The sequence below is a fragment of the Oceanobacter sp. 5_MG-2023 genome (assembly GCF_030548165.1).
Classification (GTDB): Bacteria; Pseudomonadota; Gammaproteobacteria; order Pseudomonadales; family Oceanobacteraceae; genus Oceanobacter.
In genome coordinates this window covers 1-115,343 of record NZ_JAUORS010000008.1, presented here as the reverse complement: position 1 = coordinate 115,343, position 115,343 = coordinate 1, and the positions used below count along the sequence as shown (strand labels likewise).

Below are 115,343 nucleotides of genomic sequence, written 5' to 3'. Positions count from 1 at the left end.
CCGCGATCCAACAGGCCCGTGATGGCTTTGCGGTTTACCCGCAATACCGCAAATTACTGAACTACCGCTTAAAAACCCTGCAACGTTACCCCGACAGTGCCCGCCTGTTTCTCAGTAACGGCAAGATGCCAGCCGTTGGCCACCTCATCCAGCAACCCGAACTGGCCATCACCCTGGAACGCCTGGCCAGCCAGGGCCACGACGGCTTTTACCGTGGCCCGACCGCCGCGGCGCTGGTTAAAGGCGTCCAGGCTGCCGGTGGCGACTGGACGTTACAGGACCTGGAAAACTATCAGGTGATAGAACGTCAGCCCATCACGGCAACCTTGGGGGAATACACCCTGATCAGCGCTCCACCGCCATCCTCTGGTGGTATTGCCCTGACCCAGATGTTAACCATGCTGGCGCAATTTCCCTGGCGCAGCATGGATCAGGTACAACAAACCCACTTGCTGGCCGAAGTGATGCGCCGGGCCTACCACGACCGCGCCAAATACCTTGGTGATCCCGACTTTGTTGACGTACCAACCCAACACTTGATGTCGACCAGCCACAACCGGCAGTGGGCCGACGGCATCCGTCTCGACCGGGCCACGCCATCCATCTCGCTAGCAGGCCCCAAAAACATCGAAGAAGGTTTCCACACCACTCACCTGTCAGTACTGGATGCCCACGGCAATATGGTGTCTGCCACGCTCAGCATCAATTTACCCTTTGGCTCCGCATTTACCGTTCCCGGCACCGGGGTGTTGCTGAATAACGAAATGGATGATTTCTCGGCCAAACCCGGCGCACCCAATGCCTATGGTCTGGTCGGTGCAGAAGCCAATGCCATTGCTCCCGGCAAGCGACCGCTGTCGAGTATGAGCCCCAGCCTGCTGGTCTCCGCCGACCAGACAGCCATTATTGGCACTCCGGGCGGCAGCCGTATTATCACCATGGTCTTGCTCGGCATATTACAAGCCATGCAAGACAAACCGGTCGAAGACTGGGTGGCCCAGCCACGTATTCACCACCAATATCTGCCCGACAGAATCCAATATGAACCCGGCAGTCTGACACCGGATCAGCGGCAACAGCTGCAAGCCCTGGGTCATCAACTCAAGGATGCTGGACGCCAATATGGCAATATGCAGGCAATTCGGTGGGATCATGTATCCGGTGCGGTGACTGCCGCCGCAGACCCGAGAGGAGAAGGTTCGGCACAGGTGCAGCCTGCCCGTAACAACCAGTAGAGGACAGCAGCAGCCTGACCAGTGACCAGCCAGATACACTTACTGACCGTTGTGAGTGTCGTTGGGGGTTGGAGCTGGTGCTGATTCTGCCTGGGCGCGCTTGGCTTTTTGTGCCGCTTCCCACTCTGCCACGTCCTCACGATAAATATCCCACACACAGCGATCACAGCCACTTTCACAGCACTCGTAATCCCCTGGTGGTAATGGCTTGTCGTCTGGAATCTGCTCTGCCATCACGGCCTCCGGTGTAAATAACGCCAGTATATCAGCCCATTAGCGTAATCGCAGTGCAGCTCCTGAGCCGTTGTCTATCCTTCCAGCCGATACTCTCCGGCATCCAGCATGCCTTCAAAAATACTCATCAGCCGGTGGGGCGTAATCAGACAGCCGGCCTCTGTGCCTCGCGGCATGATATCGAGCATCACATCATTGGCCGCCAGTTCGGGCAGTACGGTGTCCAGCAAATACTCCAGAGCGACAGAATCCGGGCGGCAGTCTTCCCAGATATCCAGAGCCGATTCCAGCGCATAACGCCGGTAAGGCCACAAAGGCAGTACCCGCTGGCCATCCAGATCACGTACAAACCAGGCTTTGCCTGCCCGCAAGCTCCAGCTTTCCTCGGTTTCGAAAGCACGTAGCAGATAATAATCCAGCCGCTCACCATCGGTCAGAGTCGGAACAGCCGCGTATTCGGCATCGTAAGGTTCATAGCGCATGGGTGGTCCTGCATCAGTCACGGAGTTGGCTGTTACGTTGCAAATCACCAGCCACTCATGGTCAAAATATTATCCTTGAAAATCAGTAAGTTATAAAAAAGGCGAGAGAAGAAAAAACACCAGGGCCGCATCTGTAAAGACAATGTCGTAAAAGCGACAAACCACGCCACCTACTTCCCCCCAACACATGCCTCAACACATCCCCTAGCACATCCCCCAAGCCATACGCCTGCCCAGGCAGACCGTCATTTGAAAAACAACAGTTACTGACACAGACGAACAAAAGACCACAAAAACTGAAAATTCACCCGATTTGGTGAAGGAAAACCGCTTTTTCTTCCCTAGTCTGCTGACGTTTTTAGAACAAGACGCGCAAATATTTTCCTTAATGCCCGAATTTTCGGCTTACGGGCCACATGAATCGCCCGATAACATGGAATAAATACAATGGAAATAAGCAAACTGATGCTAGCCATTATGGCGGCTTCAACCCTTACTCTGACCGCCTGTGGCGGCAATTCAAGCTCAGGCTCAAGTGATAACCAGGACCAAAGCCAGGATACTGACAGCGGTGATACTGACAGCGGTGATACTGACAGCGGTGATACTGACAGCGGTGATACTGACAGCGGTGATACTGACAGCGGTGATACCGACAGCGGTGATACCGACAGCGGCGATACCGACAGCCCGGTTCTGACTGGTACCGCCGCCACAGGCCTGGCCATCGACGGCACGGTCTTTGTGTATGACGCGGATGGCCGCCAGACCAATGTGATCATCGAAGACGACGGCAGCTTCAGCGTTAACGTCGACGGCATGACGCCACCATTCATGCTGGAAGCCCGTCCGGATGATACCAGCACAGCGATTCAATATTCCTTTGCTGAAGCTGCCGATATTACGGTCAACGTTACTCCTCTGACCACCCTGGCCCTGTTCCTGGCCAATGACCAGCAAAGCCTGGCCGCTCTGGTCAGCGCCTGGGATGACGAAGCAGAAAGCTTTGATGAAACCGCACTGGCAGCAGCAGAAGATGTCATTCTCGCCAACTTCGCCGACCAGTTTGAAGAACGCGCGCTCGACCCGCAAACCTACGACCTGTTTAATAATGCCTTCCGTGCCAACCGCACCGGCTTTGATGCGGTACTGGACGATGTGCGTATCGTCTTTGATATGGATGAGGGCAGCTTTGAAGTCGATGTTGACGAGCAGGATTACGACTTCGATGAAGATGCTGAATTTGGTACCGATCCTGACACAGGTACAGACCCCGACGCTGGCAGCGGTACAGACACAGAGCCAGACACCACACCCGACAGCTTCTCATTCCCGGCCCAGGACAACCGTGCACCCAACAGCACCTCGCAAAGTGCCACGGTTACCCTGTCGGGCTTTGATGGCAGCCTGACCCTGACCGTTACCAATGGCACCCTGATTGTTAACAGCCAATCCGTCGGTGAAAGCGCCTCCGTCTCCGCTGGCGACCAGCTCGCCATCCAGCAACAAGCCCCCAACGATTTTGGCAGCACCGGCATCAGCACCATCACCCTGGGCGATTACAGTACCACCTTCGAAGTGACTACCCGGACAGCGGATACCAGCCCAGTCAGCTTTACTTTGCCCGCCGTGACCGATGTGGCACCTGCAACACAAGTCAGCACCGACCAAATCACCCTGACGGGTTTCGAAGGCCAGCTGGCGCTGGCATTTGATCAGGGTTACGTGGTCGTGAACGGTGCAATTTACAGCAGTGGTGTGATGGTGACAGCCGGTGACACGGTCTATTTCCGCCTGACCAGCAGCGGTGATTATGGTGCGACAGTCACCAGCACCATTACTCTGGGCGATTACAGCACCACTTTTGCCGTCACCACCCGCGCCATCGACAACACGCCGGACGCCATCTCATTTGACTCCCTAGTCAATGTCACTCCGGGTGAAGAGATATTCAGTAACGTTGTAACCGTCACGGGTTTTGATGAAGACGCGACGATCAGCATCACCAATGGCCAATTCCAGATCAATGGTGGCACCTGGCTTACGTCAGGTACTATCCGTGAGGGAGATACCCTGCGTCTGCTTCAGAATGTGCCAGACAGTTTTGGCACCACAACAGACACCACGGTGACCATCAACGGCAACAGCTACACCTTCAGCACCGTCACCCGTACCGGCGATACCACACCAGACAGCTTTAATCTGGTCAATCTGAGTAATGCCGAGCCGGATACCCGCTACGAAAGCGACACCGTCACCCTGAGCGGCTTCGAAGGCTCACCCGAGATCACAGTCACCCATGGTGAGTTGCGTATAAACGGCACCTTGTCTGGTACCTCAGCCACGGTCTCCGTCGGTGACCAGATCAGTGTCGTTCAGCAGTCTTCTGCCGATTTTGAAACCACGGTGGTCAGCACCGTAACCATAGGTGATTTCTCAACCAGTTTCGAAACCACCACCCGTGCCGAAAGCGCCGACGTTGATCCGTTCACCTTCGAGCAGCAAGAAGATCTTGAACCCGGTGTCGTAGCCATCAGTAACGCCGTCACCGTCAGCGGCTTTGATACACCCCAGACATTCACCCTGCGCAACGGCGTTGGCAGCCTGATCGTTAACGGTACCGATATGGGTACCTCAGCCGTGGTTGCCAGTGGTGACAGCATCCAGCTGTCCGTCACCACGTATACGAACTTTGGCTGGAACGCGAATGCGGTCGTTGAGTTCAGTAATGGCTCCGCCATGTTTATCGCCGGCACCCGTGCTGCCATTACCACACCCGATCCTTTCAGCTTTGCCTCGGTAACCGAGGTAGAACCCGGTGTCGAAGTGGTCAGCGCACCAATCTCGTTCAGCGGTCTGGAAGACGCCACCCGCATTCAGGTAACCAATGGTGTCGTCCGCTCCAGTCGCTATCCCGGCCAGGATCTGACCTCGCTGTCGGTATGGCCAAACGATACTATTACAGTGGTGCACACCAGCTCTAACCTGTACGACACGGATACGGTCACCACAGTGTCCACGCAAGAAGGTTACGGTTCGGTCAGCGCTACCTTTACCTCTACGACCAAAACCGCCGCATCCAGCCAGACAGATCCGATCATGGATCTCAGCTGGAACCTGGGTCAGGACAAGGTGAACGCCCTGGCATTGCCAGTCAATCTGGATACCAATGGCAGTGAGCTGTACCTGCTGAAAAACAGCAGCACAACCAGCAGCCTGATGAACGTCACGCCCGGCTCGGCGGATCGTGAATTGGCGACACTGCAAGCATTGAGCAGCAGCACGTACGAAGGCCTTGCGGTTGCTCTGCTGGAACAGGGAAGCACCAGCGAACAGCTTATTTTCAGCTGCGATACCGCTACCCAGCCCGCCAGGATCACCGCTCGCCTGGCCTCTGACCCAACGGCTGTTAGCAGCCTGGAACTGTCGGATACCGTCAGTGCGAATCTCGCAGGACGCGCTTCTGCCCTGCAAGAAGGCATGGCATGGAGCCTGAGCGCCTGTGATGATCTGTCGGTTGCCGATGTCAGTTACAATGCCACCGACGATACCTTCCAGATCAAACTGGGAGTCAGCGGTGCTGGCAAGATGGACACCGATGATTACCATCAGATCGCGGTGTTTGAATACAGCTATGATCTCAATGCAGCAGATGCCAGCACAGCCATGAGCAAAACCCTGGCCACGCCGCTATATCGCCTCATGTTCGGTACCCAGGAGTACAAAGCGGTGGAGCTGTCGTCCATCACTTCATACTCCTACCGCTTCTTTGCCATGTTCGAGAACAATGGCAGCGACACGTACAACTACCTGCGTATGTACTACGGTGGCGGTAGCAGTGTTGACCTGAACATCTCGCCGATCAACTACTTCACAGGCAATGACGGTAGCTGGGATGTCGCGGACATACACATATGGAAAGAGTCCGAAACGGCTTACCACCTGTACCTGACCTCGGCCACCATGGGGCTGTACGAAGTCGTCTTCGATCCTACCACCGACACCAAAACCTCAGAACGTCTCCATAACTCCGGCGACCAGCAGTTCTGTAAGGGTGCCATCACCGGTAGCATCAGCGGCAGTAACCCGACCCTCTGGTGTCACGACGCCACAGATGAAGGCAAGCTGATCGAGTTCGACCCAACGGAGTAATCCTCCTCGACCGGTAACCTGCTCTGGCAGGCTACCGGCCCTCCCAGCCCTGCCGAATCTGGCATTTAATGTGTACTGTCCATGCTTCGGTCAGCGGTATCAGTATGATGTGGATGTCGCTGTAAAATAATCACCAGCACCGTCTGGCTCCAATGACCGGACCGCGGGCTTTTTATCAACCGCCAACGGCCTGAGATATTCTGTAAACGCCATGGATACAGGAACCCAGCATGAGTAACGCCTTATCAGAGTACCTCTCAGCCCTGTTCGAAAAACTGAGCCATCTCGGGTTTGCCCACCACCCCCTCGCCGACAAAATACAATGGGAACGCCATCACCTGTTTATGCGCGAAGTCGGCCCAAGAATGGCGGCCACCCTGGTCGCCGCGGTGGTAGTTGGCCTGCTGTTCATGCAGTCCGCCAGTACCACAGAGTTGTGCACCTGGTTCGGTATGAACCTGTTGGCAGGACTGAACTCCTGGCTGATTATCCGCCACTACCATAAAACCCGTATCGGCCATCGGCCCGACCCGAACCAACAACAGCAACGGCGTTCGATCCACCGGTGGCATATGGCGAACCTGTATCTGGCACTGCTATGGGGCTTCCAATGGGCGGCCTTGCCTTTGTTGTTTTTGGCCGATGCTTCACTGGTGCAAATCTTTTCGATGCTGCTGCTGGTCACCATTGTCTCCGCCACCCCGTCCATGACCATGGGGCTGTACCCGGATGTGTACATCACCTTTCTGACCCCGGTACTGGGAGCATTTGGCCTGCACCTGGCGACAATGGAGCTGGATGGCACCTGGCTGCACAAGATCATGGCACCAGCGGTATGGGTGTCCCTGGTCGGTTTCAGTTACGCCATGTTCAAAACCCAGATCCATACCTTGGCGCTCAGGCTGGAGCTAGAGCAGTCCAAACAAAAGATCGAACAGGCCAACAAGGCCAAAACCCGCTTTCTTGCTGCCGCCAGTCACGATATTCGCCAGCCTCTACAAGCGGCCTCGCTGTATTGGAGCACCATCGATCCAGCCAGGCTTGCCCCCCAGCAACAGCCACTCTTTGAGCGCCTGGGCACCAGCCTGAAAGCCACCAATGAACTGCTCAATCATTTGCTCGATGTTTCCAGACTGGATGCCGGGGTGACGCCATTACGACCGCAGGCCACCGATGTAGCCACGTTACTGGACGAACTGCGCATCGTCTTTTTGCCCTTGGCACAACGCAAAAACCTGCATCTGGATATCGAATGTGATGCTGAAGTGTCGATCTGGTGCGATCGGTCTATGACCTTCCAGATACTCAAGAATCTATTGGCCAATGCCGTGCAGTACACCCTTGATGGAGGCATTCTTGTGCGTGTTATCGCGCGCGAGCAGCAGGTGCAAATCAACGTTGAGGATACCGGTATGGGTATTTCTCTCGAGCATCAACACACCATATTTGAGGAGTTTGTACAATTGGACAACCCTGGCCGCCTTCATCAGAAAGGCCTTGGACTGGGTCTCGCCATTGTCAAACGTCTCTGTCAATTACAGCAGGTCCCACTACAGCTCGACTCCAGACAAGGACAAGGCAGCTGTTTTTCCCTGATATTCCCTCGCACCCGGCCAGCCCCCTTCAAGCCGCCAGAGGCCAACACCGAAGAAGCGCCGCATTGCCGCCTGAATGGCCTGAAAATATTGTTAGTGGATGATCAGAAAGACATTCTGGATGCTCTGTCCCTGCTGCTGGTGAGCTGGGACTGTGATGTGTGGATCGCCCAGAGCCTGACGAACCTGAAGCAACAACTGGATCAGCCAGCATGCTTGCCTGACGTCGTCATCAGCGATGATTCATTGACAGATGATGGTAATTTTGAACAGATCCTAGCGACGTTGCGGCACCAGCTGCCTTACACTCCGGCGATTATCATAATGACCGGCAACACCACCCCACAACGGGTCAAACAGCTCACCCAGACAGGCTACCCATTACTGCATAAACCGATCGAAACCGCACAATTGAAAGCGGCCCTGCAAAACGCCGACTGTCACCAGGAGACAGACACCGCTTAAAGATATCCATGCTGGTGCGCCGCACGCAGGCACTCGATACGGTTATTCACTCCCAGCTTGTCAAACATCAGCCGAATATGTGTTTTTACCGTATTGGGACTCAGGAACAACTGCTCGGCAATCTGCTGGGTCGCATAACCCGCCTGCATCAGCGTCAGAATCGCCAACTGGCGCTCGCTGAGCAGATCCGCCGGATGAGGTGTCGATGCGGCCATCACCTCGGGAGCCAGATAACGCTCACCTTGCAGCACTCTCCGAACCGCCAGCAAGATATCGTCGGTAGACTGGTTTTTGGTGATCAGACCCGAGGCACCGGCATTCAATACCCGAGTCAGTACAGCACCCCGACTTTCACCGGTACACACCAGTACCGCAACCTGAGTATCCTGCTGGCGAAGCTGTTGCAACAACTTCAGCCCATCGCTATCCGGCAACCCCAGGTCCAGCAATACCAGTTGCCAGGAAGATGCCAATACCTGTTCCAAACCTTGCTCAGCAGAATGAACACAACGGATTGTCGCGCTTGGCCAATGCTTACTGAACAGGCTGACCATCGCCTCGGCAAACATGCGGTGATCATCAATAATCAGGATAGAGAATGAATTACTGTTAAAGTTATACGTAAACACTGCATTTGCTCGATCAACATTCCTCTCGCATATAATGATACAGTAATCGTCGGACTGCTTGGTCCGTGCGACACAGAATCCTGTTTTCGAGACCCAGTTACGTTACTCAGCCTGCTGCTTCCAAATCGACGCCCCGGCAAAACACAGTGATCACAGAACCAGCCATTCAACCCGCTAGACAAGAATCAGATACAAGCGGCTCAGCCAGCGCTACCTTCCACCAGCTTTAATCCAACCACGCCCAGCACAATCAGGCCGATACACGCCAGCCGCAAAATGCCGCCGGGTTCGTTCATAAACAGAATACCCACCAAGGCAATAGACGCGGTACCAATACCGGCCCAGACCGCGTACGCGGTACCCATCGGAATGGTGCGCATGGCCAGCGACAATATCGACATGCTGGCAATAATCAGCAGCACGGTAATGACCGATGGCCACAACTTTGAAAACCCGTCACTCTGTTTCAGTCCAATCGCCCATAAACATTCAAGGCCACCAGCGATCAACAAATAAATCCAACCCATTGTGTACAACTCCTGTTGTAGCCATCATTGAAAAACCAATGACCCGGCGGCGGTACAAGGCACCGCAGCCAGGCCATCAGCAGAAACATCCAGATTCAGCGCAAGACATCGAGGCCGACGGCGCCGCCCTCAAATTCCTGCACCGCATCCATCAATGCCGTCCAGAGGTAGTCACTGGAAGCGGTATCGCAAAGAATGGACATCACCGGCAAACCGTTGATTTGCTGGCGAACCATAATGGCGTTGATACGCGCGATAGAGGTTTGGGCAATGCTGCCGACGGGGAATACCGACTCACGCATATCCACCCCACTCAGCTTGGACATGATATTGGACAGGTGTTCACCGGTCAGCATCAGCCAGGCATGGGAGTCCATACAGAACAACGGATAACAATGATCCGGAGTCTCCGCACCCGTGGTCGGCAATGCCATCACGGCTGCACCCAGGTCTGCCGGGCTACCCAGCAGCCAGTATTCTTTCTGGCTCAGGCGCAGCACGCATTCGCCATTAGCACTGCTTGCGGCGGTGTTCGGACGTGCGGGAATCGGCAGTTTGTTAGCCGCCAGCAAATCGGTGGTCGTGATGCCACGATAGCCTGTCCGTGGCAGCATTGATAATTCCAGCACGCCGGCTTTGGCAGCCCGCTGGACATCGCCGTTATCCACTTGTGCGATCACCGACGCTCCGGCAGCAGTCTCGACCCGACGGGCACCGGCACTGCGACGGTAACAGCCACTGCGCGCCAGTTCAGCATCGGCCCATTCAACATGAGCGGAAATGTCAGTTTGATAGAGTTCAGACATGGTTCTCTCCTGTGACGGCTGTTTCACGCCACTCGGTCATTAGATTCTGGCAGCCGCTCTGAGATACGCTGCCCGCCGGTTGTTGCAGGCGTGATACCCACGCCGCTGCAACCACCATTACCCACATGTATTACCAGTGAGGCCAGCCATTACATATCCTGGCGGGCTTGCTCGGCATCGTAAAACGGCAGAGCAACCACTTCAGCAGTGACGATTTCACCGTTCACCCGAATCGGCAAACGCGCACCGACTTCACTCTGATGCACTCCGGCGTACGCCATACCTATAATGGCGCCCACCGTGGGCGAGTATTCACAGGAGGTGACGTTACCGGTGATATCGGCCTCGGTCGCCGACGTCGCCAGAACCAGGTGCCCTTCTTCCGGTTTTTTGCCCGCAGCCACCAAATTGGCCGGCAGCCTGAAGCCCACCAGTTTGCGGCTTTGTGGACGCTTCATCACGATATCCACGGCCCGACAGCCATTGAAGTACGGCTTGTTTTTACTCACCGCCCAATCCAGCCCCAGTTCTCCCGGGTGGCTCATGCCATCGGTGTCCTGACTGATGATGATATGGCCTTTTTCGAGTCGCAGCAGACGCTGGGTTTCGACCCCGAACGGCTTGATATCAAACGCGGCACCGGCCTGCATCAAGACATCCCACAGGACTTCGCCGTAACGGCTCGGAACGTGGATTTCATAGCCCAGTTCGCCAACAAAACCGACGCGCAACAGGCGGGCCGGAATGGTCTGGTCAGCCTTGCCATCAACAGGAATACGGATTTCACCTTCCCGGCACGCCAGGTAAGGAAAACCTTCCTTGCTCAGATCCAGATCGGTCAACTGCTCCAGAACCTTGCGGCTGTCTGGCCCGGCCAGGTTAACGGCCGCAAAGGCAGAAGTGACGTTGGTGATATCGACATCCAGACGCCACTGGGTATTCCAGAACGTCATCAGGCGATAAACCGCATCAACCCCGGTGGTGGTGGCTGTCACATAGAAGCAGTCGTCAGCAAAACGGCAGGCAACACCATCATCCACTACCACACCCTGATCACTGGTCAGTACCGCATAGCGGGTTTTGCCCACCGGTTGCTTGAGGAAGCCAAAAGTGTAAATCCGGTTCATCAGCTCGGCGGCATCCGGGCCGCGCAGCTCGATACCACCCAGCGTCGACACATCAATCAGACCGACGTGGTTACGAACGTGCAGGGCTTCGGCTTCGATGGCGGTGTTACGGATCTTGCGGCTGCGCGGAATCAGCGGGCTGGCCGCACTGCCGCTCAACAAACTGCCTTGCGGCGGATAAAACGCTGGCCGTGCCCAGGCACCTGCCGGGATCATTTTGGCACCCAGTTCCAGGTGACGATGATGCATGGCGGTCTGGCGATACGGATCAAAACCCCGCCCGGCCAGGTAAGCCAGTTTTTCCGGGGTCAGCGGCGGCCGGGCCGTCGTCACACCGGTTTCGGTGATGCTGCGGTTGGTCGATTGCGCGACCAGTCGAGCGGTCGGCAATGCCGAATGACGCCCCTGGGATGGCCCCATCCCAACGGTTGAAAAGCGTTTTACCAGCTGCACATCGCGGTAACCCATACGGGTGGCATTGACGATGTCCTTGCTTTGCAGGTCTTCGTCGTAATCAACAAAGTCCTTGCCTTTCGGGTGCGGGAAAATCGGCCAGTCGTAGTTAACCTTGCGACTGCATTCAACCGCTTCCGGTGCCGTTGCCAATGGCTGTCCCAATAACGCCAATGCTGTTGCAGCGGCATATTCGGCGTCCTTGATCACCGCACCAATGCTGTGCTTGCCGTTGACAGAACCGGCAATGTGCAGATGTTCCGGCAGATGGCGGATCGCGAACTCGGCACGCTCTTCATCGTAGCTCAGCTGGCCACCGGCCTGGCATAACAGCTGATAGGCAGGCATATAACCCGACGACATACAGACCAGATCACAACGCAACAGATCGCCGTTATCCGCCACTTTGCCGCGACCACGAATAGCGCGAATCTCAACCGCTTCGACGTGTTCTTTACCAAAGGCTTCATACAGGGTCTGGCCAAAACGCAGGGCGATACCGGCCTGCTGGGCGCGGAAAATCAGGTTTTTGGTTTCGACCGAATCCGTGCCGGTCGGGTCATCGACGCCGCCGCGCATATCCACCAGCGCCTTGACTTCGACCCCTTGGGCCACCAGCGCCAGCGCGGTCAGATAACCATCGTCGTTGCCGGTGACGACCACGGCACTCTGGCCAGGCTTGATGGCGTAGAGTTTCATCATCCGCATGGCTGCACTGCACATCACCACACCGGGCAAGTCATTGCCACGGAACACCACATGCTGCTCGTAGCTGCCAGTGGCCATGATGCATTCTTTTGCACGGATCTTGTACAAGCGTTTGCCGTGCAGCACTGGCAGCCAGTTGTCGACAAACCAGGCGTTACAGACCGAGTCGGTCATCACGGTGATCTTATCGTGCTGCGTGACCTTGCTGATCAGCTGCTGACGCAGTGCTTCCGGGTCATCCAGATCACTGAAGTCAGCATAGGTCAGCGAGCCGCCCAGTACTGAATGTTCTTCCAGCAACAGCACCTCGACACCCGCGTCAGCGGCAGTCAGGGCGGCGGTCATGCCCGCCGGGCCAGAGCCGACCACCACCACGTCGTAGAAGCGGTAGGCCTTGTCGTAATATTCCGGGGTGAATTTCAGGTCAGCAATACCCAGTCCGGCTTTTTCGCGGATCTGTTTTTCCCACCAGTCCCATACACCCTTGGGCTTGTAGAACGCCCGATAGTAAAAGCCCACCGGCATAAAGCGGCCGAAGTGACCCAGAATCGCGTCCTTGTCTTTCGCCAGCGTGCCGTTGACGTTTTGACCGGTTACTTGCAAATCGTTGGCGGCCGCCATTTTGTCGGCCAACACATTGGGCTCACCCTGGATCTGCACCAGGCTGTTGGCATCGTGCGCCGACATGGTGAGCGGGCCTCGGGCGCGGTGGTACTTGAACGAGCGCGACCACATCCAGTAGTTATTACCCAGCAAGGCGCTGCCAATGGTGTCGCCCTTGTAGCCGATAACGGGCTGTCCCTCAAAACGGAACTGGACGGTTTCACTGCGATCCAGCAGCAGCCCCATGGGGGCTGCCAGCCGTTGTGAGAGGGCAGTCGATGGTGTAGATGCAACGGAATTCATCAGCAAGTCTCCCCGTCAGGCGTTGACTCATCCGATGGCAATTCGGATGGATCGTAAGTACGTAAAATTTCATCGCTCACACGATGGCGCTCGGCGACAAACCAGTAACCCGATGGTGTGTGATACCACCATTCGCGGGCCACACCCGTGCCGTTGTAGGCGTAAAAGGTGTGTTCTGCCCAGGCCTTGTCGGGGGCAGATTCAACGCTTGGCAGCGGAGTGACTTCGCCGCCATATACAAATTCGCTGATATTGCGTGGCCCGTTTAACGGGCAGGGCATGATTTTCATATCTCACCTATGTTGCCGGACGCCTGGGGTCAGACGTCTGACGCCGATTAGTTCTGTGTTATGGCGACTGTGTTTTATCCACAATCTGATGCGTGATGCGCACCCTGCAAGCGGTTTCCGGTTGGCCGATACCAGGTATTGGCCAACCGCGTTATCTTCATTATCAGAGGCGCAACCGGCACTGAATTGGCTGTTTTACCGAAAGACAGGATCATCTTGCCCTTCGGCGGCAGCTGAATTAAAAACACGTGCGTTGTACGCCATCTAACAGTGGTTAGTGTGAGGCAGCGGTGGCGCCCATTTCGTTCACCTGGCGGAATTCGCTGAAACGCTCAACGCCAAACGGTTTGATCAGGTCAGGAACCTTGCCGCCACTGGCGACCAGTTCGGCCATGGTCTTGCCGCAAATCGGGGTGGACTTGAAGCCCCAGGTGCCCCAACCGGCATCGAGGTAGTAGTTCTTGACCGGGCTCAACCCCATGATCGGGCTGTAGTCTGAGGTCATGTCCGTCAGTCCGGCCCACTGTCGCATCAGCTTGAGATTGGCCATAAAAGGAAACAGCTCGACAGCGTGTGCCAGCAGCTGCTCTTTCAGTTCCAGACTGGAACGGGTGTTATAGAGCGGGTACGGATCCGATCCACCACCAAAGACCAGTTCGCCACGACCGGTTTGCTGGACGTAGCAGTGGAAAGCTGGAGAGCTGACCAATGGATTGAGGAAAGGCTTGACCGGTTGGGTCACCATCGCTTGCAGCGGGTAAGACACAATCGGTAACCGGAAACCGGCTTTTTCGGCCAGCAAGGAACTGTGCCCTGCAACGGCCTGTACCGCACAGCCACACTCAATGATCTGTTCAGCGCTGCCCTGCTTGACCTTGACGCCGGTGACGGTACCCGAAGCGTCATCCACGATGATATCGGTGACTTCGGTCAGCTGATGCAATTCAACGCCACGCTGGGTGGCACCCTTGGCGTAGCCCCAGGCCACGGCATCGTGACGGGCGGTCGCGCCATCCATATGCCACAAGCCCCCCAGCACCGGTTGGTGCCCGGGGTTCATGTTCAGCGTAGGCACCAGCTCACGGATCTGTTGTGGATCAATCAGCTCGGTCTTGCCGCCAAAGTGTTTGTTGACTTCGGTACGCTGGCGAAAGCCACGAATAGCCGAGTCGGTGTGTGCCAACGTCAACTGACCCCGCTTGGAGTACATGATGTTGAAGTTGAATTCGTTCGATAATTCCTGGAACAGTTTTACCGACTCACTGTAAAACCTCACCCCGTCGGAGGTGAGGTAGTTGGAACGGATCACCGCGGTGTTACGGGCAGTGTTCCCTCCCCCCAGATAGCCTTTTTCCAGCACGGCTACATTGGTAATGCCATGGTATTTGGCCAGGTAATAAGCCGTGGCAACACCATGCCCGCCGCCACCGATAATTACCACGTCGTAACGACGCTTGAGGGCAGTCGGTGCAGGCAAATCCGCGTCTTTTTCAAACGGATAATCGTTGTTCAGCCCGTATTTAAGAAGTGCAAAAGGCATGGCCTTGCTCCCGTTTACTAGAGTTCGTCAGACATCAGGCGTCTGGCGGCTGTCAGGGTGTTTTTCATCAGGCAGGCAATGGTCATTGGGCCAACACCACCTGGAACCGGCGTAATGGCAGCAGCCACCGGTTCAACCGCGGCGTAGTCGACATCCCCTACCAGCTTGCGCTGGCCGTTACGCTCAATCACGTTGATACCGACATCGATCACGGTCGCGCCAGGCTTGACCCAGTCGGCACCGATCATTTCCGGGCGACCCACTGCCGCAACCAGAATATCGGCCTGCTGCGCCAGCGCTTGTGGATTGTTGGTGCGTGAATGCACCACCGTCACCGTGCAGTTGGCTTGCAACAGCAGTGCAGCCATCGGCTTGCCAACAATGTTGGAACGGCCGACCACAACCGCGTGCTTGCCACTGAGATCGTCACCCAGCACTTTCCCGATCATGATCATGCAGCCCTGGGGCGTACAGGGAACCAGAGATTCCTTGCCCACACTGAGTGCACCGACGTTGACCGGGTGAAACCCGTCAACGTCTTTTTCCGGGCTGATCGCAGCAATAATCTGCTCTTCATCCAGATGGGCCGGCAATGGCAGCTGTACCAGAATACCGTGTACCGCCGGGTCCACATTCAATGCGGCCACCAGCTGGTTCAGGGTTTCCTGGGTGGTATCGATCGGCAGACGATGCTCGATCGAGTTCAGTCCGGATTCGGTCGCACGGGCAATCTTGTTGCGCACATAGACCTGACTGGCCGGGTCTTCCCCGACCAGCACCACGGCCAGACCAGGCTTGATGCCGTAGTCTTCAAGAAAGGCCGCCGCATCCGTGGCGACCTCGTCCAGCACTTGCGCCGAGATAACTTTTCCGTCGATTCGAGTAGCCATGTTGTGCTCCTATTTGAAAACGACGGTTTTGTTACCATCAACAAACACACGGTGTTCGGTGTGCAGTTTGACAGCACGGGCCAGAGCGACGGTTTCGGTATCCCGTCCAGCGGCAGTCAGCTTTTCCGGGCCCATGGTGTGATCCACTGGCTGTACGGATTGCTCGATGATCGGGCCTTCGTCCAGATCGGAGGTTACATAGTGCGCAGTCGCACCAATCAGTTTCACACCCCGGTCATAAGCCTGGTAATACGGCCGTGCACCCTTGAAGCCGGGCAGGAACGAGTGGTGAATATTGATCGCTTTACCGGCCAGCTCCGCACACAGGTTGTTGGACAGGATTTGCATGTAACGGGCAAGTACTACCAGCTCGGTGTTGGTTTCGTTGACGATGTCGATCAGCGCCTGTTCTTGCTGCGGCTTGTTCTCTTTCGTCACTGGCAGGTGAATAAAGCGAATGCCTTCGCGTTCTGCCATTGGTCGCAAATCCTGGTGATTGGAAACCACAGCGGTGATTTCCATATTCAGCTCACCCTTGTTTTTGCGGTACAGCAAATCGCTCAGACAGTGGTCAGCCTTGGACACCATGATCAGCGTCCTGATTGGTGAACACACACTGTTCAGGCTCCAGGTCATGCCAAAACGCTCGGCCACTTCAGCAAAACCGGTTCTTACGGCATCGCACTGATCATCGCCTTCAAAGTGAAAACGAGTGCGCATGAAGAAGTTACCGCTGTCCTGGTCATCGAACTGGGACTGCTCGCTGAGATAGCAGCCATTGCCGGACAAAAAGCTGGAAACTGCAGCGACAATGCCACTACCCGCCGGGCAGGTGGTTTTTAGTACGTATTCAATTTTTTCGTTGTTACGAGGCATGGTTCTGCTCCTCTGTTGGCTTGTATCAGTCATGGCTTTTATGGAGTTTCAAGCCGCACAAAGCCTGCGAAATCAGTCGCTTCGCTGATCAATTCAATGGTTGTATTCACACAGCTGCGCGCGGCAGCCCGGAGTATATCCGAGCCTGACGCTGCGAGTTGTGTTGGTACGCGCGGTGACTACCCGATACCGCTGCGTACCAGCTCGCCGCTAGCGGCGATGCGCCCTGTTGTCGGTGCGCTCAATCAGTCGAACCAGACCAGCCGGGTTGGGTAATCAGGCTGGTGATGGCCTTAGTAGCCTTGTCCAGGAATCCAGCTGGTACCAGCCAGTGGCACCCGTGCCATGGCGGCAGATTCTACCGTCAGGGCAACCAGATCTTCTGGCTCCAGGTTACGCAGATCGCTTTTACCGCAAGCACGTGCCAGGGTCTGGGCTTCCAGTGTCAGCACGCGCAGGTAGTTAGCCAGACGATGACCGGCAGTAACCGGATCCAGACGCTTCATCAGCTCAGGGTCCTGGGTAGAAATACCGGCAGGGTCTTTACCTTCGTGATAGTCGTCGTAATAACCCGCTGCAGAACCGATTTTCTTGAACTCTTCGTCCCACTTCGGATGGTTACAACCCAGGGCAATCAGAGCCGCAGTACCAATCGCCACCGCATCGGCACCCAGTGCCATACACTTGGCGACGTCGGCACCGTTACGGATACCACCGGAAACAATCAGCTGTACCTTGCGGTGCATGCCCATTTCCTGCAGTGCCTGTACGGCTTGCGGAATCGCGGCCATGGTCGGAATACCCACGTGTTCGATAAACACTTCCTGAGTCGCCGCCGTACCACCTTGCATGCCGTCGACCACGATCACATCGGCACCGGCTTTGACAGCCAGTTTGACGTCGTAGTAAGTCCGGGTTGCACCGACCTTGATGTAGATCGGCACTTGCCAGTCGGTGATTTCACGCAGTTCCAGAATCTTGATGGCCAGATCGTCCGGGCCAGTCCAGTCCGGGTGGCGACAGGCGGAACGCTGATCCACGCCCATCGGCAAGGTACGCATTTTCGCAACACGATCGGTAATTTTCTGACCCAGCAACATACCGCCGCCGCCAGGCTTGGCGCCCTGGCCCAATACCACTTCGATGGCATCGGCTTTGCGCAGGTCGTCCGGGTTCATGCCGTAACGGGAAGGCAGGTACTGATACACCAGTTTGGTGGACTGACCGCGCTCTTCCGGTGTCATGCCGCCGTCACCGGTCGTGGTGGTGGTACCGACTTCAGAAGCACCCCGCCCCAACGCTTCCTTGGCATTGGCAGACAGTGCGCCAAAGCTCATACCGGCGATGGTGACCGGTGTTTCAATCACGATCGGCTTCTTGGCATAACGGGTGCCCAGTGTGACCTGGGTGTTGCACTTCTCGCGGTAGCCTTCCAGAGGGTAGCGGGACATGCTGGCACCGAGGAACAACAGGTCATCAAAATGCGGCAATTTGCGCTTGGCACCAAAACCACGGATATCGTAGATACCGGTGTCTGCTGCGCGGCGGATTTCCTGCATGGTCAACGCGTCAAACGTCGCAGACTCACGCAGTCCAGGGTTCACTTTCAGATCTTTATCGCTCATATCACTCTCTCCTGGCTGCGTGATCAGTAGGCACTGACGTTATCGACTTTAAAGTTATACAGCTGACGGGCTGAGCCGTAGCGCTTGAAGCTGGCCGGATCTTCATCGATCCCGGCACGGTTGAGCAAATCGGTCAGGTAATCGAGATGTTCCTGACGCATTTCTTTCTCAATGCAGTCGGCTCCCAGAGACGCCACGCTGCCTTTGACAAAGATTTTGGTTTCGTACAATGAATCACCCAGGGCATCCCCGGCATCACCACAAACAACCAGTGCGCCGGCCTGACCCATAAAGCAGCTCATGTGACCCACACTGCCTTTGACGACGATTTCCACACCTTTCATGGAGATACCACAACGGGCACCGGCGTTACCTTCAATCACCAGCATGCCACCGTGGGCGGTTGCGCCAGCGGATTGGGAAGCTTCACCCTTGACCCGGACGGAACCGGACATCATGTTTTCTGCTACGCCCTGCCCGACATTGCCGTGTACCACGACGTGGGCTTTCTTGTTCATGCCGGCACAGTAGTAGCCAGCATGGCCTTCAATATCCACACTCAGCGCCTGGTCGAGACCACAGACCAGATTGTGATCGCCCTTGGCGCCGGTGATTTTCCATTCGCGTTCGGTGCATTCAACCGCCTGTTCATGCAGCGCCTGATTGATATCGCGCAGCGAGGTGGTGGCCAGATCAAATGTTTTCATATGAGATTCCTCGTATTTGCCGTTGGCAGCTCGCGTGCTCAGGCACGTTCCCAGACATAAATTTTGGCCGCTTCCGGCTCCCAGACCTTGGCGTTCTCGATGCCAGGCAGTGTCGTCAGTGCCTGATACTCAGACGCCATGGCAACGTAGTCTTCGGTCTCGGCCAGGACAGCAGGCTTGCAAGCGATCGGATCGCGGGTAACCGCAAAACCGTTACGTGTTCCGATGGTGAAGGTGAAGAAACCATCAAGATCCTTCATCGCGTTTTCCAGCGCCTGATTGAGAGTGTCGCCCAGTTGCAGGCGGCGCGTCAGATAGCCAGCGGCCACTTCCGAGTCGTTTTCAGTTTCAAAGCGGATACCTTCACGCTCCAGTTCCAGACGCAGACGGTTGTGGTTAGACAGCGAACCGTTGTGTACCAGACACAAATCTTCACCGGTTGAGAACGGGTGCGAACCAGCCATGGTGACGGCAGATTCAGTTGCCATACGGGTGTGCCCGATGATGTGTGTACCCTTCATGCCTTTCAGGTTGAAGGTTTCGGTAATCACTTCTGGCAGACCCACTTCTTTCAGAATTTCGATCGAGTGACCGGCGCTGAGGATCAGCACTTCCGGTGCGTGTTGCTCAACAAAGGCAGTCGCAGTGGCGGCATCCGTGTGCATCTTGAAGACAGCAACCGTAGCATTCTGGAACCAGCTGACTTCAGCATTCAGTTCTGCACGAGCGGCTTCAGCCAGCGCTTCCCAGTCGTAATTGACATCTTCGTGACGCAGGGTCAACTTGATGCCATCGGCGACTTCGTCACCGTAAATAGCAAAGCCGGCACTGTCCGGACCACGATCGGTCATCGCGATCAGCATGGGTTCAAACAGGGCACCGAGCTGGCTCTCCAGCGCCGGATTTTTCAGATACAGACCTACGATTCCACACATCGCGCTATCCTCGTTAATTCACAGTCGTTTGTTCGTTTGATTCGCTTCGTTATGCCTGTTGCAGCACAAGCGAAGCCGTTCCGCTGCTGCCAAACACAGCAGCGGCACATAAAAAATGGGGTATAACGGCTGGTGCGCCCCAGGCGCACCGAGCTAGTTCAGGCTTAGAAGAATTCGCCGTAGCGCTGTACTTCCCAGTCGGAAACGTGGCGGCAGTAGTCGATCCACTCTTCGCGTTTGAGGCGGACAAACTCAGCCATCACTTCTTTGCCGATGGCATCCGTCAGCACCGTGTCTTTTTCCAGTTCATCAATGGCTTCGCCCAGGGTTTGCGGCAGGATTTCGACGCCTTCAGCTTTGCGTTCTGCTTCGCTCAGGGCATACATATTGATGTTTTTCGGATCACCGGCTTCCAGCTCACGTTCGATTCCGTCCATACCCGCAGCAATCAGTGCCGCGTGTACCAGGTACGGGTTACAACCTGAATCTGGCAGGCGGAATTCCAGGCGGCCGTAAGGCACACGAACCATGGCGGAACGGTTGTTGTCGCCGTAGCAGATATACGCTGGCGCCCAGGTTGAACCGGAAGCCGATCCACCAACAACCAGACGCTTGTAAGAGTTCACGGTAGGAGCGGCGATAGCACACAACGCCTTGGCGTGATGCAGCAGGCCAGCGGTGAAGTGGTAAGCCATTTTCGACAGACCCATGCCGTGCTTGTCGCTGTCATCACCAAACAGGTTCTTGCCGCTTTCATCACAAATCGACAGATGGAAGTGCATGCCGTTACCGGTGCGGTCTGCTGATGGTTTTGGCATAAAGGAACAGACCATACCGAGGTCGTTGGCAATTTCACCGGCCGCCATACGGACGAAGGTAAAACGGTCAGCCGAAGTCAGTGCGTCGCTGTAGGTGTAGTTGATTTCGAACTGGCCATTGGCGTCTTCATGGTCGATCTGATACACGTCCATGCCAACCGCTTGCAGGCTCTCAACCAGGGTTTCCAGAAATTCACGTGAACGCGACAGGCCCTTGTAGTCGTAGCACGGCTTGGTCAGCGTATCGGTATCATCCACTGGGCCGAGAGAACCGTCGGCGTTACGTTTGAACAGGTAGAACTCAGGCTCCAGACCCGTGTTCAGAGTCCAGCCTTTGTCATCCAGACGCTTGAGCTGGTTTTTCAGTACCACGCGGCTGTCGTGGGAGTACGGCGCGTTGTTCACGTAACCGTCACAGGCAATACGGGCATACCCTGGCTGCCAGGGTACGGTGGTCAGGCTGGCCAGGTCACCACGTGCCAGGAAATCCGGGCCATGTGGTTCCATGCCCATTCCCCAGACAGCAAAGCCGGCAAAACCAGCCCCTTTTTCAACAACGTCCATCAAGCAATTGGCGGGCACAGACTTGGTCTTGGCCACACCGTGGATATCAACAAACTGGGCCAGAACGTATCGAATATCATTTTCCGACATGAAAGCTTCGATTTCGGCGGCGGATGGGGTCGCGGACAACATACACTTGCTCCTGATTCCGAGGTCAGCTTCTCGCCGAACCTTTGTTTCTCTTTGGGAAAATTACTTTCCTAAAGTGAATGCAACCCCTATGCCACATAATTTCCCGAGGGGAATATTTTTTTCATATTGAACCGAAAGCCCCGATTTACCTATAGTTAGTTAATAAATTTTCCCACAGAGAAACCCGTCTGGTTCGTCGATCAGGGCTGAATAGACTGAAATAAAGCACCGCTAGAGTGCGTCCATTCACTCTTACGCACCAAGAGGGTTCATCTACAGCACCGGTGGAGCATCAGGACATGGAAGAAAACGACACACGTTTTAATCTGGACCAGTACATTGCCATGAAAGTCAAAAAGGCCAGATTGGAAGAAGGCCTGAAAATTACCGATGTGGCGCGAATTTCTGGCATCAGCCAGGGTATGGTCAGCAAAATCGAGAACGCCCAGGTCTCCACCAGCCTGGAAACCCTCAGCCGCCTGTGCACCGCCATCGGCTTGCCTATCTCCAAACTGTTCAGCGATTACGACCGCCCGGACGGCGGCGCACACTTCACACCGTCTGGCGAAGGTCTGGAAGTTGTTCGCCGTGGCACCGACAAAGGCCACACCTACCAGCTATTAACCTATCAGCGGGGTGGCAAACGTAACTTTGAACCCTTCCTGATTACCATGGATGATCTGTCGGAGGTGTTCCCGACCTTCTCCCACCCCGGCGAAGAATTTATTTACCTGCTAAAAGGACAGCTGGTGTACCGCCACGGCAACCACTTGTATGAAATGGGCCCCGGCGACAGCCTGACCTTTGATGCGGAAACGCCTCACGGCCCCGAGAAACTGATCGAAGTACCGCTGCAGCTGCTATCGATTATTAACTACGTCGAAGAGTAAAGACCGGCTCCCCTCTCAAGCGTCACCCTGAACCTGATTCAGGAGCCAGACGGTTGCGAGTCCGAGCCGGTGGCTTCCGGGCACGCCCGGAAAGACATGACAAAACAGAAGAGATATTCCAGATCAGCCCAGGATTACCGCACGCGTGGCGGGTAATCCTGTACAGCCAGAATACTTAACGAGACACCAACGCCAGTTCAGCATCGCTGTTCAGTACCGTCCACCACTGATTACCATCGGCATCGTAACCGACCAAAGGCTCTCCAGAGCAGGCGGCATCACGGGCGGGTGCCGTGACGGCGTAGCTTTCCAGCCACAATCCCTGGTAAATACAGTCAGCCGATGTCAATGCTTCCCAGCCGGTATCGGTTTTGCTCGCCAGCACAACGTCGTCGCCCGACAGCGAGTCCGTCGCGGTCATTGCTACGCCATAGCTATCCGCCACTGCAGTGCCCATGTCCCAGCTCTGGGTTGCGGTAGCCGGCAAGACCACAGCACTTTTTGCGGCACCAGACGGTGATGACAGATCCAGACCCGCATCGGCTTCGATGTCTTTCTCGGCACCGTAGGCACTTTGGTATATGCCGGTCTGGTTCTGAGTGCCGCTGACAATCAGGATATCGGAGCGGGTGTCAGAGGTTTTCTCTGTCCAGCTGAGCGTGACGTGTTCTTTCAGGTCAATGGTGGTGCCAGGGATCAGCAGCAGGTTTTCTTCTTCATCCGGAATCGCCCGGGCGGCGCTGTTAAGGTTGGGTGTCCAGCTTTCGTGGTACACATACATCCACTGGTAGGCCAGACGAGTCAGATCCATCAGGGTTTCTGCGCGACTGAAGCCAGGGGTGTATTCCATATCGCGGGTACGGGTGTCGGTGCGGTTAAAGGTGTCGTTGGAACCACCAATCAGTTGCGCCACGGTACCGTCATCCGCAATACAGATATCGCTCAGGTAGTCGGTCTGGAACACCAGGACCGGACGGGTATCTTCTGGCACAGACGTCGGGTAAATCACGTTGTCACAGCGGTTGGTAGTACGACTGAAACCATCCAGCATTTTCCAGTCGGCACTGAAAGCCTGGTCGGCGTCGTTGCTGCTGGCGGTATGCTCGGAATAGTAGGACTGGTAGTCCACCCGGTCATTGTCGAATGCCAGCCAGCTGGAGTTAACGTCAAAGCCGGTGGCACCGTTGCTCAGTGTGTTGTTCTTCTGCGAGATCACCATCTGGATCAGCTCACGTTCGCCATAGCGGTATTCGTAACCCTTGTACGAAGCATTACCGGCCATGATCTGGGTGTAGGCATTCATGCGGTAATTTCCACCTTCCGGGGTGGAGCCGGATGAGGTGGTGGTCAAGGCGGTTTGGGCGGTAATCAGGGAGCGCTGGTACTGATGTTCGTGTCCCTGAACATAAATCACATCGTGCTGGGAGAAGTAGTCCCGGATGTCTTCCTGAACGCTGTAAACCCAGTCATCGTCTTTGGTGCCTTCCACGATTTGTTCACGGGTCTGGCCGTATTTAGCGCCGACCAGACCGTCGTGGCTGGCAACAACAATGTGATCGACCTGATCTTCGTTGGATTCGATCACGTCCTGAATCCACGAGAAGGCAATTGGCAGGTTGTAGTACGCCAGGCCCACGATCAGTACGTTTTCACGGATCACGTAGTAGTTGATCCATTCAAAGCCTGGCATATGGACGGCGTCTTCCGGGATGTAATCCCGCATGGTTTTGATCCACTCTACGGTATAGGCGTAGCTGGTTTCGTGGTTGCCCATCACTGGCAGGAATTCGATACCCTGATCTTTATAAGACTCCGCCACGGATGTCCATTCTGCCCATTCAACGGTGGTGCCCTTGTCGGTCAGGTCACCCAGTGCAATCACCATATCCACACCGGCATCGGCCTGGTGCGACAAGACTTCGCGCATCGGGTGCATGGCCACGTGAGACTGGCCTTCGCTATCGCTACCACCTTGAGTATCAGGCAACAGGCCTATTTTATAGGGCTGGTATGCACTTTCCGATGGTGACGAGTTGTCATCGTCTGACCCACAAGCAACGAGACCACTGGCAGTGACTGCCGCGATGGCCACCGATAAAACGGAACGGGTCATACTCTGATAACGCATCTTGCTACCTCTCTGATCATTCTGATAATAATTTTCGGAGAGGCAGTATCAGCAGGGAACAAGACAGATTGCTGACACTTGCAATAATAATTCATGACAATATTTTACAGTTTGCCGGGAACTTGAAATAAGGCAGGCTGCGCCTGGTCTCCTGATGCCGTCCGAGTGGTGACTTCAGTCACCCTGTCCCAGCACCTCGACCAACACGTTCACCAGCGCCTGGGCTGCCACCGACAGTTCGTGGCCTTTTTTCACCAGAATGCCCACTTCCCGGCCAATGGTTGGATCTTGCAGCGGCACACACACCGCCCCCATTTCCTCCATTTGTTGCCGACACAAGGAAGGCACGGCGCTGACTCCCAGACCACAGGCCACCATGCGGCCAACCGTGGCCAGCTGATGGGCATCGTAAGCAACATTTAATGCCATGCCCTGTGCTGCCAGACGACTTTCCAACATCAGGCGCACAATCGACGGCCGTTGCAGGGCAATAAAGTCTTCCAGCAGCAAACGCGCCCAGGACAGCCGTCCAGCTACCGGCAGGGATCTCAGAATGGTTGAATCCGGTGGCAAGACCGCCACCAGTTCGTCATCAAACAGAGGTAAAAAAACCAGATCGGGCGCACCTTCCGGGCTTAACGACACCCCGACTTCTATACGGCCTGAGCGCACCATGCTGACGACCTGCTCCGCCACCACGTCATGTACTTCGACACGGATATCGGCAAAGCGCTGACGATACACTTTGAGTGCATTCGGCAGCAGGCTGGCGGCAAAAGACGGCATTGCCGCGACCGCAACCTGTCCCAGTTGCAGGGCAAAACGTTTTTGTAACTGTTCTTCGGCGTTATCCCAATCGGCCATCAACCGCTGGGCAATCGGCAGTAACGCCTGACCTTCCGGTGTTAATGCGACAGAACGGGTAGTACGGCTAAGCAATCGCCCACCCAACGACTCTTCGAGGCTCTTGATCGCCAGACTCAATGCCGGTTGCGACAGATGCACCAGGGTGCTGGCTTCGGCAAAGCTGAGGGTGCGGGCAACGGCGAGAAAAGCACGTAGCTGTTTTGCGGTCATGGCAGTCCTCCGACGGTATGGCACCATCATAACCGCCGCCGCTATCGTGCTGCTATCCGCCAATCGATGGGCACTGGCAAACCATCACCAGACCCATCCATCACCAGACCCATCCATCACCAGACCCAACCATCGCCAAGCAGACAGGCACAATCAGTTCATGATGTTCTGCTCAACCCAGGCGGCGACCTGCAGCAAGGCATCATCCTGGCGGGCACGACCGACCAGTTGCAGACCCAGAGGCAAGTGATCGCCATCGGTTTCACCCGGTATCGAAATCACGGGGAATCCCATGGCCTGCCAAGGGCGACTCATATGCGGCGCACCGGTCTTATCAAGACCCAACGGCGCAACGCCAGGCGCGGCCGGAGCCAGAATGGCATCGGCTTCCGCACAGGTTGACCACAGCCAGTGACGGCTGGTCTCAACCGCATCCAGCGAAGCCAGATAATCTTCACGCGGCATCGCCAGACCATCCTTGATCAGTGCCTGCAATGGCTGACTGAGCAACTCGGCTTGTTGTGACTCCATCACCAGGTTACGACACACTTCCCAGGCCATGATCCGGCTGTGATGCATCACCATTTGTTGCAGCAGGGTTCCTGCTTCCAGCCAGGTCACTTCAACCCCGGCCGCTTGCAAGCGCTCGGCCACCTGCTGCAAGGCGGTGTTCATATCGGCGTCGGTGTCACCCACATTGTCGCCGGCACACATCACTATCCGGCGCGGTTTGACGGCGGCGGGTAATTCCGCTGCTGGTAGTCGTAACAAGACGGCCCGCAGCAGTTGAATATCTTCGACATGACGGGCAAACAGACCCAGTGAATCCAGCGACTGCGCCAGAGGCTGACCACCCCGCAGCGAGAATTCTCCCCGACTGCCGACATAACCCACCGCGCCACAATAGGCCGCCGGACGAATCACGGAAGCGGCGGTTTGGGAACCCAGCGCCATCGGCACCATCTCGTCAGCCACGGCAGCAGCAGAACCACTGGAAGAGCCACCCGGGGTACGATCCAGAGCGTGGGGGTTACAGGTTTTACCAGGGCGGAAATAAGCAAATTCGGTGGTGACGGTTTTGCCCAGCACCATGCCTCCGGCAGCTTTCACCAGTGCCACACAGCTGGCATCTTCGATCGGTTGGCGTCCGGCGTGAATCGCAGAACCCATTGCAGTGGGCATATCGGCGGTATCAATAATATCCTTGATACCGACCGGCAGGCCTTTTAACAGGCTCTGCTCATAAAACGCTTGCTGGTCATGGTATTGCTGCAAATAGTCGGCACGGGACAAGTGGCATTCCCAGGCCCCGACCTTGTCTTCCCGGGCGTCAATACGGTCGAAGCAGGCATTGATCACATCGACAGCGGTGCATTCGCCGGCCTCGATACGGCGTAATGTCTCGGCCAGTCCGGCTCTGTTCAGGGGATTGCTTGCGTTCATCGATGCTCTACCTCGGGCGTTGAATCAGGTTAATGAGTCCATGGTACAACGCCAAATAAAAAATATTCAATTGAACATTCAAGTATTTGACCACATCGATAACTGAATATGGCCCATTGATAAAAGAGGTCTTAACGAGGTCTTGATGCAGAACGATCGACTACCGTCGAGATCCGCCAAAGAAAGTCATACCAGAAAATTACAAAAAAAACCCGCCTCTCGGCGGGTAAAACTTGCGGGCTTGAAACTCGGTGTGGATACAGTCTGAGCTGTCATCCATGTGGCGTCTGGCTCACGGCCAGACATACCGGTAATGGAATAAGGACGATCATCCAGCGGTCAGGGAGCTGTCGCCATCCCCTGATCAACCGCTGGCGCTTGCTGCTGCCGTTTATTGCTCGCGATCAAACTGCGACAACCACTCAACCAACATCGGGTGGTAACGGGTCAGCCCCTTGTACTCAATCAGTGGCGCTGGCAAATCTTTCATGACCCGGTGCAGCCGTCTGGCCCAGTCCGGGTTGGCACACAGGTCGTTCATGCTGGCCATGTAGGTCCGGATATTGATCGACAGGGCGTTGGAACGTGGCATCCGGTCGATCACTTGCAGTTCGACTCGCAAGTAAACCTTTTCACCCACATTGTCCGGGGTTACGGACGCTCTGTCGTTACCCCAGTGAGGGTATTCCTCAGGAGAGGTATCCATACGGGCATTCACCGTTAACGTCCAATTCAGGCGGCGTACCGGGCGATTAACCTGCATGGCGGTCAGATATTTTAATGCCCGTTCAAAAATTCCCAGCTCGTGAGCCATGGGAACCGGGCCATGCCATTCGCTGAAGCTCATGCCCGCATCAAAGGCCAGCGACCAGTCGGCCGGACAAGTGACTATACCGGCGTCCATAAACAGGTCGCCGTCGCGTTGATCCATCAAGGCAAGGTCACCCTGAACCTGACGACCGATGTATTCCATCGGCGGCATCGGCAAGGTGCTGCTGTCACCAAAGGTAAAGGTATCGTCGATGTCCAGCAGAGTGTTCTGCCAGTGCCACTGGTCACCCTCTTTGCTGAGTTTGAACCAGTCCGGGTAATCCGCCGACAAGGCGTTCATGGCACGCTCGATCAAATCCCAGCAGGCCAGATCCATATGCGGCATGGCCAAGCAGCGTTTTGGGCTTTCAGCCAGTACCAGGCCGCGCTCGTGCATTTCTGACAGGTAGTGTTCATCAACATCGAACAGATGTTCATACACACTGTCCGGCTCTCCCGGCAGAGCATGTGGCTCGATATTCACCGTGTAGCTGTATTGATCTTCCGGAAAAGGGAACGGAAAACGCTGAATGGCAAATTCACTGTTTGTGTAAGTAAAATCGTCCCGGAAAGTTTCAAGTTTGGTCGGTGTCACACGCATTACGTATCCCTCTTGGTTGGCATTGGCCCTGATGGGCAAATGCCCTGTTCTTGTTCTGGTGATTGGTTATGACAATCTTGGACTATAGATCCAACACCAGGGTTTTGCTTTTGGCTCGTGATACACACGGCATGATGCAATCGGCTTTCTCTGCGGCTCCGAGGTAATTATCCCGGTGCTCAACATCGCCTTCGAGTACTTTGGTCTGGCATTGGCCACAGACCCCGCCCCGGCACATATTGGGGATCTCGAGATCCGCAGCCTCAAGCGCTTCGAGCAAGCTTTCTTCGGCACCGATATCGATGGTTTGACCGCTGCGTTTTAGCGTCACGCTGAAGGGTTCACCAGGTTGCGGCGCGGCAAATTCTTCAAAGTGAATCAGGCTCGCCGGGTAACCGATCTGGGCAGCGTTCTGCCGCACGCCTTCAATCAGCAGCTCTGGGCCACAGATGTAAATATGGGTGCCGCGTGGCTGCTGCTTGAGCAACGCCGTCAGATCACAGCGATTACCGGCATCGGCGTCGTAACGCACACAGGCATCACCCAGCTGTTGTTGCAGCTGGTCGGCATACGCGCCGGTCTGCTTGCCACGGTAGCAGTAGTGCAATTCAAAATTGGCACCCTGACGCTGCATTTCCGGCAAGTAGGACATAAACGGTGTGATGCCCACACCACCGGCAATCAGCAGGTGTTTCTTGGCCCGCCAGAGCGGTGCAAACAGGTTGGCCGGCGGGGTAATTTCCAGTACGTCGCCAATCTGTACCTGGCTGTGCATGAATTCGGAGCCACCTCGGGAGACTTCCTGCAAGCGGACGGCAATTTTATACGCCTCGGTGTTGCTTGGATCACTCAGTAGCGAGTAAGCATTTTTCCACTTTTTGGCTTTGCCATTGGCATCGGTGCCCGACATGGTCACCACGACGTGGGAACCGGGAGAAAACGGCGACAAAGCGCCGTCGACGGCAACCAGGGTAAATTCCTTGATGGTCGGTGCGACCAGCTTCATATCACTGACGCGGACCATAAGATGATGGCTGGGGGTATTGGCTGTCATTACTGCATCTCCTCAGGTTCGAAAGTCTCGCTGCGATCTTCGGCATTAATCGATACGCCAACGTAAGCACCGTACAGGCGCGAGAAATGATCCCGTACCAGCAACTGTTCACCACAACCCGAACAGGTATGCGGTGAGTGCGTGACGTCTTCCATCAGGGTGTAACAGTGGGTGCAAAACAGGCGACGGCGATGACTGCTGGGCGCCATCAACTGAATCTGATCGGGAGCAAAGTCCATCCCCAACAGGGTATTCCGGCAATCCCAGAGGAAGGGTTCATCACCAGCGACGTATACCGCAGCGGCTACCGGAGCATCCTCTAACAGTTTGAAGCTCTCCGCCTGGTCGTCACCAACCACCACCCAAAGAACGGTATTGTCAGGGTCGGCGATCGAAACACATTCATCATGCATTTGTTTCAGGCCTTGCTGGTCTTCATTCTGGGCAATAAATATTTGCCACTGTTTGCCACTGAGCAAGGTCAGTGGTTTATAGGACGGGCGGCTTTTGATTCGTTCGTCTAGCTCAATCGATTCGGTCGGGGTCATCGCTGGCTCCAGTGTTCATTCACAGACGTCCGCCTGCCAGTGTTATCCGGCGACGGGGATGCGGGTGTGAGCAGCAGCTCAACCACCACCTTCACGGCGCTGGCCAAAGAAACAACCTGTGCCATCGCTCGGTGGGTTAAAGGTGATGATGCTGCCTTTTTCAAAATAAAAAACGTCACCCACTTTGGCTTCAACGCGGTAACCGGTTTCATCACTAATGACCATGCCGCCTTCGACGATGATTTTCATCTCATGGTCGGTGTATTCACAAACCAGCGGCTCATCGGATTTTTCCATACGCGAGCAGCCGTCCAAGCGGGCCTTGTCGGTATCGTCCAACTGGCTGACACCCTGCAACCAGGTATGGATACCGGGGCGGCTGATTCCCGCTTGCGGCGTTTTGATCGCTTGTGAAAAGTGGGTCATTGACATGGTTGTACTCTCACAGTCATTCATTATTCTGCGTTCACAATAAGCCGATCAGGAGCGTACCCGGGTGCGCTCAGGGTCATAAAACGGGGTGGTCGTGACCATCGCCGGAATACGTTTTTGCACCCCGTCAAGCTGGCCGACCTCCAGGTCGGTTCCGGGCGCAGCGGCATCTGGTGCCACCCGGCACAGGGCAATTTGCTGTTTCAGCAACGGCGAGAAGGTCGCGCTGGTCACCACGCCGACCGGGAAACGGCCGCCTTTGGCGAGTGGGAAATACACCTCGTCACCGTGGCTGACGGTCTCGGTACTGTCGATCAGCAGCCCGACCAGTTTCTGGCGACTTTCCGGTGCCTGACGCGCCAGCGCCGCCCGGCCGATAAAATCTTCTTCCTTGGTTTTCATCGGGACGGTAAAGCCGATACCGGCTTCGTAAGGGCTGGTTTGTGGGCAAAATTCATAACCGGCAAAAATCAGTCCGGCTTCGATACGCAGCATATCCAGTGCCAGCAGCCCCATCGGTGCAATATCGAACGCTTGTCCAGCTTCCCAGATGGCGTCCCAGATGGCCGGGGCATCGTCCGGGTGGGTCCAGACTTCAAAACCCAGTTCACCGGTGTAACCGGTACGCGACACCATGACCGGTTGTCCGCTCTCGCCACCCAGACGACCGATGGTGAAGTGGAACCAGGCCAGGTCGGCAATATCCGGCTGATGCTCCGGCGTCCAGATCAGTTGGCTGAGCAGCTCACGGCTATTGGGGCCTTGTACGGCGACGTTGTGTAACTGACTGGTGGATTCTTGTACCCGCACGGCAAACTGGTGCTCACTGGCCAGTTGCTTCAGCCAGGTGCAGACAAACGAATCACCCGTCACCAGTCGGAATGCCTGCGGCCCCATGCGGAACACGGTGCCGTCATCGATCATGCCACCGGTCACATGACACAGCGCGGTGTAGGAGATCTCTCCCACCGACAGCCGCCGGACATTACGGGTCAGCGCCAGCTGTAACAGCCGTTCGGCATCCGGGCCAACCACTTCAAATTTGCGTAACGCGGTCAGGTCGATCATCGCCACCCGTTCGCGACAGGCGAGGTATTCGGCAGTGGCACCCCAGCCGGAATATTCGTCAGCCAGCCAAAAACCCTTGTACTCACCGAAGTGTGTGGTCAGGGCGGAAGTGCGGGAATGGAAACCGGTTTGCTGAGTCATACGTGGAAGCTCCTCGGGAATATCCCGCCAGGCGACAGATCGTGGAAAAGTTTGCTCGGCATCGTAAACCCGGACGTGAATATCGGTCGGGCACCAGCCATTGGCGGAGTCAACATCATCAGGACAGGCGGAACTGAGACACAGCAAATCGCGCTGTGCCTGCATCAGGACGTAATCCCCCGGCCGCGACCAGGGTTCCTCGCCATACACCGCACCACAGTCACTGACAGTGGTATTAAAAAAGAAATTGATCGCAGGCCAGCCAGCCCGGGGGGCAATCTGCCAGTCGCGCAGCTGGGTATTGAAATTGTCGGTACAGCTGGCATGACCAAAATAACCGGCGTCTTCATAAAAACGTGGCGTACAGGCCAGCATAAAGCTGTCGTGGCGACCGACGGTGTCTTGCACCACTTCCAGCATGATTTTCAGATTCTGGTCATAAAAACGCGAGTGCAGACCCGGCGTCGGCAAGCTGTGCCCCATCATGGTACGGGTCGCCACAGCATCCAGCATGGGAATGTCATGCGGAGATATTTCACCACGTCTGGCGGCTTCTACAGCGTCCAGGTCAAAGGCGATAAAATCGGAGCTTTGCTTGCCCTCGACATCAATCACCTGAATCCATTGCCCGGCCTTGACGGTATAGGCCCGGGCTGTGCTGTCGGGAATATGTAAATCCTGTACCGGTGGTGCCAACGGTTCCGGCAGGTTACCCGCAAATCGCGTGCTGCCGTGGCCAATTTCCACTTCTCCGGGGGCGATCTGGCTATCCACCGCCATCGGGGCCGCCGGGGCCACCACCACCAGGGTCTGTTCCCGGTGCGCGGTCAAGGTGCAGCCGGCCATGATGGTCTCGGCAGGGATGCTCAGCACATCACTCAGATGCCCGGCCACCTGCCAGTCTTGCAACTGCTGACGAGCCTGCAGCGAGCGGCTGTCGCCCTGCTCCAGCAGACTCAGGGTGCCATCGGCCACAACCGGTGTCAGCGCCAGGGTACTATCGTTGGCGGTCAGCGCCGGCGCTGACACGTCATCACAACGAATGATCTCGACGCCTTGCAGTGGGTCGCTGCCGCTCAGTATCAGGGTATCCCCTGGTCGTAACAGCAATCGCAACACCATCTGGCCACACAGCCGATAACGGCGACAATGGTCTGGAATCCGGGATTGAGTCTGTGGTTGCAAAGCAAACGCCATAACAACTCCTGCTGGCTCTCACGTCATTCTGTGCGTCAACCCAGTGCAATTCCGGCCGTCCGGAGTCACTCTGGTGCATATTCGCCGTCAGACATACACAAAGCCTGGTTAACAAATGGTGGAAACAGAGCGGGTGTTGCTGTTTCCCTTCGGTTAAAAATATTTACTCAAGGGATTGTTGGTCTCAATACTCAGGAAGGGATACTCACTTGAGAATATTCCTTATCAAGGGGGATATAACGGGACAAATATCAGCCAAAATATCGAAACTGGCACAGCACCTGCTACCTGTCTTGCCCAAAGGTATCCTCTGGTCGTCGATCACGTCGCGGCCGGGACCATAATCGGAGGGAAATTCGATGACAGTGATTCAATCGAATGGCATGGCCCAGCCAATATCTGGCCGACTGCAGCGCTTGTTGGAATGGGTGATTTCATCACAACAAAGCCGTTACATCACTCCCCGACCTGTGCCTGCCGATGCACCGGAATTTACTCAGCGCCTGCTGCCTGATCTCGCTTGCGATATCTCCAGCTGCACTCAGCCGGCAACCGAACTGGCCACACTGCTGGTGCCACTACAATCCTGGTTGCAACAGCAGTTTCATCCGACCCGCCCCGACAGCCTGTTGCAAGCACTGTGGTTACCCGGTAGCCAGGACAACGGTTACCGCTGCGTCATGCTGGCCAATAGCACGGAGATCACTCCGGTTAGCGACCCTGTCCATGTGCTGTTGCCTGCTGGCCACCGGATGCAATCCCTGTCCCTGAAACAAGGGACAGCCTGGTTGCTGGTGAACGGACAACACATCAAATCCCGAGACCAGGAATCGCTGGAGCAATGCCTGTCGCTGCTCGGCGAGCAACTGTGTCGTGGCCTGAATGGCTGGCAGCAACAGCAACAACGGCTGCAACAAGCACTGAAAGATGAGCGCCAGTGGCACGCCGCCGAATTACATGACTCTGTCGCCCAGGTACTGGGATACCTGCGCATGAGCAGCGCCCGCTTGGCCAAACGCTGCGATAACAGTGCCGAACTGTCAGCTTTGTTACCTGAAGCCCAGGACCTCTCCGAGCAATGTCTGTTTGCCTATCGCCAGACCCGGGAACTGATTGCAACTTCCCGCCTGTCAACGTTGGCCAGTGAACTCGGTAATGAGCTCAATCAGCTGGTAGAAGAATTTGAAGAGCGTTCAGCACTGGTGTTTGAGCTGGATAATCGTTGCGAAAATCTGCCACTGGATGACCACCAGGCCACCCAGTTGCTCTATATTGTGCGGGAATCTGTGTGTAATCTGGTGCGCCACGCTCATGCCAGTCATGCCCGTATTCGTCTCTATCAGGAAGCAGACGGCACACTGGTTTGTGCGATAGAAGATAATGGGCGCGGCATTCAGGCAGCCGCCAACAATGGCAGCTTCGGGCTACAGATCATGCAGGAGCGGGCACAGCGTATCGGTGCCAGCCTGACGATCGGTTCCCGCCAGCCCAGCGGTACTTGTGTCCGCTTGCAGCTGCCACTGACCCATCCACTCACTCAGGCCCGACACGACCGCCTGGCTGAACCATCCTTTCGGAAATAGCATTATGACTCCGTCATCCGGTATGACACCTGGTAGTCCACCCGGCCACTCATCCATCCCCCAGGCTGCCGCCCGTGTGGTGGTGGTTGATGACCACCCATTGTTTCGCCGTGGTGTTGTCCAGCTGCTGAACGACAGCGACCAATTCAGCGTTGCCGCCGACCTCGAACACGGTGGCGACCTGCTGGCCGTGCTGGCGCAACATCGGCCACAGCTGGTACTGCTCGACCTCAATATGCCAGCAATCAGCGGCCTCGATTTACTTCGTCAGATTCGCCAGCACGAGATCGATACCAAGGTAGTGGTGATTACTGCCTCCGAGCATGACAGCGACCTGTTTGAAGCCCTCAGCAGTGGTGCTGATGGCTATCTGATGAAAGACACCGCCCCCGACGACATGCTGTCCCAGCTGGACGGGGTGTTAAGTGGCGAAGTCGCCCTCAACAATCACAGCGTCACCCTGCTGGCTCAAGCCTTCCGGCAACCAGGGCCAGGCGACCAGGATATCAGCCCTGCCACCACCGAATCCGACACACGGCTCCCTGGCGGCGTTGATCTGACAGCACGAGAGCGCCAGACCCTGACCCTGATTGCCCAAGGGCTGAACAACAAACTGATTGCCCGCGAACTGGGGATCAGCGACGGCACCGTCAAGGTCTATGTCAAAAGCCTGCTGCGTAAACTGAATCTGCATTCGCGGCTGGAGCTGGCTGCCTGGGTACACCAGCACCCGGATGCCGTGAGCCTGACGCTGTGAGCTGGCTGCGCCGTCAGTCCCGATCATTGCGGCACGCGGAGTCTGCGACGACCGATCTGCAACAGTTGCTCGACAGCCTGAGCGATGCCGTCTTGCAGCTCGACCAGCTCGGCCGCCTGACCTACGCCAACCAGGCCTGGCAGCAACTGAGTGGCCACACCATTACGAGTAGCCTGAACCAACCACTGGCTGATTTTCTGCACCCGCAGGATCGCGCCGCCTGGCTACAGCTGCTTAACGGCAGCAGCGACCTGACTGCCAGTGGCCCGTATCCGCCGCTCAAGTTACGCCTCGCCAGCCCGGACCGGCAGCCACTCTGGTGTGAATTACGCCTGCAAACCCTGGGGCCACAATCACCAAAGACCCGGCAATATTCTGCCACCCTGTGTGATATCTCTCTTCAGGAGCAGGAAGACCAGCAAAACCGTGCGACCCAGCGTGGCCTCAATGCTCTGGTGTCGCGCCTGCCGACAATGATTTACCGCTCTCGTAACGACCGCGACTGGACCATGGAATACGTCAGCGAAGGCTGTCTGGCCCTGACAGGGTACAGTGCCGACGATCTGGTCAGAATGACTCAGAAAAGTTATGGCAGGCTGATTCATCCGGCGGACGTCGACTACGTTTGGCAGCAGGTACAGGAAGCCCTGTCACAGCGCCGCAGCTTTGAACTGAACTATCGGCTGTTTCATACCAGCGGCCAGATGAACCATGTCACGGAAAAAGGCCATGGCGTCTATAGCAGTAACGGCAATGTCCTCGCCGTTGAAGGGGTGATTTTTGCCCGATCAGACTGGCACGATCAGGTCAAGTCAGCCTGATGGCAACGTCACCAGCCGCAGGCCTATAGCCCATAACGTTCTATTTTCTTGATCAACCCTTGCCGGGAGATACCCAATTGCCGGGCGGCCCGGGTACGGTTGCCGCTACATTGCAACAGCGCCTGCCCGATCAGTCGGATCTCCAGCGCCCTGACCTGCTCATCCAGGCTCGCTTCACTGAGAGGCACGTCAGCGACCGCACACTCGATGGCGGACGCCGGATTTCCGGCCACCGCTCCTGCCGTCGCAGGATACAGCAGCTGAATATCCTCCAGGGTAATTTGCCCTTCTGGGCAAATGGACGCCACGCTTTCGAGGGCATTCCTTAATTCCCGAACATTACCAGGCCAGGTCTGGCTCCGGAACCAGTGCATCGCCTCCGGGCTGAGCTGCCAGCTTTTACCTTGCTGTTGCTGCAAACGCGACAGGAATGCCTGCAGCAATACCGGTACATCTTCCTGTCGCTCCGACAGTGGCCGGGTTTCTATATTGACGCCTTTAATGCGGTAATACAGATCTTCGCGAAATTCAGCACCGCGTACCTTTTCGGCCAAATCGGCATTGGTGGCAGAGACCACCCGGATATCGATGTGTTTTTGCTCGCGCCCTCCCACCGGGAAAAACGTGCCTTCCTGCAACACGCGTAATAACTTCACCTGCATTGCCAATGGCATTTCACCAATTTCATCCAGAAACAATGTGCCGCCATCGGCCAGGCTTAACAAACCGGCCTTGTCTTTTTCGGCTCCGGTAAACGCGCCTTTGACGTAGCCAAACAATTCACTTTCCAGCAAGTCGGCCGGTATCGCTCCACAATGCACCGATACAAAAGGCTTGTCCGAGCGATGACTCAGGTCGTGTAATGCCCGCGAGATCACTTCCTTGCCCGTTCCTGATGGCCCGGTGACCAGCACCCGCACGTCCGTGGGCGCGATACGCTCAATCAAGGCCCGCACTTTTTGTGCACTGGCCGAAAGGCCCAGATAGGCCGCCGCCCCTGATGGCTGCTGGCTGGACTGTTTCAGCTGCTGTAGCTCTCGCTCCAGCGTCGTCTTGATCAGCGCCCGCCGCACCACCACCGCCAGCATGTCAGGATCAATCGGCTTGGCGATAAAATCCCACGCTCCTTGCGCCACCGCTTGCAGCGCCAGATCACGATCGGCATGGCCGGTGATAATAATCACTGGCCGACCGTCAAAGTCAGCCATCGCCGCCAGGGTAACCTGGGGGTCAAACAGCGGCGGCATGGATAAATCCAGTAACACCAGGTCAGCCTCAAACGACACCAGCGCCTGACGGGCATCGTCCAGGCTGACGGCAGTTTTGACGTGATAACCCTGATTCGCCAACCAGCGACTGGCCAGCTCCCGAAATGCCGGCTCGTCATCCACCAGTAATATGCGTTGTTGTGTCTTGGCACGTGTCATAAAAGTTGCTCTGGCAAAAAGTCATTATTCTGTGTAACCACGGCAGCCGGTCCGACAGCAGATGCTGTTGCCGGGCGGCACGGTAACCGCAGCTCAAACGTTACCGGCCAATCGCTATCCTTGCGGTGATAAATCTGGCCTTGATGGGCATCGACAATACGCCGCACAATCGCCAACCCCAGACCACTGCCGCCTGCCCGCCGAGTGACAAATGGCTGAAACAGAGCATCCCCTTGCAGTCCGGCATCCACTTCCGGCCCGTTGTTGTGAACGCGCACCAGCAGATATTGCCCCTCTTTCTCAGCCTCGATACACAAGTGGCCGTCGGCCGCATTACGCAGGAACGACAGGGCATTATCGATCAGGTTAATAAACACCTGCTGCAGTCGTTGCGGGTCCCCTTCCAGCTCAAGTGTCTCGGCGATTTTCAGCTCACACACCACTCCGTCGGACGGAGCTTGCGCCAAGACATTCGCCACTAACGCCCGCAAGGGAATAACGCTGACTTGCAGAGTCAGACCGCCGGAATACACCAGCATATCGCTGACCAGCCGGTCTGCTCTCTTAAGCTGGGTTTGAATATGCTGGCGGGTGGCAGCAGGTGCATCATAAGCCGCCATCGCAATGATATTCAGGGGATTACGCAACTCATGCGCCATCGCTGCCGACAGGCTACCCAGCTCGACCAGGTGCTGTTCATCCAGCCGTTTACGCTCCGCCGCCGCCAGCGCCAGCGAATGCTCCAACAAACCACAACTGGTCGAGAACAGCGACGCAAACACTTCCGCCGTCAGACGCATACCAGGGCTGGCATCGTCCCAACCCACCAACACAAAATGCCAGCCAGACGCTGATCGTGATAGCCGCAGCGCCAACGCAGTGTGGTGGGATGGCTCCATCGGAACCGGCTTATCCAGTTGGATAGCGACCTTGTGGCGTATTTGTTGTGAGAGCAACTGCTCACCCAGACTGACCAGCTGAGACCAGTCTTCCGCTTCCTTTAACCGGGTTGACCAAGTCTCCAGCACGGTTTCGTTCAGCGAAGCCCCCGGATAAATCAACCGCGATACCATCCGACTTAACGGCTGATAGATAAATGCAGCCACCACCAATACCAGCAACGAATACAACCACAGTTGCCAACTGGGCACATTCGCCAATGCCTGTAAACCGATACGCCCGGACACCACCCCGATCACCGCAATCAGACACAGAATCACCAACATCATGGACACCCACAACAGTGCCCGGTTGGCAAAAGCATTGACCGACAGAATCTGATAACGCACCACGGCATACACCAGCAGCAGCAAGTAGGTAGGCAGCAGCAACATCGGATAGGGAAACCAGCTGATGCCAAAAGAAGGAAAAACAAAGCTGGTAGCCAGTAGCAGCCCCCAGGCTCCTACACCAAACATCGCCAGAATCGATCGCTTTTTATTACCCGAATGACGATACCAGCCAAACAATAATACTGCGTGTGCCAGTATACCGATCAGTACGGTATAAGATAAATTCCAGACACCCACGTCGGTAAAGACAAAAAAGTAACGGATATCCAAGGTGCCAATAGAATCTCCGGCACCCACCCACCAGCTTTGTAATACCACGGCAATACTGGTGGCATAAAACCAGGGAACCGTTTGATAAAGACGATCAAGTTTATCTTCTCTGGCAGCACCGGAGTTTACAAACCGAATCGCAAAGTGCAGGAAAAAAGTAGGCATCAGTGGATTGGCCAGAATTATATAAATACCAATACGTTCATAACCATGAAACAGCACCACATGGCCAAAACACCACACCGCCATCATGATGGCAAAACCAGCCAAGGCTTGCAGGTCGCTTTGTTTGCGAGCACGCCAGAGTAGCCAGGCCGCGACCAAAAAACCGCAAACACTGGAGACCAACATGGCGATTTCAAACATCAATGAGAGCTTCAAACTGTCAACCTCGCTTACACCACCATAGCAAACAATCGTAAACTTACTTTACAATTCACACAAAAATTAATTTTTATCCTTAAAAATCAACAAGATAAAAACCAATAAAAATTGGCCTATCGATTGCTTGTAAGCAAATCATATTTCTTGATCTATCTCAAAATTTTATCTGTTTTTGGAGAAAGCAAAATGAATACTGGATTTTTCATGACGGAAGTCATCGCACTGTTCAGCATTGCTGGTTTGGCATTATTTCCTTTGGCCATCCAGAAAATGCGCACGCTGGCCAGCAACAAGGCCAACTAGCGGACGACTTGATCAATCATTTTTATCATTCACGGCTTTTGTTTTTTATAAAATATTAAAAGCTCTGGTTTAACACTATTGGAATGGCTATGGATCTCGACGTCGCTCTATTATCCAGATTGCAGTTCGCCTTTACGGTGAGCTTTCATATTATCTTCCCCAGCATTACTATTGGCCTGGCCACATTAATTGCTATCTGGGAAGGTTTATGGTTAAAAACCCACAACCCTTATTACTTGCAACTGGCCAAATTCTGGATAAAACCCTTTGCCATTACCTTTGGTATGGGCGTCGTATCCGGTATTGTTTTATCCTATGAATTCGGCACCAATTTTTCCAGGTTTTCGGAAATGACTGGCGCAGTATTAGGGCCATTAATGGCTTATGAAGTGCTAACGGCCTTTTTTATGGAAGCCGGTTTTCTTGGGGTGATGCTATTTGGCTGGCAGCGGGTTGGCCGCAAACTGCACTTCTTTGCCACCACGGTGGTGATGGTCGGCACCTGGTTTTCCGCATTCTGGATTATTGTTGCCAACTCCTGGATGCAAACCCCTGCCGGTTACATCATTGTCGATGGCCACTTTGAGGTGGCCAGCTGGATGGAAGTCATCTTCAACCCCTCCATGCCTTACCGCCTGATGCATATGCTGATGGCCTCGTTGATCACCGCCACCTTTGTGGTCGCCGGTATCAGTGCTTACTACCTGTTAAAAAAACAGCATATTCCCTTCGCCCGCAAAGGCTTGTCCATGTGCATGTGGTTCGCTCTGGTCTTGACGCCATTACAAGCATGGGTGGGTGATATGCACGGCTTGAGCGTCAAGGAGCACCAGCCAACCAAGCTGGCGGCGATTGAGGGCATTTGGCCTGCGGAAGAAAACAACGTACCACTACTGCTGTTTGCCATGCCGAACATGGCCACCGAATCCAACGATTATGAAATTGCGATTCCAAACCTTGGCAGCCTGCTGTTGACCCATAGCTGGGATGGCGCGCTGCAAGGCCTGAAAGCCGTACCGGCAGCAGATCGTCCCAACGTACCACTGGTGTTCTGGTCATTCCGGGTAATGGTCGGTATTGGCTTCGGCATGATCTGTATTGCCCTGCTGGCGCTGGCTTTACGTCGCAAAGAGCGCTTGTTTGAGAGCAAACCCTTTCTGGCACTGGTAACGCTGTTTACTCCCAGTGGAGTGATTGCGGTGCTCGCTGGCTGGTACGTGGTGGAAGTCGGTCGCCAGCCCTGGATTGTTTATAACCTGGTGCGTACCGCAGACATCGTATCGCCACTACCAGCCGAGCGGGTGTTGTTCACGCTGATCATGTTTGTGTTGATCTATACCTCCCTGCTGGGTGTTTACCTCTACTTCATGCGCAAATTGATTAAAAAAGGCCCACCCACCATGAACGCACTGGAAGAACAGTTGATTGGTATGGATGCCCCCGGCTATGCCCTCGCCTGGGTCAAAAACCTGAACCAACAAGAACGAGGAGCAAAATAATGGATCTGGCCTTGTTCTATTTCCTGTTATTGGGATTTTCCATCTTTATGTATGTGTTGCTGGATGGCTTTGACCTGGGGATCGGCATTCTCTACCCCTGGTTTGATCAGGATGGTGAACGTGACCACCTGATGCGCTCCATCTCACACGTCTGGGACGGTAATGAAACCTGGCTGGTATTTGGCGGCGTCATGCTATTTGCAGCCTTCCCTGCTGCCTATGCCGCGATTACCACGGTATTTTACCTGCCGATTATGCTGATGCTGTTTGCGCTGATTTTCCGGGGAGTGGCGTTTGAATATCGTTTCAAATCCGACACCTCGCGACCCTATTGGGATTTTGCCTTCAGCGCCGGTTCTGCCATTGCCGCTTTTTGCCAGGGCATGCTGCTAGGCTCTCTGGTGCAAGGTATTCCAGCAGGTAGTCACAGCCTGTCGAGCCTGCATTGGCTAACACCCTTTTCGGTATTGACGGGCTTTGCGGTTATGGCAGGTTACGCTTTATTAGCCGCCTGCTATCTCTATATGAAAAGTCGTGGCCAGATTCAGCAACACGCCGCCAAACTGGGAAAATACCTGCTGATGACCACCCTGTTCGCCATGGTGGCAGTGAGTTTATGGACCGTAATCAGTCAGCCAGCTATAAGGGATCGCTGGTTTACCGACAACCACTTTTTATTGTTGTCGCCACTGCCGATACTGACCTTTGTGGCAGCATTATTCGCCTGGCGAGGACTGCACAACCACCAACACGAAAGCCGCCCCTTCTGGTGTGCCGCCATCATCTTTTTGCTCAGCTTTGCCGGATTGGTTGTTGGTCTGTTTCCCTATCTGATACCGGGCCAGCTAACCTTTATGGCAGCAGCATCCCCCGACAGCAGCCTGTACTTTTTATTACCCGGCGTGTGTATTTTTATCCCGCTGATTTGCCTTTATACCTTATGGGGTTACCGGGTATTTTCCGGCAAGGTAGAAGATTATCAGGAGGGTTATTAATGGATGTAACCACTATTAAAAACAAGATAGCCAGGCTTAAATCCTGGCAATGGTTTTTACTGCTGTATTTAATCGGTTTTACCGCCGTTTTTTCGATGTCCTACGGGATCAAACTACTGATGACCGGCTTGCCCTGAGCCACTCTGGTCAGGGACATCTTTTTAACTAGGACACCCACTTTTATTTTCCGGTGAAATTGGCTGAAATTGGGACACCGGAATAAATTGGGACACCCACTTTTATTTTCAAGCTGCGGTATCCCACTTCAGGCTTTGCCAGACTAATCTGCCTGTTTTTGGTGGTCATTGGCAGGGCGAACTAGTGATAAAAAGGATAAATCTTGATCGTTGCGCGTGATCAAGCCTCAGAGTATGTCTCTGATCGTCGTACCTGGTTTGGGAAATTCGCGGTGAGTGATTCGGATCAGCCCGCCAACAGCTTCCTGGCTGGTGCTATCCCGGTCGGTCGTTTGTAACCGAGTCGTTCGCAGGCAGAACGAACATTGGATTCGCTACCAACAAAGGTTGTGAAGCACTGCTCGAATTGCTGACTAATGGTCAGCCACTGATTGTCATCTAGGCCAATTCGGCTGAGGATCGGCGATAAGCTTGTATCAATCGCGCCACGTTTATCGCCGCGAGCTATCCGCCCGGTTGCATCAACTAACGCCAGATAGTCACTCAACGGCATCTGGATACCCACGGGTGAATTCTGTTTCGGGTGGCCAACAAATGGCAAAAGCCCGGAAGATTGCCGTTCGATGGCATCGGTATTCACCGTCGTTGTTGCGTCATTGATTCGACGGCTAACGGATGTGTGATCGGAGGTTTCAAGCGTCGCGGCAATTTTCGCTCTCACCGGATTTAAATCCACGTAAGCCATGCAACTGAGTAACGCCGCTTCGTCGAGCAATGCCTGGGACTTGAAACGACCTTCCCAGAATCGCCCGGAGCAGTCGTCTTCCGCATTCGCCTCGCGGGCAATGGCTTCGTTTAACACGCGCATAAACCAGCTGATATCCGACAATCGGGAGCGCCATTCCTCAATCAGAATCGACAACCGCTGCTGCTCCGGCTCTGAGAGCAATTCTTCCTGCACAAACCGCTGCGACAGCGCATTGCCCTTGAACAGCTGATGCCAGCGCAGCACAACGTCCATATCGCTCCAGGCCTGAGCCTGCCAGGTATCGATAAACAGCACCACGTGGTAGTGATTCGACATCACTGCATAAGCCGCAACCTGGATGGCGAATATTTGCGGTAACGCCAGAATACGCTCTTCCAGCCAGCCTCGCCGATGTTCGTAACTCTGGCTAGACACTGAATCTGTTCCACACAGATAAGCGCGACGTACACAGCGGGAAACGCAGTGGTAATAAGGAGTGGCCTCAATCGAGACCTGTTGTTTACGAGGCTTGGGCATAGTCGAACTCCGTCCGTGAAGTTGATGATTTTCAATTATGACATCGCGACGCGGCAATGGAATCAGGCAAAAGTACTTGATTGGTGGGTGTCTTAATGGATTGTTATTGCTTGATTGATGGGTGTCTCAATGGATTGTCGAGTTGATGGGTGTCTCAATAGTAGGATTGTTTAGTGGGTGTCTTAATAGGGATTTGGTGTCTTAATAGAGGATTTCACTCCCCCTCTGGCTGTTCCAGCTCTTGCAGCAAATAGCCCACTTCTTCCATCTTTTCATGCAGCAGCTGCTGGCTGTCTTGCAAACCGCGATTGTAGTAATACGGGCCGATTTCACGGGCAAAAAAATCAATCAGAAACTCGGCATCAAAGCTGCCAATGTCTTGCTGCAGCTCGTCGTTGAAGTATTTTTTCACTTTGGCTGCCATGTGTGATTTTTGTTCTGTAGAAAATCGAATTTCGTTCATATCGGTTCCTGGCTAACCCTTTATTTTGATGGCAAAAAAACAGCCCCAGGTTGATCGCTCAACAAGGGGCTGTTTTGAATCGTGCTTGAGTTGGCGCAGTCCTGTCAAAGCGGACAGCAGCTGCGGGCATCGCGTCCTCAGGCAGCAGGGGCATCCATTTGTGATTGCAGGTAGTTCTGCAAGCCGATGCGCTTGATCAGGCCCAGCTGTTTTTCCAGCCAGTAAGCGTGGTCCACTTCGGTGTCATCCAGCATTTTCAGCAAGATATCACGCGTTACATAATCCTGAACCGACTCGCAATAAGCCATCACCTCACGAACATCGGCCACCACCTGATATTCGAGATTCAGGTCATTCTGCAACATGGTCGGTACATCGTTACCAACGTGAATCGGTGTACGGGTAACCATATCGGGTGTGCCTTCGAGGAACAGGATACGTTCAATCAGGTCGGCAGCGTGTTGTTTTTCGTCATCAAATTCGTGGGAGATACGGACGTACAGCTTGTCCAGGCCCCAGTCCTGATACATGCAAGAGTGAACAAAGTACTGGTCCATGGCAGTGAGTTCACCCGCCAGCAGTTCGTTCAGTTTTTCAATAACCTGTTGATTGCCTTTCATGGTGTTCCCCTTAGTCGTCGCTCATCATGGACTGCAGATAGTTTTCGATACCGGTGTTGGCGATCAGATGCTGCTGGGTTTCGATCCAGTCCAGATGCTCTTCTTCGTACTCGGTGATTTCTTCCAGTACTTCGCGACTGACGAAGTCCTTGACCGATTCACAGTAGGCGATGGCTTCACGCAGCAGCGCCAGCTGTTCGACGATCTGGTCCATGTCGCACTGCAACATCTCGGCCGGGCTTTCACCGATGCGCAGACGATTCAGTTTCTGCAGATTAGGCAGGCCTTCCAGAAACAGTACGCGTTCAATCAGTTCATCAGCCTGTTTCATATCCTTGATGGATTTTTTGAAGCATTTTTTGTCGAGTGCTTCGAAACCCCAGTTCTTATACATGCGGGCATGCAGGAAATACTGGTTGATCGAAGTCAGCTCAATGGTTAACACCTGGTTCAGGTATTCAATAACCTTGCTATCGCCTTTCATAAGCCCCTAATCCTTGTCGTGATTACATTGATGCCAAGTCTAGGTATCAAAAGGCTGGTCGGCAAGTCTGTAAATGCAATATTTACGTTATAAATAAGTTTGCACCTACCAATATTATTGAATTTTCAATTTTGTAGCAAAACAAACAAGTTATTGATTTTAAACAATTTTATATCAATAAAACTCAATCGCCTTATCATTTGAAAACCATCACCGTTTAGGACGAGTTCCTGTTTGATATAAGCCATCATTAAAAAACCACACCACTTCATCACGACTCTTTCCCAGTAACATTGGCTGGTCATCAACAAAAAGAAAATTCTTCCAGTGTTGCTGAAATATATCCCAGCGCGTCTGGACAATATGATCGACGTCGTAACAAAAAAAGACGGTGACGTTGGTCTCCCAGTGAATATGCTGCGCCAGGTCTTCCGGCATGCTGTTTTCGTCGGCTTCCCAGGCATTCTGCCAGTTTGCCTTCGGCTGCCAGATACCTTTTTTGGATGGCCAGTCATCACCTAGAAAGTGGCTGGCATGCGCCGCTTCCTTGCTGATATGGGTTTTCCAGAACTGGTTGGCTGAGGCCTTGTCGAGCGGGCGAATCAGCGCCAACGTCTCAGAATCGATCGGTAATTCACGATGACGGAAAATCCAGCCCCATTTAAAGTCGTTCAGGGATACGTACTGCATGGCAAGCCTCGGGGGAAGAGAGTCAAACTCGGAATGTCAGATGTACCACCGTTACCATAATCTGCACAGCAGTCCAGTGGTCGATGGTCAAGTGATAAGAAACCAGGCAGCGGGCACGCTGGTGCCCGCTGGCAAGCCAATCAGTCTTTGAAGGTGTGGCTGGCAATAAATGCGTGCACGGTGGCCAGATCGGCAGGTAATACGCTCAACCGCTCTTCGCGTTCCATCAGATCGGTTAGATGATGCGGCAGTTTGGGCATTTCGAATCCGGCGCGCTGGACCGCTTCTTCGAATTTCACCGGATGCGCGGTGCCCAATGTGATCATCGGAATCCGGGGGTTGCGACGGCATTCCCGAGCGGCTTTCACACCAATGGCGGTATGCGGGTCCAGCAGGTAGCCGGTTTCGGCAAAGACCTGTTGCATCGTTGCAATGGTGGCATCCTGATCCACCGCGAGGCTGTCGAACAACTGGCGGGCGCTGGCCAGCTTGTCTGCGTCGAGGGAGACCACTTCGGTTTTGGCATTCATCCGGCCCATCAGGTCGGCCAGAGCGGCGCCGTCGCGATCGTACAGGTCAAACAACAGACGCTCAAAGTTGGACGATACAGCAATGTCCATGGATGGCGTGATGGTGTGCTTGAGCGGGTGAACTTCGTACAGGTTCTGGCTCATCAACCGATGCAGGACGTCGTTTTCATTGGTCGCAATGATCAGCTGCTCGATTGGCAGGCCCATTTTACGCGCCATGTATCCGGCAAAAATATCGCCGAAATTCCCGGTCGGTACCGAATATGCCATTGGCCGCAGTGGACCACCCAGGTTCAGGCTGGAATAGAAGTAATAAACAATCTGGGACATGATGCGTGCCCAGTTGATGCTGTTGACAGCGACCAGCTTGCGTTCACCGCGCAAGAAGGACTGGTCGCCAAAGCTGGCCTTGACCATATCCTGCGCCTGGTCGAAATTGCCTTCGATGGCGATGTTGAAGATATTGTCGCCGGTAACGGTAGTCATCTGGCGGCGTTGCACTTCAGAGACCTTGCCATGGGGATGCAGGATAAAGATATCCACATTACGACAAGCCTTGGTGCCTTCGATGGCCGCCGAGCCGGTATCACCCGAGGTGGCTCCCATGATCACGACCTTTTCCTGACGCCGTTCCAGTACGTAATCCAGCAAGCGTCCCAGCAGTTGCAGGGCAAAATCCTTGAACGCCAGCGTCGGGCCGTGAAACAGTTCCAGCACGTATTCGTTGTGGTCGATCTGCTGCAACGGCGCAACAGCTTTATGACCAAAAGCACCGTATACATCATCGATCATGCCTTGTAATGCATCGGCGTCTACGCAACCTTCCACGAAGGGATAAATCACCTTGTGCGCCAGTTCGGTATACGACAGGTCACGCCAGGATTCAATCTCTTCCAGAGAGAATTGTGGCACGTCTTTCGGTACGTACAGGCCGCCGTCAGCGGCCAGACCGGTTAACAGAACGTCGTCGAACGCCAGCTCTGGCGCATTACCCCGAGTGGAGATGTATTTCATCATGGTGTGAAAACCCGAATGCAGTGGTGGATTCGTGCAGCGCCAACACCGGCGTGGCCGTGCAGACCATCAATGTACCGGCAGGGTGCTAGAAAAGTGGGCTAGCTTACCTGTTTTGACCGCATTGCGCACGACCAGCCGGAGGAATTGTGAACAGCAAGCCGTCACCTGACTGACGACTTGCTCCACCGGGCAAGTGCCCATATTCAATAGACATCGCGGCGATAACGGCCCTGCACATCCAGCGCATCGACCTGATCATCTCCCAGTACAGCACGCAGTACCTGATCAACAGCGCTGGCCATACCGGCACGACTGCCACACAGATAAATCATCGCGCCCTGTTGCAGCCAGTGCTGCAGTTCTTGCTGCTGTTGTTCCAGCACCTGCTGCACATACCCCCGGGTCAGATGCCCTGTCTGTAACTCTCCGTCAATGTCGCGGGAGAACGCCAAATCCAGACGCCCCAGCAAACCTTGCGCTTGCCATTGCTGCAGCTCTGTCTGCCAGAGCGCGTCGTGAGCCAGGGTACGTTCACCAAAGATCAGCCAATGCCGGGCCGTCGAACTCCGTTCAAAGCGCTGCTGCAGATGTGCCCGCAGTCCGGCCAGCCCGGTGCCATTACCAATCAGAATCAGCGGGACATCGGTATCCGGGGCATGGAAACCAGTGTTCTCAATAACCTGTAAACGCGCTGCTGCCTGCAATGGCAATTGTGTACATAAAAAGCCGCTGCCCAGTCCGGGCTGACCATCAGCCTGGAACTGCTCCCGTACCAGCAACCGCAGATGCCCTTCCGATGGCAGACTGGCGATGGTGTAATCGCGGCTTTGTATTTTGCCCGCCGCATCATCCAGACTCAGCCGGGCGATATCTCCGGCTTGCCAGACGTCGGAGCATTGAAAATCCAGTTCGAACACCCGATGACCGGGGCTGCCGTGATTCAGACACTGCCGCCGTAACAAGACATTTGGCGTATGCGCCGGCTTGGCGGATAACGGCCCAGCAGCGGCGGCTGTCGAAATACCGTCGGTCTCTGTGATGGAAGTCGTATCGCCCCATAAACCGGCACTCAGACCGGTATAATCCGGCACCCTGTCGAGATGAGACTGCCAGCGCTGCAAATCGGCCGGAGCCAGATTATCCACCAGCACCGGCTCAAACAATCGCTCGGCCCCTGCTGCCTGCAAGGCATCACTGACAGCCACCCCAAACGCACAGAATTCCGGGTAGGCACGGTCTCCCAGCGCCAGAACGGCAACCCGACATGTCCAGCCCCCATGGTCAGAGCGTGGGTCTTGCAACCGGGACAAAAACCGGTTGCCATTATCCGGGGCTTCTCCTTCTCCGGTGGTGCTGATAAAGAGAAAGATATCCCGACCGTGCGGCAATGAAGACGACAACAGTGCCTGAGTCAGCTGATTCAGGGTTAGCAGGTGAGCAGCACGACCCTGGTGCTGCAATCGCTGTTGCCACTGTTCCGCCAGCGAGCGGGCATGGCCGCTTTCGCTGGCGTAGACACACAATGGCCCACCGACACCATCGGCGTCAGCAGGTGTAACCCCCCAGCCGAGCCGGTGCCGATAACACCAACCCGTCAACAGCAACCAGGCCAGCACCAGCACAATGGCTTGCAGTTCCGCCATCCCGATGTAACTCATCAGTCCGGCAGTACCTCAAAGACACCCACGTAGCTGCCGGTACGTTCGGTAGCCGGTTTTTTGGCGTCGTCGTCCTGGTATTCCGCTTCCAGGAAGTAGCGACCCGGGGCAGGCCAGTCAATCTGGATATTACCCTGGCGACTGGTGGTCAGCTCGATGGCTTCCTGATCGTTGCGGTAGCGGGAACCTTCACGAATCAGAGTGACTTTTGCGCCTTTGGCGGGCTTGCCGTCAATCAGAAACTGGAACGTCGCGTCTTCCCCAACGTACAGGTCTGTCGGATGTGTGACCGGCTTCATTTCAAAGCCCTGGCCAGTCACCTTGTTGGCATTGTCGGAGGGTTCGCCAGCAGTCACAAAGGTTTCCAGGCGGCGGGAGTATTGGCTTACTTTCAGGTTTTTGGCGTTTTTGGGGACGTTCTTGTCAAAACCTTCCTGGGTGTAGTCTTCACCTCGCCCTGGGTAAGAGCCTCGCTTGCCATCACTTTTTTCCCAGCGCGCACGCAGACCTTGTGAGGCGATAAACACCCGGTACGTGCCTTCTTGCTTCAGGGTCAGATCGAAGGTGCTGCGGTAGCGGGCTTTGGCGGCGTTTTCCGGCTCCACCATGCTGCCATCGGGTGCGGTGATACGAACGCTCTTAACGTTCAGGGCAAAATGGTCAAAATTGAAGATTTCGTTGGAGACAGCAGCATCAAACGCCACCACCGGCTCTTCTCCGGACAAGACCGTCACATCCGGCAAGATCCAGGCACGGTGCGCATTGACCTGCATCGACATCAGGGTCGCACCGGCCAAAACGGCAGCGCTCAATAATTTCAGTGGTTTCATACACGTATTCCTTTATCAAATGATGGGTTGGCAAGGATCAGGGCTGGATACTGAGGACAACGTCGCCCAGCTCTTTGGAGCCATTGGCGGTGGCACTGAAGCTGCCGTCCACCGGCCATTGAAACGGGATGCTCAGCAGTTCACGTCCGCCCACTTCCCGAGCGGCTTCCACACGTAGCTGGTAATTACCCGCTGGCAAGTCCGCCAACCGGGCCTGATTGCTACGAAAAGAAAGGTCGTACTGGCCTGGGCCACGGGTGGCACTGGTGATGCCGTCGACGGGCATATCCAGCGAACGGCCGCTTTTGCGCCACCACTGGCGCATGTCTTTCAGCCACTTGTCACCTTCGTTATCCGCCATGTCGGCGTCGTACCAGACGTCCAGATTGGTCACTGCGCGGGTGTCCTTGTTTTCCAGCCAGATCGCAACATAGGGCTTGTGGTATTCCGCGACCTTGAGGTCAGGCAGTTCAATGCCGATGCGTAACTCGGTAGCGCTTGCCTGACTGGCCAGCACACTGGCTGCCAGAACCAGCAAGCATTTTTTACCCGGTAACATACAGACTCCTTATATGGTGTGTTCATGAGCCATCCGCCAAGGATGGCGCGTTACAGATTTAATGGATGGTCAGTAAAACCAGCAGCAGAGGTATCACCAGTCCCAGCGACACCATCGGCCAGGTTCCCGGCCGCTGGCGGGCATATCGCACCAGCAACCAGCAGCCACTCAGAGAAAAAACAATGCAACTGACCGAAAACACATCCAGAAACCAGCTCCACGCCACTCCGGTATTACGGCCTTTGTGCAAATCGTTCAGAAACGAGATCGGCCCACGGTCGGTCTTTTCGTAAATCAGCCAGCCGGATTCCAGATCCAGGCTCAGCCAGGCATCACCGCCCGGTCGCGGCATACCGAGGTAGACTTCAAGATCGTCCCATTCGGCATCCAGTGCCGGAATACTCAGATCGTGGTTTTGCTGCAGCCATTGCCGCACCGACAAGGGCAAGGGGCCGTCTGAACGCTGTGCCAGTATCTCCAGCAAGCCGGGCGACAAGGTGGTTTCGATGGTGGTAACCACGGCTTCGGCAGGAATATGGCGGGCGTTGTTCAAGGTGATGCCGGTGATGGCGAACAGCAGCATGCCGACCAGACACAAGGCGGAGCTGACCCAATGCCATTGGCGCAAGGTCGCCAACGACACGGATTTCCAACGGGTGGCTACTGGAGTTGCAGAATTTGCTGCCGGGGGCGCCGCAGACATGGTGTCCCTGTTTGTTATGGTCAAGTGGATGAATCAGACGATGAACACGTAATACACGGCGCCAACGGTCCTTTTTGTGGCGACAGAGTGTGTCTCAGTTAGTTACAAATCTACAATTGAAAATATTAATGAGAAACAGTATCAGTGCGTTTTGTAGGTATAACAGGCAGACCGATATGCCAGGAGCAGGCCATAGGTACAGGTACAGCACAGGAACAGTGCCGGGAATAACAGAAAAAATCAGAGAACGGCAAGATCACCTGCGCAACAGCCTGCCATGAGTGAATGCAGGGCGGTTACTGCAGGACACAGCATAAGATGTGGTTAATGCAAGACGCGGTTAATGCAATACAGGCAAAGGCTGGATTTCATTCACGTCCAGATGAACAGCCAGGATACTGACCAGTGATGGCAGTGACAGGTTTTCAAACACGTCGTACACCGGATTGGCTTCCGATGACTCGGGGTACTCCAGATGAACGCCATAACGACCTGGCGCCTGACCCAGGGTATACAGGTAAGCGCGCATTTCCGGTTCGTCCAGATCACAAATATACACCGCTCGCAGATCGGTCAGGATGCGTTCGTCAATCGCAAACCCATCCTCCCCCAGCTGTTCTGTCAGCAGCAGCAACAGGTGCTTGATATCCTGATCCTTGTCCATGGCCCAGATATTCAATTCGCCGACCCGGATACCTGCCGGGTCGGTCTGCATGGTGGTTTTCATAATCAGCTTGCCACTTGCAGCTCCTGCCAGCGCAGGTAGCCTCCACCAAGGTTATAAACCTGTTTGAAACCGAAGCCGCCAAACAGCTCACACAGGTTTTCACTGCGATGACCCGAGTAGCAATAAATCAGGATCGGTCGTTGCTTGTCGCCCTTGCGCACCAGACTTTCAATCAGGCTGTCGTGGGCATGCAAGGCCCCTTCAAGATGATGGCTGCGATAGTCGCCAACATCGCGACAATCGAGCAGCAACAGATCGGGCTTGTCGAGCAGATTCTGGATGTCTTCACACAGAATCATTTTGACGGGATCGGTCATCAGTGCGTCTCCACTAACCGGCTGATCATGGAGTCATAGGACTGGTGATCAAACTCGATATGTTCACGCGAAAAGAAGTCGGCGGCGTTTTCGACCGCATCCTGAATCGCCGCCAGTACATAGGCCTGACAGTGACGGGACCCAACCATATGCGCAGGGACCGAGGATTCGATCCGCAAACGCCGATTGGTGCGGTCAAATGAATGAAAACGCATCCCCCGAAACGGCGGTACATCGGTGCTGCCCGGCACCAGAAAGTAGAGATCCAGATGAGGATCTTCCGTGTTGGTCTGACGCCCGCTCATACTTGTCAGTTTTGCTGCAACCCTTGTCAGCGCCCCGACAAACGGGCTGTCTGATAACCCGCTTTCTGGCAAATATGCCCCGCAATACAGTGTCATAACGGCAGTCTCCCTAGTCAATTGCCAACTCACAAAGAGGTATTGCAAAGAGTCTGCCAGCTTGCTGGGCCTGCCTCACAGAAGGGCTATTGGCCGCTATGATTCGGTTACCCTTGCTCGTGAGCCGGGAAGCCAGCCTCATGTAACGCCGCGATCAACTCGGCTGCCGCGACCCGGGCATTGGTTTCTACCAGTCCGCTTGCCAGCGACACCTGGACTTCAGACTGATCATCCAGTCCAGTAATAATGCGGGTAACCGCGTTAACACAGCCACTGCATGTCATGCCTTCGACACTGAGTTTCATCATGATGACTCCTGTTTTATCGGCTGGTATCTGTGCTCCGCCGCGGTGATTTTAATGTGGGTTCTGATGCTATGTTGATGATTCAACACCGCTTTCATATGAGCCCTGTCCCCATGACAAGGTCAATACAACCGCAACGCCAAATACCATTCTATTGATCTGGCTCGATGGACAGGGTACAGACTGACGGATTTATCCTGATTCGGTTTACCTTGCCATAATAGGAAGGTTTACCCTGTCCCTCTCATCGCCGCTGATTAACTGGCACCGCCAACACTGACGCTTTATTCGACCTGACAACCTGACAAGGAGATGCCATGTCTGCCATTGCTACCACCAGCCCAGCCACCGACCCAACCGTGGCTCTCGCAGAACACACAGTGCAGCTGCGTATCGATGGCATGACCTGCGCCTCCTGCGCTGCCAGAGTGCAAAAAGCACTGCTCCACGTCGACGGTGTCGAAAACTCCAACGTTAATCTGGCGACGGAAACCGCCACCGTAACAGCCAGACCAGCACCCGCCGGATCATCGACACCCCCCCAGGCCAGCCTGTCGGTACAGGCCCTGATGGACGCCATTACCCTCGCCGGGTACAAAGTGCATCTGCCGCCCCCCATAGAATTGGCCATCGAAGGCATGACCTGTGCGTCCTGCTCCGGTCGTATCGAACGACAACTCAATCTGCAGGCTGGCGTCATCAAGGCCGAGGTTAATCTGAGTACGGAACAGGCACGCATCCAATGTCTGCCCGGCACCACCGCCGAACACCTGATCACCGTGATCGACAAAGCCGGTTTTGGCGCCCGCGCCATCAGCAGCGCCGAACCCGCTGGGCAAGCGTCGCTGGACACCCAGGCCAAGCGCAACGCCGAAGCCAGAATATACCAGCGCGACTTCTGGCTGGCCGTGGCCCTGACCTTGCCAGTGTTTATGCTGGCCATGGGAGGCCATTTGGTGCCAGCGCTGCAGCAGTGGCTTATGACCGTTCTGGGCCAACACACCAACTGGCTGATACAAGGCGCGTTGACCACGCTGGTGCTGCTAGGTCCGGGACGAGGATTTTATCTGCGGGGCATTCCCGCCCTGCTGCATGCCGCACCCGATATGAATTCATTGGTGGCGGTCGGTACGCTGGCAGCCTGGGGGTTCTCCACCATCGCCACACTGGCACCCGGCTTGCTGCCACACGGCACCGTGCACGTGTATTACGAAGCCGCGGCGGTAATCGTCACGCTGATTCTGCTGGGGCGTTTGCTGGAGGCCCGGGCCAAGGGGAAAACCTCCGCCGCCATTCGCCACCTGATGGGACTGCAGCCCCAGACAGCACGGGTACAGCGTAATGGCCAGCGGGTCACAATCGCCCTCGCCGATGTAGTAGCGGGAGATCGTATCGAACTGCGGCCCGGTGAGCGCATCCCGGTGGATGGCAAAGTAGTGGCAGGAGACAGCTATGTCGACGAATCCATGCTGACAGGAGAGCCGGTAGCCGTTCACCGCCAGCCCGGCGACAGCGTTACCGGTGGCACCCTGAACCAGTCCGGTGCCCTGACCCTGCAGGCAACCGCCGTTGGAGAACACAGCGTACTGGCGCAGATTATTCGTATGGTCGAGCAGGCCCAGGGGGCCAAACTGCCGATTCAGGCCCTGGTCGACAAGGTCACACTCTGGTTTGTGCCTACCATTATGGCGCTGGCCTTGCTGACTTTTGGGGTATGGCTGATCTTTGGGCCTGAACCGGCATTAACCTTTGGCCTGGTCAACGCCATCGCGGTGCTGATCGTTGCCTGCCCTTGTGCCATGGGACTGGCCACCCCCACCTCGCTGATGGTCGGCACCGGGCGCGGGGCGGCCATCGGTGTGTTATTCCGCAAAGGAGAGGCCCTGCAACAGTTACAGGATGTGGCGATGATTGCATTCGATAAAACCGGCACCCTGACTGAGGGCAAACCGGCGTTGACCGATTTCGACGTCACCCCGGGTCTTGAAGCAGATTCTCTGCTGGCCATGATCGCGGCGGTTGAACAACACTCCGAACACCCCATTGCCCGCGCCATTGAAGATGCCGCGCAGCAACGACAACTGAACCTGCCGACCTGCTCCGACTTCGCCTCGCTTGCGGGCTTGGGGGTAACCGCCAGGGTGATGACAGACGTCACCCCAAATAGACAGATGCAGACCATTGCACTGGGATCGGATCGACTGATGCAACAACTCGGCATCGATATTCGCCCGCTGGCCCATACCGCTGCCCAACTCGGCCAGGAAGGCAAAACGCCACTGTATGTGGCGTTGGCAGGCCAACTCGCCGCTATTATCGCCGTCTCGGACCCGATCAAGGCCAGCACCCCCGCCGCCATTGCCGGTTTGCACCAGCTGGGTCTCAAGGTGGTAATGATTACCGGCGACAACCACCACACCGCCGCGGCCATTGCACAGACATTGGGGATTGATCAGGTGATTGCCGAGGTATTACCCAGCGGCAAGGTCGACGCCTTGCAACAGCTCAAGAACAAACTCCCGACAGGCCAACAATTGCTCTTTGTTGGTGACGGCATCAACGATGCCCCGGCACTGGCCGCCGCCGATATCGGCATGGCGATTGGAACAGGCACCGACGTCGCCATTGAAGCCGCCGACGTGGTACTGATGTCGGGTAACCTTAACGGTGCCCGCACGGCTATTGCCCTGAGCAAGGCCACCATGACCAATATTCGCCAGAACCTGTTCTGGGCTTTTGCCTACAACGCAGCTCTGGTGCCATTGGCGGCCGGGGTGTTTTATCCATCCTTCGGTTGGTTGTTATCCCCCGCCGTTGCGGCCGCTGCCATGGCCATGTCGTCGGTGTTTGTTATTGGCAATGCCTTGCGACTTAACCGTGTCCGTCTGGCCTGATCACGGTGATCTTCCAGACAACAATAATGGCACCTTCACACGATTGACCCTTCACACGATTGTCCCACAAGACAGGAGACCAGCATGAACATTGGAGCCGCCGCCCGCGCCTCAGGCATCAGCGCCAAAATGCTGCGCTATTACGAGAATATTGGCCTGATCCAGCCTGCGGGACGCAGCGCTGCAGGCTATCGCCAGTACTCCTCGGCCGATATTCATACACTGAGGTTTATCCGTCGTGCCCGGGATATGGGATTTTCGATTAAAAAAACCGGAGAACTGCTGGCCCTGTGGCAAGACCAGTCTCGCCACAGCGAAGACGTCAAACGTCTGGCTACCGAACATATTGACGTGCTGAATCACACCATTACAGAGCTGCAAGCCATGGTCAGCAGCTTGCAATCGCTGCTGCAAGGCTGTGCCGGTGACGATCGCCCGGACTGTCCGATTCTGGAAGAAATCGCCAATCCTCAGCCGCAGAAATAACTGGCGATATCAATAACAGCCAGTTCAGCACAACCGGTATAAGCGTCAGTGCACCACTCAATGCCCAGTCATGCCATTCTGGACATTTTCGTCCGATTGATGTGCCCTTGCCTGCGACGGATCAAATTCGCAACGCCTTCCCGTTTTAGCATAACGCCATTAACCGGAGGAACTCCCATGACAGACACCCTGATCGCTGTTGCCGTACAAGACAACGGCAGCGTATCTCCCCACGCTGGCCGAGCAGCACACTGGCATGTCTATGCCATCTCACAGGGCCAGCCCGAACTGGTCTGGAACCTGACCTTGTCACCAGCAGGCAGCTTGCATGAATGGCATGTCCGCGGTGACGGTAACCGGCACCCATTACACGAGGTGGATATTGCGATTTGCGGATCGGCCGGGGAAGGTGTCACCCGGAGGCTGGCTGAACGCCACACGACTCTGGTGGCGACGTCGGAATCTGACCCGGTCACGGCAGTCATCGCTTATCTCAACAGCAACCTTGCCCCCGGCCGTCCTCATGAAGAACTGCCGTGCCTCGATCCCGAGCATCGCCAGGCAGTCAGCGGCCGCTAAACTCCTGACTTCAGCCGCTGTTTAAAGGCATCCAACAGCGCCGGGCTGTATTCATCAACGGATACGGTCAATTGCCGCTCTGCCAGAGTGGCTTCCAGTTCGATGATTTTCTCTTGCAACTCTGGCAGCGTCAGGGTGTTGTCTTCGGCGGTGTACAACAGCTTGGCGCCGCGCAAGTTAAAGTTCTGAATCACAAATGCCTCACGATCGCCATCAGCCAACGCCTGTTCTATCAGCTTGCTGCTGCGATAAATCCGGTTCAGCTCCTGCTTCAGGCGCCACAGGTACACCACGTCCGCCATCCAGGGTTTGTCCTTGATGATATTAAAGACCAGCCCGACCAGCCCCGCAGCCGTGGCGACAGCCAGCGCATTTAACCAGGTGCTGGACTCACCATTGGCCCATAACCCCCGGTACAGTTCAGAGAACAGTAGTGCCAGTACCAGCAAGGCCACCACCGCGCCACCCTGCACTTGATTAAGACGTTTTTTGTAGCTGCTCTTGTCTATGGGACGCAACTGCACAATCATCCTTCCTGTATCGATAAAAAGAAGCCGCAGCATAAAACAGAATGGGTTGTTAAGCAGGTAACGGCATAAAAAAAAGCCTGACGGGGATAACCACATCAGGCTTTTGGATATCGACTGGTTTATTGACCAGCTGATGGCCTAGCGCATGGGTGGCATACCGCCACCACCACCAAAGCCCGGTGGCAAGCCGCCACCCGGACCGCCCATACCGCCGCCACCCATACCACCCATGGCGCGCATCATTTTTTTCATGCCACCTTTGGCGGTGACTTTTTTCATCATTTTCTGCATTTGCTTGTGCTGTTTCAGCACCCGGTTAACGTCCTGGATCTGGGAGCCAGAGCCGTTGGCAATACGTTTTTTACGGGAACCGTTGATCTTGTCCGGGAAACGGCGCTCGTCCAGCGTCATGGAAAAAATAATCGCTTCCATCTGCTTGAACTGGCTTTCAGCGGCGGTGGTTTGTTTCGCCATCTGGTTCATGTTGCCCATACCCGGCAACTTGTCGAGCATACCGGTCAGGCCACCCATATTTTTCATTTGCTGCAACTGGTCGAGGAAGTCTTCAAGATCGAAGCCTTTGCCTTTTTGCAGTTTTTTCGCCAGCTTGTCGGCCTTGGCCTTGTCGATATTACGTTCGGCTTCCTCGATCAGGGTCAGTACGTCACCCAGGTCGAGAATACGGGAAGCAACACGATCGGGATGGAAAGGCTCCAGCGCGTCGGTCTTCTCACCCATCCCCATAAACTTGATCGGTTTGCCGGTAATATGACGCACCGACAGGGCCGCACCACCACGCGCATCACCGTCTGCCTTGGTCAGTACCACCCCGGTCAACGGCAAGGCTTCACTGAAGGCCTTGGCGGTGTTGGCCGCATCCTGACCCGTCATGGCATCAACCACAAACAGGGTTTCGATCGGGTTGATTCCGGCGTGGAGTTCCTTGATCTCGGCCATCATGGCGTCGTCGACCGCCAGACGTCCGGCGGTATCCACCAGCAGCACATCAGCGTGGGCCTTTTTCGCGGCGTCGATCGCACCACGGGCAATGACCAAAGGTTTCTGGCTGATATCAGACGGGTAAAACAGCGCCCCGACTTCGTTGGCAAGGGTTTCCAGCTGTTTGATGGCGGCCGGACGATACACGTCGGCAGAGACCACCATGACTTTTTTCTTTTCACGCTCGGCCAGATATTTGGCCAACTTGGCGACGGTGGTGGTTTTACCCGCACCTTGCAGACCGGCCATCAGCACAACAGCCGGAGGCTGGGTCGCCAGGTTCAGCTTTTCGTTGGCTTCACCCATGACGCTTTGCAGCTCTTCATGGACAATTTTCAGAAAGACCTGACCCGGATTCAGGCTTTTCAGCACCTCGGTGCCAATGGCGCGCTCTTTAACCTGATCGGTAAAGGCTTTCACCACGGGCAAGGCCACGTCGGCCTCCAACAGCGCCATGCGAACTTCACGCACAGTGCCTTTGATGTTTTCTTCGGTTAACTTGGCCTGGCCGGAAATGCTTTTGAGGGCTTTGCCAAGTCGGTCGGTCAAACTTTCGAACATAATGACAACTCGTATGCTGGTACGTCTGGCCGGGACTGGATAACCGGACCGGCGCTTCGTTTGCGAAAAATAGCCTTGAGAGGACATCGATTTAATCTTGCACGGCTCTGCGCGAGTGTTGCCGTTGTTCAGGGGCTGCCGGATGATCTCGACTCGGTGTCGCCGACTTGTGACTTGACCCGTCAGGCCTGCAAGTCGGCTTCGTGATTCGAAACCATCCAGTGGCCCAGAGTGAGCACCGGATTAAATAGATGTCCCCCCGAGTATACCCTCTTTAAAGGCGGTTATCTTCACACCCTTGGGCGAATTCGTCACAGTCGACGTTACCCGAACCATACCCGTTGGTGGCAAGCTCGACACCAGAGCCGACCAGGCAAAGCCGATTGCCTGGCTACCCGGGTTCTGGCAACCAATCAAACGCGGCCGCGGGAACTCATGCCATCGCCGCCACCTCTTGGGAGAGCAACACGATGTTTACGGCTTTTTCACCGGAATTACTGACTTTTTTGCAACAACTGCGAGAGAACAACAACAAGGCCTGGTTTCAACAACACAAGGCCGAATACGAACAGCAGGTGCGAGGCCCGGCACTGGCGTTTATCGCGGCGATGGAAATGGAAGTTCGTGCCATCTCTCCGTATTACACCGCGGTGGCCAAAAAAGTGGGCGGATCGTTAATGCGGCCGTACCGGGATACCCGTTTTTCGAAGGACAAAACGCCGTACAAGCTGAATGTCGGCATCCAGTTTCGCCATGAATCAAGCAAGGATGTCCATGCGCCGGGGTTTTACCTGCACATTGAACCGGACGAGGTATTTATCGGCGTGGGTGTCTGGCACCCGGATTCGCCCTCACTGGGCAGGATTCGCGACGCGCTGGCAGAACGACCGGCCCATTATCTGGATGCCATGGCGAACGATGATTTCCAGCAATACTTTCAGTTGGCGGGTGACCGCCTGGTCCGGCCACCCCGGGGTTACGACAAGGAACATCCGCACATTGAGGAAATCAAGCGCAAGGATTTTATTGCCCTGACTACATTAGACCCGGCCATGCTGTTTCAGGCCGAGTTTTGCGATCAGGTCGCCCGGCGCTTTCGGGCTGCCAGTCCGTTTCAGGGCTGGCTCTGCGATGCCCTTGGGTTGAGATACTGAAGTAACACGCCAGCAGAATAATCCCGATGGAAAGAGCCACCGCTCTTGACCGGCATGCCAATTGCTCCCCAACGGGGTTATCTCGGCATGGCATCTGCTTTGCGAAGCGGAAGCCATGTGCGACACTGGACGCGTCTTTTTGGAAACCTGTTTATGTCCGAATTTTTTGTTGCCCTTCCTGCGGCTGCCCTGTATCTGTTTTCTGCCTTCCGCCAGTGGCAAACCATTCGTGGTGATCGCCCGGCCAATCGTAATATGGTGCTCACCCTGGCCATGCTGGCCTCTCTCACCCATATGGGTGTACTGGTGTTCAGTGCCGCCACCAACAGTAGCGACCAGTCCGGAATCAATTTCGCCTTTTATGACATTGGCTCTGTAATCGGTCTGCTTATTACCTTGCTGTTGCTGTTTTCCAGTCTGAAAAAACCGGTAGAGAATCTGTTTGTCGGGTTATTCCCGATGATTGTGATAGTGCTGCTGGTGTCATCGCTGTCCCAGCGCCACGAGTCTTTACAGCATCTCAGCTACGGCCTGGTCTGGCATATCATGCTCTCGATGCTGGCATACAGTGTGTTTGTGATTGCGGCAGTGCAGTCGATCCTGCTGTCCTTGCAGGACCGTCACTTGCGCAAGCACAAGACCCACGGCCTGATCCAGGCCTTGCCACCGCTACAGACCATGGATGTGCTGCTGTTTGAGATGATATGGCTGGGGATGATTCTACTGACCATGGCGTTTGCCATTGGCTGGCCGAGTGTGGTGGATCTGAAAGAGCAGCATCTGATTCACAAGGTCGCTTTTGCCTCGATTGGCTGGTCGGTATTTGCCTTGCTGCTGTTTGGTCGTTATCGCTTTGGCTGGCGTGGTGTCACAGCCAGCCGCTGGACGTTAATCGGTACCGGTTTTCTGGTGCTGTCCTACTTCGGTTCCAAGTTTGTGCTGGAAGTACTGATCGATCGATAAAACCAGCAATCAGCGGCGCTGGTTCAGTAACTGCAAATAGTCACAGATACTGGCCATCAGCCCCTGATACACCCAGAAAGCATCCTCGCCATCGGATTTTTTCAGTTCGGCAATGCCATTCAGCCAGCGACTCAGGCGTTTCATCACGGTTTCGATACTCATCACCAGCCAGGCGTCATTGGCGATGAACTTGTCGACGATGTAATCCAGCCGGTCAAACGTGTGCTTCAGCAGTGGATAGCGGGTATTGAATACCTTGCTTTGCTGTATCTCGATAAAGTGCTCGTAGGCGTCGTCACAGTAGTGTCTGGGCTTGCTGGCTTCCGCCAGATACCCAGCCTGATAGGTAGCCATCAACGAATCGAAGCCTGCCTCAAAAGCGGCCACTGAGTTAAGTGCCACAAAGGGAGACAGGATGTCGCCGACAAAATCGTAGACCTTCAATACATCCTGCACCATCGCCTCAAAGGTCTGTGAAAAGTCGCTACCCGGCACATGGCCAGCCACCGTACGGTGAATTTCCAGCCATTCCGCCCGGGTAACAGACACGACTGCCAATTCTTTCAGAATAGTCAGCTCATTATTCATCGCCTTTCTCCACTTGTCAGGCTGTCGTCAAATCAGCAATCGCTGCAATGCAGGCGTTATCCTTGACGGCGTGCAGGGCGTTGTCGAACAAGATCTGATCTCCAAATAACGCACTTTTGGCAATGATCTGGCCTTGGGTGTCCTTGATAACAAAAAAGGTCTCACCTGCCGGGGTTCGGCCTGCTGCAATCTGATGTCCCATCAACGAACCCAGCTGCACGTCCTTGATTCCTTGTTCGGCCTCGGCTTTGGTCGGGTAATCACCGCCCAACAGCAGTGAGTGGCCACGACTACTGAGCAGTTCAAACGTAAATGCCTGGCTGATCGTCGTTTTCAGTTCAAATGTCGCTGACATAACTGGCTCCTGTAGCGTCTGACGCTATGCTTTGAATGAAGGTGTCCTTGATACGTCAGCAAGCCAGGGGCCAGGGTAAAAACCGCCCTTTTGACCTCTTTGCCCAGGGTTTCGTAGGCTTTTTTGTCATCAACCCGACAAGGCTGTCAGAAACACTCTGATACTTTGTCAATGCTGAACATCAGGCATCACATTGATTTCATGTGTCATTATCGATTTTCTTGAACTATGCAAGGCACATCAATCCAAAGGCAGGCATGGCGACGGGTACAACATCAGCCAATAAACAAGAGAGGAGGGGAAATCATGGAGTTAGCGAATTTATTGGTGTTTTTATTCATTGGCGCGACTGCCGGATGGCTGATCAGTACGCTAAAAAAAGAAGGTGGCTTCAGGATTATTGTCAATCTGATAATTGGTATTGTCGGGGCGTTTATTGGTGGTCTTGTCTTTGCGCTCACCGACCTTGCCGCCATTGGTTTTATTGGTTCGGCCCTGATGGCAACGGTCGGGGCATTACTCTTGCTGTACATTGGTGACGTCATGCAAAAGCCCGATCCGTAAAAGGATCAGGCCAACCAGACACGGGACTCTGCCGGAAGCAATATTGGGTTCCTTGTGTCAGCTGTCAGCGAGTGCCTTGATATGGTCTGCGTAACGCTCGGCAAACGGCATAAAGTCTTCACACTGTTCATCGCTGCACAAAATATCGCCGCTCTTGATGTCATACACCCAGCCATGCAGATAAATCTTTTTGGCGGCCACCTTGGCGGCCACACAAGGATGCGTCCGAATATGGGCGACCTGCTGCAAAACGTTCTGGCTGATGGCCTCATTCAGATAACAGGTGTCTACCGGTGTATTCCAGGCGATGCCATGACGCTCACGCACAATATCCATAGCGGAACGGCAGTGCCCCAGCCATTCTTTTACGTGTGGTAAACCCTGATCCTTGATCGCCTGAATATCCAGCGCCCCCTTGATCGCGCCGCAGTCGGTATGGCCACAGATAATTACATGGCGCACCCCGAGTACCGCAACAGCGTATTCAATGGAAGCCGTCATCCCCCCGGTGAAGTTCGAGGGTGGCGGCACAATGTTGCCGGCGTTGCGACAAATAAACAGGTCGCCAGGTTCTGAACCGGTGACCAGGTTAGGATCAATGCGGGAATCAGAACAGGTAATAAACAGGACATCCGGGCTTTGGCCATCGGCCAGCTCACCAAACAGATCTTTATTTTTCGGGTAGATGTTTTGCTGAAAATTCAGCACACCCTGCACCAGTTTTTTCATCTCTCTTCCTCAAAATGCCATCAAGCGGTTGTTCCGATTTATAAGCCGGGAGATTACGTCACCCGCGTAATCAACACATCTCTTTTGATGTGAATCATCGGAGTCATTCCATCAGCATGGTGAGTTGGGTAGCAGATTGCCGGTGTGCGTAAACGAAGTGGCTCAGCCGATCTCGATCAGCACTTCGCCGGGAGTGACGCGATCCCCTTTGGTGACATAAACCGCCTGGATCACACCGGCGATATTGGCGCTGATTTCAGTTTCCATTTTCATGGCTTCTGCCACCATAACTGCCTGACCGGCTTTGACGGTATCGCCTTCCTTGACCAGCACATCCACCACATTACCTGGCATGGTGGCCGTGACGTGACCGGGTTCCGTTGCGCGTTTACGGCCTTTGCTGGCACCGTCATCAACATATTCATTTAACGGTTCAAAGATCACTTCTTGTGGCACGCCGTCCATACTGAGATAGATCTTGCGCTTGCCAGCCCCAAAATCACCAACGCCGGTGACTGCGATATCGTAGCTTTCTCCGTGCACATCGATAACGAACTCGGTGGCCACACCCATTTTGCTTTTGCTGTCGACATCCGCCGCCAGCAGCGCTTCGGGCATCAATGTACCGGCAGCACGCTGCTGCAGGAATTCACGCCCCAGATCCGGGAACATGGCAAAGGTCAGTACGTCTTCGTCATTCAGGGCCAACTCGCCGATATCGGCTTTCAGGCGCGCCATTTCGGCATCCAGCAAATCCGCCGGACGGGTTTCAATAATACCTTCCGTACCAATCGCTTGCTGTTGCAGTTCGGCGTTCACGGCCGCCGGTGCCTTGCCGTATCCCCCTTGCAGGTAACGTTTGACTTCGTTGGTGATGGTTTTGTAACGCTCCCCTGCCAACACGTTGTATACCGCCTGGGTGCCGACAATCTGAGAAGTCGGCGTCACCAGAGGAGGGAAGCCCAAGTCTTCACGTACCCGTGGAATTTCTGCAAATACATCGCGAATCCGGTCGAGGGCATTCTGTTCTTTCAACTGGTTGGCGAGGTTGGACATCATGCCCCCGGGCACCTGGTTGATTTGCACCGAGACATCTTCACGGGTGAACTCGGATTCAAACTGGTGGTATTTTTTGCGCACATCACGGAAGTAATCGGCGATCTCGCCCAGCCCTTCCAGATCCAGTCCGGTATCGTATTCGGTGCCTTTCAGCGCGGCCACCTGTGATTCACAGGCCGGATGGCTGGTACCACTGGCAAAGGAAGAAATCGCGGTATCTATCCGGTCGACACCGGCTTCAATCGCTTTCATCTGACACAGCGGCGCCAGACCGGAAGTGCTGTGGCTGTGGATCACAATATCTACGTCCACTGCTTCTTTCAGCGCCTTGACCAGGTCATAAGTGCCATACGGTGTCAGCAGACCGGCCATATCTTTAATGGCAACGGAGTCGGCTCCCATATTGACCAGATCCTTGGCTTGCTGCACAAACAGATCCAGCGTGTGTACCGGGCTGGTGGTGTAACAGATAGTGCCCTGGGCGTGTTTGCCTGCGGCCTTGACCGCTTTCATCGCGGTTTCGAGGTTGCGCAGGTCATTCAAGGCATCAAAAACCCGGAACACATCCATGCCGTTTGCTGCCGCTTTATGGACAAATGCCTCAACCACATCATCGGCGTAATGGCGGTAGCCGAGCAGGTTCTGGCCTCGCAGCAGCATTTGCAAACGGCTATTGGGTAACGCCGCCCGCAGTTGGCGCAAGCGTTCCCAGGGGTCTTCTTTCAGAAAACGGACGCAAGCATCAAACGTTGCCCCACCCCAGACTTCCAGCGACCAGAATCCGGCTTGATCCATTTTTTCACAGATCGGCAGCATGTCTTCGGTACGCAGGCGGGTAGCAATCAGCGACTGGTGAGCATCACGCAGAGTGACGTCGGTTACCTGTACTGGCTTCTTGATCATGTTCAATCTCCTCGATTAGGCGGCCATATGGGCTGCGATGGCCGCGGCCAGCGCCAGGGCAATTTCACTGGGGTCTCGTTTTTCTGAGTAGTTCATCAGCTCAGGATGGCTGGGTACAAAACTGGTATCAAACACCGCTTTTTCAAAATCTGGATGAGCCAGAATCTGCTGGTAATAAGGTGCTGTGGTTTTGACTCCGCGCAAACGCATATCATCGATGGCCCGTTTACCCCGGGCGATCACTTCTTCCCAGGTCAAGGCCCAGCAAATCAGCTTCAGACACATGGAATCGTAATGAGGCGGAATGTCGTAACCGGTGTAAATCGCTGTATCTACCCGAACCCCCGGGCCACCTGGCGCGTAGTAATGGGTGATATGACCGAAGCTGGGCAAAAAGTCGTTTTTGGGGTCTTCGGCATTGATACGGAACTGCAAGGCAAAGCCGCGATAACTGATGTCTTGCTGACGATAACTGAGCGGTAAACCCGCAGCGATACGCAGCTGTTCGCGCACAATATCGACGCCGGTAATCTGCTCGGTAATGGTGTGCTCTACCTGAACCCGCGTGTTCATTTCCATGAAATACACCTTGTTGCCGGTCAGCAGGAACTCAACCGTACCGGCATTTTCATAGCCCACCGCAGCGGCGGCCTTGACGGCAAGAGTGCCCACATACTCACGCTGCTCCGGCGTGAGTTGTGGGCTGGGTGCAATCTCAATCAGTTTCTGGTTGCGACGCTGGATCGAACAGTCGCGTTCGTACAGATGTATGACATTTCCCTGGCTGTCGGCCAGAATCTGTACTTCGATATGGCGGGGATTAACGATGCACTTTTCCAGAAATACATCAGCAGAACCAAAGGCCTTGGTCGCTTCGGATATGACTCGGGGGTACTGCTGGCGTAATTCTTCCGGGCTGTCGCAGCGGCGAATCCCCCGACCACCACCACCGGAAGTGGCCTTGATCATCACCGGGTAGCCGACCTCTTCTGCCAGCATTAACGCTTCGCTAATGTCTGCCAGGTTACCGTCGGAACCGGGCGTAACCGGCACACCTGCCGCCCGCATCGAATCACGGGCCTGGGTTTTGTCACCCATGCCATGAATCACCGCCGATTTGGGGCCAATAAAGGTAACGCCTTTTGCTTCACAAAGGCGGGCAAATTCCGCGTTTTCAGACAAAAAACCGTAACCGGGGTGAATGGCATCACAACCGGTCGAGACTGCCAGATTCACTAGTCGCAGAGGGTCCAGATAACCCGCTAACGGATCGTCCCCTAACGAGTAGGCTTCGTCCGCTCGTTTGACATGCAGGCCATAACGATCGGGTTCGGTGTAGATGGCAACCGAGCGAATTCCCATTTCGGCGCAAGCGCGCACAATACGCACTGCAATTTCGCCACGGTTGGCGATCAATACCTTCTTCAACATGAGTCAAGCCTCGAACATGGTTGATGGGTTCACCCTACGACACTCGTATATCAATCCAAAATTGATATTATTTTAGTCAGCCATAAGCTTTACCTTATAGACAAGCTGCAGCTATGGACTCAACAAAGCCCGGCAGAACCAGTTCTGTTCAACGATGGTGTCAGCCTCTTCTCTATAGCCGTTACCCTGATGACTGATGACCACCGATTGCCCAACAACAGCCACATCAGCCACATCAGCCGCATCACCATGACAGGGCAACCGGCCAGCAGCTTGACCTGACGCAATCAGCCCCGGTCTTGACGTCATAACGGCCTGAATATGAACAAACACATCCACTCATTCAGGCCGGTTCAGGTCATCACCGGAGGTGAGACAGAGAGGAGCAAGAGCTAAAAAGCGGAGACAGAACCAACCGCAGAACGGGCAGGTCGCCGCCCTGATTCCGTGCAACTGCATCATAAGCGGGCCATGGTTCAGTTATGACATCGGTAAATTATACTTATGCAAAGTGCTTTCGTAATGGCTAAAAGACATCTCGAAAAATAAAGAAACTGACTATTAAACAAACAATAAAGCCAGCATTTAAAAACGGAAAACCGGTCAACCATTGATTAATAAAATCAGAAACCACCGCTTATAATAATCACCAACAATGGCACCAAAAACAGCAATACCGAAAGAACCAGCAACAAGAACAATGGCCGCCAGCTTTCACCCAGCAGATTCGCGAACTGGATTTTTGCACCCAGGCCAACCATCGCCGTTACCAAAAAAACAGTGGATAATTCTTCCGCCAACCATTTGACCTGATCACCAATAAGCCCCAGAGCATTAAGCGTTACAATAGCAGCAAATGCGTATAGGAAACCGGGCAAGCCATTACCATGATCGCTGTTTGATTTCTGCCAAATGGCAATAATCGCAATCACCGGCACCAGCGCCGCAACACGCAACATCTTGGTATAAATGGCAACATCACCCACCGTATCGGAAATGGCGTAACCAGCCCCGGCTACCTGGGCGACATCATGAATGGATATACCGATCAAGACACCGGCACTTTGAGCGTTAATACCCAGCACATCCACCAGAAATGGATAACTGATCATGGCAATACTGCCGATTCCGGTGACGCTGGCAGCAATATAAGGAAGAATCCGGGACGTCCCCTGACGAGCACTCAATACTGCCGCCACTGCCATCGCAGCCGACGCGCCGCAAATAGCCACCGCTGCGCCACCAATCAGCCAGCACTCCGTCGGTAGCCGTAACCAGCGACCAATCACCCAGGCCAACAGAATTGTCAGCGGAACACTCAGACTCACCAACAATACCGGGGTCCAGCCAAGCGCCAGCACCTGATGAAAATCCAGTCTCACTCCCAGCAACACCACCCCCAGTTTCAGAATATTCTGCCGACTGAATTCTATGCCACTGTAGAGTGGAAATTCCCGCGCTGGAGCACCAATAACATAGCCAAGAAAAAGCGCCAGAATCAGTGATGGCACACCCCAAAAAGGCGATGAAAAAACAGCTGCCATACCCAGAGCCAGACAGAGAGCAAAACCAGGAATAATCGAGCCTTGTGAGCTGAGCAGGGTATAAAGTCGGAAACCCACGGAGTGATCCTTAAACAGTGATTTGAGATCCGGTTATTGCAGATATTGTGCCACCCGAAAACATCACCCAATCCGCGCTCCAGCAGCGATATAAACAAGGAAGAAAAAGCCTCAAACAGCGTAAAAAAACGCTGCAAAAAAGAGCAACAACAGTCTGTTTATATTCCAGGCACGGTTAATGCTTCAGTTAATATTCAAACGTATCCGCGGTTCCCTGAACTCATCAACGTACTGGAATATTTTATGCCCGTTACACTACGCCAACTGGAAATTTTTTCGTCGGTCGTCAAAAACGGAAGCTTCAGCGACGCGGCAAAAGAACTCAATCTGTCGCAACCGGCGGTCAGCATGTCGGTCTCGCAACTCGAAAATATTCTGGGAGAGCGGGTCTTTGATCGCGTCGATCGTACTCTGTTACTCAATGATCGAGGCCGGGCCATATTACCCCTGGCGGTTGAGCTGTGCTCCCGCGCCAGTGAAATAGAAACCGGCCCCAATACGCACCTGACACAACAGGTTGGCTCATTAAAAATAGGAGCCAGCTCGACTATTGGCAATTATTTATTACCGGTCATATTGGGAGGGTTTATCAAGCAACATACAAAAGTCAATATTCGCCTGAATTCAAGTAATACGGAACAGGCACTGGAAGATTTATCTTCTTTTAAAATTGATATTGCTTTTATTGAAGGCATCAGTGTCGCTCCGGAATTACAGGCATTTCCCTGGCGACAGGATAATCTGGTTATTGTGGCACATCCGAATCATTCACTAGCAAAACATCCACCGTCCAATGTCCATGATTTACTTGACAAGCCTGACTGGATATTACGTGAATCCGGATCCGGTACCCGTACCATATTCGAGAATTCATTACGTGATCATTTACATGAATTAAAAGTCTATCTTGAATTAGGGCATACCGAAGCGATTAAAACAGCAGTCGCCAGTGGATTGGGCGTCAGTTGCCTGTCGATTACCGCCGTCAAGGCCATGATCGATCACGGTGATCTGGCAGCGGTGGCAGTACCTTTTCTGGATTTGAAACGGAACCTGTATATCGTGGTGCACAAAGACAAATATCGTAGCCGTTTAATGAATGCGTTTTTGCGCTTCTGCGAAGACTGGTCCGCCAATACGGCATAACCCTTTCCGGCAACCCTTTCCCGCCATCACGGCTGACTCAAGTCAGCCCATCCCGGCGCCCGGCCAATCAGCAAAAACTCAGCCGCTGCCGACATAAGATTGTTACTGTCTCCTGTTGTCTCCAGACACCCATGCTCAGCACAGGCGGTGCCTGGCAACGCCTGATGCAGAAAGTGCCCGGCCCAGAATCAATCAGAAATACTCTCCGACCAGCTGGCCAACAGAGCAATCCTGAAAATTGGCCCGTTGGGCCTGGTAATCCACCAGATCACGAATCGCCAGCGTCTTCAGGCCAAATTCTTTAGCCAGTTGCCGCAGGTCACTCTGCCCTGCCATACCACCGTCGTAGTTCATGATTTCGCAGATCACAGCACCTGGCGTCAGACCAGCCAGCTGGGCCAGTTCAACCGAGGCTTCGGTATGACCGGAGCGCTCCAGTACACCACCAGCCCGGGCGCTCAATACCGGCAAATGCCCAGGTGCAATCAGATCACCCGCCTGACTCGCCGGGTCCAGGGCAACTCGTACAGCCTCCGCCCGGTCTGGTGCGGAAATCCCTGTCGTTACACCAACCCTGGCATCCACTGGCATACAAAACGGGGTGGCATGAGCCGTCTGGTTTGCTTCTGGAGCCACCAGCAGAGAAAGCCCCAGTGTCTGGGTACGGGATTCTGGCAGCGCTAAACAGATCAGGCCACGTCCATGAATCGCCATAAAATTAATGGCTTCCGGGGTAGCGTGTTCTGCAGCCACACACAGGTCACCTTCGTTTTCGCGGTCTTCATCATCGGTCAGAATAATGATGTTACCGGCCGCCAATTCCGACAGGGCGGCGCTTAACTTGATGGATGGCATATTGGACATACGTCCTCCTGATAGTCGACCGGCAAGGCCGGGGGTGCCCGGTCGGCCGTTTCAGTGTTCATTAATAGAAGCGACAGGCAGTACCCGCTGGCACGCCTGACGGTGGCAAACCGCTATGGTCAGGCCGGGCTGTCCAGTCCGGCGTAACGGCCTTGCCAATACAACAACGGCTGCACTTCCTCATTCACCGCCGCATAATCCAGCTGGGCTATGTAGATGGTGTGATCACCGGCTTCGTAGGTCTCGGTAATCACCGCTTCCATCACCGCAGCGCTGTCATTAAACACCAGTGCACCACCCGGACAACGCCGGGTGTCGAGGTCATCAAAACGGCCCCGGTCGGCTGTTTTCCAGGCATATCGATTGGAAATTTCCTGCTGGCTCTCGCTCAACAGACTGACTCCCATACGCTCTGCCTTGCCCAGTAACTGGTCGGTATCACTGCCACGTTTGATACACACCAGCGCCAACGGCGGCTGTGCCGATACCGAGGTAAAGGACGTGGCCGTCATGGCGTGCAGCTGACCGTCGTTCTCCATGGTGATCACCGCCACGCCGGACGCCAGTTGCCGCATCGTGTTGCAAAAAAGCTCGTTGCTTATCATTGCCGTCGCCTCAGTTGGCCAAGAGGTTCTCGCGCAGCGTCGAACCCGTGTATTCGGTGCGGTAACGGCCACGTTTCTGCAGCTCAGGCACAACCATATCGACGAACTCTTCGAAGCAGCCCGGAGTGTAAGTGGCCGCCAACATAAAGCCATCAGCACCGCCTTCATCCATGAATTCTTCCATCTTGTCGGCGATGTCTGTGGGGGTCCCCACCAGAATCGGCATGCCCATGCCTTGTGCGTAATAAAGCGCCGCTTCTTTCACCGTTACCGGTGCGCCGCCCTTGGCGTAAATGATGGATTCAAACAGCCCCTGAATACCCGGGATCTCGATGTTCTGTACGTACTCATCAAGGTCGTAGGTCGAGAAGTCCGGGCCAAAGTGTCCAGACATCCAGGCCAATGCGCCTTCCAGCGGAATACAGGCCTTGATGCGTTCGTACTTGGCTTCGGCTTCTTCCCGTGTCTCGGCGACCACGGTTTGCAGTCCGTAAATCAGTTTGACGCTGCCAGGCGCACGGCCTGTCGCCGCCAAGCGGCTGTTCACGTCGTCGGCATACTCACGCATGCGATCAATATTGGGGTGAACGGCAAAAATAGCTTCCGCATGGCGGGCAGCAAAATCACGTCCTGTCGCCGATGAACCGGCCTGCCACAGTACCGGGCGGCCTTGTGGTGATCGGCAGACAAACGAACGGCCTTTCGACTTGAAAAACTCGCCGTCAAAGTCGATCTCGCGGACTTTGGTCGGGTCGACGTATACGCCGCTTTCCTTGTCGGCAACGATGGCATCCTCATCCCAGGAATCCCACAGTTCGTAACAAAGCTTCAGGTACTCTTCCATCCGTTCATAACGGCGTGAGCGATCGGTCATCGGCTCACCGTACGCATCCCATTCACATTTGGAGTAGGAGCTGACCACGTTCCAGGCCACCCGTCCGCTGGAGAGATGATCAAGGCTCGACAGACGGCGAACCATGGAATAAGGATGTTCAAATGCGGTCGAGAGCGTCACTCCCACACCCAGATGTTTGGTCGCACCAGTGACGATTGGCACAATGGTTGATGGCTCGTGGGTCGGGCACTGGACGGCGTATTTCACACTCGCATCCGAACTCTGCTCGTAGTTGTTATAGGGCGCCAGCTCGTCTGCAATAAACATGGCATCAAACAGACCTCGCTCCATGGTGCGACCCATGTGTTGCCAGTACTCGGGCTTGCGCCAATCCCAGTTGACCTTGTCACGGGAGTGTCGCCACATACCTGTTGCATGACTGTTGATGCCATGTTGTACAAAACCGAGCAGGTGTGCTTTTTTCTTGGACATTGTATTTCTCCACTAGCGCTTATTATGAAAAGTATTCAAGCCGTATAAAGAGAGTGAAACGGCTGCATAACCTGTCGAGCGAACTGATGACTGCCACCGACCATGTCTTCAAATTGACACATCAGCACATCCACCCCCGCATCGTTCAATTCACGGAGGCGGGCAGCGATGGTGTCGGTAGACCCCACCAGCCCAATGTCGAAACCACAATTGGAGTCGAGCATTTTTTCCTTGCTCAGTCCTTCCCAAGAGCTGGCACCAGACTCATCCATCGCCGTGCGCAGTTCATCAACCAGCGCGTCATCCCGCTGGCTCTGTAATGCCTGATAACGGGCTTGCGCCTCGTGATCGGTTGCTGCCATCAACACAAAGGCGCTGACAGCAATTTTCAGCGGTGTTGCCTCTGCGGCCTCGGTGCTGCGAATATTCGCAATGGTTTCCCGGAGTTCAGTAATCGGCATGCTGTTCAGGAAAATCGTCTCGCCGTACCGCCGGGCCATGGCCAGGGCAGTCTCGGACTGCCCCCCCACCCAGATCGGTGGCACCGGTTCGAGCTTGTCGACTGGCGGTGCGACTTCGGCACTGAAAAACTCCGCCGCCGCAGTTGCGGTTGTCACTCCCCAGAAACGCTGCAGGCTCTGGCAGTACTCATTCGCACGGCGATAGCGACCAGCATGATCCAGGTAGTCCACCCCGGCCTGCCGGAACTCTTCCGGCCACCAGCCACAGACGATATTGACGGAACAGCGCCCACGACTCATTTGCTGCAGACTGCGGGCCATTTGCGCCGCCACCAGTGGCGAGCAGAAGCCAGGCTTGCTGGCGACAACCAGTTCAATCCGTTGCGTCAAGGTGGCGATGCCAGCGGCAAATATCCATGGGTCAGCCACTTCTGCATCCTTGCCATAAACACAATTCAGCAGATTCTCCGAGCCGTACAGATAATCAAATCCGTCATGTTCCGCCTGAACGGCCAGGCGAGCACACTGCTCAAAGTCGGGTAACGGGCGATGATTGAGTAATCGCAACCAACCGCCGTACACCGGCAACCACAGACCAAACTTCATGACTACCCCTCAGCGTCGACAAAGAAAGCCACGCCATTCATGGTCGCGGTCACAATGGCAAGAAAAGGCCCGGCATAAATCATTTCAGGCACAAAACCGACCATGGCAATGATGCCGCTGGCGGCCAGGACAGCAGCCAGAATCGCCAGACCATAGTTGCTGTCCTGCTCTTCAGGGATGGCCGTCTCGGCGGTGGCGCGGTGATCTGCCACCGCCCCGGTAACGCCCTTGATATAGCCAGCCACAAAAATGGCCGTCGCTATCAGACACAGAAACAAAGTTACATAAAACAAGATCGACATAGCGGTTTCCTCAGTGGGGTCGTATCAGTTTGCGACGGGATGTCAGGCACGATTGGCGACTTCAACATTGTGATCCAGATCGGCCGTCATGCTCTCAAGCTCATCCATATCGAACTTGACGGGTTTCAGCAGCGCACCCAGTACCACCGTGATACCGCTGATAGAGAGAATCGACAGCGTACCGACCAGTTCGCCGTACATGCTGCGGATGGGCATACCAACCAGGATGGCGAGAATGACACCGGCCACAAAACCGAGGGTGTTGGTTCGCGACCAGAGAATGGCCAGTACCAGCGGAATCAGAATGGAGGTCTTCAATGCGTAGGTCGTCAGTACCAGCGAGGTGAAATCGACCCCGGAGAGCACGATCAGCGCCGCGACACTGCCGCCAACAAACATGGAAGCCTTGGTGATATAGAACAGGGTTTTTTCACCGGTATTGGGGGCAAAGCGTTTGACGATATCAATGGCAACAACAGACGACAGCGCTGCACTGGCACCATCAATGGTGGAGTAACAGGCCGCCAGGATCACCAGCGTATAAGCGATGATCAGCGTCATCGGCAGGCCGATATGAGAGATGATATAAGGCCCGACAGCGACAATATCACCACCCAGTTCGGTGGCAGTCAGACCAAAACCAATACCGACCAGACCAAGCATGCCCAGACAGATAGGAATCGGGTAGAACAGCGCCCCGGCCCACAGGAACGTACGTGACACCTGATCCTTGCGTACCGACCAGACTTTCTGCCAGAAGGTTTGATCAGCAACAACCGAAGCCAGCAAGCCAAAGGCCAGCGTGATACCAAAGCCCGCCGCGGCAGCGGAGTCGGTGATCGACAGATTGATTTCATCCGCCTCGCCGACAGCGGCAAAGACTGTATCAACCCCACCAGGAATCAGATCAAAGACTGCCACAATCACCAGCGCCGCAGGCACTGTAATCATCCAGGTGTTGATCGTGCCCGTCATAACGGCTGTCCAGAGCCCGCCAAAGAATGAATACGCCATCACCACACAGACAGTGACAACCGTGGCCACGCGCCAGTCGATCGAAAACACCGTCGACATCACAACCGAGGTGCCTTTGAGGTTGATCAGGATCTCCAGCAGGATGCCAAAAATCATCGTCATGGTGACCACACTGGCAGCCGCCTGGGAACGACCAAAGCGGTTATAGGCAAACTGGCTGATGGTATAGCCGTCCGGCATCCGCTTGCGCAGGATACGCGCCAGAGGAATCATCACCATCAATGCCAGACCGTTGGGAACCACAAACCAGAACAGCCCCGACAGGCCCCACTGGAACGTCATCGCTGAACTCATCATCACGGCCATGGCCCAGGTCCAGACCGAAATCACCGACCCAACGCCAAAGCCCAGGCCAATGCGGCGATTAGAGGAAATAAAATCATGTGTGTTTCTGATCAGCGTTCGCTTGATCAAGTAAGCAAGGGCCAGAAAGACCAGCCCCAGTCCGATCATAAGTGCAAAGCCAAGGCCCGGTGTGAGCCCTTCAGTTAGCTGTAGCGCCGACTTGTCCATACATAGGTTCCTCAAGTGGAGTTCGGGATACGCCCGAAGGCGCTCTGAGGGGGATAAAGCAACAGCTATGCCATGACTTCAAATGGCTTAAAAACGGCCCTTATTTCTGTTTTTTATATACTTATCACCATTATGAATATCAAATCCCGCCCTGCTTCCGTGCAGTTGCATCATAAAATAGCCATTGAAAACTTATCTTTTATATAAGTTTTCCTTATGGAAAGGCGATTCTGCGGCCATTCAGGTCCCCTGGTACACCCCACTCATCGAAACGCTAAAACAGGCCCGAAACCCGTCTTACAATCGGATTGTTGTAATCTAATCGAAGCCTCTTCCTGGTTTTTATAACTACAAATTATTAAAAATATTTAATTTTCGACCATAAAAAATGAATTTTTCAGTGATTTAATTTAATGTAATGTCAGTGGCCATTCTGCCAATCATCCACATAAGCCTCCGTTCATTGCCCCATCGGTGTATTTTTGCGGTATTGGGCCACCATCCGACGCAACAAAATCCCTGCTATCGCTCACGAACTTGAACGAATGTTTAATAATGGCGCACTCACCAACGGACTGATAACGGAGTCTGATAAACGACGCATTGGCCTCTGCCATGGCTGTTTATCTGAGGTCTGGCAGCAGTCGTTTTCCCTTTCCCGCAGCCGCTGAAGCGTCCCGACCAGAATGCTCAACACCCACGGCGCCGAAGCCCGCGATAACGCCAACAAACGATAATCAGCTCATTTCCAGACACTTGAACGAGCAACCTTAGATAACGCCGCGTTTTACCTTATAGTCGGCTTTTTTGTATTGAGTCTGGTATGCCAAATTCTGTTCAACAACTGATCAGTCGCCTGTCTTTCCGGCAGCTGCAAGTGTTCCGTGCCGTCTATCGCCACCGCAACTACAGCAAGGCCGGAGAACAACTGGGACTGACTCAACCCGCGGTCAGCTCACAGGTCAGGCAGCTGGAACTGGCGCTGAAACAACCGGTGTTCGAATACGTCGGCCGCAAACTGTTCTGCACCGCCGCCGGGGAACAGTTGGCCTCCTGCATTGAAGTGATTTTTGAAGAGCTGGGCACCTTGCAGAACCAGCTGGTTATCATGGGTAACCAGGTGGCCGGGGATCTCAACATTGCCGCCGTGGATACCGCCCACTGCATACTGCCGTATCTGCTAAAGGATTTTATGCCACGCCACCCGCAGGTACAGGTGCACGCCCGGATGGTGACCCGTTCCGAGTCGTTACAGCGTCTGGCCGATTACACCGACCATCTGGTGATTATGGGCATGGCTCCAGTCGACAAAACCCTCGCCACCCTGCCATTTCTGGATAACGAGCTGATTCCACTGGTGGCCCCCGGCCATCCACTGCTGTCTCAGCCAGACGTGCGTGTGCAGGACTTTCTCTACCATGGACTGATTGTCGGGGAGCAGGAATCCGGCACCCACCAGGCTCTGACATGCTGGAGTCAACAATGCCGGATACCACTACAACCCGTGATGCAGATCGACTCCAACGAAGGCCTGAAACACGCCGTCATGGCCGGTCTCGGCGTCACCGTACTGCCGAAGCTGACGGTGCTGTCGGAACTGCATGATGGCAGCCTGCAACAGCTGCCACTCGATGGCTTTCCGCTGCGCCGCTCCTGGTGTCTGGTCTATCTCAGCGACAAACAGCCCAACCCGGCCATGCGGGCATTTGTCGATTTTATTCAGGACAATATCCAGACGATCGAGCAACAGTTTGCCCGCCGCGCCGCGATGATCACGACCAGCCGCCAGCCAAGCAATGACGCTTAATCACGACTATCCTGTCATCACACCTTGTCACAACCGCCACCGCACAACAGGTATCACCCATGCCAGAATTAATGACTTCATACAGCCTGACGTTTCAGGCCCTGATGCTGATTTTTGCCACTCTACTGGTACAAAATCTGGTCGCCACCATGGCGCACCGCAAACAGGGGCGCTACACCCCCGGAATTATTGACCCGCAGTTGAGCCATGGCTCGTTTGTGTTTCGCAGTCACCGCACCTTTATCAACTCACTGGAGAATCTGCCACTGCTGCTGGGGCCAGCCCTGATCGGCATATTGAGTGGCTTTGATGCCCTCAAACTGGGGGTCATGTGCTCCATTTATGCCGCCACCCGGCTGATTCACATGGGGCTGTATTACGCCATTGCCACCGAGCGAAACCCCAGTCCGCGCAGTTATTTTTATATGGTCGGTTTGCTGGTCAGCATCGTCCAGCTGGTGATGGTACTGATACACGTGCTACGTCTGCCCTGAGTAACCCCGGCAGCCGGGGTTATGACAACAGTGTGTACCACCGCCAGTGCTGTTGTCGTGCCGGAGAACCTGCCAGCATAACCGGCTGATAAAACATGAGGTTTGTATGTCGGTACTTGAATCGATTCCGTTGTCATTGCTGGAGCTGGCCACGGTGCCGCAAGGCGCTGATATTCCCCAGACGCTGCAGCATATGCTGGAGCATGCACGTCACGCCGACCAGCTGGGTTTCAAACGCCTGTGGCTGGCGGAGCATCACAATATGGCCGGTATTGCCAGTTCTGCCACCGCCGTGCTGGTTGGCCAGGTTGCCGCCCATACCCGACAGCTCAGAGTCGGTTCTGGCGGCATCATGCTACCCAACCATCCACCGCTGGTGATTGCCGAGCAGTTCGGCACCCTGGCATCGCTGTACCCGGATCGCATCGACCTCGGTTTGGGTCGGGCACCAGGTACCGACGCCATCACCAGCCGGGCATTACGTCGTGACGAGCGGCGAGCGGATCATTTCCCTGCCGAAGTCGCCGAGCTGCAACGACTGTTAGGTAAAAGCACTGGAGGCCACGCCGTCCATGCCTACCCCGGCAGTGGTACCAAGGTACCGATCTGGCTGCTGGGATCCAGTTTGTTCAGCGCCCAGCTGGCCGCACAGCGAGGCTTGCCTTACGCCTTTGCCGCACACTTTGCCCCACGCTATCTACACGAAGCGCTGGCCTTGTATCGGCGGGAGTTTCAACCATCAGAGCAACTGGCCAAACCGTACGCCATTGCCACGCTGCCGTTGATTGCCGCAGCAACCGACCAGCAGGCCCAGTATTTGGCCACCAGCAGTCAGCAACGGGTGATCGCCCTGATGACAGGACAACCCTTGTTTTTACCGCCACCCACCAGGAATATGGATGCCCTGTGGGATCTTCCGATGCAAGCGCAAGTGCAGTCTTTTCTGGCCATGGCTGTCGTCGGTGGGCCAGCAACACTGGCATTCAAACTGGCGTCGCTGGTACAGGAGCTGGAGGTGGATGAGTTGATGTTCACCAACGATATTTACGACCGCCAACAGCGGCTGGATGCACTGGATATTGTGATGGCAGCAACGCGAGGCTGATTGTAGTGGTCAACTAATCCCGCCCACGTATGTACTGCGTTAAGGGCAGCATCTTGGATGACTAACTAGGTGGTGAATCCTATGTGAGCTTGTCGTCTTGCAGTGTACCGCCAGTCAACATGTAGTGGTTCAATGATTCCGGACACCAACGTAGGTGGTAATATCGCCACCATAAACGAGGTGTCTGATGACCAGCAAGCAACTGAGCGACCTGTCAGACCGATTCCTGTCTGATCAACCACTGTCTTACATCGCAGACTACTACCTTTATCAGGGAGCTGACCCCCGTGACGCCAAACCGGCTGCAAACAACACAACCGATAAAGCGTGGCATGCCGAAATGGCCAGACGAGCCAGGTTGATTGGCGGCCGCGTGGAATCGCAAGTCAATAACTGGCTGACCCGCCATGCACATTGATATGCGCATTAAATCACTCGATCAGCCACCGGCACGATCTCAATAACCCTTGGCGATATCGACCAGGTTCCGCAACGGCTGACCGGCCAGCTGGCGGTAGCCGTTCTCGACCAGCTGCGCCAGCATTATCTGGCCAGAAGCCGACGATGCCATATGCGGCGTCACGATCACGCCGGCTTGATCCCAGAGAGGGTTGCCTTTCGGCAACGGCTCCTGCGCAAACACGTCCAGCACAGCAGCTCGCAAATGGCCGCTGCTCAAGGCATCGATCAGGTCTTGCTCATTCAGGTGCTCGCCGCGGCCGCAGTTCATCACTACCGCGCCCGGCGGTAATTCAGCAAACAGCGAAGCATCCAGAATCGCCTCGGTTGCCGTGGTCAGGGGCAGCAGATTAACCAGCAGGTCACAGCTGGATAAAAACGTTCCTCGCTCAGCCTCTCCTGCGTAACAATGCACTTGCTCAATCTGCTTGCGACTGCCTGCCCAGCCAGAAACAGGATAACCAAGCCCGGCCAGCCTGGCCGCGATAAATCCCCCCAACTGCCCCAGGCCCATCACACCGATCCGCATACGACCAGCCTGGCGCTGCGGATGTAATTGCCAGATCTTGGCCTGCTGGTTGCTCAAGGCCAGATCAAAATCGCGCTGATGATGCAATACACCCCATAACACATATTCCAGCATGCCTTGCTGTTGCCCTTCATCAACGACTCGGGATACGGGCAAGCCGCTGTGCATCAGTATGTCGCCCAGATGATCAACCCCTGCCGATACAGCTTGCAGCAGCTGCAACCCGGGACAACGCTGCAACAAATCCACCGGTGGATGCCAACACGCCGCCACCTGGGCATGCCGGGCAGCCGGATCGTCCGGCGTACACACCGCAACCTGTGGATACTCTGTGGCCATCAGCGCCATCAAGCGGGCACTGAATGCCGGGTTATTGGTGGCAAACACAATGTTCAGATCAGAAGAGGAAGCAGGAGTAAGAGCGGGAGTGAGGGTGTCTGTATTCATCAGCGGCCATGATTGTCCAAGAATTCGATGCAATCCAGCTTACGCAACTCAGTTGCGCAAACCAACCAGTGCGGATTGTTGAAGACGAAAACAGCCGAAGACAAAACAAGCACCGCTGGCAGCACGTTTTTATTCACCAGCGGCGGGAATAACTGCAACAATTAATGGTCAACCGGTCGCATCAAGAAATGCCAACACTTCGTCGGATTGCCTCTGTTGCCAAAGACGGCTTTACTGACGGTGATAATAATAGTCCGGGCGCGACCGTCGACCCGGACCCAACGCCACTGTGGAGAGACTCTTATGACGGATGCACGGCAGCAGCCCGCTCAATACCCCACCCCGATACACCACCCGCACGACATCTGGCAGCTGGATGCAGAATATGTCACTCCGGGGGTCGCCAGTGTCTATATCATCCAACAGGAAGACCGCCTGGCCATTGTCGAAACCGGTACCTGCCATACCGTTCCTCATATACTGGAGCAGATCCATCAGCTCGGCCTGACCCCGGCCCACGTCGATTATGTGATCCCGACGCATGTTCACCTCGACCATGCCGCCGGTGCCGGACACCTGATGGCCTGGTGCCCCAATGCCCAACTGGTGATTCACCCCCGCGGGGCAGCCCATATGATCGACCCCGGCAAACTGGAAGCCGGAACCCGGGCGGTGTATGGCGCCGAAAAATACGAGCAACTTTATGGCTCGCTGTTGCCGATTGCCGCAGAGCGGGTGATTCAGGCCAGCGATGGTTTCACGCTGGACTTCAACGGTCGCACCTTTAGCTTTCTGGATACACAGGGTCACGCCAAGCATCACTTTTGCGTCCACGACAGCGCCAGCAACAGCATCTTCAGTGGCGACACCTTTGGTATTTCCTATCGCGCGTTCGATGCCGACGATGGCCAGAATCTACTGTTTGTAACCACCACCCCGGTGCACTTTGATCCACCCGCGTTGCGTGCCAGCATCGAACGGCTGGCAGGGCTCAAGCCCGAGCGTATTTACCTCACTCACTACGGCCCGATTGTTCCCCACGCTGACAACGTCAGCCAGTTGCTGCAATCCCTCGATGCCTTTGTTGCCATCGCCCGGCAGGAAATCGCGCCGCCCGAAGGCCGCAGCGACCGAATCCAGCAGCGCATGATGGCATACCTGCTGGCGCAGCTGGAAACAATCAACCCCGCCGCCGACCTGGATCAGGCTCGCCACTGGCTCAGCATGGACGTCAACCTCAACACCCAGGGCATTGAGGTGTGGTTGCAACGACAGGCGTCATAACCGCTGGCGCTCCGGAGATGCTTGCCGAGCACGCGACTACGGAGCGTATCAACCCTGTTGCAGGATTTTTGCCGTATCGCGCTCCCGCACGTTATCCAGATAACGGCGACAGGCGCTATCCGGGGCCAGCAACACCCCCTGTTCATCCAACGGTGGCACATTGACAAGATAATCCAGAAACGGCGTCAGCAAGCTGTCGGCCATGCTGTACTGCTCACCGGCAATCCAGCGTGACGCCGCTAGCTGGCGCTCGATCACTGCCAGAAACTCACGGACTCGCGGCAGATTACCCCGTATCACATCCAGACGCGGCCGGCCGTTGTCACCCTGGGGAAACACCAGCTCCAGCATAAAGCCGTCCATGGTGTAGAGCCGTCCATAAATCGCGATCGCTCCGGTCCAGCGCAGCACCGTCGCCCGCTGCTGGCTCGACAACGCCGCCAGGCGCCCAGAAGCACCAGCCAGATCATCCAGATAGGTACAAATAGCCGTTACTTCCGGCAGACTGAAATCGCCGTCCAGCAAGATCGGGAATTTCCCAAACGGATTGAGCGCCAGATGATCCGGGGAATACGGGGCAATCGGGTTGCCCGCCGGGGCCATGCCAAATGCCAGCGGCAATCCCAGTTCATGGGCATACAAACGAACCGCACGAACATACGGACTGATGGCCGGACCAAAAAGATACAATGAACTCATATTAAAAGACTCCGCAGCAAAAATGGGCCATTCCTGATTCTGAGATGGCCTGACGCACTGTATGCCGCCCAACAATATGTTCAACAACATATTCTGGCAAACCGGCACGATGGCCTGGAATAAAGGCCACAAAAAAACAGCCACTGTATTACAACAGTGGCTGTTTGTTTTCTGCTACTGACCGGCCACTGATGGCCTGAATCAGTTCCGGATCAGGTAATCAAACGCTCCCAGTGCGGCAGTGGCCCCGGCACCCATGGAGATGATGATCTGCTTGAACGGCACCGTGGTAACGTCACCGGCCGCCAATATACCAGGCACGCTGGTCTGGCCTTTGGCGTCAATCACGATCTCACCCCGGTTACTCAGTTCCAAAGTGCCTTGCAGAAATTCGCTGTTGGGCACCAGACCAATCTGGACGAAGATACCGGCCACTGCCAGATCGTGCATCTCGCCGCTGACGCGATCCTTGTATTTCAGGCCTGTCGCCTTGCTGCCATCACCAACCACTTCAGTGGTCATGGCGTTTTTGATGATGGTAACGTTCGGCAGGGATTCTGCTTTTTTCACCAGCACGGCGTCGGCACGCAGGGTGTCGCCAAATTCCAGTACGGTTACGTGTTCAACGATCCCTGCCAGGTCAATCGCGGCTTCGATACCGGAGTTACCACCACCAATAACGGCAGTTGGCTTGCCTTTGAACAGCGGGCCGTCACAGTGCGGGCAGAAGGCCACCCCTTTGGTTTTGTACTGCTCTTCACCCGGTACGTTCATTTCTCTCCAGCGTGCACCAGTCGCCAGAATCACGGCTTTGCTGGTCAGGATGGCACCGTTTTCCAGTTCAACCTGTTTCAGTGTCTGGCCGTCGACTTCGATCTCACGAATCGCTTTGGCACGCTGGTTGGTCATCACATCGATATCGTAATCCTTGACGTGCTCTTCCAAGCCAGCCACCAATTTCGGGCCATCGGTGGCTTTTACCGAGATAAAGTTTTCGATCGCCAGTGTATCCATGACTTGCCCGCCAAAACGTTCAGCCACAATACCGGTGCGGATGCCTTTACGGGCAGTGTAAATCGCCGCTGAAGCACCCGCAGGACCACCACCGACCACCAGCACGTCGAACTGTTCCTTGGCGGAAATTTCGGCGGCTTTTTTGGCGTCGGCGTCATCGTCCACCTTGTTGAGGATCTCTTCCAGCGTCATGCGACCGTTGCCGAAAGGTTCGCCGTTCAGCATCAAAGTTGGTACCGCCATAATACCCACGGTTTCCACTTCTTGCGGGAACACACCACCGTCGATCATGGTGGCACGCACGTTCGGGTTCAGTACCGCCATCAAGTTGATGGCCTGGACGACATCCGGGCAGTTGTGGCAAGACAAGGATATGTACACTTCAAAGTCCAGTGGCTTGTTCAGGCCTTTGACTTGCTCCAGCAACTCAGGTGCCGCCTTGCTTGGATGACCACCCGCTTGCAGCAGCGCCAGTACCAGTGAAGTGAACTCGTGCCCCATTGGCACACCGGCAAAGGTGACTCGGGCCGCTTCGCCTTCCGGGCCAACCGTCATGCGTGGTGTACGACCACTGTCACCAGAGACGATTTTCAGGGCAACCTTGTCGGACAGGTCGGCAATATCACGGCCCAAGCTTTCCAGCTCGATGGATTTGTCGTTGCCTTCTTTGGTGTAGACAGTCAGCTCAATCGGACGAACGATGTTTTGGAGATAAGCGCCCAATTGCTGTTTCATGTTTGCGTCAAGCATGATGGTTTCCTTATTTCGTTGATTTCGTTCAGGCTGCTGCAACGACGGCATGAACGCCTTTATTCAAGATACGAGACTATGATAGCCCTGCCCCTATGATTATATAAATCAATCTTTTCTAACCATTCGATAGCTTAAAGCTAAAAATAAAAACAAAAAATATCTGATTGTCATTGTGTCCCTGGACTGACAGACCTCGCTTGAGTCGTATCAATGTCCGGCCGGGTTGGTGGCTGACAGGGTTGTTTGTAGAGCTGTTACTGCTCTGGTTTTACTGTGGCTACAAACGCAAACAGCCCCGTCGAAGACGAGGCTGTTCACAACAGTGGAGCAGCCGCGGATGCTCCCTTTTATCTTATCTGCCCAAAATTCAGATCAGATTTTGCCAACCAGATCCAGTGAAGGAGCCAGCGTGGCTTCGCCTTCTTTCCACTTGGCCGGGCAAACTTCACCTGGGTGAGCCGCGACGTATTGAGCCGCTTTGATTTTGCGCATCAGGTCGTCGGCATCACGGCCAATACCTTCAGCGGTCACTTCCATGGCTTGAATCACACCTTCTGGATCGATCAGGAAAGTGGCACGGTCTGCCAGGCCTTGACCTTCACGCAGTACACCGAAGTTGCTAGTGATAGTGGCCGTCTGGTCGCCTACCATGTAGTAGTTGATGGTGCCAATCGCATCTGAAGTGTCGTGCCATGCTTTGTGGCAGAAGTGGGTATCCGTCGAAACAGAGAACACTTCAACACCCATGGATTGCAGTTCTTCGTATTTGCTGCCCAGGTCTTCCAGTTCAGTCGGGCAAACAAAGGTGAAGTCAGCTGGGTAGAAGAAAAAGACAGCCCATTTACCCAGAACGTCGGCTTCGGTGATGTCGACGAATTCGCCTTGTTTAAAGGCAGTAGCAGAGAATGGTTTGATAGCAGTATTGATCATAGTGGTCACTCCAGTGAGTTTGAGTCAGAGAATATATCCGGGAACGAGATCTATAATGCGCCGCTCCACGCCATAGGTTAAATTAATCTTTTTAAATAGGCCTATAGCCAATAGCCATCGAACGATATCGCTATTGAGACGAGCCGAATGAAAGCCAGCAGGCAGCCGGCTGGATTAACTCGAACACAATTGTGAGTCAGGTAAAGGCAGGCCCAGACCAGACACGACCGACGCTTACGGTAATGTCTGGCCATCCGGGCAAGAAATCAATGAGTCAGATCAGCAATATGCCTGAACCAGGCCAGATATTGCGGATACCCCCCCGCACAGACAAAATTAACCTGCAGCGGATCGGCCGGATCACTCAAGCCCGCCACTGCTTGCCAGTACGACTCATGATCAGCCGGGTGCTGCTGCAGGGCGTCAACATCCACACTCGGGCGAATCACCTCACCGCCACTGCTATCGACCAGCAAGACTACGTTATCGGATTCGAACTGACGGCCGAGATCCTGTACCAGGGTCAGGAAGCCCCGGTCACTGCCACCCCGTTGCCATTCATCCCCCACCCGATGGGAGGTGATGGTGTCACCCACGCCGATAATGCGGGGCATCTGGGCCGGATCAAACGCTTCCCTGGATAAAGCCAGCAGTGCGGCATGGGAGCCTGGTGCGCTACGGGCGCTGAAATCTTCTCCCAGTGGATACACCCCGGTTTTGGCAGCGTAATACTGATTCAGCAATACCAGCACCCCGGACTCCTTTACTGCACCGGTCAGCATGAACTGGAAATCCGTGGTTCCCCAGCTGTTACCATCGGCCGGTTTAATCCGCTCTTGCCCGGTTACCGGATCAGTTCCCAGGTTTGGGGCATAGTGGATAAAGAAAGAATCACCCATGCCTTGTGCTTGCGCCTCTAGCAGCAATTTGGCCATAAAAGACTGCAAATCGTGTTGCAGCCGCGTCACGCTACTGACCGAACCGAGTACGGCACATAACAGGTTGGCATTAATCGTCGGCGAAGCGCGGTTATCCAGCACTACGGCGTCTGCCAACAAGTGGATGTTTTCCTTGGCGAGGCTGTAGGGAGCGTTACCCAGTAAATTGATCAGAAAATAGCGGGCTTTCACTGGTATTTGCAGCAAGAAAGCCATTTCTGCCGAGCTGACACCGGGGTGAGTGACTTTGCCAAAGCGATCCTGTAACTGGACGCCGCCGGCACCCAGGCCCGGCAAATACAAACCTTGCTGCTTGGCTGTTGAGTCTCCTAACGCCCGATCAACAATCGGATTGACCCCTCGTTTGCCGATGTGTTCACCATTAGTGAGCACGTAGAAATGCCCGGCCTGTTGTCGTACAGCCTGGATATAAGCAGGATCCATCGTGCGGCTCAGCGGGTCGTTAACCAACCCCATACACACACCGTCCAGATCCTGAATGATCAGATAATCGCGTTCTGCCGCCAGGGCATCAGCGAGCGGAGAAGTATCGGTGTGCCATTGATACGAAGAAAGATCCGGGGACATACAGGCTCCATCGTTGCTGGTTTTTCAGACAACGACCATACCATTCCTGATCTGCTTTGGCTCTGCTGCGACCAGAGCCAGACCAGTCTTGATCAGACGCGGGAGGCCGCGCCGTCGTTCGCCATGGCCGCCGGCGGCATGGACTCCAGATGCAAGGTGCGTGTCGGGAAGGCACAGTCAGCTCCTTCAGCATGGATGATACGGATCATCTCCAGCATCACTGCCTGCTTGACCTTGTGGTAGGTGCTCCAGTCGGTGGTTTTGGTAAAACAGTACACAAAGAAATCCAGACTGGAGGCACCAAAACTGTTGAAGTTCACCATGATCATTTGATCAGTATCGATATCCGGATGTGCTCGTAACATGGTATCGATCTTGTGCAACACATTATCCAGCAAGTGGGAGTCCTGATAACGCAAGCCGATGGTTTCATAGATACGGCGATTCAGCATCCGTGACGGGTTTTCCACCGCAATACTGGTAAATACCGAGTTAGGTACATACAAGGGGCGTTTGTCGAAGGTGCGAATACAGGTAACCCGAAAGCCGATGTGCTCCACCGTACCTTCGATATTGCGATCCGGGGAACGGATCCAGTCTCCTACTTTGAAGGGGCGATCCATATACACCACGATCGAACCAAAAAAGTTAGCCAACAAGTCCTTGGCCGCCAGGCCAACCACCAGCCCGCCGACCCCACCAAACGCCAGCAAGCCAGAAATGGTAATCCCCAGCGACTGGAATACCGGCATCATGATCAATATCGTGACGGCGACCTTGGCCAGCTTGCCGACCAGCTGAATCGTGGTTGGATCGGCTCCCCGTACAATCTGCCGCTGCTCTACCTGGTTAATCAGCCGCCAGATTCCCCAGGCCACCAGGATAATCAACGACAGCTGCCGCACCACCGGCACGCTGGTCATGACATCCAGCTGAAAGTTACGGGTAGTAATATCGGCCACCCAGGTGGCGCCAATGGCAATAATGATCCAGTTCACCGGCACCGCAATGGCATTCAGCAGCACATCATCCCACTGATTATTACTATGAGCTGCCAGCCGAGCCAGACGCTTGCGCACAATACGCCAGACAAAAGCAGCCACCACCATAATCGTCAGGGCAATTGAGACATCCCAGAACCAGTCATAATTCTGGCTGACCAGGTCATGCCACCAATCTGGCAGTGTAAAAACGAAATCGGACATAAATCGATCCTTGGCAACAGCAAACGCAACGGAAGTAATAAGCACAAGATCGAGAGAGTAGGGAAAAACCATGAAAGTAACAATTCACTGGTGGAATCCATGGCAGATATTCAGTCGCAGTGATGCCGATATGGTGGCCAATACATGGCTTTATTCCGGTTTGAGCGCAGAGTCGGTGCTACTATCGCCTCAACCGAACATGAATCCGCTTGATTTATGCAACTTGTATTGAGTCTTACACAACCTTGTTCCATAAAAATACATTACCGATCAGCCATATAGCTGATACCCTCCCCGGCCTCTTGTTCCTGATCCTGTTTTCATCTCAAGGTAGTCATTTCATGAAACACCCTCTTTCCGTTGCCATTTTATTAATGGCCAGCTCCTGCTATTCCGTTGCCAGCGAAGCCGCCATGCGCAGCCAGGGCGACTGGTACGGCTATTGGGGCTGGAACAACGCCACCTACTCCGACAGCGATATCCATTTTGAGGGAGACGACTACGACTTTACCCTGTATAACGTCTCCGCCAAGGATCATCAGACCCCGTTCAGCATTGCACAGGTTTTTCACAGCTACCTGAACCCCGGCCGCTTGACGATTCCCCAATACAACTGGCGTTTCGGCTACTTTGTGCAGGATAACTGGTCAGTCTCGCTGGGCTGGGATCATATGAAGTACGTTATGGTCCAGGACCAGACCGTCACCATGACCGGAGTGAACGATCGCGACGGTTTCGAGAAAACCAACCCTGCCGCCGAAGAGGTTGTATTAAGCGGCGACTTCCTCACCTACGAACACACCGATGGCTTTAACCAGATCTCACTGGAAACCGAGGCCTATTTACCGGTATGGCAGTACGGTACGGACAAGGACATTGCCCTGTTTGCCGGTGCGGGTGCGGGCATTATGTACCCGAAAAGTAACGTCAAACTGATGAGTGGCGCGCGTAACGATGAGTGGCATATTGCCGGTTACAGCACACTGGTGAAAATCGGCGTGGAAGCCAACGTCTGGCGAGGATTGTTTGTGCGCTTTATTGGCAAGTACGGTTACGTCAATATGACCGATGTACTGACCACTCATAGCAGCAGCGACAGGGCTCGTCAAAAAGTGTTCTACGATGAATATATTGGCGCCGTCGGGTATCGGTTCTGAGTCCTCTATTGTATGGATGATCGAGAGTGTTCGCGTTAAAGGTGTCACACAGGGCTGAGGGAAAGATCATAACCAGGAGAAAAGAGCGTCGTTTCCTGGTTGTCAGAGATCTGCGAATCACACAGCCTCAGCAAAGCTGAGGCTGGACTCGCAACAAATTGCTCGCCCGTGTTGGCGGCGTTCAGGCTGTAGAAAAACCTCCCGAACTATGATCTGACCGGGTTTTGAAATGCAGGAGGCGGTGATGGCTCGGTTCAAACACTATGATTACAAGCAAACGTCGATGGTGGTCATTAATTATCAGGATCAGTTGCAGCCTGGTACTTTTGAGCATGCCCTGAATTATCCCTATTTTTTATAAAGAGGCTGAAAAGCTGGGTCTGTCCGCGTTTCACCAGCCTTATCTTTAAAGCCCTGTTTTGTGATACTGTCCCGCACTCAAAAACCCTGTTCTGCGAAACTGTTCCGTTCTTTATAACCTTAGAACAGGCACTGAAAGTGATATGGTATCTGGCTTTTAGACAGCTAAAGCCTGAAAGACCGGAAACACAGAATTAGCCAAGGGTTGCCGATAAAACCGGCAATTAACAATGGAAAATGAGCTAGTGGGTAAATTGATTAGAAATAAATTTTTCTACAGACTTGTTAGGAATAGAGGGCAGCATGAAGATGCTTTTAGTCACTGAAAGACATAGCTGTATTGTGGTTTCTTTATGAAAGATTATGATCAAGAGAAAGTTATAAATAATTCATGTTTATTGCCAGTTGGTTCGACTTTCTTTAGATATGCCAGGTTGTATGATATAGATGAGATTGTAAATTTGGATGAAAGTGTTTTCGATAAGCATGAAATAATTGATAGAAATAAGTTTTTCGAATGGCATAGTAAAAACCCAAAAATTTTTACCTGTCTAGTTGATGATAATAAGGTTGCAGGGTACTTCTCTATATTGCCTTTAAAAAAAGAGTCATTAGATAAATTCTTAGCAGGGGAGGTTTGCGAAAAAAGTTTTACCAGCAATGATATTCTCCAATATAAGGATACTGTTGGTCATTGTAGGGATTTTTATTTTTTCTCTATAGCTATAAATTCAAATGGCAGGAAATTATTCTTGCGGTATTTTCTAAATGAAATAGCAAAAGAGTTGCAAGCTAATAATAATTCAAGAAATTTATATGTCACAGCAGCTAAAAATGAAGGAAGGGCTTTGATTGAACGGTTTAACTTTAGACTCGTTCAAAAGGGGGCGTGTCGTGCTGATGGCCATGATTTGTATGTTAAAGAAGTTGATGATTTTATTAAACGTATTAAGGCCCATAGAGGCTATATCAAATATCGACTTGATAATATAGATAAAATTTATTGATTAACCGGAAACCGATACCTGATAATAAACAGCAGCTGGGCCTTTTCTATCTGGTGCGTAACAAGTGTCGGATGACGCGCTAATCGGGTTTCAGGTGTTGGCTGGTTCGGTGTCGGGCGCTTATCCAACCTACGACTGGTGCGTAACAAGCTGTTCCCAATTCAAACCGTTAGCAGCACTTGCAAACCTTGTTTCCCAAGGAACAAGAGAAGAAGTATTCAATGAGCTAATAGGATTCATCAGGAGTACACTATCTAATTCCAGCAAGTTGGCAAAAGCACTCACTGCATAGCCTCCCATAGAACCATCATAGCCAATTTTCCGTCGAAATTTCTTCAACTGCAAAGCAAAACTCTCAAGAAAATCAATAAACAAATCATTTCTGTACCAAGTAGTCTCTCCCATGCAAGAAAAAGATATTACATTTAAATTTTTCTTGCAGAGATACTCATATCCCCATGGAGAATACGAGGTTTCATGTATATGATTTGGATTAGTAACCTCTCCCGCATTCGAAAAGCTTATTACCAATGGGGCTTCAGTGTTCAAAATTGAATATTTTAAATAAACACCCCCAACAACCCCGCAACCTTTACAAGGTTTAGAACTGGAATGGTCCAATTCTAAAATGTTGACACCATATAATAATTCGAACAAAGGCAATACCCCAGAAATAACTTACTTCAATAATGACTTATAATATTCAATCTTTTCTCTTATAAACCCACCATGCGGCCTGAATCTATTGGCGATAAGCATCAAAGAATTTGCTTTCTTCAGGTCAACCTTCTCCAAAAGCAAAGCCGAGTCTCGCACAATATCAATCTCTTTTTCTGTAAGACAATCTGCTTTATAGGATAAAGTTGAGATAATACCCAATATAGAATTGAATTCTTCTTCTGTGAACTTATAGTTGCTTTCATCAGGGTAGTCTTCAAAACTACCATCAAAACTTTGTTCAAGACCAAACCAATCAAATAAAGTATGATTTTTATTCTCAAAAACGGAATAAAATTCTTGTGCTTCCTTCTTTGATGGCATCACTTTACGGCTATCACGGTTAATTTTTGACCTGACTTTGTCAACGATCACGGATGGATAATCCAAATTTATGAGAAGATGTGAACACAGGCTATATAATCTACTAACCCCCTCGTTCACCCGGATGGATTCCAAAGAATAAGGGAGGTTTATTATTCTTGGGAAATCTGAACAAATATCACCATCAATCAAGTTATTTTTTTCGAACAATCGAAGTGAAACAGATTCTTTTCCAAAAATATTGCACCATATTTTTATTTTGCTTTCAAAATCCAAATATTTTTTCAAATCGTCCGTTAATTCAGGTAATGCTGAAGCAGAATGTCCGCATAAACAGCTAGACAACATAAGTTTCGGAACACTACATTTTGCGGCCTGTTGCTTAAACGATAACGCAAGTTTATCCTGGCGTCTCAAATAAACAATAATAACCACCTTATCAAAATAACATAAAATAGTTTCTTTTAATTTGGATATTTCCTCTTCATTATTCAAAAGAGAAAAATGTTCTCCAGAAATGATAACGTTATCTTGGGTCGATTTACCCAAGAAACCATCAAAATCTGAAGACACTTCATACTCCATTGACTCACTACCTTTTATCTTAATAAAAGATGATGAATTACCCAGTTTATCAAGTGACAAAAATTCCCAACCGACATCCAACAAATTTGATCTATTATTATATAGAGCTAATTGTAATGACGAAGACCCCGTCTTATGAAACCCTATATGCAAATACAATGTTCTCATATTTATTCTCAAAAAAATATCTAGTATTTATTTTATCACTAATTATTGCACCTAGGAACCCTTCAGAAAGAGTACCTCATCATGGTAAACCAAGTCTGAGTTCTCTTTCGTATTAAGATATATTTAATGACGGATTGGACAGATTTGCTCTGACGCTAGAGCTCGACAAGACCGCTTTGGTTCATGAGTGGCACTGGCCACAATCGATTGGCACTGCCTGTCGACAGCTTGCAAGAGTTTTCCTAGAGAACGTGCACCTGATTCCACGGCAAAAGAGCCATAAAAGTTGCCTGTTAGCCTCAACGACGACAGATATGGACTTTGATCTTATGCTGATAACAGGATGTTATGCGTCGCTACACTAGTCCAACCTACCATATGACTTTGGTCATCAGGTAGGTTGAAAAAGCCTGGGAGACTACGTTCACGCCACCAAAACAACAGGCCAACGGTTTATCACGACAGCCGCTGCCGCACCGCTTCAAACAAACAAATACCGGTCGCTACCGAGACATTTACCGAGCTGACTTCCCCCGCCATCGGGATATTGATCAAATGATCGCAGTGTTCGCGGGTCAGGCGGCGCATGCCAGCACCTTCAGCCCCCATCACCAGTGCCAGCGGACCTGTGAGGTCTTGCTGATACACCGCGGTGGTGGCTTCTCCTGCGGTACCCACCAGCCAGATACCGCGTTCTTGCAGTTCGGTCATGGTACGGGCCAGGTTGGTCACCTGTACATAAGGCACGACTTCCGCAGCACCACAGGCCACCTTGGCAACAGTGGCATTCAGCGGCGCTGATTTGTCTTTTGGGGCAATCACCAGGTGCACACCGGCAGCATCGGCGGTGCGCAAGCAGGCACCCAGATTGTGCGGGTCGGTAACGCCATCCAGAATCAGGATAAAGGCCGGGCCTTCGATGCGATCGAGTACATCTGGCAGATTACGCTCGCTCACTCCCTGTAGCGGCTTGCGGAACGCAATGACGCCTTGATGGTTACCATCGGCTTTCTGGTTCAACAACCCTTTGTCGGCTTCACGAATATCCAGGCCAAGTCGCTGGGCTTCGTCCAATACCTTTTGCATGCGTTGATCAACGCGGCCTTTTTGTACCCAGACTTCTGTCACCTGATCCGGGCTGCGTTGTAGCAGAGTGGTGACGGCGTGCAGGCCGTATACAGCATCAAGCTTCATTCATTTGTCTCGTTGGAGGGCCACTCGCGAGCGAATGGCAAACAGCCCTCAGTGTATGCTAGTCAGGGTTTGGTGGTACTTTTGGCCTTTGAGCCAGCTTTGGGAGCGGCCTTGGGTCCAGGAGCGGCTTTACGCTTCGGCTTTTTGGCTTTTGGTTTGGCTTTGGTAGCCGCCGCCGCAACACCACTGGCGGGTGCTTTTTTGGCGTTCAGTTTCTGGCGCTTGCTGGGCGATTTTTTGCGGCTTTTCTTTTTACCACCAGCCGCGTCTTTCTCAGCCACACTGCCCCCTTTATTGACAGCAGCGCCGGCTACCATGGCGGGAGCGGTTGCCGCCGCGGACTTGTTGGCCGCCGGTTTTTTACGGCGACGACGGCCAGAAGGCTTGAGCGTTTCATCCTTGCTGCCAGTCGTTGTTGCTCCAGAGGCGGTGCTTTTGGCCCGCCGACGAGGCAAACGTGGCGCTTCCGGCGCCGCTTGCCCGGCTTTGCCTGGCGCGGTAGCCAGATCGAAGTCGACCTTGCGTTCGTCCAGATTAACACCCGACACCTGCACCCAGAGGCTGTCTCCCAGGCGGAAGGTGCGGCGAGTGCGTTCGCCAACCAGCCGGTGTTTGGTGGCATCAAACTGGTAGAAGTCATTCGCCAGCGAGGAGATATGCACCAGCCCTTCGACATAGACGTTTTTCAGTTCAACAAACAAACCAAAGCCGGTCACGGCCGTGATAACGCCTTCGAACACGTCACCAACCCGATCCTGAATGTACTCACATTTAAGGAAGTCGTTCACGTCCCGAGTGGCGTCATCGGCACGACGCTCGGTCATGGAGCAGTGTTCACCCAGCTGGATGACTTGCGCCGTATCGTAGGGATAGATTTCGGCCTTGGCCAACGGCTTGGCACCTTCGGCACGGATGACGTTACGGCATTCCTGTTCGCTGCGAATCACGCTGCGAATAGCACGATGCACCAGCAAATCCGGATAGCGACGAATCGGCGAGGTAAAGTGAGTGTAGGCCTTGTACGCCAGACCAAAGTGGCCTTCGTTTTCCGGGTGATAAACCGCCTGACTGAGCGAGCGCAGTAACACGGTCTGAATCAGATGGGAGTCCGGGCGATCCTGAATACTGCTGAGTAATTCCTGATAGTTTTTCGGAGTCGGCTTGCCTTTACCGGTATTGATTGCCAGCCCCAGCTCACCAAGAAACGAGCGCAGGTTTTCCAGCTTGTCTTCATTCGGGCCTGGATGGACGCGGTAAACACAGGGCACCTGATATTTTTCCAGGAAGCTGGCTGCGCACACGTTGGCGGCCAGCATGCACTCTTCAATCAGCATATGGGCATCGTTCCGACTGATCGGCACGATTTCCTGAATCTTGCGCTCGGCATCAAACACAATGCGGGTTTCGACCGAGTCGAAGTCCATTGCACCCCGCTCTTCACGCTTGCTGCGCAACAGCTGGAACAGGCTGTACAGATTTTCGATGTGAGGCACGACCGCCGGGTAATGATCACGCCAGATCTGGCCTTCTTCACTGCGCGGTTGCTGCAGCATCGACCAGACCTTGTTGTAAGTCAGGCGGGCATGAGAGTGGATCAGCCCTTCCATAAACTTGTAACCGGAGATGTTCCCGGCTTTGGAGATGGTCATTTCGCACACCAGCACCAAACGGTCCACTGCCGGATTCAGGGAACACAGCCCGTTGGACAGTTTTTCTGGCAGCATCGGCACCACAAACCCGGGAAAATACACCGAGTTGCCGCGGGTATGGCCTTCAATATCCAGTGCCGAACCCGGTTTAACGTAGTGGGATACGTCGGCGATGGCAACGTACAAACGCCAGCCACCGGTGTTCTTGTTACGTTCGCAGTACACCGCATCGTCGAAATCGCGGGCATCTTCACCGTCGATAGTGACAAACGGCAGGTGACGCAAATCAATCCGGTTGGCCTTGTCTTCCTCACGTACTTCGTCAGACAGCTTTTTGGCTTCGACGGTCACCGCCGCTGGCCATTCGTGGGGAATATCGTGGCTGCGAATAGCCACTTCGATTTCCATGCCCGGAGCCAGATGCTCGCCCAGCACTTCAACTACCTTGCCAACCGGCAAGCCACCCTGTTTTGGCTGGGCAACGATTTCGACCATTACAAACTGGCCGTGCTCGGCACCGTTACGTCCATCAGCAGGAATCAGCACTTCAGTGCTGACACGCTTGTTGTCGGGCTGCACCACGCCAACACCGGCCTGGTCGAAATAACGGCCGACGACGTGCTGGGTGTTACGTTCGAGTACCTGCACGATCTTGCCTTCCGGACGCCCACGGCGATCCAGGCCAAGAATCTGCACGGCGACCTTGTCACCATGAAAGACTTTGCGCATTTGCCGGTTCGACAGATAAATATCGTCGGCATCGCTGCGCAAGACGAAACCAAAACCGTCCTTGTGCCCCATGACGACACCGGTCACCAGGTCGGCTTTTTCCATGGGGAAAAACTGGTTGCGCCGGTTGCTCATCAGCTGGCCGTCCCGCGACATGGCGATCAGTCGGCGGCGCAGGGCTTCAACCCGCTCGGGATCTGATTCTGTCAGCGCTTCACACACATCTTCATGAGTCATTGGACGGCCGGATTGCTCCAGCAGCGTCAACAATGCTTCCCGGCTGGGTACCGGATTGTCGTATTTCTTTGCCTCCAACGCGGCGTTGGGGTCGTGAATGGGGGAGTTTTTTGGGGTGGGAGAATCCGTCAATGTACGGCTCCTGTTTTTATGAGGGATGTGTTTGGGCGCCACAGGCGGCTGGTCGAGACCGGTTTTATGTTATTCATGCCAGACAGTATACCCAAAGGCAGCTGATGCTGCTCAATCTGCTGTCATAGTCCACGAATATTAATCAACATGGACTCCCGACCCACACCGGCAGCGGCCAATTGATCAAGGTAATCTTGCCAGAGCGTTGCCTGATTCATACACAAATGGTGCAAATAAGACCAGTCGTACAGCCCGGAATCATGACCATCGTCAAACACCAGTTTCAGGGCGTAGTTGCCAGCGGGTTCAACCCGCAGCAGGCCGACGTCTTTTTTACCCGATTGCAGCACGCCGTTGCCGGTACCGTGACCGCGTACTTCGGCTGAAGGTGATAACACCCGCAGGAATTCGAAACTGAGTTCATGGCTTTGTTCGCCGTAGCGTAATACCAGGCAACGGCTGCTTTTTTTAACGGTGATGCCATCTGGCTTCATGGGGTATCTCCCGAACTGAGGGATGGAACACGTGGCAAATGTTGCCAGATTAGCGTGTGTTGGTCGTTGCGGCTAACGGTTTGGGTTGTCGGATCACGGTAATCAGTATGGATAGACGCCGGTCTCTCGGCGACTCGATTAAACATCTATATATCCAAATACCCAACCAAATATTGAACGCGGTTGCTCTTATGGCAAGAGCAACCAGCGTCAACCAGGCCTTTGGCTCAGAGAATAAACTGGCTCAGGTCCTGGTTTCTCACCACATCGCCCAACTGGGCTTCAACATAAGCGGCGTCGATGACAACGGCGTCGCTCAGGTCGGTGGCGTCAAAGGAAACGGTTTCCAGCAGGCGCTCCATAATGGTGTGCAAACGACGAGCCCCAATGTTCTCGGTGCTTTCGTTCACCTCGTAGGCGATCTCCGCCAGGCGCTTGATGGCGTCCGGGCGGAATTCCAGCTCCACGCCTTCGGTCTGCAGCAAGGCACGGTATTGTTCCGTCAGCGAGGCGCTGGGTTCAGTCAGAATACGTTCGAAGTCGCCCGGCGTCAGCGCTTGTAATTCAACCCGGATTGGCAAACGTCCCTGTAGTTCCGGGATCAGATCTGACGGCTTGGCAACGTGGAAAGCACCGGAAGCCACAAACAGGATATGGTCAGTCTTGATCATGCCGTGTTTGGTGCTGACGGTACTGCCTTCAATCAGCGGCAACAGGTCGCGCTGTACTCCTTCACGGCTGACATCACCACCGGAACCGGATTCGCCTCGCTTGGCAACCTTGTCGATCTCGTCAATAAAGACGATGCCGTTTTGCTCTACCAGGTCGATCGCTCTGGCTTTCAGGTCTTCCATATTGAGCATTTTGGCCGCTTCTTCATCCTGAAGCTGCTTGAAAGCATCGCGGATTTTCAGCTTGCGCGTGGTTTTTTTGTCGCTCCCCATGTTGGAAAACATGTTCTGCAACTGGCTGGTCATTTCTTCCATGCCTGGCGGCGCCATAATCTCAACGCCTGCCGGTGCCTGAGCAACAGCGATATCAATTTCCTTGTCATCCAGCTGACCTTCACGCAGTTTCTTGCGGAAAATCTGACGGGTGGAGGAATCTTCGGTTTTGGGGCTGGTTGTGGTGTCCCACTCGCTTTGTGTATTGGAACGAGCCGGAGGCAGTAAAGCATCCAGAATACGTTCCTCTGCCGCTTCTTCAGCCCGGTGGCTGACTCGCACCATCTCTTGCTCGCGCAGCATTTTAATGCCGGTTTCGATCAGATCCCGAATAATGGATTCCACGTCTTTGCCGACATAACCCACTTCGGTGAATTTGGTTGCTTCGACCTTGATAAAAGGAGCGTTGGAAAGTTTGGCCAGACGTCGGGCAATTTCGGTTTTACCCACCCCGGTCGGACCAATCATCAGGATATTCTTGGGGGTCACTTCATCGCGCAGTGCCTTTGGCAGCTGCATGCGACGCCAGCGGTTACGCAGGGCAATCGCGACGGATCGTTTGGCATTCTGCTGGCCAATAATATGACGGTCCAGCTCGTGAACAATTTCTCTCGGGGTCATTTCGCTCATGCGTCATCTCCGGCAGACAGGCATTCAACCGTCATATTGTTGTTGGTAAAGACACAGATCTCTCCGGCGATAGTGAGGCTTTTTTCGGCGATGTCTCGTGCCTCCAGGTCTGTGTTGTGTAACAGGGCACGAGCCGCGGCCAGGGCAAATTGACCACCAGAACCCACACCAATCAGATCTTCTTCCGGCTGCACCACGTCGCCATTACCGGTAATGATCAGGGAAGCGGTGTGATCTGCCACTGCCAGAATCGCTTCCAGCTTGCGCAGCGCACGGTCCGAGCGCCATTCTTTGGCCAGCTCGACGGCGGCACGCGTCAGCTGGCCATGATGTTGCTGCAGCTGGGCTTCAAATTTTTCAAACAGGGTAAATGCATCCGCGGTACTGCCCGCAAACCCGGCCAATACCTTATTGTTGTAGAGCCGACGGACCTTGCGTGCATTCCCTTTCATCACGGTATTACCCAGTGATACCTGGCCATCACCGGCAATCACCACCTGGTCACCACGTCGGACGGATACAATCGTTGTCATAGCGTACTTCCTGCTTACATTCGGGTCAGCGGTAAAAGATGGGGCCGTCAATCACGAAATCAAGTGTCTATGCCAAGCGGATTACATTTGCGTTTACCGCACTGTTATTTCTGGCTTGGACTGCCTTTACTTACCTTTGACGCTTTTTTAACAGTTGCCTGACTTTACCGACAGCCGGATACTCTACAATTGAATATACGCTGGAAAACAAGATGATTACTGCCAATACCGTTGTTGAATTGCACTACCGCATGACCGATAGCGAGAACCAACTGATTGAGTCGACTTTTGATGGCGAGCCAGTGCTGTACATGCACGGCAAAAAACAGATGCTGGGGGCATTTGAAGCGGCCCTTGATGGCCGCTCTGCAGGGGATGAATTACTGCTGACCCTGACCCCGGATCAGGCTTATGGCCAGCGCCGCGATGACGCTCAACAACGGGTACCGGTAAAACATCTGCAAGGTGCCAAACGCTGGCGCGCCGGAATGCTTGCAGAAGTTCAGACAGAACATGGCCCGCGCAAGGTGACGGTCGTCAAAGTTGGTAAATTTATGGCCGATGTTGATACCAACCATCCGCTGGCAGGCAAGACATTGACGTTTCAGGTGTCGATCCTCAGTACCCGTGATGCCACCGCCGAAGAACTGGCCCATGGCCACGCCCACGCCGGTGATCACTGCGGACACGGGTCCTGACAGACGGATCTGCCGTACCAGATCAATCACATTGTCATGGTGCTGGCGTAGCATGGGACAACAGGCAAGACAGGTCATATTGACATTACAAAGCATGAACCATTCAGGGTGTTGGCTTATCTGATCAGAAAGCGACCCCATTCATATCACAAGGAGAACGTTATGGCGTTTAAACATTGGGCAATGGCGGCGGCTGTCGCGGTTATGGCAGGCTGCTCATCCAACCAGTCGATCGAAACCCAACCGGTCAGCTGTGCTTTTGCTGATGGTTCGGGCAAGGCAGCACCGGAATGGGTTTGTGGCGCACCGATTGATGGTGTCGACCTGACTGCGGTTGGTTATGCCGACAAAACTGCCGCTGGCCCCAACTTCATGAAACAAATGGCGGCCACTGCTGCTCGTGTTGAGCTGGCTCAGACCATGCGTATCGAAGTCCAGAACATGATCAAGCAATATGCTGAGACCACGGGTACCGGGGATGGCGAAACCGTCGACAAGGTGAATTCCTCTGTCACTCGCCAGATCACCAAGGAAACCCTGGTTGGTTCCAAAATCCTGCGCCAGATGCCGACCCCAAGCGGCGGTATGGTGGTACTGGTTGGTCTGAATGCCGACACCATGGCCCAGGTAACGGAACAGGCCCTGAAAACCTCCATGGCCAATGATCAGGCGCTGTGGCAGAAATTCCAGTCCGAAAAATCCTTTGATGAACTGGCTGAAGAAATCGCCAAACTGAAATAAACCGACTGCCCAACACAGCAGCAGCCAGGTTCACCTCGCTCTGCTGTGTTGGTTCCATCCCCCGACAACGGCTCAGGTAACTTAACTGAGAGGGCAAGTGCCATGAACGTCAGATTCCAGCAAGGTTTACGCGGCTTTGTTGCTGTCGTCACCTTGATGACCAGTGCCTGGTCACTGGCCGCCACCCCGACACAAACCAATGAATACCAACAGTGGTTACAGCAGACCCAGGACAATTATCAGTCCTATCTGGATAAAAATGACCGCGCTTTTCTAACCTTCCTCAACCAGCGCTGGAAAGACGTCGAGGTTGAACCGGCACAACAACGAGATCCGGAACCCAAGCCGGATACTCTGCCGGTTGCCCGCCCGGCCCCGGTCGATACACCAGAACCAGCCCGGCCCACCAGTGAACCGCTCCCGCCACCCGTCGTGGTGGCGCCATTACCCCCTTCGACACCCCGGCCCGCGGTTATCCCACCGGAATCATTGCCAGCCAATCCCAATACCGTACAACTGACGTTTTATGGACGCAGTCTCAGTGTCGAGATTCCCGATGGTTTCAAACAGACATTCAGCGGTCGCCCTGATAACAAACGTATTGCCACTTACTGGCAGCAACTCGCCAGCAGTCAACATCAATCGCTTGTCGATGCGCTAACAGCCGCGGCCAGTGACTGGCAATTAAACGACTGGGCTACCGCCGTGCTGTTCAGCCAATTTGCTCACGCCCTGCATGATGACCCCAACAGTCAGGTACTGAACTGCTGGTTTTTACTGGTCAAAGCCGGTTTTGATGCCAGAGTCGCCTACGACCAGCAAATTCACCTGCTGCTACCGGCCCAAGAAAAGCTCTACGGCGTCACCTATTTTGAGCTTGACCAGCAGCGTTATTACGCCATTCAACCCGGCGAGCAACCACTGGGACTGGGGACCGTCAAAACCTATCAGGGTACTCATGAACTGGGCTCACGCCCCATCGGTTTTAGCGATCCATACCGCTTTGTACCTGGTGGCGGCGAAGAAACACGAACGCTCAGCTTTCGCTGGCAAGGCCAGACTGAATCCCTTCAGGTCAGTTACCCTGCCGACTACAGCGCTTATCTGGCCACCTACCCGCAACTGGCACTGCCAGGCTACTTTCAGGCCGGATTACCAGCCGTTACGGCCCAGCAATTACTGGATCAATTACGGCCTCGACTGGCCCGACTGAACGACCGTCAGAGCAAAATCAACTACCTGCTACGGTTGGTGCAAACCGGTTTCCGTTATGAAACCGACGCCGAGCAGTTTCAGAGCGAGAACTACCTGTTCCCGCTGGAAACCCTGCACTACCCTTACTCCGACTGCGAAGACCGCGCTGCTCTGTTTGGCTGGCTGGCGCAACAGCTGCTGGATGCTGATGTGCTGATTGTCGAGTTACCGGGCCACGTTGCCACCGCCATTGCCATGAACGCCACCGACAGCGCCATCACCGGCAGCGGCTGGCGGTTTGAAGGCAAACGCTACCTGGTAGCCGATCCGACCTACATCAATGCCGATCTCGGCATGATGATGCCCCGTTATCAAGACCAGACACCGACGTTAAGAAAATTCTGATCCCGCTGGGCGTCAAGCGTCATTGCCTCCGAACCGGTACTCACCAAGCAAACTGGACAGTCGAGAGGAGGCAGTCGCGCAACCCGGTGAGCGAGGCAATATGATGAATTCATTGTACTGTCGGTATCAGCATTCATCCTGCTATTCCGGGAGCGTATATTGCATAAAAACAGTAATAATCACTCGAACCCCTGATAGCTGGGGTTTCCACATATGTCAGGGCGGCCAGATACCAGCACTTGTCACATCGAATCTGTATGATTGATGCAATCCTGGCTCACAGTCGCGCACAAGGAGTTGTTATGACCACAAGCAATTATCCCGCTACGTTTATCTCGCAAATTGATGATCTGGTCGCTCTGGCACCGGTGATTCCGGTTCTAAAGATTGAACACCTGGAAGATGCCGTACCCCTGGCTCAAGCACTGGTGGATGGCGGTTTGCCGGTTCTGGAAATCACTCTGCGCAGTGACGCCGCACTGGATGCCATCCGCGCCATTGCTGAACACGTTCCCGAAGCTCGGGTGGGAGCGGGTACCGTCACCAATACGGCCAATCTGCAGGCAGCCATTGACGCCGGTAGTGAATTTGTTTTTACCCCTGGCGCCACACCGGCACTGCTGGCTGGTGCGATTGCTGCCAATATTCCCATGGTACCGGGTATCCAGACGGTCTCGGAGATGATGACGGCGATGGATTTTGGCTACCGCCGCTTCAAGTTCTTTCCCGCCGCTGCCGCCGGTGGCACGGCCATTCTGAAGTCCATTGCCGGACCGTTTCCAGAAGTGCGCTTTTGCCCGACAGGAGGCATTCGTCCCGGTAATGCCAACGATTACCTGAGCCTTGGTAACGTTATGTGTGTCGGCGGTACCTGGCTGACACCGGATGAGCTGATTGCAGCCAAAGACTGGGATGCCATTCGCGAACTGGCCAGAAGCGCCAGCAACCTGCGCGGCTAAAACCCGTGCCCAACCAATACCTGTGACAGACAACAGAATGGCGACCTGTACCCTGCGTCGTTTTGTTGTCACAACGATCAATAACAATTCATTTAATCCGTTTACCGTAAGACAGACAAGGAATACCAATGTCCGCCGTTACCCAACTACCCGCCTGGCAAGCCCTCCAAAAGCGCGTCGAACCAGCACTTGAAACCCCGATCCAATCACTGTTTGATGACCCGGAACGTTTTGACAAGTATTCTCTCAAGGTCCAGAACATCTTGCTGGATATCTCCAAGAACCCCATCGACGACGAAACCTTCCAGCACCTGCTGGCATTGGCGCGTCAATGTGATCTGGAAAAATGTCGCGACGATATGTTCAACGGCGAACATATCAATGTCACCGAAGACCGGGCGGTGCTGCATACCGCCTTGCGTAATCGCGGGCACTCGCCGGTGTATGTCGATGGTGAAGATGTCATGCCTGTCATTGAGCATGAACTCAAGCGTATCCGGGTGTTTGTTAATGCCGTTCGCAAGGGCCGCTGGCGCGGCCATTCCGGCAAACGCATTACCGATGTAGTCAACATTGGTATTGGTGGTTCTGACCTTGGCCCACGCATGGTAACCCAGGCGCTCAAGCCCTATGCCGACGACCAGATCAAGATCCACTTTGTGTCCAATGTCGATGGCATGGAAATCGCCAATGTGCTGAAAGGACTCAACCCGGAGCGGGTATTGTTTGTGGTGGCGTCCAAAACCTTCACCACCGCCGAAACCATGACCAATGCCCAGACCGCCCGTAACTGGCTGATGGCATCCTCGTTCGACAGCCGCGCCGTGGCGCAGCACTTTGTTGCCGTCTCCAGCAACGCCGAAGCCGTCAAAGCCTTTGGCATCAAACTGGAAAACACCTTCCAGATGTGGGATTGGGTTGGTGGCCGCTTTTCATTATGGTCTGCCATTGGCTTGCCCATCGCCCTGTATCTCGGCTTCAGACAGTTTGAAGAATTGTTGCAGGGTGCACATGATATGGACCTGCACTTCCGCAATGAACCATTAGAGCGCAACGCCCCCATGTGGCTGGCCCTGACGGCCTTATGGAACAGCACCTTCATGGGCCGCCACAGCCAGGCGATTTTGCCGTACGACTGGCCATTGCAGAAATTCTCGGCCTACCTGCAGCAAGCGGAAATGGAAAGCAACGGCAAATCCGTAGACCGTAACGGCGATATTGTTCCTTATACCACCGGGTCGATTATTTGGGGTCAGCTCGGGATTGATGGCCAGCATGCTTTTTACCAATACCTGCACCAGGGCAGTACCGTCGTACCGGCCGATTTTATCGGTTCGATCGAAAGCAGCACTCCCGTGGAAGGCCACCATGAAAAACTGATGGCCAATTTCTTTGCCCAGACCGAAGCCCTGATGTGTGGTATCAATGCCGACGACATTCGTCGGGACCTGACCGCCAAGGGCATGTCGAGCGCCGATATCGAGCGCCTGATTCCCCATAAGATCCACCAGGGCAACCGCCCGACCAACAGCCTGCTGCTGGATCAGCTCAACCCACGCACACTGGGTGCCTTGATTGCCCTCTACGAGCACAAGATTTTTATCCTCGGTACCATCTGGGACATCTGTTCTTTTGACCAATGGGGCGTTGAGCTGGGCAAAACCCTGGCAAAAAATATCCTGCCCGAACTGCAAAGTGGCGACGTGCGTAACGACCACGATGATTCCACCCGCAACCTGATGCAGTACTTTGTCGAGCAACGCAAAAACAGCGGCAACCTTGAATAACCTCTCCATCTAACCCACCGTCTGCTGACGGTGCACATCGCCGTCTAGCGGCGTTGACACAGCGGGCAATACACGGTTGCCCGCTGACCCTGACGAATCTCCTTCAAGGTCGTCTCACACACCCGACACGGCTTGCCACCTCGTCCATAGACCTGCAACTGCTGGGCAAAATAACCGGGATTGCCATCACTGTTGACGAAATCCCGCAGCGTTGTCCCCCCCTGCTCAATGGCTTGCCCCAGCACCTGGCGAATACAGTCCAACAAGCGTTCGAACCTGGGCTTGCTGATGTTGCCTGCTGCTGTTGTTGGCCGGATACCCGCCATAAACAGGCTCTCATTGGCGTAAATATTCCCCACCCCTACCATGGTATGGTTATCCATAATAAACAGCTTGATTGCCTGCTTCTTGCCCCGGCTGCGCTGATACAGCGACGCAGCGGATAACCCCGACTCCGCCTCGGGCAATAACGGCTCTGGCCCCAGGGAAGCTATCTGGCTTAACACGGTATCAGGTGCCTGCCATAGCAATGCGCCAAAGCGTCTGGGGTCGTGATAACGCAAGATCCAGCCGTTACCTAACACCCAGTCAATATGATCATGAATCCGCGGATCTTCTTCGGCCTTCACCAGTCGCAACGACCCCGACATACCCAGATGCCAGACCGCTGTCCCGGCGTCAAACTGCAACAGCAAGTACTTGCCCCGGCGACTCAAGCCCGTCACCTGCTGGCCCGTCAATGCTGATATCTCATCGGCCACCGGCCAGCGCAAGCGCGACTGGCGCACCACGACATTCTCAATGGTCTGATTGAGCAGGTAAGGGGTAATACCCCGCAAAGTGGTTTCTACTTCAGGAAGCTCTGGCATAGTGTTTTAACATAATGTTTTGACATGGTTGTTGGACGGTTGTTGGGCATGATGTTCTGGCACCGCGGCAAACAGACAGCCTGCAGAGGCCGCTCTGACAGTATCAAATATAAACCGCAAACAGAGCGCACAAAGCTCTCGACAGCAAACGCCAGACATAAAAAAACCCGGATAGCCTAAGCTATAACCGGGTTTTCAAGCCTGTACAGGAAGAATCAATTACTTGATCTTGGCTTCCTTGTACATCACATGCTTGCGAACAACGGGATCAAATTTCTTGATTTCCATTTTCTCAGGCATGGTGCGCTTGTTCTTGTCTGTAGTGTAGAAGTGACCGGTACCGGCACTGGACACCAGACGGATTTTATCGCGTGGCATAATCAGTCTCCTTAGAATTTCTCGCCGCGAGCACGCAGCTCGGCCAGCACCGGATCGATGCCTTTCTTGTCGATGATACGCATACCTTTAGTTGATACACGCAGACGAACAAAACGGCTTTCGCTTTCTACCCAAAAACGGTGATATTGCAAGTTGGGTAAAAAACGGCGCTTGGTTTTGGTATTTGAGTGGGAAACATTATTCCCGGAAACAGGACCTTTTCCTGTTACCTGACAAACCTTAGACATGGATCTAGCCCCGATTCTTAACTGTATCGATCAATCTGAATTTCGTTAGCAACCGTGGGCTTGGAGCGCTTTTACAAGCGACACCAGATAGGCCCTGGCTGAAAAGAGTTGCGCTTTATACCAAAACCACAAACACAGCGCAAGCCGAAGTTTATTTTTTGTACGGAACCTGGCGACCCGAAATCGTCGTTTTACCGCCCTGAAACACCTGCGCCTGTCGCTCTCAGGTCAGATCCAGCCTCGCTCGGCAAAGGACACTTCTTCGCCATCACCCACCACGATATGGTCCAGCACCCGGATATCCACCAGCCCCAGAGCCTGCTGCAACTTGTCGGTAATATGCCGGTCCGCCCGGCTTGGCTCCGCCACACCGGAGGGGTGATTATGAGTAAAGATCACGGCAGCAGCACCGTAGGCCAGCGCCTGCTTCACCACCTCACGCGGGTACACCGACGCACCATCAATGGTGCCCTGAAACAGCTCCTTGTACTGGATAACCCGGTTCTGGTTATCCAGAAACAGACACGCAAACACCTCATGATCGAGATCCCGGATCTGTGCTGACAAATAACGCCGGGTCAATTCCGGGCTGGTCAGGGCATCACCTTTTTGCAGCTGCTCCGCCAGATGACGGCGAGCCATTTCCAGCACGGCTTGTAACAGCGCAAACTTGGCCGACCCCAACCCCAGAGGCTGGCAAAAACGCTTTTCACTTGCCATCAAGAGCGGCCGTAAACCACCAAACTCCGCCAGCAACTCCCGCGACAAATCCACGGCACTTTTGCCTTTGACCCCGGTACGTAAAAATATCGCCAGCAACTCGGCATCCGACAGCGACGCCGCTCCCTGAGCCAACAGTTTTTCCCGTGGACGTTCCTGCTCTGGCCAATCCCTGATTGCCATTATCTGCCTCCTTGCAGTGCTGTTATGCTTCGCTCATTCAACCACCTGACGGGCACAGCATCTGTCATCGTGCCGTCACCTTCCGGGTGCCATTATGATACGAGGCTCCTTCGTTTCACCTGTGCGTTATACTGACGCCAATTTTACCCCAGTACTGACGAGCTCTCCATGCTGCAATTAGCCAACAAACGTATTTTGCTCGGTATCAGCGGCGGCATTGCTGCCTACAAATCCGCCGAACTGGTACGCACTCTGACCAAGGCCGGTGCCACTGTTCGAGTCATTATGACCGCTGGTGCGATGGAATTTATCACCCCGCTGACGCTGCAGGCCCTCTCCGGTAATCCGGTGCACCACGCCTTGCTGGATGAGACTGCCGAAGCCGGTATGGGTCACATCGAACTGGCACGCTGGGCTGATACCATCCTGATTGCACCGGCCAGTGCCGACCTGATTGCCCGCCTTGCCGCCGGTATGGGGGATGACTTGCTGACCACCGTCTGTCTGGCCAGCTCAGCACCGCTCTGCCTGGCACCGGCGATGAATCAGCAAATGTGGGCCGCCGCCACGACCAAGAACAATCTCTCGACATTGGCACGGCTGCGCGGCGATGCATTGGCTCTGTTTGGACCCGGCAGCGGGGCCCAAGCCTGTGGCGATATTGGCCTCGGCCGAATGCTCGAACCCGAAGCGATTGCCCAACAACTGGCCGACCGTTTTGTTAGTGGTACCCTGGCGGGCAAGCAGGTGGTCATCACGGCCGGACCAACCCGCGAAGCGCTCGACCCGGTGCGTTACATCAGCAACCACAGCTCTGGTAAAATGGGTTATGCACTGGCCCAGGCGGCACTGGAAGCCGGAGCGCAAGTTACACTGATCTCCGGCCCGGTCAGCCTGCCCGTACCCGAGCGGATCACCCTGGTGCCGGTCACATCGGCCACTGACATGCTGACGGCGTCATTAGCGACGCTGGGTCAATGTGACGTTTTTATTGCCAGCGCCGCCGTGGCCGACTACCGGCCGGCGGCGGTAGCGGAACAGAAGATCAAGAAAGCCGGTGACGAGATCCAGCTAACGCTGGTCAAGAACCCCGATATTATCGCCACCGTGGCCCATCATCCACAACGGCCGTTTAGCGTTGGTTTTGCCGCCGAAACCCACGACGTCGACAGTTACGCCCGCGACAAACTCGAGCGCAAAAATCTCGATATGATCATTGCCAACGATGTCTCGCGTCAGGATATTGGCTTCGGTGCCGAAAATAATGCTGTCACGCTGTACAGCCGCCACGGTACGACCGAATTTGACGTCATGAACAAAACCCTGCTGGCGCGGCAACTGATCGCAGCGATCGCCCAGCAGCTCAAGGCGCAATAACAGCCCGCCGATGCCACTCATAAACCAACAGGAAGCCGCTACAGTGCATACCTTGCAATTCAAAATTCTCGACCCGCGCCTCGGCGAGGCCATTCCACTGCCAGAATACGCCACCAGCGGATCAGCAGGGCTGGACTTACGCGCCTGCATCGAAACCGACAGCCTGGTTATCGAACCCGGCCAGACCGTACTGATTCCCACCGGAGTGGCGATTTATATCGATGATCCCGGTCTCGCTGCCGTGCTGCTGCCGCGCTCAGGCCTGGGCCACAAACATGGCATCGTACTGGGCAATCTGGTCGGTCTGATTGACTCCGATTACCAGGGCCCGCTCATGGTATCCTGCTGGAATCGTGGCACCGAACCGTTCACGCTGAATGTCGGCGAACGTCTGGCACAGCTGGTGCTGGTCCCCGTGGTACAAGCCCGGCTCCAGCAAGTAGAAGACTTTACGGCAACAGAACGCGGCAGCGGTGGTTTTGGCCACTCTGGCCGCCACTGAGCCATCCATAGCGAGCGCCAATCGGGTCAGGCTATACTGCCCGATTGCCAATAACCTGAACCATACTCATACTGCAGGGCCGATTGAGTGATCGGCCTTGCCCTGCACCCGATGGAGCCCCACCATGCCGCTGAACCGCGATGACGCTATCCAAACCGTCAACGTTCTGAGTCAGGCCCTGCCCTACCTGCAACGCTTTGTAGGCAAAACCATTGTCGTCAAATACGGCGGCAATGCCATGATCGACGAACATCTGAAAAACAGCTTTGCCCGCGATATGGTGATGCTGAAACTGGTTGGCATCAACCCGGTTGTGGTGCACGGCGGCGGGCCACAAATTGGCGAGTTGCTGACCAAACTCAATATCGAAAGCCACTTTGTTAACGGCATGCGCGTGACCACCAGCGAAACCATGGACGTGGTCGAAATGGTACTGGGTGGCTTGGTCAACAAAGACATCGTCAACCTGATCAACCAGAACGGTGGTGATGCCATTGGCCTGACCGGTAAGGATGGCCAGCTGCTGCACGCTCGCAAGCTGCATGTGACCCGGGCTTCTCCGGATCTGGAAAAACCGGAAATCATCGACATCGGCCACGTTGGTGAAGTCGCCAGTATCAACACCAAGGTGTTGGACATGCTCAATGACAGTGATTTTATTCCGGTTATTGCACCGATTGGTGTCGACTCAGAAGGTCGCTCCTACAACATCAACGCCGATTTGGTTGCCGGTAAGGTCGCGGAAGTACTCAAGGCCGAAAAACTGATTCTATTAACCAATATCGCCGGTTTGATGGACAAGCAGAACAATATCCTTACCGGTCTGACTACCCGGCAAGTCGACGACCTGATTGCTGACGGTACCATCTACGGTGGCATGTTACCCAAGATCCAATGTGCGCTGGATGCCGTCCATGCTGGCGTCACCAGCGCCCATATTATTGATGGACGCGTGGCACACTCGACCCTGCTGGAACTGTTCACTGATGAAGGTGTGGGCACTCTGATTACCAACCGCAAAGGCTGACAGGAGGATTCATGGCACAGGCGGAAAACAAGCTATCCCGCAAGGACCAGATACTTCAGGCTCTGGTGCATATGCTGGAAACCCAGCCTGGGGCCAGAATCACCACCGCCAATCTGGCAAAAGAGGTGGGCGTCTCAGAAGCGGCGCTGTATCGCCACTTCCCCAGCAAGGCAAAGATGTTTGAAGGGCTGATTATTTTTATAGAAGAAACAATTTTCAGCCGTATCAACCTGATCCTGCAAGACATCGACACCGCTGAAGCGCGCTGCCAGCACACCCTGATGCTGTTGCTGACATTTGCTGAACGCAACCCCGGCATGTGCCGCTTGTTGTCTGGTGATGCCCTGGCGGGAGAAACCGAGCGCCTGCGTCAGCGTATCCAGCAGTTTTTTGAACGGCTGGACACCCAGTTCCGACAAATCATCCGGGAAGCCGAATTGCGTGAAGACAAGCTGCCACAGCACACGGCCAGTGCGCTGGCCAACTTGTTGACGGCTGTGGTCGAAGGCAAGATCCGTCAGTTTGTACGGACGGAATTTGCCCTGAAACCCACCGCCTATTGGGATGAACAGTGGCCGCTGTTACAAAGCCAGTTATTGCGGGCAAAGCACATTCCGACCTACTGAATAAACGGCAACGGCATAGACGGAATAAACGGACGGAAGACTCAACAGCAGGGACGCCAAGCCAGCTGGCCTAGCGGCTGACGGGAGGAGTGGCCTTGATAAAACGATCAACCCGGTCAAAATCCACCTCGTCGTACAAAGTACCTGGCGGATAAACCTGCAGAATGCGTATGCGCTCATACTGCTCCGCATAATCCCGGGTAATACGCCCTAACTCAGCACGACGATCCCGGATATCCCGTTGGCTGTCGGCAATCACATCAGCGATCTCGTCCACTTCGTCCTGAATATCCTCAGGGACCGGATCACCTTTACTGGTAAAGCGCTCAGCCTGCTGCTGTGCCACTTGCAGCTTTTCTTCCAACGCTTGCTGGCGACGTTCCTGCAAGGTGATATAGGTCGCGACTTCTTCTGACTTGCGCAGCCTGGCCCGTTCAACATCCGATGGCTGCTCGTACAACCGCAGCAGATTGATATCCGCTTCTTTTTGCTGGGCAATTTGCTCTTGTCGTTGCAGCTCAGCCGCTTCTCTGGCGCGCCGGATAACCAGCTCTTCTTCTGTTGGTGCAGGAGCAACCACTTCCAGCACCATACCGTTACTGCCCAGCACCTCGTAGCCCTGGCCCACCAGCTCAGCCGGTATTCGGTCCCGCAGCACCGTCTGACCATCGACCTTGAAACGATACAACTTGGCGGCAACAACTTCCGATGCCAGCAAAGAACCCAATAGCGCAACCAGCAAGCGACTACGAGCAAGCCATTGTTTACCGTTCAAGTATCCCAGCATCAGCACACCCCGTATTGCGCCCGATACGCTTCGATAGCAGACGCGTGGTTTTTCAGATCATCCTGGGTCGCCACATAGTCCAGCACCTGATTCAGGGTCACGATACTGGCCACCTTGATATCGAAGTCCCGTTCTACTTCCTGGATCGCAGACAACTCACCCTGGCCTTTCTCCTGGCGATCCAGCGCAATCAGGGCCGCTGCCGCCGTTGCACCCTCAGTACCAGCGATCAGGGTCATGACTTCCCGAATAGCCGTTCCAGCAGTAATCACATCGTCGACAATGACCACACGGCCCGCCAAAGGCGCACCCACCAGATTACCGCCTTCGCCATGGGCCTTGGCTTCCTTGCGATTAAACACATAAGGCACGTCTTTCTGGTAGTCATTGGCCAGCGCCACGGTCATGGCTGCCGCCAGAGGAATACCTTTGTACGCCGGGCCAAACACCACATCGTACTGCAAACCAGCATCTTCCAGTGCGGCAGCGTAAAAACGCCCCAGGCGAGCAAGGGCCAAACCGCTGTTAAACAACCCGGCATTAAAGAAATAAGGGCTGATTCGACCCGACTTTAGCGTAAACTCACCAAACTTCAGGACACCCTGCTGAATAGCGAATTCGATAAATTCTTGTTGATAGGCTTTCATATCGCATCCTGAAAAGGGAACTAATATAAATGGAACGAATAATGCAATGGCAGGAACTGGTCGACAGTCAATAGGAAAGCAAGTGCAGGTCAGAGCGCTACCGACCTAATGCACCGCCTCACCGGACACCAGACAAGTACAACAAGTGAGACAACTCACAACCAAATATTGCCTCAGTTTACCCGCACTTAGATTGATGGGTTATGATACACGCTTCACTAGTTGGGAACCACGTATGCGAGTTATCACTTTACAGGTAGACGGGCTGCAACAGGCAGTAGATAAGGGCCTGTATGCATGGCTGAGCATGGCCGACGCCGATGTCGTCGCCATCCAGAATCTGCGCGCAAAAGAATATCAGCTTTCTGACGATGTCGTTTACCCGCGAGATTTTAACGCCTACTTTTTTGATGCAGAGGCGGATGACTATTCAGGTGTTGCCATTCTCACCAAAGAGGTTCCCAAGGCCATCATGACCGGCCTGGCGTTCCCTCAGTGCGATATGCAAGGCCGCTATATCCAGGCCGACTTCCCGCACGTCAGTGTTGGCTCCATCCTGTTTCCATCCGTTGATGTCTTTAACAACCTCGACGACAAGCTGGCCTTCCAGAAATCGTTTCTGGAGCATTTGCAAAAAAATCGCCGCAAGCGTCGCGAGTTTATTATTTGCGGCAATTTTGAAGCCGCTCATAAAACCGTCGACCTGGCCGATTGGCAATCCAACCAGAACAAGCCCGGATTCCTGCCGGAAGAACGCGCCTGGTTTGACCAGATCTTTGGCCCGGTCGGTTACGTTGACGCCTTCCGCGAAGCCAATTTTGGCGAAAACCAGTTCACCTGGTGGCCAGATGCCGAATGCGCCCGTCGCAACCAGAATGGCTGGCGCAAGGACTACCAGATTTGCAGCCCCGGTGTTCGCCAATACGTTGTCGATGCCAAAATCGAAAACAGCCTGCAATTTGGTGATCACGCCGCGGTGATGATCGAGTACGAATTCGACGACGAATAATCGCCCTGGCAGCAGCGCAACAAACGCCAGGCACAAAAAAGCCCGCGACCGTGCGCGGGCTTTTTTGTGTTTTCAGAGTCATCATCTGAATAAAACCATTCGGGCGATATCCCCTGTGGATATATCGCCCAGGCAAGATCAGCCGTTCAATGCTGCAATCTGCAGATCAGACAGCTCATTAATGCCTTTCTCTGCCAGCGCCAGCATGGCGTTCAGCTCATCACGGGTGAAGGTATTACCTTCGGCAGTTCCCTGCACTTCCACAAAGCCGCCATTCGACGTCATGATTACGTTCATGTCGGTTTCAGCGGCGGAGTCTTCCGGGTAATCCAGATCCAGCACCGGCTCGCCCTTATAAACCCCCACAGAAACCGCCGCGATCATGTGCTTCAGAGGCTCTCCCTTGAGTTTGCCCTTTTGTTTCAACCAGTTGATGGCATCCACCATGGCAACACACGCGCCGGTGATCGACGCCGTACGAGTGCCACCATCGGCCTGGATCACATCACAATCAATGGCGATGGTATTTTCACCCAAGGCCTTCATATCCACAGCAGCACGCAGGCTGCGGCCAATCAGGCGAGAGATTTCTACCGTACGGCCCTGCTGCTTGCCCTTGGCCGCTTCACGTATCATGCGCGAACCGGTTGAACGCGGCAGCATACCGTACTCCGCCGTCACCCACCCCTGGCCCTTGCCACGCAAAAACGGCGGCACATTGGTTTCCACACTGGCGGTACAAATCACTTTTGTATCACCGCATTCAACCAGCACAGAACCTTCCGCGTGTTTGGTGTAATGGCGAGTAATACGAACTTCGCGGAGTTGATCAGGAGCACGACCACTGGGTCTCATACAATTTCCTCTTCTGTGCTTAAAATATCTTGATGGGGCGGCATTATAACGACATGGCAGGGGTATCTGGCCACCACCGCTCTACCGGTTACTCACTTACGGAGCAATTCCATGGTTTACAGTATGACAGCCTTTGCCCGCCAACAGGCTGACACTCCCGCTGGGCAGATTGTCTGGGAAATTCGATCCGTCAACCACCGCTACCTGGAACCACAGTTACGCCTGCCCGACAACTTTCGTGAACTGGAACCAGCACTGCGTGAACGGTTAAAGAAACAGCTGGGTCGCGGCAAAGTCGAGTGCCAGCTACGACTACAACCAAATCAGCAACAAAGCGCACTGAATATTAACGAACGGCTGTTAGAAAACCTCAGCCGCACTCTCGACACCATCGCCACCAAGATCCCCGATGCCGCTCCTGCCAACCTGCTCGATATCCTGCAGTGGCCCGGCCTTATGAAGACCCCTCCGGTCGATACCCAGGCAATACAGCAGATCACCCTGCAAGCCTTTGACGACTGCCTGACCAACCTCAGCCACAGCCGCGCCCAGGAAGGCCTCAGCCTGGCATCACTGATTCAGCAGCGACTTATTGCCATGGATACACTGGTCGCGACCGTAGAAGCCCACCTGCCCGAAGCCCTCACCAGCCACCACCAGCAACTGCAACAACGTCTGGCCGATATGCTGGGGGCACGCAGAGGCAGCGCCAATCCGGAACGCCTGGAGCAAGAAATGGTGATACTGGCGCAAAAGGCCGACGTTACCGAAGAACTCGACCGACTGCGCACCCACATTCAGGAAACCCAAAATATCCTGCAACGCACAGAGCCTGTTGGCCGCCGTCTTGATTTTATGATGCAAGAGCTGAATCGCGAGGCTAACACCCTGTCTTCCAAATCCCTGACCACCACCACAACACAAGCGGCCATTGAGATGAAAGTACTGATAGAACAGATGCGCGAGCAGATCCAGAATATTGAATAGCTTCTTGGGTAATGAATGTGATAAAACGCCCACATCCAAAGCTCTGACACCCGAGCAGAAGCGCATCATCAGAAAAATCCTTCAGATTGAAAGTAATAATGGCCTCTGCTCTGGTTTGAACAACAGCTGCGATTCCAGCACTACCGCACCGCTGGCGCGGGGAATCTCGATGCGGATGGTGCTACGCTTGTCTGAAACGGATGGATTGCCCTGTGCAGAGGCTGCTGCTGGCAGATTGACCGGCACGCATTCAGGTGCACAGGCGCTTTCGGTACCTCGATGATCCAGCGCCGGACCATGTTGGCGTTAAGCCCGTTATCCAGAGCAATTCTGGAACCTGACGCTGTCGCAGCTGAGCATCCACTTCGAAGGACGGATCGACAGCTACGTGGATCTGTAAGTAATGGGTGACACAGAACTATGAACACCCTCCATCCTGACGGCGGTAGCGACAGGCTCAAGATGGGATTACCGGACGCTTATAGAACATCGGCATAGCGGCGTTCACTTAATGACACCTGCACAACAGCATCAGGGCATTGATACAGAGCTGTTAGCCAAACGTGAAGCAGTTTATAAACGAACAAAGAGTCTGAATCCCAAACGCTGGTCTGGCGGTATTCGAAACAGGGAAGTCGTCGGAGCCGTCTCGCTCAGCCCTGGAGAATTGCAGGAGATTGAGTTCAATAAATAGGCTGCTTAAACGCAGCTATTTGGACAAATGGATTGCAAACCACTGTAGTGGTTCAATGATTCCGGACACCAACGTAGGTGGTAATATCGCCACCATAAACGAGGTGTCTGATGACCAGCA

The 115,343-nt window shown here is 54.3% G+C and carries 108 protein-coding genes (1 of these 108 running past the window's edge); 36 read left to right on the top strand and 72 right to left on the bottom strand.

Annotated features, from left to right (window positions below; translation table 11 throughout):
* On the top strand, positions 1-1,235 hold the 3' portion of the coding sequence (ggt, locus tag Q4551_RS07515; RefSeq protein ID WP_303432866.1) for a gamma-glutamyltransferase. It extends 607 nt beyond the left edge of the window; the window shows 1,235 of its 1,842 coding nt (coding positions 608-1,842); its start codon lies off the left edge, out of view; the stop codon is at positions 1,233-1,235.
* A 39-nt stretch (positions 1,236-1,274) separates the two neighbouring features.
* Here the strand turns inward: ggt and Q4551_RS07510 are convergent, their stop codons facing one another.
* Both Q4551_RS07510 and Q4551_RS07505 read right to left on the bottom strand, forming a co-directional pair.
* The gene (locus Q4551_RS07510; protein ID WP_303432865.1) at positions 1,275-1,469 is read right to left on the bottom strand and encodes an oxidoreductase-like domain-containing protein; all 195 of its coding nucleotides are present in this window, start codon (positions 1,467-1,469) and stop codon (positions 1,275-1,277) included.
* A 74-nt stretch (positions 1,470-1,543) separates the two neighbouring features.
* Positions 1,544-1,951: a DUF2750 domain-containing protein gene (locus tag Q4551_RS07505; RefSeq protein ID WP_303432864.1), complete on the bottom strand. Its 408-nt coding sequence runs from the start codon at positions 1,949-1,951 to the stop codon at positions 1,544-1,546.
* Between the two features lie 447 nt (positions 1,952-2,398).
* On the opposite strand from Q4551_RS07505, the gene Q4551_RS07500 reads away from it, so the two are divergent.
* Complete coding sequence (locus Q4551_RS07500; RefSeq protein WP_303432863.1) at positions 2,399-6,103, top strand: hypothetical protein; 3,705 nt, start codon at positions 2,399-2,401, stop codon at positions 6,101-6,103.
* A gap of 230 nt (positions 6,104-6,333) precedes the next feature.
* Positions 6,334-8,163, top strand: coding sequence for a hybrid sensor histidine kinase/response regulator (locus Q4551_RS07495; protein WP_303432862.1), 1,830 nt, complete (start codon positions 6,334-6,336; stop codon positions 8,161-8,163).
* On the opposite strand, the gene Q4551_RS07490 is transcribed toward Q4551_RS07495, so the two are convergent.
* From Q4551_RS07490 to glnT, 12 genes are all read right to left on the bottom strand, one after another.
* Positions 8,160-8,792, bottom strand: coding sequence for a response regulator transcription factor (locus Q4551_RS07490; protein WP_303432861.1), 633 nt, complete (start codon positions 8,790-8,792; stop codon positions 8,160-8,162). The genes Q4551_RS07495 and Q4551_RS07490 overlap by 4 nt on opposite strands.
* Before the next feature lie 200 nt (positions 8,793-8,992).
* Complete coding sequence (locus Q4551_RS07485; protein ID WP_303432860.1) at positions 8,993-9,319, bottom strand: multidrug efflux SMR transporter; 327 nt, start codon at positions 9,317-9,319, stop codon at positions 8,993-8,995.
* Positions 9,320-9,414: 95 nt separating this feature from the next.
* Positions 9,415-10,125 (bottom strand): hypothetical protein, encoded by a 711-nt coding sequence (locus Q4551_RS07480; RefSeq protein ID WP_303432859.1) that lies wholly within the window; start codon positions 10,123-10,125, stop codon positions 9,415-9,417.
* Positions 10,126-10,274: 149 nt separating this feature from the next.
* Positions 10,275-13,319: a 2Fe-2S iron-sulfur cluster-binding protein gene (locus Q4551_RS07475; protein WP_303432858.1), complete on the bottom strand. Its 3,045-nt coding sequence runs from the start codon at positions 13,317-13,319 to the stop codon at positions 10,275-10,277.
* Positions 13,319-13,609, bottom strand: coding sequence for a sarcosine oxidase subunit delta (locus tag Q4551_RS07470; protein ID WP_303432857.1), 291 nt, complete (start codon positions 13,607-13,609; stop codon positions 13,319-13,321). Before Q4551_RS07470 ends, Q4551_RS07475 begins: the two co-directional genes overlap by 1 nt.
* Before the next feature lie 274 nt (positions 13,610-13,883).
* Positions 13,884-15,149 carry an FAD-dependent oxidoreductase gene (locus Q4551_RS07465; RefSeq protein WP_303432856.1) on the bottom strand — a complete coding sequence of 422 codons (1,266 nt, stop codon included), beginning with the start codon at positions 15,147-15,149 and terminating at the stop codon, positions 13,884-13,886.
* Positions 15,150-15,166: 17 nt separating this feature from the next.
* Entirely contained in the window at positions 15,167-16,039 is an 873-nt protein-coding gene (locus Q4551_RS07460; RefSeq protein ID WP_303432855.1) for a bifunctional 5,10-methylenetetrahydrofolate dehydrogenase/5,10-methenyltetrahydrofolate cyclohydrolase, read from the bottom strand.
* 9 nt (positions 16,040-16,048) lie between these two features.
* Complete coding sequence (purU, locus tag Q4551_RS07455) at positions 16,049-16,915, bottom strand: formyltetrahydrofolate deformylase (RefSeq protein ID WP_303432854.1); 867 nt, start codon at positions 16,913-16,915, stop codon at positions 16,049-16,051.
* Positions 16,916-17,208: 293 nt separating this feature from the next.
* A complete protein-coding gene (locus Q4551_RS07450) occupies positions 17,209-18,540 on the bottom strand; it encodes an FMN-binding glutamate synthase family protein (protein ID WP_303432853.1) in 1,332 nt (443 codons plus the stop codon).
* Between the two features lie 23 nt (positions 18,541-18,563).
* Positions 18,564-19,247 carry a protein glxC gene (locus Q4551_RS07445; protein WP_303432852.1) on the bottom strand — a complete coding sequence of 228 codons (684 nt, stop codon included), beginning with the start codon at positions 19,245-19,247 and terminating at the stop codon, positions 18,564-18,566.
* Positions 19,248-19,285: 38 nt separating this feature from the next.
* A complete protein-coding gene (locus tag Q4551_RS07440) occupies positions 19,286-20,182 on the bottom strand; it encodes a glutamine amidotransferase family protein (protein WP_303432851.1) in 897 nt (298 codons plus the stop codon).
* 164 nt (positions 20,183-20,346) lie between these two features.
* Entirely contained in the window at positions 20,347-21,696 is a 1,350-nt protein-coding gene (gene glnT / locus Q4551_RS07435) for a type III glutamate--ammonia ligase (RefSeq protein WP_303432850.1), read from the bottom strand.
* Positions 21,697-21,995: 299 nt separating this feature from the next.
* On the opposite strand from glnT, the gene Q4551_RS07430 reads away from it, so the two are divergent.
* A complete protein-coding gene (locus Q4551_RS07430; protein WP_303432849.1) occupies positions 21,996-22,586 on the top strand; it encodes an XRE family transcriptional regulator in 591 nt (196 codons plus the stop codon).
* A gap of 175 nt (positions 22,587-22,761) precedes the next feature.
* Here Q4551_RS07430 and Q4551_RS07425 read toward each other — a convergent pair whose 3' ends face one another.
* From Q4551_RS07425 to Q4551_RS07390, 8 genes are all read right to left on the bottom strand, one after another.
* On the bottom strand, positions 22,762-24,714 hold the full coding sequence (locus tag Q4551_RS07425; protein ID WP_303432848.1) for a metallophosphoesterase: 1,953 nt from the start codon (positions 24,712-24,714) through the stop codon (positions 22,762-22,764).
* Between the two features lie 174 nt (positions 24,715-24,888).
* A complete protein-coding gene (locus tag Q4551_RS07420; protein ID WP_303432847.1) occupies positions 24,889-25,791 on the bottom strand; it encodes a LysR family transcriptional regulator in 903 nt (300 codons plus the stop codon).
* A gap of 153 nt (positions 25,792-25,944) precedes the next feature.
* Positions 25,945-27,234: an amidase gene (locus tag Q4551_RS07415; RefSeq protein ID WP_303432845.1), complete on the bottom strand. Its 1,290-nt coding sequence runs from the start codon at positions 27,232-27,234 to the stop codon at positions 25,945-25,947.
* A gap of 391 nt (positions 27,235-27,625) precedes the next feature.
* Positions 27,626-28,645 carry a DUF3445 domain-containing protein gene (locus Q4551_RS07410; RefSeq protein WP_303432843.1) on the bottom strand — a complete coding sequence of 340 codons (1,020 nt, stop codon included), beginning with the start codon at positions 28,643-28,645 and terminating at the stop codon, positions 27,626-27,628.
* 82 nt (positions 28,646-28,727) lie between these two features.
* Positions 28,728-29,699 carry a PDR/VanB family oxidoreductase gene (locus Q4551_RS07405; protein ID WP_303432841.1) on the bottom strand — a complete coding sequence of 324 codons (972 nt, stop codon included), beginning with the start codon at positions 29,697-29,699 and terminating at the stop codon, positions 28,728-28,730.
* The gene (locus tag Q4551_RS07400) at positions 29,699-30,247 is read right to left on the bottom strand and encodes a dimethylamine monooxygenase subunit DmmA family protein (protein ID WP_303432840.1); all 549 of its coding nucleotides are present in this window, start codon (positions 30,245-30,247) and stop codon (positions 29,699-29,701) included. Before Q4551_RS07400 ends, Q4551_RS07405 begins: the two co-directional genes overlap by 1 nt.
* A 78-nt stretch (positions 30,248-30,325) precedes the next feature.
* The gene (locus Q4551_RS07395; protein ID WP_303432839.1) at positions 30,326-30,679 is read right to left on the bottom strand and encodes a cupin domain-containing protein; all 354 of its coding nucleotides are present in this window, start codon (positions 30,677-30,679) and stop codon (positions 30,326-30,328) included.
* 48 nt (positions 30,680-30,727) lie between these two features.
* Positions 30,728-33,085, bottom strand: a complete 2,358-nt coding sequence (locus tag Q4551_RS07390) for a DUF1989 domain-containing protein (RefSeq protein ID WP_303432837.1) — start codon at positions 33,083-33,085, stop codon at positions 30,728-30,730.
* A 359-nt stretch (positions 33,086-33,444) separates the two neighbouring features.
* On the opposite strand from Q4551_RS07390, the gene Q4551_RS07385 reads away from it, so the two are divergent.
* The 3 genes from Q4551_RS07385 to Q4551_RS07375 are packed head-to-tail and all read left to right on the top strand — an operon-like array spanning position 33,445 to position 36,246.
* Positions 33,445-34,668 (top strand): sensor histidine kinase, encoded by a 1,224-nt coding sequence (locus Q4551_RS07385; RefSeq protein WP_303432836.1) that lies wholly within the window; start codon positions 33,445-33,447, stop codon positions 34,666-34,668.
* Between the two features lie 4 nt (positions 34,669-34,672).
* Positions 34,673-35,425 (top strand): response regulator, encoded by a 753-nt coding sequence (locus tag Q4551_RS07380; RefSeq protein WP_303432834.1) that lies wholly within the window; start codon positions 34,673-34,675, stop codon positions 35,423-35,425.
* On the top strand, positions 35,422-36,246 hold the full coding sequence (locus tag Q4551_RS07375) for a PAS domain-containing protein (RefSeq protein WP_303432833.1): 825 nt from the start codon (positions 35,422-35,424) through the stop codon (positions 36,244-36,246). Before Q4551_RS07380 ends, Q4551_RS07375 begins: the two co-directional genes overlap by 4 nt.
* Positions 36,247-36,269: 23 nt before the next feature.
* Here Q4551_RS07375 and Q4551_RS07370 read toward each other — a convergent pair whose 3' ends face one another.
* Both Q4551_RS07370 and Q4551_RS07365 read right to left on the bottom strand, forming a co-directional pair.
* On the bottom strand, positions 36,270-37,673 hold the full coding sequence (locus tag Q4551_RS07370; RefSeq protein ID WP_303432832.1) for a sigma-54 dependent transcriptional regulator: 1,404 nt from the start codon (positions 37,671-37,673) through the stop codon (positions 36,270-36,272).
* Entirely contained in the window at positions 37,670-39,616 is a 1,947-nt protein-coding gene (locus Q4551_RS07365) for a sensor histidine kinase (protein WP_303432831.1), read from the bottom strand. Before Q4551_RS07365 ends, Q4551_RS07370 begins: the two co-directional genes overlap by 4 nt.
* Positions 39,617-40,011: 395 nt before the next feature.
* Here Q4551_RS07365 and Q4551_RS07360 point away from each other — a divergent pair, with 395 nt between their 5' ends.
* From Q4551_RS07360 to Q4551_RS07350, 3 genes are read left to right on the top strand one after another with little or no spacing between them, the layout of a single operon-like run.
* Positions 40,012-41,421 carry a cytochrome ubiquinol oxidase subunit I gene (locus tag Q4551_RS07360; protein ID WP_303432830.1) on the top strand — a complete coding sequence of 470 codons (1,410 nt, stop codon included), beginning with the start codon at positions 40,012-40,014 and terminating at the stop codon, positions 41,419-41,421.
* A complete protein-coding gene (cydB, locus tag Q4551_RS07355; RefSeq protein ID WP_303432828.1) occupies positions 41,421-42,416 on the top strand; it encodes a cytochrome d ubiquinol oxidase subunit II in 996 nt (331 codons plus the stop codon). Before Q4551_RS07360 ends, cydB begins: the two co-directional genes overlap by 1 nt.
* Positions 42,416-42,553, top strand: coding sequence for a hypothetical protein (locus tag Q4551_RS07350; protein ID WP_303432826.1), 138 nt, complete (start codon positions 42,416-42,418; stop codon positions 42,551-42,553). Before cydB ends, Q4551_RS07350 begins: the two co-directional genes overlap by 1 nt.
* A 286-nt stretch (positions 42,554-42,839) precedes the next feature.
* Here Q4551_RS07350 and Q4551_RS07345 read toward each other — a convergent pair whose 3' ends face one another.
* The 14 genes from Q4551_RS07345 to Q4551_RS07280 all read right to left on the bottom strand — a co-directional run bounded on the left by Q4551_RS07345 (position 42,840) and on the right by Q4551_RS07280 (position 53,145).
* Complete coding sequence (locus Q4551_RS07345) at positions 42,840-43,838, bottom strand: transposase (RefSeq protein WP_303432825.1); 999 nt, start codon at positions 43,836-43,838, stop codon at positions 42,840-42,842.
* Between the two features lie 214 nt (positions 43,839-44,052).
* Positions 44,053-44,301, bottom strand: coding sequence for a DUF2164 domain-containing protein (locus tag Q4551_RS07340; RefSeq protein ID WP_303432824.1), 249 nt, complete (start codon positions 44,299-44,301; stop codon positions 44,053-44,055).
* A gap of 137 nt (positions 44,302-44,438) precedes the next feature.
* Complete coding sequence (gene bfr, locus Q4551_RS07335; RefSeq protein WP_303432823.1) at positions 44,439-44,921, bottom strand: bacterioferritin; 483 nt, start codon at positions 44,919-44,921, stop codon at positions 44,439-44,441.
* A gap of 10 nt (positions 44,922-44,931) precedes the next feature.
* Entirely contained in the window at positions 44,932-45,405 is a 474-nt protein-coding gene (bfr, locus tag Q4551_RS07330) for a bacterioferritin (RefSeq protein ID WP_303432822.1), read from the bottom strand.
* A 210-nt stretch (positions 45,406-45,615) separates the two neighbouring features.
* Positions 45,616-46,095, bottom strand: a complete 480-nt coding sequence (locus Q4551_RS07325; protein ID WP_303432821.1) for a DUF2947 domain-containing protein — start codon at positions 46,093-46,095, stop codon at positions 45,616-45,618.
* Positions 46,096-46,235: 140 nt separating this feature from the next.
* Positions 46,236-47,639 (bottom strand): threonine synthase, encoded by a 1,404-nt coding sequence (thrC, locus tag Q4551_RS07320; RefSeq protein ID WP_303432917.1) that lies wholly within the window; start codon positions 47,637-47,639, stop codon positions 46,236-46,238.
* A gap of 206 nt (positions 47,640-47,845) precedes the next feature.
* Entirely contained in the window at positions 47,846-49,300 is a 1,455-nt protein-coding gene (locus Q4551_RS07315) for an NADPH cytochrome P450 oxidoreductase family protein (protein ID WP_303432820.1), read from the bottom strand.
* The gene (locus Q4551_RS07310) at positions 49,300-50,130 is read right to left on the bottom strand and encodes a DUF4198 domain-containing protein (RefSeq protein WP_303432818.1); all 831 of its coding nucleotides are present in this window, start codon (positions 50,128-50,130) and stop codon (positions 49,300-49,302) included. Before Q4551_RS07310 ends, Q4551_RS07315 begins: the two co-directional genes overlap by 1 nt.
* Before the next feature lie 37 nt (positions 50,131-50,167).
* On the bottom strand, positions 50,168-50,689 hold the full coding sequence (locus Q4551_RS07305) for a DUF2271 domain-containing protein (protein ID WP_303432817.1): 522 nt from the start codon (positions 50,687-50,689) through the stop codon (positions 50,168-50,170).
* Positions 50,690-50,747: 58 nt separating this feature from the next.
* Positions 50,748-51,392 (bottom strand): PepSY-associated TM helix domain-containing protein, encoded by a 645-nt coding sequence (locus tag Q4551_RS07300; protein WP_303432816.1) that lies wholly within the window; start codon positions 51,390-51,392, stop codon positions 50,748-50,750.
* Between the two features lie 340 nt (positions 51,393-51,732).
* Positions 51,733-52,119, bottom strand: coding sequence for a hypothetical protein (locus Q4551_RS07295; RefSeq protein WP_303432815.1), 387 nt, complete (start codon positions 52,117-52,119; stop codon positions 51,733-51,735).
* Positions 52,120-52,121: 2 nt separating this feature from the next.
* Entirely contained in the window at positions 52,122-52,436 is a 315-nt protein-coding gene (locus Q4551_RS07290) for a rhodanese-like domain-containing protein (RefSeq protein WP_303432814.1), read from the bottom strand.
* Positions 52,436-52,837, bottom strand: a complete 402-nt coding sequence (locus tag Q4551_RS07285; protein ID WP_303432813.1) for a hypothetical protein — start codon at positions 52,835-52,837, stop codon at positions 52,436-52,438. The genes Q4551_RS07290 and Q4551_RS07285 overlap by 1 nt, the downstream gene beginning before the upstream one ends.
* A gap of 107 nt (positions 52,838-52,944) precedes the next feature.
* Positions 52,945-53,145 (bottom strand): heavy-metal-associated domain-containing protein, encoded by a 201-nt coding sequence (locus tag Q4551_RS07280; protein ID WP_303432812.1) that lies wholly within the window; start codon positions 53,143-53,145, stop codon positions 52,945-52,947.
* Positions 53,146-53,459: 314 nt separating this feature from the next.
* Here Q4551_RS07280 and Q4551_RS07275 point away from each other — a divergent pair, with 314 nt between their 5' ends.
* From Q4551_RS07275 to Q4551_RS07265, 3 genes are all read left to right on the top strand, one after another.
* On the top strand, positions 53,460-56,036 hold the full coding sequence (locus Q4551_RS07275; protein WP_303432811.1) for a heavy metal translocating P-type ATPase: 2,577 nt from the start codon (positions 53,460-53,462) through the stop codon (positions 56,034-56,036).
* Between the two features lie 84 nt (positions 56,037-56,120).
* The gene (gene cueR / locus Q4551_RS07270) at positions 56,121-56,522 is read left to right on the top strand and encodes a Cu(I)-responsive transcriptional regulator (RefSeq protein WP_303432810.1); all 402 of its coding nucleotides are present in this window, start codon (positions 56,121-56,123) and stop codon (positions 56,520-56,522) included.
* Positions 56,523-56,699: 177 nt separating this feature from the next.
* Positions 56,700-57,101 carry a NifB/NifX family molybdenum-iron cluster-binding protein gene (locus Q4551_RS07265; RefSeq protein WP_303432809.1) on the top strand — a complete coding sequence of 134 codons (402 nt, stop codon included), beginning with the start codon at positions 56,700-56,702 and terminating at the stop codon, positions 57,099-57,101.
* Here the strand turns inward: Q4551_RS07265 and Q4551_RS07260 are convergent.
* Both Q4551_RS07260 and ffh read right to left on the bottom strand, forming a co-directional pair.
* Entirely contained in the window at positions 57,098-57,625 is a 528-nt protein-coding gene (locus Q4551_RS07260; RefSeq protein WP_303432808.1) for a DUF3087 family protein, read from the bottom strand. The genes Q4551_RS07265 and Q4551_RS07260 overlap by 4 nt on opposite strands.
* Before the next feature lie 144 nt (positions 57,626-57,769).
* Positions 57,770-59,191, bottom strand: a complete 1,422-nt coding sequence (gene ffh, locus Q4551_RS07255) for a signal recognition particle protein (protein ID WP_303432806.1) — start codon at positions 59,189-59,191, stop codon at positions 57,770-57,772.
* Positions 59,192-59,661: 470 nt separating this feature from the next.
* Between ffh and Q4551_RS07250 the strand changes: the two genes are divergently transcribed.
* Entirely contained in the window at positions 59,662-60,345 is a 684-nt protein-coding gene (locus Q4551_RS07250; protein ID WP_303432804.1) for a DUF2461 domain-containing protein, read from the top strand.
* 153 nt (positions 60,346-60,498) lie between these two features.
* Positions 60,499-61,308: an inner membrane protein YpjD gene (locus tag Q4551_RS07245; RefSeq protein ID WP_303432802.1), complete on the top strand. Its 810-nt coding sequence runs from the start codon at positions 60,499-60,501 to the stop codon at positions 61,306-61,308.
* 9 nt (positions 61,309-61,317) lie between these two features.
* On the opposite strand, the gene Q4551_RS07240 is transcribed toward Q4551_RS07245, so the two are convergent.
* Together Q4551_RS07240 and Q4551_RS07235 are read right to left on the bottom strand one after the other, a co-directional pair.
* On the bottom strand, positions 61,318-61,896 hold the full coding sequence (locus tag Q4551_RS07240; protein ID WP_303432801.1) for a hypothetical protein: 579 nt from the start codon (positions 61,894-61,896) through the stop codon (positions 61,318-61,320).
* 16 nt (positions 61,897-61,912) lie between these two features.
* Positions 61,913-62,251, bottom strand: coding sequence for a DUF1508 domain-containing protein (locus Q4551_RS07235; RefSeq protein ID WP_303432800.1), 339 nt, complete (start codon positions 62,249-62,251; stop codon positions 61,913-61,915).
* A 306-nt stretch (positions 62,252-62,557) separates the two neighbouring features.
* On the opposite strand from Q4551_RS07235, the gene Q4551_RS07230 reads away from it, so the two are divergent.
* A complete protein-coding gene (locus Q4551_RS07230; protein ID WP_303432799.1) occupies positions 62,558-62,815 on the top strand; it encodes a GlsB/YeaQ/YmgE family stress response membrane protein in 258 nt (85 codons plus the stop codon).
* Positions 62,816-62,872: 57 nt separating this feature from the next.
* On the opposite strand, the gene Q4551_RS07225 is transcribed toward Q4551_RS07230, so the two are convergent.
* The 4 genes from Q4551_RS07225 to Q4551_RS07210 all read right to left on the bottom strand — a co-directional run bounded on the left by Q4551_RS07225 (position 62,873) and on the right by Q4551_RS07210 (position 68,559).
* The gene (locus tag Q4551_RS07225) at positions 62,873-63,544 is read right to left on the bottom strand and encodes a carbonic anhydrase (protein WP_303432797.1); all 672 of its coding nucleotides are present in this window, start codon (positions 63,542-63,544) and stop codon (positions 62,873-62,875) included.
* 162 nt (positions 63,545-63,706) lie between these two features.
* The gene (oadA, locus tag Q4551_RS07220; RefSeq protein WP_303432796.1) at positions 63,707-65,506 is read right to left on the bottom strand and encodes a sodium-extruding oxaloacetate decarboxylase subunit alpha; all 1,800 of its coding nucleotides are present in this window, start codon (positions 65,504-65,506) and stop codon (positions 63,707-63,709) included.
* Positions 65,507-65,521: 15 nt separating this feature from the next.
* Positions 65,522-66,937, bottom strand: coding sequence for an acetyl-CoA carboxylase biotin carboxylase subunit (locus Q4551_RS07215; RefSeq protein ID WP_303432795.1), 1,416 nt, complete (start codon positions 66,935-66,937; stop codon positions 65,522-65,524).
* A 623-nt stretch (positions 66,938-67,560) separates the two neighbouring features.
* The gene (locus tag Q4551_RS07210; RefSeq protein ID WP_303432794.1) at positions 67,561-68,559 is read right to left on the bottom strand and encodes a YeiH family protein; all 999 of its coding nucleotides are present in this window, start codon (positions 68,557-68,559) and stop codon (positions 67,561-67,563) included.
* A gap of 243 nt (positions 68,560-68,802) precedes the next feature.
* Between Q4551_RS07210 and Q4551_RS07205 the strand changes: the two genes are divergently transcribed.
* Entirely contained in the window at positions 68,803-69,705 is a 903-nt protein-coding gene (locus tag Q4551_RS07205) for a LysR substrate-binding domain-containing protein (RefSeq protein ID WP_303432793.1), read from the top strand.
* 192 nt (positions 69,706-69,897) lie between these two features.
* On the opposite strand, the gene ribB is transcribed toward Q4551_RS07205, so the two are convergent.
* The 6 genes from ribB to Q4551_RS07175 form a co-directional block, all read right to left on the bottom strand.
* Entirely contained in the window at positions 69,898-70,569 is a 672-nt protein-coding gene (gene ribB / locus Q4551_RS07200) for a 3,4-dihydroxy-2-butanone-4-phosphate synthase (protein ID WP_303432792.1), read from the bottom strand.
* Between the two features lie 119 nt (positions 70,570-70,688).
* The gene (locus Q4551_RS07195; RefSeq protein WP_303432791.1) at positions 70,689-71,174 is read right to left on the bottom strand and encodes a flavin reductase family protein; all 486 of its coding nucleotides are present in this window, start codon (positions 71,172-71,174) and stop codon (positions 70,689-70,691) included.
* 10 nt (positions 71,175-71,184) lie between these two features.
* Positions 71,185-72,501: an LLM class flavin-dependent oxidoreductase gene (locus tag Q4551_RS07190; protein WP_303432790.1), complete on the bottom strand. Its 1,317-nt coding sequence runs from the start codon at positions 72,499-72,501 to the stop codon at positions 71,185-71,187.
* 35 nt (positions 72,502-72,536) lie between these two features.
* Positions 72,537-73,568, bottom strand: coding sequence for an LLM class flavin-dependent oxidoreductase (locus Q4551_RS07185; protein WP_303432789.1), 1,032 nt, complete (start codon positions 73,566-73,568; stop codon positions 72,537-72,539).
* A 2-nt stretch (positions 73,569-73,570) separates the two neighbouring features.
* Positions 73,571-73,870, bottom strand: coding sequence for a hypothetical protein (locus Q4551_RS07180; RefSeq protein ID WP_303432788.1), 300 nt, complete (start codon positions 73,868-73,870; stop codon positions 73,571-73,573).
* A gap of 42 nt (positions 73,871-73,912) precedes the next feature.
* The gene (locus Q4551_RS07175; RefSeq protein ID WP_303432787.1) at positions 73,913-75,418 is read right to left on the bottom strand and encodes a hypothetical protein; all 1,506 of its coding nucleotides are present in this window, start codon (positions 75,416-75,418) and stop codon (positions 73,913-73,915) included.
* Positions 75,419-76,241: 823 nt separating this feature from the next.
* Here Q4551_RS07175 and Q4551_RS07170 point away from each other — a divergent pair.
* From Q4551_RS07170 to Q4551_RS07155, 4 genes are all read left to right on the top strand, one after another.
* Positions 76,242-77,225 (top strand): LysR family transcriptional regulator, encoded by a 984-nt coding sequence (locus Q4551_RS07170; protein ID WP_303432786.1) that lies wholly within the window; start codon positions 76,242-76,244, stop codon positions 77,223-77,225.
* 59 nt (positions 77,226-77,284) lie between these two features.
* The gene (locus tag Q4551_RS07165; RefSeq protein ID WP_303432784.1) at positions 77,285-77,719 is read left to right on the top strand and encodes an MAPEG family protein; all 435 of its coding nucleotides are present in this window, start codon (positions 77,285-77,287) and stop codon (positions 77,717-77,719) included.
* Positions 77,720-77,825: 106 nt separating this feature from the next.
* Complete coding sequence (locus tag Q4551_RS07160; RefSeq protein ID WP_303432783.1) at positions 77,826-78,824, top strand: LLM class flavin-dependent oxidoreductase; 999 nt, start codon at positions 77,826-77,828, stop codon at positions 78,822-78,824.
* 187 nt (positions 78,825-79,011) lie between these two features.
* Positions 79,012-79,242: a hypothetical protein gene (locus Q4551_RS07155; RefSeq protein WP_303432782.1), complete on the top strand. Its 231-nt coding sequence runs from the start codon at positions 79,012-79,014 to the stop codon at positions 79,240-79,242.
* A 39-nt stretch (positions 79,243-79,281) separates the two neighbouring features.
* Here the strand turns inward: Q4551_RS07155 and Q4551_RS07150 are convergent, their stop codons facing one another.
* A complete protein-coding gene (locus Q4551_RS07150) occupies positions 79,282-80,259 on the bottom strand; it encodes a glyoxylate/hydroxypyruvate reductase A (RefSeq protein WP_303432781.1) in 978 nt (325 codons plus the stop codon).
* 303 nt (positions 80,260-80,562) lie between these two features.
* Here Q4551_RS07150 and Q4551_RS07145 point away from each other — a divergent pair, with 303 nt between their 5' ends.
* Entirely contained in the window at positions 80,563-81,543 is a 981-nt protein-coding gene (locus Q4551_RS07145) for an MBL fold metallo-hydrolase (protein ID WP_303432779.1), read from the top strand.
* A 48-nt stretch (positions 81,544-81,591) separates the two neighbouring features.
* Here the strand turns inward: Q4551_RS07145 and Q4551_RS07140 are convergent, their stop codons facing one another.
* From Q4551_RS07140 to Q4551_RS07120, 5 genes are all read right to left on the bottom strand, one after another.
* Positions 81,592-82,242, bottom strand: coding sequence for a glutathione S-transferase family protein (locus Q4551_RS07140; protein ID WP_303432778.1), 651 nt, complete (start codon positions 82,240-82,242; stop codon positions 81,592-81,594).
* Between the two features lie 201 nt (positions 82,243-82,443).
* Positions 82,444-84,006, bottom strand: coding sequence for an alkyl hydroperoxide reductase subunit F (gene ahpF, locus Q4551_RS07135; RefSeq protein WP_303432777.1), 1,563 nt, complete (start codon positions 84,004-84,006; stop codon positions 82,444-82,446).
* A gap of 375 nt (positions 84,007-84,381) precedes the next feature.
* Positions 84,382-84,939: an alkyl hydroperoxide reductase subunit C gene (ahpC, locus tag Q4551_RS07130; protein WP_303432776.1), complete on the bottom strand. Its 558-nt coding sequence runs from the start codon at positions 84,937-84,939 to the stop codon at positions 84,382-84,384.
* 266 nt (positions 84,940-85,205) lie between these two features.
* Positions 85,206-86,465, bottom strand: a complete 1,260-nt coding sequence (gene stpA / locus Q4551_RS07125; RefSeq protein ID WP_303432775.1) for a glucosylglycerol 3-phosphatase — start codon at positions 86,463-86,465, stop codon at positions 85,206-85,208.
* 92 nt (positions 86,466-86,557) lie between these two features.
* Complete coding sequence (locus tag Q4551_RS07120; protein WP_303432773.1) at positions 86,558-87,670, bottom strand: mechanosensitive ion channel family protein; 1,113 nt, start codon at positions 87,668-87,670, stop codon at positions 86,558-86,560.
* Between the two features lie 341 nt (positions 87,671-88,011).
* Here Q4551_RS07120 and Q4551_RS07115 point away from each other — a divergent pair, with 341 nt between their 5' ends.
* Complete coding sequence (locus Q4551_RS07115) at positions 88,012-88,827, top strand: hypothetical protein (RefSeq protein ID WP_303432772.1); 816 nt, start codon at positions 88,012-88,014, stop codon at positions 88,825-88,827.
* A gap of 713 nt (positions 88,828-89,540) precedes the next feature.
* Positions 89,541-90,194, top strand: a complete 654-nt coding sequence (locus Q4551_RS07110; protein WP_303432771.1) for a hypothetical protein — start codon at positions 89,541-89,543, stop codon at positions 90,192-90,194.
* A 129-nt stretch (positions 90,195-90,323) separates the two neighbouring features.
* Here the strand turns inward: Q4551_RS07110 and Q4551_RS07105 are convergent, their stop codons facing one another.
* From Q4551_RS07105 to hslV, 7 genes are all read right to left on the bottom strand, one after another.
* Entirely contained in the window at positions 90,324-90,851 is a 528-nt protein-coding gene (locus tag Q4551_RS07105) for a hypothetical protein (protein ID WP_303432770.1), read from the bottom strand.
* A 21-nt stretch (positions 90,852-90,872) separates the two neighbouring features.
* Positions 90,873-91,988 (bottom strand): hypothetical protein, encoded by a 1,116-nt coding sequence (locus tag Q4551_RS07100; RefSeq protein ID WP_303432769.1) that lies wholly within the window; start codon positions 91,986-91,988, stop codon positions 90,873-90,875.
* A gap of 456 nt (positions 91,989-92,444) precedes the next feature.
* On the bottom strand, positions 92,445-93,182 hold the full coding sequence (gene rlmB / locus Q4551_RS07095) for a 23S rRNA (guanosine(2251)-2'-O)-methyltransferase RlmB (protein WP_303432768.1): 738 nt from the start codon (positions 93,180-93,182) through the stop codon (positions 92,445-92,447).
* Between the two features lie 62 nt (positions 93,183-93,244).
* Entirely contained in the window at positions 93,245-95,929 is a 2,685-nt protein-coding gene (rnr, locus tag Q4551_RS07090; protein WP_303432766.1) for a ribonuclease R, read from the bottom strand.
* A gap of 122 nt (positions 95,930-96,051) precedes the next feature.
* A complete protein-coding gene (locus Q4551_RS07085; RefSeq protein WP_303432764.1) occupies positions 96,052-96,423 on the bottom strand; it encodes a DUF971 domain-containing protein in 372 nt (123 codons plus the stop codon).
* Positions 96,424-96,650: 227 nt separating this feature from the next.
* On the bottom strand, positions 96,651-97,997 hold the full coding sequence (gene hslU / locus Q4551_RS07080; protein WP_303432763.1) for an ATP-dependent protease ATPase subunit HslU: 1,347 nt from the start codon (positions 97,995-97,997) through the stop codon (positions 96,651-96,653).
* Entirely contained in the window at positions 97,994-98,530 is a 537-nt protein-coding gene (gene hslV, locus Q4551_RS07075; protein WP_303432761.1) for an ATP-dependent protease subunit HslV, read from the bottom strand. Before hslV ends, hslU begins: the two co-directional genes overlap by 4 nt.
* Positions 98,531-98,742: 212 nt before the next feature.
* Here hslV and Q4551_RS07070 point away from each other — a divergent pair, with 212 nt between their 5' ends.
* The 5 genes from Q4551_RS07070 to pgi all read left to right on the top strand — a co-directional run bounded on the left by Q4551_RS07070 (position 98,743) and on the right by pgi (position 104,314).
* Positions 98,743-99,228, top strand: a complete 486-nt coding sequence (locus Q4551_RS07070; RefSeq protein WP_303432760.1) for a peptidylprolyl isomerase — start codon at positions 98,743-98,745, stop codon at positions 99,226-99,228.
* A 162-nt stretch (positions 99,229-99,390) separates the two neighbouring features.
* On the top strand, positions 99,391-99,969 hold the full coding sequence (locus Q4551_RS07065) for an LPP20 family lipoprotein (protein ID WP_303432758.1): 579 nt from the start codon (positions 99,391-99,393) through the stop codon (positions 99,967-99,969).
* Between the two features lie 102 nt (positions 99,970-100,071).
* Positions 100,072-101,568, top strand: a complete 1,497-nt coding sequence (locus tag Q4551_RS07060; protein ID WP_303432757.1) for a hypothetical protein — start codon at positions 100,072-100,074, stop codon at positions 101,566-101,568.
* A gap of 302 nt (positions 101,569-101,870) precedes the next feature.
* Positions 101,871-102,527 carry a bifunctional 4-hydroxy-2-oxoglutarate aldolase/2-dehydro-3-deoxy-phosphogluconate aldolase gene (locus tag Q4551_RS07055; protein ID WP_303432756.1) on the top strand — a complete coding sequence of 219 codons (657 nt, stop codon included), beginning with the start codon at positions 101,871-101,873 and terminating at the stop codon, positions 102,525-102,527.
* A gap of 128 nt (positions 102,528-102,655) precedes the next feature.
* Positions 102,656-104,314 carry a glucose-6-phosphate isomerase gene (pgi, locus tag Q4551_RS07050; RefSeq protein WP_303432755.1) on the top strand — a complete coding sequence of 553 codons (1,659 nt, stop codon included), beginning with the start codon at positions 102,656-102,658 and terminating at the stop codon, positions 104,312-104,314.
* A 44-nt stretch (positions 104,315-104,358) separates the two neighbouring features.
* Here the strand turns inward: pgi and mutM are convergent, their stop codons facing one another.
* The 4 genes from mutM to radC all read right to left on the bottom strand — a co-directional run bounded on the left by mutM (position 104,359) and on the right by radC (position 106,712).
* Positions 104,359-105,183, bottom strand: a complete 825-nt coding sequence (gene mutM / locus Q4551_RS07045) for a bifunctional DNA-formamidopyrimidine glycosylase/DNA-(apurinic or apyrimidinic site) lyase (RefSeq protein ID WP_303432754.1) — start codon at positions 105,181-105,183, stop codon at positions 104,359-104,361.
* Positions 105,184-105,402: 219 nt separating this feature from the next.
* Positions 105,403-105,561, bottom strand: a complete 159-nt coding sequence (gene rpmG, locus Q4551_RS07040) for a 50S ribosomal protein L33 (protein WP_036533854.1) — start codon at positions 105,559-105,561, stop codon at positions 105,403-105,405.
* 11 nt (positions 105,562-105,572) lie between these two features.
* The gene (rpmB, locus tag Q4551_RS07035; RefSeq protein WP_303432752.1) at positions 105,573-105,809 is read right to left on the bottom strand and encodes a 50S ribosomal protein L28; all 237 of its coding nucleotides are present in this window, start codon (positions 105,807-105,809) and stop codon (positions 105,573-105,575) included.
* Between the two features lie 228 nt (positions 105,810-106,037).
* Positions 106,038-106,712 carry a DNA repair protein RadC gene (radC, locus tag Q4551_RS07030; RefSeq protein ID WP_303432751.1) on the bottom strand — a complete coding sequence of 225 codons (675 nt, stop codon included), beginning with the start codon at positions 106,710-106,712 and terminating at the stop codon, positions 106,038-106,040.
* Positions 106,713-106,880: 168 nt separating this feature from the next.
* Between radC and coaBC the strand changes: the two genes are divergently transcribed.
* The 4 genes from coaBC to slmA all read left to right on the top strand — a co-directional run bounded on the left by coaBC (position 106,881) and on the right by slmA (position 110,244).
* On the top strand, positions 106,881-108,089 hold the full coding sequence (gene coaBC, locus Q4551_RS07025; RefSeq protein WP_303432750.1) for a bifunctional phosphopantothenoylcysteine decarboxylase/phosphopantothenate--cysteine ligase CoaBC: 1,209 nt from the start codon (positions 106,881-106,883) through the stop codon (positions 108,087-108,089).
* 43 nt (positions 108,090-108,132) lie between these two features.
* Positions 108,133-108,591: a dUTP diphosphatase gene (gene dut, locus Q4551_RS07020; protein ID WP_303432915.1), complete on the top strand. Its 459-nt coding sequence runs from the start codon at positions 108,133-108,135 to the stop codon at positions 108,589-108,591.
* 124 nt (positions 108,592-108,715) lie between these two features.
* A complete protein-coding gene (gene argB, locus Q4551_RS07015; RefSeq protein WP_303432749.1) occupies positions 108,716-109,618 on the top strand; it encodes an acetylglutamate kinase in 903 nt (300 codons plus the stop codon).
* Between the two features lie 11 nt (positions 109,619-109,629).
* The gene (slmA, locus tag Q4551_RS07010; protein WP_303432748.1) at positions 109,630-110,244 is read left to right on the top strand and encodes a nucleoid occlusion factor SlmA; all 615 of its coding nucleotides are present in this window, start codon (positions 109,630-109,632) and stop codon (positions 110,242-110,244) included.
* Positions 110,245-110,314: 70 nt separating this feature from the next.
* Here slmA and Q4551_RS07005 read toward each other — a convergent pair whose 3' ends face one another.
* Both Q4551_RS07005 and pyrE read right to left on the bottom strand, forming a co-directional pair.
* On the bottom strand, positions 110,315-111,031 hold the full coding sequence (locus tag Q4551_RS07005) for a hypothetical protein (RefSeq protein ID WP_303432747.1): 717 nt from the start codon (positions 111,029-111,031) through the stop codon (positions 110,315-110,317).
* A complete protein-coding gene (pyrE, locus tag Q4551_RS07000) occupies positions 111,031-111,678 on the bottom strand; it encodes an orotate phosphoribosyltransferase (protein ID WP_303432746.1) in 648 nt (215 codons plus the stop codon). The genes Q4551_RS07005 and pyrE overlap by 1 nt, the downstream gene beginning before the upstream one ends.
* A 235-nt stretch (positions 111,679-111,913) precedes the next feature.
* Here pyrE and Q4551_RS06995 point away from each other — a divergent pair, with 235 nt between their 5' ends.
* Positions 111,914-112,687 carry an exodeoxyribonuclease III gene (locus Q4551_RS06995; RefSeq protein ID WP_303432745.1) on the top strand — a complete coding sequence of 258 codons (774 nt, stop codon included), beginning with the start codon at positions 111,914-111,916 and terminating at the stop codon, positions 112,685-112,687.
* A gap of 138 nt (positions 112,688-112,825) precedes the next feature.
* On the opposite strand, the gene rph is transcribed toward Q4551_RS06995, so the two are convergent.
* A complete protein-coding gene (rph, locus tag Q4551_RS06990) occupies positions 112,826-113,542 on the bottom strand; it encodes a ribonuclease PH (protein ID WP_303432744.1) in 717 nt (238 codons plus the stop codon).
* Positions 113,543-113,653: 111 nt separating this feature from the next.
* Between rph and Q4551_RS06985 the strand changes: the two genes are divergently transcribed.
* Positions 113,654-114,529 (top strand): YicC/YloC family endoribonuclease, encoded by an 876-nt coding sequence (locus Q4551_RS06985; RefSeq protein WP_303432742.1) that lies wholly within the window; start codon positions 113,654-113,656, stop codon positions 114,527-114,529.
* 511 nt (positions 114,530-115,040) lie between these two features.
* Entirely contained in the window at positions 115,041-115,223 is a 183-nt protein-coding gene (locus tag Q4551_RS06980; RefSeq protein WP_303432741.1) for a hypothetical protein, read from the top strand.
* The last annotated feature ends 120 nt before the right edge of the window (positions 115,224-115,343 follow it).

What these genes read in the sequence shown, in the direction of transcription:
- Q4551_RS07510 (WP_303432865.1), bottom strand. Translation starts at nt 1,469, where the DNA reads ATGGCAGAGCAGATTCCAGACGACAAGCCATTACCACCAGGGGATTAC.
- Q4551_RS07505 (WP_303432864.1), bottom strand. Translation starts at nt 1,951, where the DNA reads ATGCGCTATGAACCTTACGATGCCGAATACGCGGCTGTTCCGACTCTG.
- Q4551_RS07500 (WP_303432863.1), top strand. Translation starts at nt 2,399, where the DNA reads ATGGAAATAAGCAAACTGATGCTAGCCATTATGGCGGCTTCAACCCTT.
- Q4551_RS07495 (WP_303432862.1), top strand. Translation starts at nt 6,334, where the DNA reads ATGAGTAACGCCTTATCAGAGTACCTCTCAGCCCTGTTCGAAAAACTG.
- Q4551_RS07485 (WP_303432860.1), bottom strand. Translation starts at nt 9,319, where the DNA reads ATGGGTTGGATTTATTTGTTGATCGCTGGTGGCCTTGAATGTTTATGG.
- Q4551_RS07480 (WP_303432859.1), bottom strand. Translation starts at nt 10,125, where the DNA reads ATGTCTGAACTCTATCAAACTGACATTTCCGCTCATGTTGAATGGGCC.
- Q4551_RS07475 (WP_303432858.1), bottom strand. Translation starts at nt 13,319, where the DNA reads ATGAATTCCGTTGCATCTACACCATCGACTGCCCTCTCACAACGGCTG.
- Q4551_RS07470 (WP_303432857.1), bottom strand. Translation starts at nt 13,609, where the DNA reads ATGAAAATCATGCCCTGCCCGTTAAACGGGCCACGCAATATCAGCGAA.
- Q4551_RS07465 (WP_303432856.1), bottom strand. Translation starts at nt 15,149, where the DNA reads ATGCCTTTTGCACTTCTTAAATACGGGCTGAACAACGATTATCCGTTT.
- Q4551_RS07460 (WP_303432855.1), bottom strand. Translation starts at nt 16,039, where the DNA reads ATGGCTACTCGAATCGACGGAAAAGTTATCTCGGCGCAAGTGCTGGAC.
- purU (WP_303432854.1), bottom strand. Translation starts at nt 16,915, where the DNA reads ATGCCTCGTAACAACGAAAAAATTGAATACGTACTAAAAACCACCTGC.
- Q4551_RS07450 (WP_303432853.1), bottom strand. Translation starts at nt 18,540, where the DNA reads ATGAGCGATAAAGATCTGAAAGTGAACCCTGGACTGCGTGAGTCTGCG.
- Q4551_RS07445 (WP_303432852.1), bottom strand. Translation starts at nt 19,247, where the DNA reads ATGAAAACATTTGATCTGGCCACCACCTCGCTGCGCGATATCAATCAG.
- Q4551_RS07440 (WP_303432851.1), bottom strand. Translation starts at nt 20,182, where the DNA reads ATGTGTGGAATCGTAGGTCTGTATCTGAAAAATCCGGCGCTGGAGAGC.
- glnT (WP_303432850.1), bottom strand. Translation starts at nt 21,696, where the DNA reads ATGTTGTCCGCGACCCCATCCGCCGCCGAAATCGAAGCTTTCATGTCG.
- Q4551_RS07430 (WP_303432849.1), top strand. Translation starts at nt 21,996, where the DNA reads ATGGAAGAAAACGACACACGTTTTAATCTGGACCAGTACATTGCCATG.
- Q4551_RS07425 (WP_303432848.1), bottom strand. Translation starts at nt 24,714, where the DNA reads ATGCGTTATCAGAGTATGACCCGTTCCGTTTTATCGGTGGCCATCGCG.
- Q4551_RS07420 (WP_303432847.1), bottom strand. Translation starts at nt 25,791, where the DNA reads ATGACCGCAAAACAGCTACGTGCTTTTCTCGCCGTTGCCCGCACCCTC.
- Q4551_RS07415 (WP_303432845.1), bottom strand. Translation starts at nt 27,234, where the DNA reads ATGAACGCAAGCAATCCCCTGAACAGAGCCGGACTGGCCGAGACATTA.
- Q4551_RS07410 (WP_303432843.1), bottom strand. Translation starts at nt 28,645, where the DNA reads ATGCGTGTGACACCGACCAAACTTGAAACTTTCCGGGACGATTTTACT.
- Q4551_RS07405 (WP_303432841.1), bottom strand. Translation starts at nt 29,699, where the DNA reads ATGACAGCCAATACCCCCAGCCATCATCTTATGGTCCGCGTCAGTGAT.
- Q4551_RS07400 (WP_303432840.1), bottom strand. Translation starts at nt 30,247, where the DNA reads ATGACCCCGACCGAATCGATTGAGCTAGACGAACGAATCAAAAGCCGC.
- Q4551_RS07395 (WP_303432839.1), bottom strand. Translation starts at nt 30,679, where the DNA reads ATGTCAATGACCCACTTTTCACAAGCGATCAAAACGCCGCAAGCGGGA.
- Q4551_RS07390 (WP_303432837.1), bottom strand. Translation starts at nt 33,085, where the DNA reads ATGGCGTTTGCTTTGCAACCACAGACTCAATCCCGGATTCCAGACCAT.
- Q4551_RS07385 (WP_303432836.1), top strand. Translation starts at nt 33,445, where the DNA reads ATGACAGTGATTCAATCGAATGGCATGGCCCAGCCAATATCTGGCCGA.
- Q4551_RS07380 (WP_303432834.1), top strand. Translation starts at nt 34,673, where the DNA reads ATGACTCCGTCATCCGGTATGACACCTGGTAGTCCACCCGGCCACTCA.
- Q4551_RS07370 (WP_303432832.1), bottom strand. Translation starts at nt 37,673, where the DNA reads ATGACACGTGCCAAGACACAACAACGCATATTACTGGTGGATGACGAG.
- Q4551_RS07360 (WP_303432830.1), top strand. Translation starts at nt 40,012, where the DNA reads ATGGATCTCGACGTCGCTCTATTATCCAGATTGCAGTTCGCCTTTACG.
- cydB (WP_303432828.1), top strand. Translation starts at nt 41,421, where the DNA reads ATGGATCTGGCCTTGTTCTATTTCCTGTTATTGGGATTTTCCATCTTT.
- Q4551_RS07350 (WP_303432826.1), top strand. Translation starts at nt 42,416, where the DNA reads ATGGATGTAACCACTATTAAAAACAAGATAGCCAGGCTTAAATCCTGG.
- Q4551_RS07345 (WP_303432825.1), bottom strand. Translation starts at nt 43,838, where the DNA reads ATGCCCAAGCCTCGTAAACAACAGGTCTCGATTGAGGCCACTCCTTAT.
- Q4551_RS07340 (WP_303432824.1), bottom strand. Translation starts at nt 44,301, where the DNA reads ATGAACGAAATTCGATTTTCTACAGAACAAAAATCACACATGGCAGCC.
- bfr (WP_303432823.1), bottom strand. Translation starts at nt 44,921, where the DNA reads ATGAAAGGCAATCAACAGGTTATTGAAAAACTGAACGAACTGCTGGCG.
- bfr (WP_303432822.1), bottom strand. Translation starts at nt 45,405, where the DNA reads ATGAAAGGCGATAGCAAGGTTATTGAATACCTGAACCAGGTGTTAACC.
- Q4551_RS07325 (WP_303432821.1), bottom strand. Translation starts at nt 46,095, where the DNA reads ATGCAGTACGTATCCCTGAACGACTTTAAATGGGGCTGGATTTTCCGT.
- thrC (WP_303432917.1), bottom strand. Translation starts at nt 47,639, where the DNA reads ATGAAATACATCTCCACTCGGGGTAATGCGCCAGAGCTGGCGTTCGAC.
- Q4551_RS07315 (WP_303432820.1), bottom strand. Translation starts at nt 49,300, where the DNA reads ATGAGTTACATCGGGATGGCGGAACTGCAAGCCATTGTGCTGGTGCTG.
- Q4551_RS07310 (WP_303432818.1), bottom strand. Translation starts at nt 50,130, where the DNA reads ATGAAACCACTGAAATTATTGAGCGCTGCCGTTTTGGCCGGTGCGACC.
- Q4551_RS07305 (WP_303432817.1), bottom strand. Translation starts at nt 50,689, where the DNA reads ATGTTACCGGGTAAAAAATGCTTGCTGGTTCTGGCAGCCAGTGTGCTG.
- Q4551_RS07300 (WP_303432816.1), bottom strand. Translation starts at nt 51,392, where the DNA reads ATGTCTGCGGCGCCCCCGGCAGCAAATTCTGCAACTCCAGTAGCCACC.
- Q4551_RS07295 (WP_303432815.1), bottom strand. Translation starts at nt 52,119, where the DNA reads ATGAAAACCACCATGCAGACCGACCCGGCAGGTATCCGGGTCGGCGAA.
- Q4551_RS07290 (WP_303432814.1), bottom strand. Translation starts at nt 52,436, where the DNA reads ATGACCGATCCCGTCAAAATGATTCTGTGTGAAGACATCCAGAATCTG.
- Q4551_RS07285 (WP_303432813.1), bottom strand. Translation starts at nt 52,837, where the DNA reads ATGACACTGTATTGCGGGGCATATTTGCCAGAAAGCGGGTTATCAGAC.
- Q4551_RS07280 (WP_303432812.1), bottom strand. Translation starts at nt 53,145, where the DNA reads ATGATGAAACTCAGTGTCGAAGGCATGACATGCAGTGGCTGTGTTAAC.
- Q4551_RS07275 (WP_303432811.1), top strand. Translation starts at nt 53,460, where the DNA reads ATGTCTGCCATTGCTACCACCAGCCCAGCCACCGACCCAACCGTGGCT.
- cueR (WP_303432810.1), top strand. Translation starts at nt 56,121, where the DNA reads ATGAACATTGGAGCCGCCGCCCGCGCCTCAGGCATCAGCGCCAAAATG.
- Q4551_RS07265 (WP_303432809.1), top strand. Translation starts at nt 56,700, where the DNA reads ATGACAGACACCCTGATCGCTGTTGCCGTACAAGACAACGGCAGCGTA.
- ffh (WP_303432806.1), bottom strand. Translation starts at nt 59,191, where the DNA reads ATGTTCGAAAGTTTGACCGACCGACTTGGCAAAGCCCTCAAAAGCATT.
- Q4551_RS07250 (WP_303432804.1), top strand. Translation starts at nt 59,662, where the DNA reads ATGTTTACGGCTTTTTCACCGGAATTACTGACTTTTTTGCAACAACTG.
- Q4551_RS07245 (WP_303432802.1), top strand. Translation starts at nt 60,499, where the DNA reads ATGTCCGAATTTTTTGTTGCCCTTCCTGCGGCTGCCCTGTATCTGTTT.
- Q4551_RS07240 (WP_303432801.1), bottom strand. Translation starts at nt 61,896, where the DNA reads ATGAATAATGAGCTGACTATTCTGAAAGAATTGGCAGTCGTGTCTGTT.
- Q4551_RS07235 (WP_303432800.1), bottom strand. Translation starts at nt 62,251, where the DNA reads ATGTCAGCGACATTTGAACTGAAAACGACGATCAGCCAGGCATTTACG.
- Q4551_RS07230 (WP_303432799.1), top strand. Translation starts at nt 62,558, where the DNA reads ATGGAGTTAGCGAATTTATTGGTGTTTTTATTCATTGGCGCGACTGCC.
- Q4551_RS07225 (WP_303432797.1), bottom strand. Translation starts at nt 63,544, where the DNA reads ATGAAAAAACTGGTGCAGGGTGTGCTGAATTTTCAGCAAAACATCTAC.
- oadA (WP_303432796.1), bottom strand. Translation starts at nt 65,506, where the DNA reads ATGATCAAGAAGCCAGTACAGGTAACCGACGTCACTCTGCGTGATGCT.
- Q4551_RS07215 (WP_303432795.1), bottom strand. Translation starts at nt 66,937, where the DNA reads ATGTTGAAGAAGGTATTGATCGCCAACCGTGGCGAAATTGCAGTGCGT.
- Q4551_RS07205 (WP_303432793.1), top strand. Translation starts at nt 68,803, where the DNA reads ATGCCCGTTACACTACGCCAACTGGAAATTTTTTCGTCGGTCGTCAAA.
- ribB (WP_303432792.1), bottom strand. Translation starts at nt 70,569, where the DNA reads ATGTCCAATATGCCATCCATCAAGTTAAGCGCCGCCCTGTCGGAATTG.
- Q4551_RS07195 (WP_303432791.1), bottom strand. Translation starts at nt 71,174, where the DNA reads ATGATAAGCAACGAGCTTTTTTGCAACACGATGCGGCAACTGGCGTCC.
- Q4551_RS07190 (WP_303432790.1), bottom strand. Translation starts at nt 72,501, where the DNA reads ATGTCCAAGAAAAAAGCACACCTGCTCGGTTTTGTACAACATGGCATC.
- Q4551_RS07185 (WP_303432789.1), bottom strand. Translation starts at nt 73,568, where the DNA reads ATGAAGTTTGGTCTGTGGTTGCCGGTGTACGGCGGTTGGTTGCGATTA.
- Q4551_RS07180 (WP_303432788.1), bottom strand. Translation starts at nt 73,870, where the DNA reads ATGTCGATCTTGTTTTATGTAACTTTGTTTCTGTGTCTGATAGCGACG.
- Q4551_RS07175 (WP_303432787.1), bottom strand. Translation starts at nt 75,418, where the DNA reads ATGGACAAGTCGGCGCTACAGCTAACTGAAGGGCTCACACCGGGCCTT.
- Q4551_RS07170 (WP_303432786.1), top strand. Translation starts at nt 76,242, where the DNA reads ATGCCAAATTCTGTTCAACAACTGATCAGTCGCCTGTCTTTCCGGCAG.
- Q4551_RS07165 (WP_303432784.1), top strand. Translation starts at nt 77,285, where the DNA reads ATGCCAGAATTAATGACTTCATACAGCCTGACGTTTCAGGCCCTGATG.
- Q4551_RS07160 (WP_303432783.1), top strand. Translation starts at nt 77,826, where the DNA reads ATGTCGGTACTTGAATCGATTCCGTTGTCATTGCTGGAGCTGGCCACG.
- Q4551_RS07155 (WP_303432782.1), top strand. Translation starts at nt 79,012, where the DNA reads ATGACCAGCAAGCAACTGAGCGACCTGTCAGACCGATTCCTGTCTGAT.
- Q4551_RS07150 (WP_303432781.1), bottom strand. Translation starts at nt 80,259, where the DNA reads ATGAATACAGACACCCTCACTCCCGCTCTTACTCCTGCTTCCTCTTCT.
- Q4551_RS07145 (WP_303432779.1), top strand. Translation starts at nt 80,563, where the DNA reads ATGACGGATGCACGGCAGCAGCCCGCTCAATACCCCACCCCGATACAC.
- Q4551_RS07140 (WP_303432778.1), bottom strand. Translation starts at nt 82,242, where the DNA reads ATGAGTTCATTGTATCTTTTTGGTCCGGCCATCAGTCCGTATGTTCGT.
- ahpF (WP_303432777.1), bottom strand. Translation starts at nt 84,006, where the DNA reads ATGCTTGACGCAAACATGAAACAGCAATTGGGCGCTTATCTCCAAAAC.
- ahpC (WP_303432776.1), bottom strand. Translation starts at nt 84,939, where the DNA reads ATGATCAATACTGCTATCAAACCATTCTCTGCTACTGCCTTTAAACAA.
- stpA (WP_303432775.1), bottom strand. Translation starts at nt 86,465, where the DNA reads ATGTCCCCGGATCTTTCTTCGTATCAATGGCACACCGATACTTCTCCG.
- Q4551_RS07120 (WP_303432773.1), bottom strand. Translation starts at nt 87,670, where the DNA reads ATGTCCGATTTCGTTTTTACACTGCCAGATTGGTGGCATGACCTGGTC.
- Q4551_RS07115 (WP_303432772.1), top strand. Translation starts at nt 88,012, where the DNA reads ATGAAACACCCTCTTTCCGTTGCCATTTTATTAATGGCCAGCTCCTGC.
- Q4551_RS07110 (WP_303432771.1), top strand. Translation starts at nt 89,541, where the DNA reads ATGAAAGATTATGATCAAGAGAAAGTTATAAATAATTCATGTTTATTG.
- Q4551_RS07100 (WP_303432769.1), bottom strand. Translation starts at nt 91,988, where the DNA reads ATGAGAACATTGTATTTGCATATAGGGTTTCATAAGACGGGGTCTTCG.
- rlmB (WP_303432768.1), bottom strand. Translation starts at nt 93,182, where the DNA reads ATGAAGCTTGATGCTGTATACGGCCTGCACGCCGTCACCACTCTGCTA.
- Q4551_RS07085 (WP_303432764.1), bottom strand. Translation starts at nt 96,423, where the DNA reads ATGAAGCCAGATGGCATCACCGTTAAAAAAAGCAGCCGTTGCCTGGTA.
- hslU (WP_303432763.1), bottom strand. Translation starts at nt 97,997, where the DNA reads ATGAGCGAAATGACCCCGAGAGAAATTGTTCACGAGCTGGACCGTCAT.
- hslV (WP_303432761.1), bottom strand. Translation starts at nt 98,530, where the DNA reads ATGACAACGATTGTATCCGTCCGACGTGGTGACCAGGTGGTGATTGCC.
- Q4551_RS07070 (WP_303432760.1), top strand. Translation starts at nt 98,743, where the DNA reads ATGATTACTGCCAATACCGTTGTTGAATTGCACTACCGCATGACCGAT.
- Q4551_RS07065 (WP_303432758.1), top strand. Translation starts at nt 99,391, where the DNA reads ATGGCGTTTAAACATTGGGCAATGGCGGCGGCTGTCGCGGTTATGGCA.
- Q4551_RS07060 (WP_303432757.1), top strand. Translation starts at nt 100,072, where the DNA reads ATGAACGTCAGATTCCAGCAAGGTTTACGCGGCTTTGTTGCTGTCGTC.
- Q4551_RS07055 (WP_303432756.1), top strand. Translation starts at nt 101,871, where the DNA reads ATGACCACAAGCAATTATCCCGCTACGTTTATCTCGCAAATTGATGAT.
- pgi (WP_303432755.1), top strand. Translation starts at nt 102,656, where the DNA reads ATGTCCGCCGTTACCCAACTACCCGCCTGGCAAGCCCTCCAAAAGCGC.
- mutM (WP_303432754.1), bottom strand. Translation starts at nt 105,183, where the DNA reads ATGCCAGAGCTTCCTGAAGTAGAAACCACTTTGCGGGGTATTACCCCT.
- rpmG (WP_036533854.1), bottom strand. Translation starts at nt 105,561, where the DNA reads ATGCCACGCGATAAAATCCGTCTGGTGTCCAGTGCCGGTACCGGTCAC.
- rpmB (WP_303432752.1), bottom strand. Translation starts at nt 105,809, where the DNA reads ATGTCTAAGGTTTGTCAGGTAACAGGAAAAGGTCCTGTTTCCGGGAAT.
- radC (WP_303432751.1), bottom strand. Translation starts at nt 106,712, where the DNA reads ATGGCAATCAGGGATTGGCCAGAGCAGGAACGTCCACGGGAAAAACTG.
- coaBC (WP_303432750.1), top strand. Translation starts at nt 106,881, where the DNA reads ATGCTGCAATTAGCCAACAAACGTATTTTGCTCGGTATCAGCGGCGGC.
- argB (WP_303432749.1), top strand. Translation starts at nt 108,716, where the DNA reads ATGCCGCTGAACCGCGATGACGCTATCCAAACCGTCAACGTTCTGAGT.
- slmA (WP_303432748.1), top strand. Translation starts at nt 109,630, where the DNA reads ATGGCACAGGCGGAAAACAAGCTATCCCGCAAGGACCAGATACTTCAG.
- Q4551_RS07005 (WP_303432747.1), bottom strand. Translation starts at nt 111,031, where the DNA reads ATGCTGGGATACTTGAACGGTAAACAATGGCTTGCTCGTAGTCGCTTG.
- pyrE (WP_303432746.1), bottom strand. Translation starts at nt 111,678, where the DNA reads ATGAAAGCCTATCAACAAGAATTTATCGAATTCGCTATTCAGCAGGGT.
- Q4551_RS06995 (WP_303432745.1), top strand. Translation starts at nt 111,914, where the DNA reads ATGCGAGTTATCACTTTACAGGTAGACGGGCTGCAACAGGCAGTAGAT.
- rph (WP_303432744.1), bottom strand. Translation starts at nt 113,542, where the DNA reads ATGAGACCCAGTGGTCGTGCTCCTGATCAACTCCGCGAAGTTCGTATT.
- Q4551_RS06985 (WP_303432742.1), top strand. Translation starts at nt 113,654, where the DNA reads ATGGTTTACAGTATGACAGCCTTTGCCCGCCAACAGGCTGACACTCCC.
- Q4551_RS06980 (WP_303432741.1), top strand. Translation starts at nt 115,041, where the DNA reads ATGACACCTGCACAACAGCATCAGGGCATTGATACAGAGCTGTTAGCC.